Source organism: Streptomyces sp. NPDC056169, from assembly GCF_042268445.1.
Classification (GTDB): domain Bacteria; phylum Actinomycetota; class Actinomycetes; order Streptomycetales; family Streptomycetaceae; genus Streptomyces.
The window spans coordinates 1-110,794 of the sequence record NZ_JBHJUO010000001.1 but is presented as its reverse complement, the minus strand read 5'-3'; the positions used below and the strand labels follow the sequence as shown (position 1 = coordinate 110,794).

107 protein-coding genes, 1 pseudogene and 1 riboswitch (1 of these 109 cut by a window edge) are annotated in these 110,794 nt (G+C 73.2%); of the genes and pseudogenes, 55 read left to right on the top strand and 53 right to left on the bottom strand.

Translation table 11 applies throughout. From position 1 onward, the window contains the following. On the top strand, window positions 1–462 hold the 3' portion of the coding sequence (locus ACFC0G_RS00540) for a GntR family transcriptional regulator (RefSeq protein WP_376394901.1). 288 nt of this gene lie to the left of the window's left edge; the window shows 462 of its 750 coding nt (coding positions 289–750); its start codon lies beyond the left edge, outside the window; it ends in the stop codon at window positions 460–462. 24 nt (window positions 463–486) lie between these two features. Beyond that, a complete protein-coding gene (locus ACFC0G_RS00535; protein WP_376394898.1) occupies window positions 487–1,506 on the top strand; it encodes a 1-aminocyclopropane-1-carboxylate deaminase in 1,020 nt (339 codons plus the stop codon). A 19-nt stretch (window positions 1,507–1,525) separates the two neighbouring features. Here the strand turns inward: ACFC0G_RS00535 and ACFC0G_RS00530 are convergent, their stop codons facing one another. Next, on the bottom strand, window positions 1,526–2,803 hold the full coding sequence (locus ACFC0G_RS00530; RefSeq protein WP_376394895.1) for a TerD family protein: 1,278 nt from the start codon (window positions 2,801–2,803) through the stop codon (window positions 1,526–1,528). Window positions 2,804–2,839: 36 nt separating this feature from the next. Next, the gene (locus ACFC0G_RS00525) at window positions 2,840–3,079 is read right to left on the bottom strand and encodes a hypothetical protein (RefSeq protein WP_376394892.1); all 240 of its coding nucleotides are present in this window, start codon (window positions 3,077–3,079) and stop codon (window positions 2,840–2,842) included. Between the two features lie 67 nt (window positions 3,080–3,146). Here ACFC0G_RS00525 and ACFC0G_RS00520 point away from each other — a divergent pair, with 67 nt between their 5' ends. After that, complete coding sequence (locus ACFC0G_RS00520) at window positions 3,147–4,124, top strand: AraC family transcriptional regulator (RefSeq protein ID WP_376394889.1); 978 nt, start codon at window positions 3,147–3,149, stop codon at window positions 4,122–4,124. Between the two features lie 174 nt (window positions 4,125–4,298). Here ACFC0G_RS00520 and ACFC0G_RS00515 read toward each other — a convergent pair whose 3' ends face one another. Both ACFC0G_RS00515 and ACFC0G_RS00510 read right to left on the bottom strand, forming a co-directional pair. Continuing rightward, entirely contained in the window at window positions 4,299–5,060 is a 762-nt protein-coding gene (locus tag ACFC0G_RS00515; RefSeq protein WP_376394886.1) for an SDR family oxidoreductase, read from the bottom strand. A gap of 72 nt (window positions 5,061–5,132) precedes the next feature. Continuing rightward, a complete protein-coding gene (locus ACFC0G_RS00510) occupies window positions 5,133–5,942 on the bottom strand; it encodes an NAD-dependent epimerase/dehydratase family protein (protein WP_376394883.1) in 810 nt (269 codons plus the stop codon). Between the two features lie 244 nt (window positions 5,943–6,186). Here ACFC0G_RS00510 and ACFC0G_RS00505 point away from each other — a divergent pair, with 244 nt between their 5' ends. Together ACFC0G_RS00505 and ACFC0G_RS00500 are read left to right on the top strand one after the other, a co-directional pair. Further along, window positions 6,187–7,119, top strand: a complete 933-nt coding sequence (locus tag ACFC0G_RS00505) for a 5-dehydro-4-deoxyglucarate dehydratase (RefSeq protein ID WP_376394880.1) — start codon at window positions 6,187–6,189, stop codon at window positions 7,117–7,119. A gap of 17 nt (window positions 7,120–7,136) precedes the next feature. Beyond that, a complete protein-coding gene (locus ACFC0G_RS00500) occupies window positions 7,137–8,270 on the top strand; it encodes a hypothetical protein (protein ID WP_376396106.1) in 1,134 nt (377 codons plus the stop codon). Window positions 8,271–8,347: 77 nt separating this feature from the next. Here the strand turns inward: ACFC0G_RS00500 and ACFC0G_RS00495 are convergent, their stop codons facing one another. The 10 genes from ACFC0G_RS00495 to ACFC0G_RS00450 all read right to left on the bottom strand — a co-directional run bounded on the left by ACFC0G_RS00495 (window position 8,348) and on the right by ACFC0G_RS00450 (window position 22,068). Beyond that, the gene (locus ACFC0G_RS00495; RefSeq protein ID WP_376394877.1) at window positions 8,348–9,037 is read right to left on the bottom strand and encodes a GntR family transcriptional regulator; all 690 of its coding nucleotides are present in this window, start codon (window positions 9,035–9,037) and stop codon (window positions 8,348–8,350) included. 153 nt (window positions 9,038–9,190) lie between these two features. Beyond that, window positions 9,191–10,396: an amidohydrolase gene (locus ACFC0G_RS00490; RefSeq protein WP_376394874.1), complete on the bottom strand. Its 1,206-nt coding sequence runs from the start codon at window positions 10,394–10,396 to the stop codon at window positions 9,191–9,193. Window positions 10,397–10,483: 87 nt separating this feature from the next. After that, complete coding sequence (locus ACFC0G_RS00485; protein ID WP_376394871.1) at window positions 10,484–13,315, bottom strand: SpoIIE family protein phosphatase; 2,832 nt, start codon at window positions 13,313–13,315, stop codon at window positions 10,484–10,486. After that, window positions 13,312–15,378, bottom strand: a complete 2,067-nt coding sequence (locus tag ACFC0G_RS00480; protein ID WP_376394868.1) for a SpoIIE family protein phosphatase — start codon at window positions 15,376–15,378, stop codon at window positions 13,312–13,314. Before ACFC0G_RS00480 ends, ACFC0G_RS00485 begins: the two co-directional genes overlap by 4 nt. Before the next feature lie 20 nt (window positions 15,379–15,398). Next, window positions 15,399–16,847 (bottom strand): MFS transporter, encoded by a 1,449-nt coding sequence (locus tag ACFC0G_RS00475; RefSeq protein WP_376394865.1) that lies wholly within the window; start codon window positions 16,845–16,847, stop codon window positions 15,399–15,401. Between the two features lie 81 nt (window positions 16,848–16,928). Beyond that, the gene (locus ACFC0G_RS00470) at window positions 16,929–17,318 is read right to left on the bottom strand and encodes a hypothetical protein (RefSeq protein WP_376396103.1); all 390 of its coding nucleotides are present in this window, start codon (window positions 17,316–17,318) and stop codon (window positions 16,929–16,931) included. Between the two features lie 210 nt (window positions 17,319–17,528). Next, entirely contained in the window at window positions 17,529–18,977 is a 1,449-nt protein-coding gene (locus ACFC0G_RS00465) for a peptidoglycan D,D-transpeptidase FtsI family protein (protein ID WP_376394862.1), read from the bottom strand. A gap of 141 nt (window positions 18,978–19,118) precedes the next feature. Beyond that, a complete protein-coding gene (locus ACFC0G_RS00460; RefSeq protein ID WP_376396101.1) occupies window positions 19,119–19,763 on the bottom strand; it encodes a response regulator in 645 nt (214 codons plus the stop codon). Between the two features lie 71 nt (window positions 19,764–19,834). After that, window positions 19,835–21,076 carry a sensor histidine kinase gene (locus ACFC0G_RS00455; RefSeq protein WP_376394858.1) on the bottom strand — a complete coding sequence of 414 codons (1,242 nt, stop codon included), beginning with the start codon at window positions 21,074–21,076 and terminating at the stop codon, window positions 19,835–19,837. Beyond that, window positions 21,073–22,068 carry a hypothetical protein gene (locus tag ACFC0G_RS00450; RefSeq protein ID WP_376394855.1) on the bottom strand — a complete coding sequence of 332 codons (996 nt, stop codon included), beginning with the start codon at window positions 22,066–22,068 and terminating at the stop codon, window positions 21,073–21,075. Before ACFC0G_RS00450 ends, ACFC0G_RS00455 begins: the two co-directional genes overlap by 4 nt. 186 nt (window positions 22,069–22,254) lie before the next feature. Here ACFC0G_RS00450 and ACFC0G_RS00445 point away from each other — a divergent pair, with 186 nt between their 5' ends. Continuing rightward, window positions 22,255–22,752, top strand: coding sequence for a cupin domain-containing protein (locus ACFC0G_RS00445; protein ID WP_376394852.1), 498 nt, complete (start codon window positions 22,255–22,257; stop codon window positions 22,750–22,752). Window positions 22,753–22,816: 64 nt separating this feature from the next. On the opposite strand, the gene ACFC0G_RS00440 is transcribed toward ACFC0G_RS00445, so the two are convergent. After that, the gene (locus tag ACFC0G_RS00440; RefSeq protein WP_024761148.1) at window positions 22,817–23,587 is read right to left on the bottom strand and encodes an IclR family transcriptional regulator; all 771 of its coding nucleotides are present in this window, start codon (window positions 23,585–23,587) and stop codon (window positions 22,817–22,819) included. 188 nt (window positions 23,588–23,775) lie between these two features. Between ACFC0G_RS00440 and ACFC0G_RS00435 the strand changes: the two genes are divergently transcribed. After that, on the top strand, window positions 23,776–25,278 hold the full coding sequence (locus tag ACFC0G_RS00435) for an aldehyde dehydrogenase (NADP(+)) (RefSeq protein ID WP_376394848.1): 1,503 nt from the start codon (window positions 23,776–23,778) through the stop codon (window positions 25,276–25,278). Window positions 25,279–25,309: 31 nt separating this feature from the next. On the opposite strand, the gene ACFC0G_RS00430 is transcribed toward ACFC0G_RS00435, so the two are convergent. Then, window positions 25,310–26,320 (bottom strand): zinc-dependent alcohol dehydrogenase family protein, encoded by a 1,011-nt coding sequence (locus tag ACFC0G_RS00430; protein ID WP_376394845.1) that lies wholly within the window; start codon window positions 26,318–26,320, stop codon window positions 25,310–25,312. 114 nt (window positions 26,321–26,434) lie between these two features. On the opposite strand from ACFC0G_RS00430, the gene ACFC0G_RS00425 reads away from it, so the two are divergent. Further along, window positions 26,435–27,346: an AraC family transcriptional regulator gene (locus ACFC0G_RS00425; RefSeq protein WP_376394842.1), complete on the top strand. Its 912-nt coding sequence runs from the start codon at window positions 26,435–26,437 to the stop codon at window positions 27,344–27,346. Window positions 27,347–27,476: 130 nt separating this feature from the next. Here the strand turns inward: ACFC0G_RS00425 and ACFC0G_RS00420 are convergent, their stop codons facing one another. Next, window positions 27,477–28,859 carry an MFS transporter gene (locus tag ACFC0G_RS00420; protein WP_376394839.1) on the bottom strand — a complete coding sequence of 461 codons (1,383 nt, stop codon included), beginning with the start codon at window positions 28,857–28,859 and terminating at the stop codon, window positions 27,477–27,479. 199 nt (window positions 28,860–29,058) lie between these two features. Between ACFC0G_RS00420 and ACFC0G_RS00415 the strand changes: the two genes are divergently transcribed. The 4 genes from ACFC0G_RS00415 to ACFC0G_RS00400 all read left to right on the top strand — a co-directional run bounded on the left by ACFC0G_RS00415 (window position 29,059) and on the right by ACFC0G_RS00400 (window position 32,612). Continuing rightward, window positions 29,059–30,012: a GlxA family transcriptional regulator gene (locus tag ACFC0G_RS00415; RefSeq protein ID WP_376396098.1), complete on the top strand. Its 954-nt coding sequence runs from the start codon at window positions 29,059–29,061 to the stop codon at window positions 30,010–30,012. A gap of 6 nt (window positions 30,013–30,018) precedes the next feature. After that, window positions 30,019–30,549 carry a GNAT family N-acetyltransferase gene (locus tag ACFC0G_RS00410; protein ID WP_376394836.1) on the top strand — a complete coding sequence of 177 codons (531 nt, stop codon included), beginning with the start codon at window positions 30,019–30,021 and terminating at the stop codon, window positions 30,547–30,549. Window positions 30,550–30,615: 66 nt separating this feature from the next. Next, window positions 30,616–31,326, top strand: coding sequence for a DsbA family oxidoreductase (locus ACFC0G_RS00405; RefSeq protein WP_376394834.1), 711 nt, complete (start codon window positions 30,616–30,618; stop codon window positions 31,324–31,326). Between the two features lie 227 nt (window positions 31,327–31,553). Then, window positions 31,554–32,612, top strand: coding sequence for an aminotransferase class V-fold PLP-dependent enzyme (locus ACFC0G_RS00400; protein WP_376394832.1), 1,059 nt, complete (start codon window positions 31,554–31,556; stop codon window positions 32,610–32,612). Window positions 32,613–32,686: 74 nt separating this feature from the next. Here ACFC0G_RS00400 and ACFC0G_RS00395 read toward each other — a convergent pair whose 3' ends face one another. Beyond that, on the bottom strand, window positions 32,687–33,232 hold the full coding sequence (locus tag ACFC0G_RS00395; RefSeq protein WP_376394829.1) for a MarR family winged helix-turn-helix transcriptional regulator: 546 nt from the start codon (window positions 33,230–33,232) through the stop codon (window positions 32,687–32,689). 114 nt (window positions 33,233–33,346) lie between these two features. Between ACFC0G_RS00395 and ACFC0G_RS00390 the strand changes: the two genes are divergently transcribed. Beyond that, window positions 33,347–34,417: an alkene reductase gene (locus ACFC0G_RS00390; protein WP_376394826.1), complete on the top strand. Its 1,071-nt coding sequence runs from the start codon at window positions 33,347–33,349 to the stop codon at window positions 34,415–34,417. 75 nt (window positions 34,418–34,492) lie between these two features. On the opposite strand, the gene ACFC0G_RS00385 is transcribed toward ACFC0G_RS00390, so the two are convergent. Continuing rightward, on the bottom strand, window positions 34,493–35,593 hold the full coding sequence (locus ACFC0G_RS00385; RefSeq protein WP_376396095.1) for a pyridoxal-phosphate-dependent aminotransferase family protein: 1,101 nt from the start codon (window positions 35,591–35,593) through the stop codon (window positions 34,493–34,495). 188 nt (window positions 35,594–35,781) lie between these two features. Here ACFC0G_RS00385 and ACFC0G_RS00380 point away from each other — a divergent pair, with 188 nt between their 5' ends. Beyond that, a complete protein-coding gene (locus ACFC0G_RS00380) occupies window positions 35,782–36,867 on the top strand; it encodes an amidohydrolase family protein (protein WP_376394823.1) in 1,086 nt (361 codons plus the stop codon). 24 nt (window positions 36,868–36,891) lie between these two features. Here the strand turns inward: ACFC0G_RS00380 and ACFC0G_RS00375 are convergent, their stop codons facing one another. Together ACFC0G_RS00375 and ACFC0G_RS00370 are read right to left on the bottom strand one after the other, a co-directional pair. Continuing rightward, entirely contained in the window at window positions 36,892–37,458 is a 567-nt protein-coding gene (locus ACFC0G_RS00375; RefSeq protein ID WP_376394820.1) for a GNAT family N-acetyltransferase, read from the bottom strand. Then, window positions 37,455–39,617 carry a penicillin acylase family protein gene (locus ACFC0G_RS00370; protein ID WP_376394817.1) on the bottom strand — a complete coding sequence of 721 codons (2,163 nt, stop codon included), beginning with the start codon at window positions 39,615–39,617 and terminating at the stop codon, window positions 37,455–37,457. Before ACFC0G_RS00370 ends, ACFC0G_RS00375 begins: the two co-directional genes overlap by 4 nt. A gap of 89 nt (window positions 39,618–39,706) precedes the next feature. Here ACFC0G_RS00370 and ACFC0G_RS00365 point away from each other — a divergent pair, with 89 nt between their 5' ends. Both ACFC0G_RS00365 and ACFC0G_RS00360 read left to right on the top strand, forming a co-directional pair. Beyond that, window positions 39,707–40,426: a siderophore-interacting protein gene (locus ACFC0G_RS00365; RefSeq protein ID WP_376394814.1), complete on the top strand. Its 720-nt coding sequence runs from the start codon at window positions 39,707–39,709 to the stop codon at window positions 40,424–40,426. A 328-nt stretch (window positions 40,427–40,754) separates the two neighbouring features. Then, on the top strand, window positions 40,755–41,774 hold the full coding sequence (locus tag ACFC0G_RS00360; RefSeq protein WP_376394811.1) for an SCO1860 family LAETG-anchored protein: 1,020 nt from the start codon (window positions 40,755–40,757) through the stop codon (window positions 41,772–41,774). Between the two features lie 162 nt (window positions 41,775–41,936). Here ACFC0G_RS00360 and cobC read toward each other — a convergent pair whose 3' ends face one another. Continuing rightward, window positions 41,937–43,676, bottom strand: a complete 1,740-nt coding sequence (gene cobC / locus ACFC0G_RS00355) for an Rv2231c family pyridoxal phosphate-dependent protein CobC (RefSeq protein ID WP_376394808.1) — start codon at window positions 43,674–43,676, stop codon at window positions 41,937–41,939. Window positions 43,677–43,742: 66 nt separating this feature from the next. On the opposite strand from cobC, the gene ACFC0G_RS00350 reads away from it, so the two are divergent. Beyond that, window positions 43,743–44,471 (top strand): ZIP family metal transporter, encoded by a 729-nt coding sequence (locus tag ACFC0G_RS00350; protein WP_376394805.1) that lies wholly within the window; start codon window positions 43,743–43,745, stop codon window positions 44,469–44,471. Window positions 44,472–44,473: 2 nt separating this feature from the next. Here the strand turns inward: ACFC0G_RS00350 and ACFC0G_RS00345 are convergent, their stop codons facing one another. The 7 genes from ACFC0G_RS00345 to ACFC0G_RS00315 all read right to left on the bottom strand — a co-directional run bounded on the left by ACFC0G_RS00345 (window position 44,474) and on the right by ACFC0G_RS00315 (window position 52,929). Further along, window positions 44,474–45,847 (bottom strand): cobyrinate a,c-diamide synthase, encoded by a 1,374-nt coding sequence (locus ACFC0G_RS00345; RefSeq protein WP_376394802.1) that lies wholly within the window; start codon window positions 45,845–45,847, stop codon window positions 44,474–44,476. Further along, window positions 45,841–46,449 (bottom strand): cob(I)yrinic acid a,c-diamide adenosyltransferase, encoded by a 609-nt coding sequence (cobO, locus tag ACFC0G_RS00340; protein ID WP_329624182.1) that lies wholly within the window; start codon window positions 46,447–46,449, stop codon window positions 45,841–45,843. Before cobO ends, ACFC0G_RS00345 begins: the two co-directional genes overlap by 7 nt. Next, window positions 46,449–48,512 carry a putative cobaltochelatase gene (locus ACFC0G_RS00335; protein WP_376394798.1) on the bottom strand — a complete coding sequence of 688 codons (2,064 nt, stop codon included), beginning with the start codon at window positions 48,510–48,512 and terminating at the stop codon, window positions 46,449–46,451. The genes cobO and ACFC0G_RS00335 overlap by 1 nt, the downstream gene beginning before the upstream one ends. A 118-nt stretch (window positions 48,513–48,630) precedes the next feature. Further along, window positions 48,631–50,139, bottom strand: a complete 1,509-nt coding sequence (locus ACFC0G_RS00330) for a cobyric acid synthase (protein ID WP_376394795.1) — start codon at window positions 50,137–50,139, stop codon at window positions 48,631–48,633. Continuing rightward, the gene (locus tag ACFC0G_RS00325) at window positions 50,136–51,122 is read right to left on the bottom strand and encodes a cobalamin biosynthesis protein (protein WP_376394792.1); all 987 of its coding nucleotides are present in this window, start codon (window positions 51,120–51,122) and stop codon (window positions 50,136–50,138) included. The genes ACFC0G_RS00330 and ACFC0G_RS00325 overlap by 4 nt, the downstream gene beginning before the upstream one ends. A 33-nt stretch (window positions 51,123–51,155) precedes the next feature. Further along, window positions 51,156–51,288, bottom strand: a riboswitch (cobalamin riboswitch). 135 nt (window positions 51,289–51,423) lie between these two features. Next, on the bottom strand, window positions 51,424–51,645 hold the full coding sequence (locus ACFC0G_RS00320) for a hypothetical protein (RefSeq protein ID WP_376394789.1): 222 nt from the start codon (window positions 51,643–51,645) through the stop codon (window positions 51,424–51,426). A 12-nt stretch (window positions 51,646–51,657) separates the two neighbouring features. Beyond that, on the bottom strand, window positions 51,658–52,929 hold the full coding sequence (locus ACFC0G_RS00315) for an anion permease (RefSeq protein WP_376394786.1): 1,272 nt from the start codon (window positions 52,927–52,929) through the stop codon (window positions 51,658–51,660). Window positions 52,930–53,337: 408 nt separating this feature from the next. Here ACFC0G_RS00315 and ACFC0G_RS00310 point away from each other — a divergent pair, with 408 nt between their 5' ends. Further along, a complete protein-coding gene (locus ACFC0G_RS00310; RefSeq protein ID WP_376394783.1) occupies window positions 53,338–54,465 on the top strand; it encodes an alpha/beta hydrolase in 1,128 nt (375 codons plus the stop codon). A gap of 214 nt (window positions 54,466–54,679) precedes the next feature. Continuing rightward, entirely contained in the window at window positions 54,680–56,062 is a 1,383-nt protein-coding gene (locus tag ACFC0G_RS00305) for a hypothetical protein (protein ID WP_376394780.1), read from the top strand. 27 nt (window positions 56,063–56,089) lie between these two features. Here the strand turns inward: ACFC0G_RS00305 and ACFC0G_RS00300 are convergent, their stop codons facing one another. Next, the gene (locus ACFC0G_RS00300; RefSeq protein WP_376394777.1) at window positions 56,090–56,491 is read right to left on the bottom strand and encodes a VOC family protein; all 402 of its coding nucleotides are present in this window, start codon (window positions 56,489–56,491) and stop codon (window positions 56,090–56,092) included. A gap of 68 nt (window positions 56,492–56,559) precedes the next feature. Next, window positions 56,560–57,450, bottom strand: coding sequence for a neutral zinc metallopeptidase (locus ACFC0G_RS00295; RefSeq protein ID WP_376394774.1), 891 nt, complete (start codon window positions 57,448–57,450; stop codon window positions 56,560–56,562). 275 nt (window positions 57,451–57,725) lie between these two features. On the opposite strand from ACFC0G_RS00295, the gene ACFC0G_RS00290 reads away from it, so the two are divergent. The 3 genes from ACFC0G_RS00290 to ACFC0G_RS00280 all read left to right on the top strand — a co-directional run bounded on the left by ACFC0G_RS00290 (window position 57,726) and on the right by ACFC0G_RS00280 (window position 60,853). Continuing rightward, window positions 57,726–59,324, top strand: coding sequence for an ABC-F family ATP-binding cassette domain-containing protein (locus tag ACFC0G_RS00290; protein ID WP_024756250.1), 1,599 nt, complete (start codon window positions 57,726–57,728; stop codon window positions 59,322–59,324). 376 nt (window positions 59,325–59,700) lie between these two features. Continuing rightward, window positions 59,701–59,922, top strand: coding sequence for a helix-turn-helix domain-containing protein (locus ACFC0G_RS00285; protein ID WP_024756249.1), 222 nt, complete (start codon window positions 59,701–59,703; stop codon window positions 59,920–59,922). Between the two features lie 130 nt (window positions 59,923–60,052). Beyond that, on the top strand, window positions 60,053–60,853 hold the full coding sequence (locus ACFC0G_RS00280) for an enoyl-CoA hydratase/isomerase family protein (protein WP_376394769.1): 801 nt from the start codon (window positions 60,053–60,055) through the stop codon (window positions 60,851–60,853). 24 nt (window positions 60,854–60,877) lie between these two features. Here the strand turns inward: ACFC0G_RS00280 and ACFC0G_RS00275 are convergent, their stop codons facing one another. After that, window positions 60,878–61,633, bottom strand: a complete 756-nt coding sequence (locus tag ACFC0G_RS00275; RefSeq protein ID WP_376394766.1) for a hypothetical protein — start codon at window positions 61,631–61,633, stop codon at window positions 60,878–60,880. Window positions 61,634–61,726: 93 nt separating this feature from the next. Between ACFC0G_RS00275 and ACFC0G_RS00270 the strand changes: the two genes are divergently transcribed. The 5 genes from ACFC0G_RS00270 to amaP all read left to right on the top strand — a co-directional run bounded on the left by ACFC0G_RS00270 (window position 61,727) and on the right by amaP (window position 64,066). Beyond that, window positions 61,727–62,203 (top strand): Asp23/Gls24 family envelope stress response protein, encoded by a 477-nt coding sequence (locus ACFC0G_RS00270; protein WP_376394763.1) that lies wholly within the window; start codon window positions 61,727–61,729, stop codon window positions 62,201–62,203. Between the two features lie 81 nt (window positions 62,204–62,284). After that, the gene (locus ACFC0G_RS00265; RefSeq protein WP_024756245.1) at window positions 62,285–62,476 is read left to right on the top strand and encodes a hypothetical protein; all 192 of its coding nucleotides are present in this window, start codon (window positions 62,285–62,287) and stop codon (window positions 62,474–62,476) included. A gap of 6 nt (window positions 62,477–62,482) precedes the next feature. After that, on the top strand, window positions 62,483–62,827 hold the full coding sequence (locus tag ACFC0G_RS00260; protein WP_376394759.1) for an Asp23/Gls24 family envelope stress response protein: 345 nt from the start codon (window positions 62,483–62,485) through the stop codon (window positions 62,825–62,827). Continuing rightward, window positions 62,824–63,474: a DUF6286 domain-containing protein gene (locus ACFC0G_RS00255; protein WP_376394756.1), complete on the top strand. Its 651-nt coding sequence runs from the start codon at window positions 62,824–62,826 to the stop codon at window positions 63,472–63,474. The genes ACFC0G_RS00260 and ACFC0G_RS00255 overlap by 4 nt, the downstream gene beginning before the upstream one ends. Before the next feature lie 4 nt (window positions 63,475–63,478). Continuing rightward, a complete protein-coding gene (gene amaP, locus ACFC0G_RS00250) occupies window positions 63,479–64,066 on the top strand; it encodes an alkaline shock response membrane anchor protein AmaP (RefSeq protein ID WP_376394753.1) in 588 nt (195 codons plus the stop codon). 7 nt (window positions 64,067–64,073) lie between these two features. On the opposite strand, the gene ACFC0G_RS00245 is transcribed toward amaP, so the two are convergent. The 6 genes from ACFC0G_RS00245 to ACFC0G_RS00220 all read right to left on the bottom strand — a co-directional run bounded on the left by ACFC0G_RS00245 (window position 64,074) and on the right by ACFC0G_RS00220 (window position 69,660). Further along, entirely contained in the window at window positions 64,074–64,856 is a 783-nt protein-coding gene (locus ACFC0G_RS00245) for an SDR family oxidoreductase (protein WP_376394750.1), read from the bottom strand. A 14-nt stretch (window positions 64,857–64,870) separates the two neighbouring features. Further along, entirely contained in the window at window positions 64,871–66,682 is a 1,812-nt protein-coding gene (locus tag ACFC0G_RS00240; protein WP_376394747.1) for a glycoside hydrolase family 15 protein, read from the bottom strand. A 34-nt stretch (window positions 66,683–66,716) separates the two neighbouring features. After that, window positions 66,717–67,613, bottom strand: coding sequence for an SURF1 family protein (locus tag ACFC0G_RS00235; RefSeq protein WP_376394744.1), 897 nt, complete (start codon window positions 67,611–67,613; stop codon window positions 66,717–66,719). A gap of 80 nt (window positions 67,614–67,693) precedes the next feature. Continuing rightward, window positions 67,694–67,927 carry a hypothetical protein gene (locus tag ACFC0G_RS00230; protein ID WP_376394741.1) on the bottom strand — a complete coding sequence of 78 codons (234 nt, stop codon included), beginning with the start codon at window positions 67,925–67,927 and terminating at the stop codon, window positions 67,694–67,696. A gap of 63 nt (window positions 67,928–67,990) precedes the next feature. Then, entirely contained in the window at window positions 67,991–68,986 is a 996-nt protein-coding gene (locus ACFC0G_RS00225) for a DEDDh family exonuclease (RefSeq protein ID WP_376394738.1), read from the bottom strand. Continuing rightward, window positions 68,983–69,660 (bottom strand): TetR/AcrR family transcriptional regulator, encoded by a 678-nt coding sequence (locus ACFC0G_RS00220; protein ID WP_376394735.1) that lies wholly within the window; start codon window positions 69,658–69,660, stop codon window positions 68,983–68,985. Before ACFC0G_RS00220 ends, ACFC0G_RS00225 begins: the two co-directional genes overlap by 4 nt. Before the next feature lie 108 nt (window positions 69,661–69,768). On the opposite strand from ACFC0G_RS00220, the gene ACFC0G_RS00215 reads away from it, so the two are divergent. From ACFC0G_RS00215 to ACFC0G_RS00180, 8 genes and pseudogenes are all read left to right on the top strand, one after another. Beyond that, a complete protein-coding gene (locus ACFC0G_RS00215) occupies window positions 69,769–70,566 on the top strand; it encodes an acetoacetate decarboxylase family protein (RefSeq protein ID WP_376394732.1) in 798 nt (265 codons plus the stop codon). Continuing rightward, window positions 70,566–71,447, top strand: a pseudogene (locus tag ACFC0G_RS00210) (SDR family NAD(P)-dependent oxidoreductase); the annotation flags it as partial. The gene ACFC0G_RS00215 and the pseudogene ACFC0G_RS00210, both read left to right, overlap by 1 nt. A gap of 82 nt (window positions 71,448–71,529) precedes the next feature. Next, window positions 71,530–72,816 carry an amidohydrolase family protein gene (locus ACFC0G_RS00205; protein WP_376394730.1) on the top strand — a complete coding sequence of 429 codons (1,287 nt, stop codon included), beginning with the start codon at window positions 71,530–71,532 and terminating at the stop codon, window positions 72,814–72,816. Further along, complete coding sequence (locus tag ACFC0G_RS00200) at window positions 72,813–74,039, top strand: amidohydrolase family protein (RefSeq protein ID WP_376394727.1); 1,227 nt, start codon at window positions 72,813–72,815, stop codon at window positions 74,037–74,039. Before ACFC0G_RS00205 ends, ACFC0G_RS00200 begins: the two co-directional genes overlap by 4 nt. Before the next feature lie 24 nt (window positions 74,040–74,063). Next, a complete protein-coding gene (locus tag ACFC0G_RS00195) occupies window positions 74,064–74,801 on the top strand; it encodes a VIT family protein (RefSeq protein ID WP_376394724.1) in 738 nt (245 codons plus the stop codon). A 103-nt stretch (window positions 74,802–74,904) separates the two neighbouring features. Continuing rightward, a complete protein-coding gene (locus ACFC0G_RS00190; RefSeq protein ID WP_376394721.1) occupies window positions 74,905–75,786 on the top strand; it encodes a sterol desaturase family protein in 882 nt (293 codons plus the stop codon). Next, a complete protein-coding gene (locus ACFC0G_RS00185; protein WP_376394718.1) occupies window positions 75,783–76,454 on the top strand; it encodes a lysoplasmalogenase in 672 nt (223 codons plus the stop codon). The genes ACFC0G_RS00190 and ACFC0G_RS00185 overlap by 4 nt, the downstream gene beginning before the upstream one ends. Window positions 76,455–76,472: 18 nt before the next feature. Continuing rightward, window positions 76,473–77,516, top strand: a complete 1,044-nt coding sequence (locus ACFC0G_RS00180; RefSeq protein ID WP_376394716.1) for a zinc-dependent alcohol dehydrogenase family protein — start codon at window positions 76,473–76,475, stop codon at window positions 77,514–77,516. 108 nt (window positions 77,517–77,624) lie between these two features. Here ACFC0G_RS00180 and ACFC0G_RS00175 read toward each other — a convergent pair whose 3' ends face one another. After that, complete coding sequence (locus ACFC0G_RS00175; protein WP_376394713.1) at window positions 77,625–78,926, bottom strand: CoA transferase; 1,302 nt, start codon at window positions 78,924–78,926, stop codon at window positions 77,625–77,627. A gap of 85 nt (window positions 78,927–79,011) precedes the next feature. Further along, window positions 79,012–80,553, bottom strand: a complete 1,542-nt coding sequence (locus tag ACFC0G_RS00170; RefSeq protein ID WP_376394710.1) for a S8 family serine peptidase — start codon at window positions 80,551–80,553, stop codon at window positions 79,012–79,014. A 273-nt stretch (window positions 80,554–80,826) separates the two neighbouring features. On the opposite strand from ACFC0G_RS00170, the gene ACFC0G_RS00165 reads away from it, so the two are divergent. The 3 genes from ACFC0G_RS00165 to moaA all read left to right on the top strand — a co-directional run bounded on the left by ACFC0G_RS00165 (window position 80,827) and on the right by moaA (window position 83,993). Beyond that, window positions 80,827–81,201: a DUF485 domain-containing protein gene (locus ACFC0G_RS00165; protein ID WP_376394707.1), complete on the top strand. Its 375-nt coding sequence runs from the start codon at window positions 80,827–80,829 to the stop codon at window positions 81,199–81,201. Continuing rightward, window positions 81,198–82,838: a cation acetate symporter gene (locus ACFC0G_RS00160; RefSeq protein ID WP_376394704.1), complete on the top strand. Its 1,641-nt coding sequence runs from the start codon at window positions 81,198–81,200 to the stop codon at window positions 82,836–82,838. The genes ACFC0G_RS00165 and ACFC0G_RS00160 overlap by 4 nt, the downstream gene beginning before the upstream one ends. A 165-nt stretch (window positions 82,839–83,003) precedes the next feature. Continuing rightward, window positions 83,004–83,993: a GTP 3',8-cyclase MoaA gene (moaA, locus tag ACFC0G_RS00155; RefSeq protein ID WP_376394701.1), complete on the top strand. Its 990-nt coding sequence runs from the start codon at window positions 83,004–83,006 to the stop codon at window positions 83,991–83,993. 67 nt (window positions 83,994–84,060) lie between these two features. Here the strand turns inward: moaA and ACFC0G_RS00150 are convergent, their stop codons facing one another. Together ACFC0G_RS00150 and ACFC0G_RS00145 are read right to left on the bottom strand one after the other, a co-directional pair. Continuing rightward, window positions 84,061–84,276: a hypothetical protein gene (locus ACFC0G_RS00150; RefSeq protein WP_376394698.1), complete on the bottom strand. Its 216-nt coding sequence runs from the start codon at window positions 84,274–84,276 to the stop codon at window positions 84,061–84,063. 182 nt (window positions 84,277–84,458) lie between these two features. Then, entirely contained in the window at window positions 84,459–84,803 is a 345-nt protein-coding gene (locus ACFC0G_RS00145) for a DUF3099 domain-containing protein (RefSeq protein WP_376394695.1), read from the bottom strand. A 170-nt stretch (window positions 84,804–84,973) separates the two neighbouring features. Here ACFC0G_RS00145 and ACFC0G_RS00140 point away from each other — a divergent pair, with 170 nt between their 5' ends. Then, a complete protein-coding gene (locus ACFC0G_RS00140) occupies window positions 84,974–85,249 on the top strand; it encodes a GlsB/YeaQ/YmgE family stress response membrane protein (RefSeq protein ID WP_376394692.1) in 276 nt (91 codons plus the stop codon). 102 nt (window positions 85,250–85,351) lie between these two features. Here ACFC0G_RS00140 and tyrS read toward each other — a convergent pair whose 3' ends face one another. The 3 genes from tyrS to ACFC0G_RS00125 form a co-directional block, all read right to left on the bottom strand. Then, entirely contained in the window at window positions 85,352–86,626 is a 1,275-nt protein-coding gene (tyrS, locus tag ACFC0G_RS00135) for a tyrosine--tRNA ligase (RefSeq protein WP_376394690.1), read from the bottom strand. 52 nt (window positions 86,627–86,678) lie between these two features. Further along, window positions 86,679–88,070, bottom strand: coding sequence for a metallopeptidase TldD-related protein (locus ACFC0G_RS00130; RefSeq protein WP_376394687.1), 1,392 nt, complete (start codon window positions 88,068–88,070; stop codon window positions 86,679–86,681). Between the two features lie 106 nt (window positions 88,071–88,176). Further along, entirely contained in the window at window positions 88,177–89,700 is a 1,524-nt protein-coding gene (locus ACFC0G_RS00125) for a TldD/PmbA family protein (protein WP_376394684.1), read from the bottom strand. 270 nt (window positions 89,701–89,970) lie between these two features. Between ACFC0G_RS00125 and fabG the strand changes: the two genes are divergently transcribed. The 3 genes from fabG (at window position 89,971) to ACFC0G_RS00110 (ending at window position 92,102) form a co-directional block, all read left to right on the top strand. Then, the gene (gene fabG, locus ACFC0G_RS00120; protein ID WP_376394681.1) at window positions 89,971–90,690 is read left to right on the top strand and encodes a 3-oxoacyl-[acyl-carrier-protein] reductase; all 720 of its coding nucleotides are present in this window, start codon (window positions 89,971–89,973) and stop codon (window positions 90,688–90,690) included. 4 nt (window positions 90,691–90,694) lie between these two features. Further along, a complete protein-coding gene (fabI, locus tag ACFC0G_RS00115) occupies window positions 90,695–91,471 on the top strand; it encodes an enoyl-ACP reductase FabI (RefSeq protein WP_125749898.1) in 777 nt (258 codons plus the stop codon). 184 nt (window positions 91,472–91,655) lie between these two features. Beyond that, window positions 91,656–92,102, top strand: coding sequence for a hypothetical protein (locus tag ACFC0G_RS00110; RefSeq protein WP_376394678.1), 447 nt, complete (start codon window positions 91,656–91,658; stop codon window positions 92,100–92,102). Here ACFC0G_RS00110 and ACFC0G_RS00105 read toward each other — a convergent pair. Further along, window positions 92,011–92,760, bottom strand: coding sequence for a FadR/GntR family transcriptional regulator (locus ACFC0G_RS00105; protein ID WP_376394675.1), 750 nt, complete (start codon window positions 92,758–92,760; stop codon window positions 92,011–92,013). The two genes, ACFC0G_RS00110 and ACFC0G_RS00105, sit on opposite strands and share 92 nt — an antisense overlap. A gap of 63 nt (window positions 92,761–92,823) precedes the next feature. On the opposite strand from ACFC0G_RS00105, the gene ACFC0G_RS00100 reads away from it, so the two are divergent. The 4 genes from ACFC0G_RS00100 to ACFC0G_RS00085 all read left to right on the top strand — a co-directional run bounded on the left by ACFC0G_RS00100 (window position 92,824) and on the right by ACFC0G_RS00085 (window position 95,207). Next, a complete protein-coding gene (locus ACFC0G_RS00100; RefSeq protein ID WP_376394672.1) occupies window positions 92,824–94,158 on the top strand; it encodes a CynX/NimT family MFS transporter in 1,335 nt (444 codons plus the stop codon). A 17-nt stretch (window positions 94,159–94,175) separates the two neighbouring features. Next, window positions 94,176–94,292 carry an SGM_5486 family transporter-associated protein gene (locus tag ACFC0G_RS00095; RefSeq protein WP_260605691.1) on the top strand — a complete coding sequence of 39 codons (117 nt, stop codon included), beginning with the start codon at window positions 94,176–94,178 and terminating at the stop codon, window positions 94,290–94,292. 157 nt (window positions 94,293–94,449) lie between these two features. Continuing rightward, window positions 94,450–94,653, top strand: coding sequence for a hypothetical protein (locus tag ACFC0G_RS00090; RefSeq protein WP_376394668.1), 204 nt, complete (start codon window positions 94,450–94,452; stop codon window positions 94,651–94,653). A 35-nt stretch (window positions 94,654–94,688) separates the two neighbouring features. Beyond that, entirely contained in the window at window positions 94,689–95,207 is a 519-nt protein-coding gene (locus tag ACFC0G_RS00085; RefSeq protein ID WP_376394665.1) for a histidine phosphatase family protein, read from the top strand. Window positions 95,208–95,490: 283 nt separating this feature from the next. Here the strand turns inward: ACFC0G_RS00085 and serB are convergent, their stop codons facing one another. After that, window positions 95,491–96,705, bottom strand: a complete 1,215-nt coding sequence (gene serB / locus ACFC0G_RS00080) for a phosphoserine phosphatase SerB (protein WP_376394662.1) — start codon at window positions 96,703–96,705, stop codon at window positions 95,491–95,493. A gap of 198 nt (window positions 96,706–96,903) precedes the next feature. On the opposite strand from serB, the gene ACFC0G_RS00075 reads away from it, so the two are divergent. Then, the gene (locus ACFC0G_RS00075) at window positions 96,904–99,504 is read left to right on the top strand and encodes an FHA domain-containing protein (RefSeq protein ID WP_376394659.1); all 2,601 of its coding nucleotides are present in this window, start codon (window positions 96,904–96,906) and stop codon (window positions 99,502–99,504) included. Window positions 99,505–99,593: 89 nt separating this feature from the next. Here ACFC0G_RS00075 and ACFC0G_RS00070 read toward each other — a convergent pair whose 3' ends face one another. Beyond that, on the bottom strand, window positions 99,594–100,391 hold the full coding sequence (locus ACFC0G_RS00070) for a transglycosylase SLT domain-containing protein (RefSeq protein WP_376394656.1): 798 nt from the start codon (window positions 100,389–100,391) through the stop codon (window positions 99,594–99,596). A 614-nt stretch (window positions 100,392–101,005) separates the two neighbouring features. Between ACFC0G_RS00070 and ACFC0G_RS00065 the strand changes: the two genes are divergently transcribed. The 3 genes from ACFC0G_RS00065 to ACFC0G_RS00055 all read left to right on the top strand — a co-directional run bounded on the left by ACFC0G_RS00065 (window position 101,006) and on the right by ACFC0G_RS00055 (window position 103,195). Continuing rightward, complete coding sequence (locus ACFC0G_RS00065) at window positions 101,006–102,151, top strand: GAF domain-containing sensor histidine kinase (RefSeq protein WP_376394653.1); 1,146 nt, start codon at window positions 101,006–101,008, stop codon at window positions 102,149–102,151. Next, window positions 102,144–102,788: a response regulator gene (locus ACFC0G_RS00060; RefSeq protein WP_376394650.1), complete on the top strand. Its 645-nt coding sequence runs from the start codon at window positions 102,144–102,146 to the stop codon at window positions 102,786–102,788. The genes ACFC0G_RS00065 and ACFC0G_RS00060 overlap by 8 nt, the downstream gene beginning before the upstream one ends. A gap of 164 nt (window positions 102,789–102,952) precedes the next feature. Next, the gene (locus tag ACFC0G_RS00055) at window positions 102,953–103,195 is read left to right on the top strand and encodes a chaplin (protein ID WP_359679161.1); all 243 of its coding nucleotides are present in this window, start codon (window positions 102,953–102,955) and stop codon (window positions 103,193–103,195) included. A gap of 166 nt (window positions 103,196–103,361) precedes the next feature. Here ACFC0G_RS00055 and ACFC0G_RS00050 read toward each other — a convergent pair whose 3' ends face one another. Beyond that, the gene (locus tag ACFC0G_RS00050; protein ID WP_376394647.1) at window positions 103,362–104,153 is read right to left on the bottom strand and encodes a hypothetical protein; all 792 of its coding nucleotides are present in this window, start codon (window positions 104,151–104,153) and stop codon (window positions 103,362–103,364) included. Window positions 104,154–104,288: 135 nt separating this feature from the next. On the opposite strand from ACFC0G_RS00050, the gene ACFC0G_RS00045 reads away from it, so the two are divergent. The 4 genes from ACFC0G_RS00045 (at window position 104,289) to ACFC0G_RS00030 (ending at window position 107,560) form a co-directional block, all read left to right on the top strand. Further along, window positions 104,289–105,086: an ABC transporter ATP-binding protein gene (locus ACFC0G_RS00045; protein ID WP_376394644.1), complete on the top strand. Its 798-nt coding sequence runs from the start codon at window positions 104,289–104,291 to the stop codon at window positions 105,084–105,086. Between the two features lie 76 nt (window positions 105,087–105,162). After that, a complete protein-coding gene (locus ACFC0G_RS00040; protein ID WP_376394641.1) occupies window positions 105,163–105,594 on the top strand; it encodes an NfeD family protein in 432 nt (143 codons plus the stop codon). A 161-nt stretch (window positions 105,595–105,755) separates the two neighbouring features. Further along, on the top strand, window positions 105,756–106,694 hold the full coding sequence (locus ACFC0G_RS00035) for an SPFH domain-containing protein (protein WP_376394639.1): 939 nt from the start codon (window positions 105,756–105,758) through the stop codon (window positions 106,692–106,694). A 92-nt stretch (window positions 106,695–106,786) separates the two neighbouring features. Beyond that, the gene (locus ACFC0G_RS00030; RefSeq protein WP_376394637.1) at window positions 106,787–107,560 is read left to right on the top strand and encodes a sulfite exporter TauE/SafE family protein; all 774 of its coding nucleotides are present in this window, start codon (window positions 106,787–106,789) and stop codon (window positions 107,558–107,560) included. An 83-nt stretch (window positions 107,561–107,643) separates the two neighbouring features. Here ACFC0G_RS00030 and ACFC0G_RS00025 read toward each other — a convergent pair whose 3' ends face one another. The 3 genes from ACFC0G_RS00025 to ACFC0G_RS00015 form a co-directional block, all read right to left on the bottom strand. Further along, entirely contained in the window at window positions 107,644–108,150 is a 507-nt protein-coding gene (locus tag ACFC0G_RS00025; protein WP_024756197.1) for an HNH endonuclease, read from the bottom strand. Window positions 108,151–108,314: 164 nt separating this feature from the next. Further along, window positions 108,315–108,854 carry a YbhB/YbcL family Raf kinase inhibitor-like protein gene (locus ACFC0G_RS00020; protein WP_376394634.1) on the bottom strand — a complete coding sequence of 180 codons (540 nt, stop codon included), beginning with the start codon at window positions 108,852–108,854 and terminating at the stop codon, window positions 108,315–108,317. A 42-nt stretch (window positions 108,855–108,896) separates the two neighbouring features. Beyond that, a complete protein-coding gene (locus tag ACFC0G_RS00015) occupies window positions 108,897–109,679 on the bottom strand; it encodes a sporulation protein (protein ID WP_376394632.1) in 783 nt (260 codons plus the stop codon). 87 nt (window positions 109,680–109,766) lie between these two features. On the opposite strand from ACFC0G_RS00015, the gene ACFC0G_RS00010 reads away from it, so the two are divergent. Continuing rightward, window positions 109,767–110,429, top strand: a complete 663-nt coding sequence (locus ACFC0G_RS00010) for a DNA-3-methyladenine glycosylase (protein ID WP_376394630.1) — start codon at window positions 109,767–109,769, stop codon at window positions 110,427–110,429. A 149-nt stretch (window positions 110,430–110,578) separates the two neighbouring features. On the opposite strand, the gene ACFC0G_RS00005 is transcribed toward ACFC0G_RS00010, so the two are convergent. Beyond that, window positions 110,579–110,794: hypothetical protein (locus ACFC0G_RS00005; protein ID WP_376394628.1), on the bottom strand; the 216-nt coding region annotated here is incomplete at its 5' end.

Here is a 110,794-nt window from a genome sequence, read left to right as displayed (position 1 = left end):
GCCCGCACCGGCGTACCGCTGCTCGGCCCCGAGGGCGTCCGGGCCATGCGCGAGGCCAACGAGCGCTTCGCGGCGGCCGTCCGCGCCTCCGACGTCGAGGCCGCCCTCCGCGCCGACGACGAGCTCCACCAGGTCCTCGTCGTCGCCAGCGGCAACCACGCGATCGCCGCCACCATCGCGCGCTACACCCCACTCATCCGTCGCGTCGAGCGGCGGCTCTTCGGCGACTCCGGCAGCTGCGGATCGGCCGAGCTGCACGCCCGGCTGATCGACGCCTGTGCGAGCGGGGACGCGGAGGCGGCGGTCCGGATCACCACCGAGATCTGGGCGGCGCTCGAACAGCTCGCGGACGAGGCCGTCGAGGTGGCCGAGGTCACCGGCATCCCGGCCCCTCAGGCCCCTCAGTCACCTCAGGCCCCGCGGGCCCCTCAGGCTCCCCAGGTTCCTCAGGACACCCTCTAACAGCCTCACCCACCGGGAGCCGTCTTGCCGATCACCGATTTCGCACGCTACCCGCTCCTCTTCGGACCCTCCCCGGTCCACCCCCTGGAACGGCTCACCCACCACCTCGGCGGCGCCACGCTCTGGGCCAAGCGCGAGGACTGCAACTCCGGTGTCGCGTACGGCGGGAACAAGACCCGCAAGCTGGAGTACCTGGTCGCCGACGCCCTCGCGCAGGGCTGCGACACCCTCGTCTCCATCGGCGGGGTCCAGTCCAACCACACCCGCCAGGTCGCCGCCGTCGCCGCCCGCGCCGGGCTGCGCTGCGTGCTCGTGCAGGAGAGCTGGGTCGACTGGCCGGACCCCGTCTACGACAAGGTCGGCAACATCCTCATCAGCCGCCTCGCCGGCGCCGACGTGCGCCTCGTGCGGGCGGGCTTCGGCATCGGCTTCAAGGAGAGCTGGGAACAGGCCCTGCGGGAGGTCGAGGAGGGCGGCGGGAAGCCGTACGCGATCCCGGCGGGCGCCTCCGACCACCCGCTCGGCGGTCTCGGCTTCGCGAACTGGGCGTACGAGGTGGCCGAGCAGGAGCGCGAGCTCGGCGTCTTCTTCGACACGGTGGTCGTCTGCTCGGTGACCGGCTCCACCCAGGCCGGGATGGTCGCCGGCTTCGCCGCGCTCGCCGAGGAGGGCGGACGGGCCCGCCGGATCGTCGGCGTCGACGCCTCGGCGAAGCCCGGCCCGACGCACGAGCAGATCACCCGGATCGCCCGGGACACCGCCGCCCTCATCGGTGTCGAGCGCGAGGTGACGGCGGCCGACGTCGAGCTGGACGACCGCTACCACGGCGGGGTGTACGGCATCCCGGACGAGGCCACCCTCGAAGCGATGCGGCTCGCCGCCCGCACCGAGGGCATGATCACCGACCCCGTGTACGAGGGGAAGTCGATGGCGGGCCTGGTCGACCTGGTGGACCGGGGAGAGATCGGCCGGGAGTCGACCGTTCTCTACGCCCACCTCGGCGGCCAGCCCGCCCTCAACGGTTACAGCGCCCTGTTCTCGTAGGGGCGGCGGGGCCTGCCGCTCAGAGCGACTGGGCGGCCGGCTTCACCATGCCCCGGACCGTCTTCGACTTCACGAACTCGCCCATCGCCGTCATCTCCCACTCGCCGGTGAACTGCTTGATCAGCTTGGCCATCATCACGCCGGTCTGCGGCTCGGCGGTGGTGAGGTCGAAGCGGACCAGCTCCTCGCCGGTCGCGGCGTCCATCAGCCGGCAGTAGGCCTTGGCGACCTCGGTGAACTTCTGGCCGGAGAAGGAGTTGACCGTGAAGACGAGGCCGGTGGCGTCGGCGGGCAGCCGGCCGAGGTCGACGACGATCACCTCGTCGTCGCCCGCGCCCTCGCCCGTGAGGTTGTCGCCGGAGTGCTTGATCGAGCCGTTGAGGATCGACAGCTTGCCGAAGTAGCAGCTGTCCAGGTGGTTGCGCTGCGGCCCGTACGCGATGACGGAGGCGTCCAGGTCGATGTCCTTGCCGCGGTAGGCGGGCTCCCAGCCGAGGCCCATCTTGACCTGGGAGAGCAGCGGCCGGCCGCCCTTGACCAGGGACACCGTCTGGTTCTTCTGGAGGCTGACCCGGCCCTTGTCGAGGTTGATCTTGCCGGTGGAGACGGGGGCGGCGGCCGGGGGAGCGGCCGGTGCCGGGGGCGCCGAGGCCGCGATCCGCGGGTCCAGCGGGGTGCCGGCGGGCGGCGTGGGCGGCGCGGGCGGGACCGGCGGGGCGACGGGGGCCGCGGCGACGGGCGCCGGGGCGACCGGCGTCGGAGCAACCGGCGTCGGTGCCGGGGCGGCGGCGGGCGCGTCGTCCACGGAGACGCCGAAGTCCGTCGCGATGCCGGCCAGCCCGTTCGCGTATCCCTGGCCCACGGCGCGGGCCTTCCACGCGCCGTTGCGCAGGTAGATCTCGACGACGACCAGGGCGGTCTCGGTGGCGAGCTGCGGCGGTGTGAACGTGGCGAGGACGCTGCCGTCGTCCGCGTTGCGCACGGTGGCCGTGGGCTCGATGCCCTGGAAGGTCTGGCCCGGGGCGTCGGGGCTCGCCGTGACGACGATCCTCTCGATGCCGGCCGGGAGCGCGCCCGTGTCCACCACGATCGCGTCGGGCGCGGTGCCGCCGCCGGAGCGGTAGGTCACACCGGGCCCGGCGGGCTGGTTGTAGAAGATGAAGTCGTCGTCCGAGCGCACCTTGCCGTTGGCGCCGAGCAGCAGGCCCGAGACGTCGAGCCGCACCGGGGCGGCGACGTCCACCGCCACGCGCGCGGCGGTGAGAGGGATGTTCGAGCCGGGGGTCATAGCGGTCATGCCAGGGGTAACGATCCGGACGGCTTTGCCGTTCCCTTACCCTCGCCCGGTTCGGCCACCCTGGTTACGCGGATGGCTCCTGGCCTGCCGTTCGTTGCCGAAGCGGTACGCGCCCGTCCACCGGGCCATGACCAGCTGGGCGTCCCCCGACTCCACCTCCGCGAGGAACTTCTCGGCCCGCCCGCCGCGCAGCACGCCCGCGGCACGCCCGTGGTGGGTGAGGACGACGGAGCCGTCGCGGCGGCGCTCGTAGGTGAATCCCTGGGGTCTCGGCATGGCGGGCATCCTGCCGTTCCCGGTCCGATCCGTCATACGAATATTCTTTTGCATACTCTTTCGGCCCATGGGTGCAGTGGGTGGGAGTTCGTTCCGCACGGGGGACGTCGACGAGGCGCGCGAGGAGCTCGACGCGCGCTACTACGCGAACCGGATGGACGTCGTCGACCGGGAGCGGCGGCCCTTCGCGGCGCGGTTCGACACCGTCTCGCTCGGGCCGCTGGTCATCGGCGACCTGAGCTGCGGGGCCGACGTGCGGATGAGCTTCGGGGAGCTCGGCGCGTACCACCTGAACGCGCCGCTCAGCGGGACGATGGAGATGCGCCAGGGCAGCCGCCCGCCGGTCGTCGCGACGGCCACGGAGGCGCTGCTGCTCGACCCGGCAGGGGACACCTTCCTCGACCGCTGGAGCGGGGACTGCCGGACCCTCTCGGTGAAGATCGGCGCGGCGGAGCTGCGCGACCGCCTGGAACGGCTGCTCGGCCGCCCGGCGACCGGCCCGCTCACCTTCGCGCCCCGCCTGGACATCACGCGCGGCCCCGGCCTGAGCTGGGTCCGCTTCGCCCGCCAGGTCGCCTTCGAGGCCCTCGCGGGGGAGGGGCTCGCCCGGCACGAGCTGGTCGCGCGCCCGCTCCAGGAGGCACTGCTGAACGGGCTGCTCCTGGCCGCCGAGCACCCCTGGCGCGAGGCGCTCGCCCACCCGGGGGAGACGCGCCGCCCGGCCCCGGTCAAGCGCGCGATGGACGCGGTGCGGGAGCGCCCCGAGCACCCGTTCACGACCACCGAGCTCGCCGCCCTGGCCCGGGTGAGCGTGCGCCGCCTCCAGGAGTCGTTCCGGGAGTACGTGGGGATGTCACCGATGGCGTACGTACGGGAGGTCCGCCTCGACCGGGTCCGCGAGGAGCTGCGGGCGGCCGCGCCGGACGAGGTGACGGTGAGCGAGGTGGCCTGGCGCTGGGGCTTCGCCCACCAGGGCCGGTTCGCCGCTCGCTACCGGGAGAAGTACGGCGAGTCCCCGTCCCGTACCCTGCGCGCGTCCGGCTGAGGGGCGGATCGGCCGAGCGGGCCGCGCAATCCGGACAGAGGCCGCGTTCCGCGGCTCGCGATGATCTTCGTCGGCACTTAACGTGGACATGTCCGGTCTGCCAGCGCGCGCCGTGACCCGGGCCCCGGCCGGCTCCCCCGTATTAAGTCCGGCCGGGTCCTGCGTACCCCCTGCTCAGGCCAGACCGCCGTTGCTCATCAGCAGCTGGCCGTTGATCCACTGCCCCTCGGGCGAGCAGAGGAAGTCCACCAGGTGCGCGGTGTCCCGCGGGGTGCCGAGGCGCCCGAGCGGTGTCTGCCGGACCATCTCCTCCCGCAGTCCCTCCGTCATCCAGCCGGTGTCCACCGGGCCCGGGTTGACGACGTTGGCGGTGACCCCGAGGTGGGCGAGCTCGCGAGCGGCGGCCAGGGTGATGCGGTCCAGGGCGCCCTTGCTGGCCCCGTAGGGAAGGTTCCCCGCGGTGTGGTCGCTGGTCAGGGCGACGATCCGGCCGGCGCCGTGGGGGCCGGCGAAGCGCCGGCCGTACTCCCGGATCAGCAGCCACGAGGCGCGGGCGTTGACGGCGAAGTGGCGGTCGAAGCTCTCCACCGTCGTGTCGAGCAGTCCGGAGTCGACGGACTCGCAGTGGCACATGACCAGGGCGGTGACCGGGCGCCCGAGTCCCTCCTCGGCGGCGTCGAAGACGCGCGCGGGGGCCTCGGGGTCGGCGAGGTCGGCCTCGACGGCGAGGGCCGTCGCGCCCCGGTCGGCGAGGTCCCCGGTGATCGCCTCCACGGCCTTCGCTTCGACGCCCCAGGGCATGCGCAGGTCGTAGGGGGTCCAGTAGGTGAGGGCGAGGTCCCAGCCGGACTCCGCGAGGCGGTGGGCGATGCCCGCGCCGATGCCGACGGTCCGGCCGACTCCGGTCACCAGGGCGAGGGGGCGGGGTCCGGGCACGGCGGCCCTCCTTCCGTTCCGATCCGTTCCGTTCCGGGGCGACCCCGGGTCCGGCGGTTCAGGTCTACCGGATCAGTGCGGCCAGCGGGGCGGGTTCACGCAGAAGTGGCCGCCCAGGTAGAGGTCGTCGGCGCTGCCCTCCTCGGGGAGGCCCTGCTCGGCGATCAGTTTCTCCGCGTAGGCCTCCGAGTCGTCCTGCGGGTCGAAGCCGAGCGCCCGGGCCGTGGAGAGGTCCCACCACAGGCGGGTGTTGGCGGAGGAGCCGTACACCACGGTGTGGCCCACGGGCGCGGCGGTGAGCGAGGCGTGCAGGAGGCGGGCGCAGTCCGCGGGGCTGAGCCACATCGAGAGCATCCGCACCGAGGTGGGCTCGGGGAAGCAGGAGCCGATGCGTACGGAGACCGTCTCGATGCCGTGCAGGTCCCAGTAGAGCTGGGCCAGGTCCTCGCCGAAGCACTTGGAGAGGCCGTAGAAGGTGTCGGGGCGGTGCGGGGTGCCGACCGGGACGAGCGGTTCGCCGTCGCGCGGGCGCGGGGTGAAGCCGACGGCGTGGTTGCTGGAGGCGAGGACGACGCGCCGGACGCCCTCCTCGCGGGCGGCCTCGTAGAGGTGGTACGTCCCGGCGATGTTGGCGGCCATGATCTTCTCGAAGTCGGCCTCCAGGGAGATCCCCGCCAGGTGCACGATCGCGTCGACGCCCCGGACCGCCTCGCGCAGCGCCGCGCGGTCCGCGAGGTCGGCGACGATCGCGTCCGGCTCGCCCCGCACGGGGGCGACGTCCAGGAGGCGGAGCTCGTAGCCGTACGGGGGCAGCAGCTCCCGCATCAGCGTGCCGACGCCGCCGGCGGCGCCGGTGAGGAGGACGGTGCGGGGTGCGGACATGGAGTGGTTCTCCTCCGTCGAGTGCCAGGGGCCGGATGTCGTGGAGTCGGGTCCCGTGGAGCTGAGTGCCGTTCACAACCGTGGACACGCTAGGGAGCGGGCCGACGGGGCGTCAAGAGGGTGCGATAGGGCGTGCTTTCGCCTTGACCGGCGCTTCGACGCTGTTCTAGCGTGCGGAACGTTGGTGTTCAAGCATATGGATGACAGTCAGAACTGTGCACGACGGACTTCCCTGGGAGCGCCCGTGACCACTGCCCCGCTCGCCGGCCGGCTCGACGGCCTGCTGTTCTTCCCCGTCACCGCCTTCGGGCCGGACGGCTCCCTCGACCTCGACGCCTTCCGCGCCCACGTCCGCGCCGGCGTCGACGCGGGCGCCGCGGCCGTGTTCGCCTGCTGCGGCACGGGCGAGTTCCACGCCCTCACCCCGGAGGAGTTCCGGGTCTGCGTCGCCGCCGCCGTCGAGGAGACCGCCGGCCGCGTCCCCGTCGTCGCGGGAACCGGCTACGGCACCGCGCTCGCGATCCAGTACGCGCGGCTCGCCGAGGAGGCCGGCGCCGACGGGCTCCTCGCCATGCCCCCGTACCTCGTCGTGGCCGACCAGGCGGGTCTGCTCCGGCACTACACCGAACTCGCCGCCGCCACCTCGCTCGACGTGATCGTCTACCAGCGGGACAACGCGATCCTCACCCCCGAGACCGCCGTCGCCCTCGCCCGCACCGACGGCGTCATCGGCCTCAAGGACGGCCTCGGCGACCTCGGCCTCATGCAGCGCATCGTCAGCGCCGTCCGCGCCGAGGGCCTCGACCTGCTCTACTTCAACGGCCTGCCGACCGCCGAACTCACCTGCGCCGCCTACCGGGGCATCGGCGTCACCCTCTACTCCTCCGCCGTCTTCTGCTTCGCCCCCGACCTCGCCCTCGCCTTCCACCGCGCCCTCGCCACCGGCGACGACGCTACCGTGGACCTGCTCGTCGACGGCTTCTACCGGCCGCTCGTCGAACTCCGCGACCAGGGCCGGGGGTACGCCGTCTCGCTCGTCAAGGCGGCCGTACGGAGGGGAGGCCTGGACGTCGGAGAAGTACGGCCGCCGCTGAGCGAACCCGCCCCCGAACACCTCGCGGAACTCGACCGGCTCGTCGAGCGCGGCCGCGCCCTCCTCAAGGAGGCCGGAGCGTGAGCACCGAGGGGACGCGCCTGCGGGCGGGAGCCTTCCTCTACCCCTGGGACGTCGACGGCGACCCCGCCGCGCCCGGACTCCTCGCCGAGCTGGGCCTCGCGCAGGTCACCCTCGCCGCCGCCTACCACTCCACCAGGGCGCTCAGCCCCCGCCACCCGGCCCACCGGATCGTCACCGCCGAGCACGCCGCCGTGCTCTACCCGCCGGACCCCGGCCGCTGGGCCGGCCGCGCGCTCCGCCCGTACCCGGCGGGGGAGTGGGCCCCCGGCGACTCCTACGGCCGGGCCGCAGAGGCCCTCGCCGGCACCGGCCTCGACGTCCACAGCTGGGTCGTCCTCGCCCACAACTCCCGGCTCGGCGCCGAACACCCCGAGACCTCCGTCGTCAACGCCTACGGCGACCGCTACCCCTGGGCGCCCTGCGTCGCCCGCCCCGACGTCCGCGCCCTGCTCGTCGACCTGGCGGCCGAGGCCGCCGTCCGCCCGGGCGCGGCCGGCACCGAACTGGAGTCCTGCGGCTGGTACGGCCTCGCCCATCTGCACGCCCACGACAAGACCTCCGGAGTCCCGCTCGGCGAGCGCGAGCAGTTCCTGATGTCCCTCTGCTTCTGCCCCTCCTGCCGCGAGGGGTACGGGAACGGGGGCGCCGACCCCGACGCCCTGGCCGCCGCCGTCCGCCACGCCCTCGCACCCGTCTGGTCCGGCTCCGGCCCGGCGCGCGGACTCGGCGACCTGGAGGCCCCCGCCCTGGCCTGGCGCGCCGGCACCGCCCGCTCCTTCCAGGAGGCCGCCGTGGCCGCCGTACGGGCCGCCGCCCCGCCGGGCTTCCGCGTCCTGCTGCACGCCGACCCGGACCCGTACCGCTGCGGCGCCGACGCCGGCACGGACCCGGCCCACGTCCTGGCCCTCGCGGACGGGGTGGTCGCCCGGCCCCCGAAGGTCGCCGCCTTCGCCGCCCACGCCCGCCCCGACACGGTCCTCGCCGCCAACCTGTCCGTCGTCAGCGGCATGGGCGGCGCCCCGGGACAGCTCACCCACGACGCCGAACGGGCCCGCGACGCGGGCGCCACCGAACTACGGCTCTACCACGCGGGACTGGCCTCGGACGCCGACCTGGAGGCGGTCCGCACGGCCCTGCGGAAGCTGGGCTAGGGGGTGTCTTGTCGGTCAGGCCGGATCAGGGCGCGGTGCCAGGCGTCGCGAGCCCGGCTTGATCGGCAAGACACCCCCTAGGGGGTGTCCCGCCGGTCCTTCAGCAGGCGCAGGGCCGAGGCGCGGGTGGCCGCGACGTGGGCGCGGGCCAGGGATTCCGCGGCGGCCTCGTCGCGGTCGCGGATCGCCGCGTAGAGCCGTTCGTGGGCGCCGCACATCGGTTCGCCGTCCGACTCGGCGGAGGTGAGCCGGAAGAGGCGGCGCAGGCGGGAGTCGAGCGGGGCCATCAGCTCCACCAGGAGCGGATTGCCGGAGAGTCCGACGACGGCCCGGTGGAAGTCGGCGTTGAGCGAGACGGCCTCGCGGAGACGGCCGGACTCCGCCGCCGCCCGCGCCCGCGCGAGGAGCTCCTCCAGGGCGAGGAGCTCCTCGGGGCCCGCCTGCCGCGCGGCGAGGCGGGCGGCCAGGCCCTCCAGGTTCTCCCGTACGTCGAAGAGGTGTTCCGCGTCCTCCGGGCCGAACTCCGTCACCACCGAGCCCCGGCGCGGCCGCACCGAGAGGAAGCCCTCCGATTCGAGGCGCTGCATCGCCTCCCGCACCGGCACCCGGGAGACCCGCAGCTCCTCGGCGATCTCCCGCTCCACGAGCCGCGTCCCCGCCGGGAGCTCCGCCTCGACGATCCGCTCGCGCAGCTCCTCGTAGACCCGCTCCCGCAGGGACCGGGGGGTGTCCCCGGCGGGTGGGGCGGCGGGGCGGGGGCTCGTCATGGGGAGGGCTCCAGTCCGGAGAACGCGGGGCAGGCGGGGGGTGGGTGTCCGATCCTCGCAGACCGGAGGAGCGCCCCGGACCTCGGACCGGGCGCCCGTCCCGCGCAGACCGGAGGAGCGCCCGGACCTCAGACCGGAGGAGCGCCCCGGACCTCAGACCAGGCGCCCGTCCCTCGCCACCACCCGGCCCGCGCGGACCACCAGGTCGCGCCCGGGCTGGTCGACCACCACCTGCGGGAGGCACTCCCCGTCGACGAGCATGAAGTCGGCGGGGGAGCCCGCGCGCAGGTCGGCCTTCGGGAGGCCGAGGAGCTCCGCGCCCCCGTCGGCCGCGAGCCGGAAGCAGGCCTCCAGTTCCTCGTCGAGCCGCGCGTCCAGGGCCCAGGCGGCGAGCCAGGCCCGGTGCAGCATGTCCGCGTTGCCGAACGGGCTCCAGCTGTCCCGGACCCCGTCCGAGCCGAGCCCGACCCGTACCCCGCGCTCGGCGAGCCGCCGGAACGGCAGGATCGTCGTCACCGACAGGGCGACCGTGGTGAGGGAGATCCCGGCCCCGGCGAGCAGGTCCGCCGTCTCGTCCAGCTCCTTCGCGGTCAGGCCGGCGACCGCGAAGGCGTGCGCGACGCTCACCCGGCCCTGGAGGCCGAGGGCGCGGGTGCGGGCGGCGATGTCCCGCAGCGGGGCGAGGCCCTGCTCGCCCCGGTCGTGGAGGTGGATGTCGAGCCCGAGGCCGTGCCGCTCGGCGAGCGCGAAGACCGTGCCGAGCTGGTCGCCCTCCCCGTCCCCCTCCGCGTCGAAGCCGGCCGGGTCGATGCCGCCGATGTGGCTGACGAGACCGCTCGCGGCGGCCTCCGCGAGCAGCTCGGCCACCCCCGGGGTACGGACCACGCCGTGCTGCGGGAAGGCGACCAGTTCCACGTCGACGATCCCGGCCAGCCTCCGGGCCGCCTCGGCGACCCCCTCGATCCCGGAGAGACCGTAGGCCGGGGCGACGTCCGCGTGGGCGCGCATCGCCCGGGTGCCCCGGGCCGCCGCGTGGGACATCAGGCGCAGCGCCCGCTCGGCCACCGGGGCGGGGAGCGCGCGGGCGAGCTCCACGTCCCCGGCGACGTACTCGGCGATGCCGTGGGCCGGGCGCCTGCTGTGCCAGGGCTCGCCCCAGGACGTCTTGTCGGGGTGGATGTGCGCGTCGACCAGGGTCGGCAGGGCCAGCCGCCCGCCCCCGTCGACCCGCTCGACGGCGGCGCCCGGCGGGACCTCGTCCACGAGCAGGCCGTCCACGGCGATCAGCTCGCGGGCCGGGCCCCTGAAGGGCCGTACGTCGTGGAACACGGTCGCGGTACGGAGGGGCGGCGGGGTCACGGAGTCTCCTCGGAGGCGATGTGCGCGGCGGACTGGTATACCAAGGTTGGTATACCACAGCGTGGGCTGCTCCCGGGGCCCCCGCCCTCACCAGGCCAGGTCCTCCAGCGCGTCCAGATCCGGTTCCACCGCCGCCGCCCTCGGCTCCGCGTCCAGGCCGTCCACCCGCAGCTCGGCCCAGATCGTCTTGCCGCGCCGGCCGTACCGCGTGCCCCAGCGCTCCGCGTACTGCGCCACCAGGTAGAGACCGCGCCCGCCCTCGTCGGTCGTCGTCGCGTGCCGCAGGTGCGGGGACGTGCTGCTGGCGTCCGAGACCTCGCAGATCAGCGTGCGGTCGTGGAGCAGGCGCACCCGGACGGGATCGGCGCCGTACCGCACCGCGTTCGTGATCAGCTCGCTGAGGATCAGCTCCGCCGTGAACGCGAGCCCGTCGAGCCCCCACTCCGCCAGCTTCGCCGCCGCCGCGTTCCGCACGGGCGAGACCGCCGACGGGTCCCGCGCCACCTCCCACTCCGCGATCCGCTCGCGGTCGAGCACCCGGGTCCGCGCCACGAGCAGCGCGATGTCGTCGCGCGGCGACGGCGAGAGCAGCGTCGCCAGGACGTCCGCGCAGGTCTGCTCCGGGGTCCGGTCCTGGCGCGCGAGCGTGGACCGCAGCAGCGCGAGGCCCGTGTCCAGGTCCCGCCCCCGGTCCTCCAGGAGCCCGTCCGTGAAGAGCACCAGCTTGCTGCCCTCCGGCAGCCACAGCTCCGTCGTCTCGAACGGCGCGTCGCCCAGACCGAGCCCGAGCGGCAGCCCCGGCGACAGCTCCGGGAACTCGACCCGCCCGTCCGGTGCCACGAGCGCCGGCCCCGGGTGTCCCGCGCTCGCCACCGCGCACCGCCCGGAAGCAGGGTCGTAGATCGCGTACAGGCAGGTCGCGCCCGTGATGCCCTCGTCCCGCCGCCGCTCCTCGACGTCCGGGCCCTCCAGCTCGCGGAGGTCGATCCGGGCCGTCAGCTCGTCGAGGTGGCCGAGGAGCTCGTCGGGCGGCACGTCGAGCGTCGAGAAGTTGTGCACGGCCGTCCGCAGCCGCCCCATCGTGGCCGCCGCGTGCAGCCCGTGCCCCACCACGTCCCCCACCACCAGCGCCACCCGCGCACCCGGCAGCGGGATCACGTCGAACCAGTCGCCGCCCACCCCTTCCTTCGCCGGGAGGTAGCGGTACGCCACGTCCACCGCGCTCTGCTCCGGCAGCACCCTCGGCAGCAGGCTCCGCTGGAGCGTCACCGCCATCGCGTGCTCCCGCGTGAACCGGCGCGCGTTGTCGATCGCCACCGCCGCCCGCGCCGCCAGCTCCTCCGCGAACGACAGGTCCTCCTCCCCGAACGGCTCCGGGGTGTCCGCGCGCCAGAAGTTGGCCATCCCGAGGACCACCCCACGGGCGAGCAGCGGCACCGTGAGCAGCGAGTGCATCCCGTACGCGAGCGCCTGCGCCGCCCCCTCCGGGTCCTGCGCCCGCCAGCCCTCCGCCGAGGCCAGCTCCGCCTGCGCCACCGCGTGCCCCGCGGCCAGCGCCGTCGCCATCGGCGTGCTGGGCACGTCGAAGCGCACGGTGTCCCCGACCGGCTGGAGCGGCTGGTCCGGCCGCAGCCCGCTCAGCGCCGTCCGCCGCATCTCCGTGGTCAAGGCCTCGTCGTTCGGGGGCTCCTCCCCGCGCAGCACCGGTTCGAGGAGCTCCACCGTCGTGAAGTCCGCGAACCGCGGCACCGCCACCTCCGCCAGCTCCTCCGCCGTCCGTACGACCTCCAGCGTCGTCCCGATCCGCACCCCCGCCTCGTACAGCAGCTGGAGCCGGCCGCGGGCCACCGCCGCCCGGCCGGTCACCGCGGCCAGCTCGGTGGTGTCCCGCATCGTCATGACGCTGCCCGACTCGGCGTCGCCGGGGAGCGTGGGGCGCACGCTCACCGCGAGCAGCCGGTCGCCCGCCCGGTGCACCTCGTCCGTGGCGGCCCGCCCCGACGTGAGGAGTTCGACCGTACGGGGATCGAGGCCGAGCTCCGAGACGTGCCGCCGCTCCGCGTCCGCCGGCAGATCGAGCAGCCGGCGCGCCTCGTCGTTGGCGAGCGTCAGACGGTGGTCGGGACCCACGATCAGGACCCCTTCGCGGACGGCGTGCAGGACCGCCTCGTGGTGCTCCTTCATCCGGGTCATCTCGGCGGGGCCGAGGCCGTGCGTCTGCCGCCGCAGCCGCCGGCTCACCAGGGCCGCCCCGCCCACGGCGAGGACCAGCGCGCCCGTCCCCGCGGCCGCGAGCACCAGGAGCCGGCCCTCCACGGACTGCGCGATGTTCTCCACCTCGATGCCGCTGCTGACCAGGCCCACGATCCGGCCCTTGTCGTCCACCACCGGGACCACGGCCCGTACCGCGTCGTTCGGCGCGCCCCGGAAGACCTCGGTGAAGGAGTTGCCGTCCACCGCCGCGCGCGAGAGGTCCCCGGTCGCCTTGGAGCCGATCAGGGAGGGGTCCGAGTCGGTGTACCGCACCCCGTCAGGGCTCAGGACCGCGACGAAGTCGATCTTCGTGGCCAGCCGGATCTGCTCCGCCCTCTTCTGGAGCGCCGCCGTCGGATCGGGCGAGACCAGCGCCTCGGCGATGCCCGGGGAGAGCGCGACGGACTCCGCGACGGAGAGGGACCGGATCCGGGCGTCCTGCTCGGTGTCCTGCCGGGCCTGCTGGAACGTGATGAACACCGCCGCCACGATCACCAGCAGGGCGATGAGCGCCTCCAGGGCGAACACCTGGCCGGCGACGCTCCGCAGCCCCGTCCCGCCGTCCCGGCCCGACTTGCCGTCCCGGCCCGTGCCGCCGTCCCGGCCCGACTTGCCTTCCCGGCCCGACCTGCCGTCCCGGCCGTCCCGGCCCGCGCGGGCGTTCATCCCGTGCTCCGGGCGATGAGCAGCGCCACGTCGTCCTGCGCGCCCGGCCGCCGCAGCGCCGTGAGCAGCAGGTCGCAGGTCTCCTCCAGGGGGCCGCGCGCCTTGTCGAGCAGTCCCACGAGCACCGCGAGCCGGTCGTCGATCGCCTCGTCGCGGGTCTCGACGAGACCGTCCGTGTAGAGCACGAGCACGTCCCCGGGGCGGAAGGGGACCCGGGCCGTCCGGAATGTGCCGCCGCCCACCCCCAGCGGCACCCCGGTCGAGAGCCGCACCAGCTCGGCCGGGCCCTCCGCCGGGATCCGTACGGGCGGCAGATGGCCCGCGTTCGCGATGCGGCACCGGCCCAGGCGCGGATCGTGCACGGCGAAGAGGCAGGTCGCGATGTAGTGCTCAAGGCCCGCCGTGATCCGGTCCAGGTGCCGCAGTACCTGCGCCGGCGACAGGTCGAGGTCCGCGAACGCGCAGGTGGCCGTGCGCAGCCGCCCCATCGTCGCCGCCGCGTCGATGCCGCTGCCCATCACGTCCCCGACGACGAGCGCCGTCTTGTCGTCGGGGAGGGCGATCACGTCGTACCAGTCGCCGCCGACCTCGCTCGACGCCTGCGCCGGCTGGTAACGGGCGGCGATCTCCAGCCCCGCCCGCTCCGGGGGCGTGCCCGGCAGCAGACTGCGCTGGAGCGTCACCGCCGAGTTCCGCACGCTCTGGTACCAGCGGGCGTTGTCGATGCTGACCGCCGCCCGGGCCGCGAGCTCCGTCGCGAGCAGCACGTCGTCGCCGTCGAAGGGCAGCGGATTGCGGTCCCGCTTGAGGTCGAGCGCGCCGAGTACCTCCCCGCGCGCGATCAGCGGGACCGCCAGGTACGAGTGGACCCCGGCCCGGCGGAGCTGCTCCGCCGCTTCGGGGCTCCGGGCGATCCGGGGCAGGTCACCGGGGCCGACGTGCTCGACCAGGACCGGAAGGCCGGTGTGGACGCAGCGGGTGACGAGCCGGTCCGCCCCGTACATCGCCACCGCCCCGGGCGGGTCCGCGGCCGGCAGCGCCTCCGTCGGGCCCGAGGCCTTCACCGCGAGCGCGCGGAACAGCTCGGGGCCCGTCTCGGGTGCGCCGGGCCTGCGCAGCGCCAGGACGGAGTCGAGGACGTCGACGGCCGCGATGTCCGCGAGCTCCGGCACCACGACCCCGGCCAGCTCGGCGGCCGTCCGGTCCACCTCCAGGGTGGTGCCGACCCGCGCCGAGGCGTCCGCGACGAGCGCGAGCCGCCGTCGCGACCGGTCGGCCTCCGCGTCCGCGTCGTGCCGCTCGGTCACGTCGATCACCGAGGCCGCGACCCCCAGGACCCTGCCCTCGGCCCCGTCCAGGCGGTAGAAGGACACCGACCAGGCGTGCTCGTGCTCGGGGTCCGCGGGGGTTCGCCCCACCGTCGGGTAGTCGAGGAGCGGCTTGCCCGTGGCGAGGACCGTGCGCAGCGCCGCCTCCAGCGCCGCCGCGTCGACCCGCGGCAGCATGTCGCTGATCCGGCGGCCGAGGTGCAGCGCTGCCGGGACGCCGTTGATCCCCTCCAGAGCCGGGTTCACGAGGACGTACCGCAGGTCGGTGTCCAGGACGGCGAGACCGATCGGCGACTGCGAGACGAGCCGGTCGGAGAGCGCGAGGCCGGTCTCGGCCCGCTCGACGACGGCGCGGTCGGCGGCGATCCCCAGCGCGTACAGACCGCCGAGATCGTCGGTGAGCCGCATGTTGCGGAACTCCACGGCGAGGGTGCTGCCGTCCTTGTGCCGTACGGGGAAGGTGCCCGCCCAGGTCGTGCCGCCGTGCAGCACCTCGCCGAAGAGGCGCATCGCCTCCTCGCGGTGCTCGGCGTCGACGATCAGCCGGGCCACGTACCGGCCCAGGGCCTCGTCCGCGCGATAGCCGAAGAGGGCCTCCGCCTGCGGGCTCCACAGCACGATACGGCCGCGTGCGTCGATGACGACGGCGGCGACCCCGAGGATGTCGAGGAGCCCCTTGCCGTCGAACGGCACACCCGCCCGTCCCGCCGTCTCCGGGAAGGAACCGGCCGTCACACTGCCCTCCTCCCGCCGCGCTACGCGCCTCCCTCCATGCTCCCCGCCCCCTGGCCACGCCGCACTGCGAGCCCGCCGCCCTGGCCCTCGGCCTGGCCCTCGCCCGGGCCGCCGCCCGGGCTTTTGGCCTGGCCCTGGGCCTGGCCCTGGGCCGGGTTCTCGCGCGTGCCGCCGCCCTGGCCCTCGCCCGGGCCCTGGGCCAGGTTCCCGCCCGTGCCGCCGGCCGGGCCCTCGGCCGGGTTCTCGCCCGTGCCGCCGGTCGTGCCCTTGCCCTTGCCCGGGCCCTCGCCCTCGCCCTCGCCCGGGCTCCGCTCCTCGCCCCGCCCGGCGCCCCGGAGCGCCAGTCCGGCGGCCCAGGCCGTGCCCGCCACCGCCAGGACCGGCAGCAGGACCCGGACGTCGAGGACGGCGACCAGGCCGGCGCCGAGCGCGATGGCCAGCGCGTTCGGGGCGAAGATCAGGCTGTTCGCGGTCGCCGCCACCCGGCCCAGCGCCTCCGCCGGGGCCTCCCGCTGGACCGCCGTCATCGTGGCGACGAGCACCCACGGCATCCCCAGGCCGATCACCGCGCTCGCCGCCAGGGCCGTCGCCTCGTACGGCAGGGCCCGCGCCCCCACCGCCACCGCGAACAGCGCGAGGCCGACGGCGGCGAGCACCCGCTCCGGGACCCGGCGCAGCAGCGGGCCCGTGAGCAGGCCCGCGAGGACCGAGCCCACGCCCTGGACCGCGTACAGCACACCGGCGTACGCGGGGGAGCGCCCGAGCCCGCTGTCCACGACGGCGTAGATCGCCGCCCCGTTCACCCCGGCGAGCAGCATCGTGAACCCGCCCGTCGCCACCAGCGGCCGCAGCACGGCCGAGGCCCGCAACAGCCGGACGCCCTCGGCCGTCTCCCGCCACCAGTGCCGCTCCGCGGCCCGCTCGGGGCGCTCCTCCCGGACCGGCATCAGCGCGAACAGCACCGCCGCGAGCGCGAAGCTCGCCGCGTCGAGGAGCGCGACCGGGCCGCCGCCGTAGCGGGCGAAGAGCCCCGCCGCCACGAGCGGGGCGATCAGCTTCATCGACTCGTTCGCGGTCATCCGGAGCCCGTTGAAGGTGCCGAGCCGCCGTTCGTCGAGGGTCGTCGCCACGAGCGCCTGCTCGGCCGCCTCGTGGACGGTGCCCTGGGCGCCGTACAGCACGAGCACCGCGAACAGCAGCCACACCCGGTCCGCCGACTCCACCCGCAGGAGCACGGGCAGCAGCAGCGCCATCGCGAGGTTCAGGACGACGAGGAGGGGCCGCCGCCGCACCCGGTCGGCGAGCGTGCCGAGCAGTGGCCCGAGGAGGACGGGCGCCCACAGGGCGAAGGCGGCGAGCGCCGCCAGACTGTCCGAACCCGTGAGGGACTTGACCCAGATCCCGGAGACCAGCCACATGGCCGTCGTACCGAATCCGGACACGACGATGCCTGTCAGATACCAACGCATGGCCGAAGACTGGCCTCTGAGGAGGCCCTGACGGATCGGTCACCTGCCCTAGGACTGGCGATGGGGCAGGGCCGGACCGCCCTACGCGGCGGCCACGGAGCCGCCCCGCTTCTCGTACCGCAGCGCGGCCCCCGTCACCACGGCCCCGAGCCCCTCCCACAGGCCCACGCCGAGGAAGCCGGCCGGGGCGCGGCCGGTGACGACGGCGAGGGTGAAGACCGCGCAGGTGAGGAGCCGGAAGGGGACCGTCCAGCGGAAGAAGGGCTTCCAGTCGGCGAGCGCGGCCAGGACGTAGTAGACGCCCATGTTGAGCGCGGCCATCGAGGAGGCCGTGAGGAAGACCAGGGTGTGGTCGCCGTCCGCCCGCCCGCCGTCGGGCACCGGCTCGAAGCCCATGACCGTGAGCAGGGCGTCCGGGGTGACCAGCCCCACCACGCCGAGCGCGGCGGCGAGCACGCCGAAGACCGCCATGGTCCAGCCGGACAGGGAACGGGGCAGGCGCACGGCGGTCCTCCGCGAGGGAAAGCAGGGTCGGTCATTCGAATGCACGCTCGGTCGCGAGCGTGCCCCTGCATATCGTGTGACGGGGGCCCAGAGCCAATCGGGCCCCGGCCGACGGGATCTCTCCCCCGACCGGCGACGGCCGGGACCACTTCGTCCGGACCGGGCCCCCGCGTCACCTCACTTCAGCGCCGCCGCCATCATCTTCTGCGCCACCGGGGCCGCCAGGCCGTTGCCGCTGACCTCGGAGCGGGCCGCGCCCGAGTCCTCGATCAGCACCGCGACGGCGACCTGCTTCCCGGTCGAGGGGTCCTTCGCGTAGGACGTGAACCAGGCGTACGGCGTCTTGCTGTTGTTCTCCCCGTGCTGCGCCGTGCCCGTCTTGCCGCCGACCTCGGCCCCGGCGATCGCCGCGTTGGTGCCGGTGCCCTTCTCCACGACCGTCCGCATGGCGCTCCGCAGCTGCTCCGCCGTCGAGGAGGACATGATCCGCTCGCTGTCCCCGTCGTCGAAGGTGGTCAGGGCGTCGCCGTCGGAGTCGACGACCTCCGAGACCATGTGCGGGGCCGCCAGGAGGCCGTCGTTGGCGATCGCGGCCGAGACCATCGCCATCTGGAGCGGGGTGGCGGTCACGTCGAACTGTCCGATGCCGGTCAGCGCCGTCTGCGCGGAGTCCATGCCGGACGGGTAGACGCTCGCGTAGGCGCGGACCGGGACGTCGAGCTCGGCGTCGTTGAAGCCGAACTTCTCCGCCGTCGCCTTCACCTTGTCCTGCCCCAGGTCGGCGGCGATCTTGGCGAAGACGTTGTTGCAGGAGTACTGGAGCGCGGTGCGGATCGTGGCGTTCTCGCAGGGCGCGGAGGGGTTCTCGTTCTTCAGCACCTTCCGGGTGTTCGGCAGCGTGTACGGGTTGGGGCTCCTCGTCGCCGTGTCCACCGAGTCGTACAGACCGTCCTCCAGGGCCGCCGCCGCGACGACCAGCTTGAAGGTGGAACCGGGCGGCAGCGGCTGGCGCAGGGCCCGGTTGACCAGCGGCTTGTCCTTGTCGCCCATCAGCTCCTGCCAGTCGGCGCCGTCCGTCGTCCCGGCGATCTTCGACGGGTCGTACGACGGGGTGGACACCATGCCCAGGATCCGGCCGGTGGCGGGGTCGATCGCGACCGCCGCGCCCTTCTTGTCGCCGAGGGCCTCGTAGCCGGCCTTCTGCACGGCCGGGTCGATCGTGGTGACGACCGTCCCCGGCTCCTGCTGCTTGCGCGTGACGGCGTCCACGGGGTTCTTCAGCCGGTCGTCGGTGCCGTCGAGGACGTCGCCGTAGATGCCCTCCAGCTGCGTGGCGCCGTAGGCCTGCGAGCTGTAGCCGGTGACCGCCGCGTACAGCTCGCCGTCCGTGTAGGTGCGCTTGTACGCGAGATCGTCTGCCTCCGTCTTCTTCGAGCCGGTGACCGGCGAACCGGCCACGACGATGTTGCCGAGCGGCTGCGCGTACTGCGCGATGGTCTTCCGCCGGTTCTTCGAGTCGTCCGCGAGCGCCTTGCCTTCGTACGCCTGCACCCAGGTGGCCCGCCCCAGGAGGGCGAGCACCAGGACCAGGACGAAGACCGACGTGTGCCTGATCGTCTTGTTCATCGCACCAGGAGGGACGAACGGGGCGGTGGCGGCCGTTCCGGATGTGTCCGGTTTCTCAGCGAACCTTCATCCCGGCGGACCCGGCGGACCCGACGACCCGGCGGGCCCGGCGCCCAGGCCGAACGTCACCCCGTCACCCCGTCACCCCGTCCGTACGAACCCCGACTCGTACGCCAGGATCACCGCCTGTGTCCGGTCGCGGGCGCCCAGTTTCGCCAGGACCGCCGCCACGTGCGACTTGACCGTCGCCGGGCCGACGCCGATCCGCTCGGCGATCTCGGCGTTCGTGAGGCCCGTCGCCACGTGGCGCAGTACCTCCGACTCCCGCTCCGTCAGCCGCGCCACCCAGGGCGGCGGCGCCGGAGCGCGCCGGGCGTGCTCGGCGGCCAGGCCCCGTACCGCCGCCGGGTAGAGCAGCGAGTCGCTCCGCGCGACCAGCCGGACCGCGGCGACCAGCTCCTCCGCCGCCGCCCGCTTCAGCAGGAAGCCGGCCGCGCCGACGCGCAGCGCGTCGTACACGTAGGAGTCGTTCTCGAAGGTGGTCACGACCACGATCCGGGGCGGCTCGGCCATGCCGCCGAGGATCTGCTCGGTGGCCCGGATGCCGTCGATCTCGGGCATGCGGACGTCCATCAGGACGACGTCCGGCCGCGCCGCCCGCACCACCGACACCGCCTCGGCGCCCGTGGCGGCCTCGCCGACGACCTCCAGGTCGGGCTCCGCGTCCAGGATGACCCGCAGGGCCGTCCGCACCATGCGCTCGTCGTCGGCGAGCACCACCCGAATCGCCGCGCCGGCCGTACTCGCCGTACTCGCCGCGCTCACGGAGCTCACCGCGTTCACCGCGTTCACCGCGCTCACCGGGGGATCCTCACCGCGAGCCGCCACATGCCGTCCGCCGGGCCCGCCTCGGCGGTGCCGCCGAGCAGCCTGGCCCGTTCGCCGACCCCGCGCAGGCCGCGCCCGCCGTGCGGGCGGGCGACCGGGGGCCGCTCGGGCAGGGGGTTCTCCATGACGATCTCCAACTCCTCGGTACGGGCGTCGAGCCGTACGGTGACGGGCGTGCCGCCCGCGTGCCGGGCCGCGTTCGTCAGCCCTTCCTGGACGATCCGGTACGCCTCCCGCGACAGCGCCTCCGATACGGGGGCGAGGTCTCCGCCCACCGTCAGCGCCACCCGCGGTCCGGCGCCCCGCACGAGGGCCTCCAGGGCGTCGAGCCCCGGGCCCACGCCTTCCTCGACCTCCTCGCCGCGCCGCAGCAGGCCGAGGACCCAGTCCAGCTCCCCGACCGTGCGCCGGGTGGTCTCCTCGATCGCGGTCAGCGCCTCCCGGACGAAGTCCAGGTCGGCCGCGGCACCCGTGTCGAGGACCCGGCGCGCCGCGCCCGCCTGGAGGGTGACCGCGCTCAGGGCGTGGCCGACCGAGTCGTGCAGCTCGCGGGCGAGCCGGTTGCGCGACTCCGCCTCCGCCGCGCGCCGCTCGGCGGCCGCGAGCCGGTCCGCGGGGCTCGGCCCGAGCAGCCGGGGCGCCTGCCCCGCGAGCAGGGCACCGGTCGCGGCGGCGGTGGCGGCGAGTGCGAGCAGCATCAGCAGGCCCGCCGGGAGCGCCGCCCAGACCCACCAGTCCTGGTCGAGCCCCCAGCGCCGGCCGATCTCCGACTCCCGCAGGGCCGGCGAGAAGGGCAGCGCCATCACCGACACCGCGAACGGCGGCAGGGCCAGGGACGCCCCGCTGATCAGCGCGCCCGCGCCCACGTGCAGCGTGAACCAGCCGGCCGTCCGGGCCTTCGCGTCCCGGCCGCGGGCCGGGCCGTCCGCGAGCCGCTCCGCCGGCACCCCGCACAGCGCCCGGACCGCCGCCACCGACATCGGCCGGACCAGCGGGAAGAGCGCGGTGACCGCGGCGAGCGGCAGCCCGACCGCGTACGCCCCGAACTGCACGGCGAGACTGCCCCCGAACACGCCCGGCGCGTCGAGGAAGACCCCCACCACGACCGTGCCGACCAGCCAGTACGGCATGAACAGGGCGCCGCCCAGGATCAGATGGACCCAGCGCAGCCGGGCCCGCTGCCCGAACAGGGCGGCCGCGCACCGCCTCACGCCTCGGCGCTCCGCCGCCGCAGGTACACGGCCACGCACGCGGCCAGCAGGAACCCGGTGATCATCTGGCCAGCGTAGGACAGCTGTGCGAGGGCCGTGACCTGCTTCGAGGGATCGGGCTCCGGCAGGAGGCAGACGAGCGACATGTACGCGCCCCAGCACCCCATGGTGCCGGTGGAGACCCAGGCAAGGGAGAGGACGGGCCGCACCCTCAGCCGCGCGGGCCGCCGCAGGACGAGGAAGAGGGTGAAGACGACGGCGGCGGCGAGGAAGACGAGGTGGACGCCGCCCAGGACGTAGAAGTCGGAGTCCCGTTCGGCGGCCAGCCGGGCGGAGAGGCCCGTGGTCGAGCCGGAGAGCCAGATCAGCTGGACGGTCGCGGGGACGAGCGCGACCACCGCGCCGGCCAGGGCGGTGGCCCGCACGCCGCGCCCGGACGTACGGGCGGCGAGCTCGCCGAGCCGGCCGTGCCAGACGTGGCCCCAGCGGTCCCGCGCGTACAGGACGAAGAGGGTGCCGAGGGAGAGGCCCTGGAGGATGAAGCCGCCGTAGACGACGGCGAAGACCCAGTCGTCCAGGAAGGGTTCGCTGGGGGCGGCGGCCCGTTCGTCACCGGTGAGGAGGGCGACCGCGAGCTGCGCCGGGTACCCGGCCATGATCGGGGCGAGGAGCCCGGTCGCCGCCCACATGGGGAAGGCGAGCAGCCAGGCCCGTACCCGCAGGCCCCACGCCTGGGTGAGCAGCAGGGCGAGGACGATCACGGCGGCGTCGGCGAGGACCGAGAGCGAGTTGGCGACGGCGAGCATCGTCCGGTGCTCCAGGAGCACGCTCCCGGCCGGGATGCCGATCTCGCCGCCCGCCACCCAGACGACCTTGAGCGAGATGTACGGGAGGCAGGCGACGATCGCGAGGACGCGCAGCACCCGGCGGAGGACGGTGGGGCGGTGCGCGGCGGAGGGCGCCGGCGTGAGGGAGTGCGCGGTCGATGTCATGGCCTCACGCTCCCGCGGCGGGCGCCGGTGCCACGTCCTGCCGTGTGGTGAACCGTCTCCGCCGCGCGGGGGAGAGGCCCTCCGACCCCCGTCCCGCCGCTCCTCCGCAGAGGGTGGAATTGACCCATGATTCTCATGATCGATTGACCCATTCCTTCGGGTCAATGACTCACTAAAGTAGTGATCATGAACGAGAACGCGACCTTCGCCCCGCTCCTGACCCGCGCCGCCACCGCCGAGACCACCGCCGATCCGAGCAGCGTGATGACGCTCCTCGCCGACTCCGACACCACCGGCGGGCAGCTCACGAGCTACCGCTCCTCGTTCGCGAAGGGCGCGGTCGGCGCCCCGGCGCACTTCCACACCAAGGCCTCGGAGATGTTCTTCGTCCTCGGCGGCTCGCTCCAGGTCCTCGTCGACGAGGAGCTGACCGTCCTGGAGCAGGGCGACTTCCTCCTGGTCCCGCCGCACACCCCGCACGCCTTCGCGGCGGCGCCCGGCGCCGAGGCCGACGTCCTCTTCGCCTTCACCCCCGGGATGGCCCGCTTCGACTACCTGCGCCTCCTCGGCCGGGTCATGCGCGGCGAGGCGAGCTTCGAGGAGATCAAGGCCTCCTCGGAGCAGTACGACAACCACTACGTGGACAGCCCGGTGTGGCAGAAGGCCCTCGCGGACCGCGCCTGAGCGAGTGGCCGCCTGGCCGCGTCACCGCGTCACCGCGTGGCCGCGTGACCGCGAGGCAGGGTGCTCAGAGGCGGCGGGTCGCCAGCGTCAGCCGGTCCCGCGCGTCGAACAGCGCGTCCTTGATCATCTGCTCGTGGGCCGGGGTGAGCCGCGCCACCGGCACCGAGCAGCTGATCGCGTCCCGCGCCGGGGTCCGGTAGGGGATCGCGATCCCGAAGCAGCGCAGCCCCAGCGTGTTCTCCTCGCGGTCCACCGAGAAGCCCTGCTCGCGGATGACGTGCAGCTCCTCGATGAGCTTCTCGCGGTCGGTGATCGTGTGCTCGGTCAGCGCCGGCAGGGTCTCCGGCAGCAGCTTGCGCACCTGCTCGTCGGTGTGGGTGGCGAGCAGCGCCTTGCCGAGCGAGGTCGAGTGCGCGGGCAGCCGGCGCCCGACCCGGGTGAACGGCCGCAGATAGTGCTGGGACTGGCGGGTCGCCAGATAGACCACGTTGGTGCCGTCGAGCCGCGCGAGGTGGATGGTCTCGGTGGTGTCGTCGGAGAGCCGGTCGAGCGTCGGCCGGGCGGCGGCCACGACCTCGTCGCCGTCGATGTACGAGGTGCCGACGAGCAGCGCCCGCACCCCGATGCCGTACCGCGTGCCGGTGGCGTCCGTCTCCACCCAGCCCAGCTCGACCAGCGTGCGCAGCAGCATGTACAGGCTGGACTTGGGGTAGCCGACGGCCTCCTGGACGGCGGCGAGCGAGTGCATGCCGGGCCGGCCGGCGAAGTACTCCAGCAGCTCCACGGTCCGCACCGCGGACTTCACCTGCGCCCCACCCGCGTCGGCAGTCGCCATGACCCTCGCCCCTTTTCCGTTGTCCGGTCGCCCCGGCGGTCGCCCCGGTCCGCCCCGGCCGCCCTGGCCGCGCGGACCCCTCGTGCCGGGCGGGCCCCTTGTGGAGACGGCCGGGCCGTCAATAGAGTCCCTCGCAGACGCGTTCATCTACGGGAACGGCGTTCAGAATAGCGAACAGGGGCGTGGCGGTGGCGGCAGAACCAGTGTGGAGTGTGGACCCCCGGACGGGGAAGTCGCGCGAGCAGGTTGCGGTGGAGGCCACAGCGGAGGAGGTCGACCGGGCCGTCCGGTCCGCGCACGGCGCCCGCGCCGCGCTCGCCGACCGCACGGTGCGGGCCGCCTTCCTCCGTACCGCCGCGGACCTCCTCGACGAGGCGCGCGAGCACGTCATCGAGGCCGCCGACGCCGAGACCGCCCTCGGGCCCGTCCGCCTCACCGGCGAACTCGCGCGAACCACCGCGCAGTTGCGGGCCTTCGCCGAGGTCGTCACGGAGGGCTCCTTCCTCGACATCCGGATCGACCTCCCCGACACGGACGCCACCCCGCCCCGGTCCGACATGCGCCGCTGGAAGATCCCGCTCGGCGTCGTCGCCGTCTACGCCGCCAGCAACTTCCCGCTCGCCTTCTCCGTCCCCGGCGGCGACACCGCGAGCGCCCTCGCGGCCGGCTGCCCCGTGGTGGTCAAGGCCCACCCCGACCACCCGGCCACCTCCGAGCTCTGCGCCGCGCTGCTGCGCCGCGCCGCCGCCAAGGAAGGACTGCCCGAGGACGTCGTCGTCCTCGTCCACGGCTTCGACGCCGGCGTGGAGCTCGTCCGCCACCCGCTCGTCGCGGCGGCGGGCTTCACCGGTTCGGTACGCGGCGGACGGGCGCTCTTCGACGCCGCGGCCGCCCGGCCCGTACCGATCCCCTTCCACGGCGAACTCGGCTCCCTCAACCCCGTCGTGCTCACCACCGCCGCCGTCGAGGAGCGGGCCGAGGCGATCGGGGCGGGCCTTGCCGGCTCCATGACCCTGGGCGCCGGCCAGTTCTGCACCAAGCCCGGATTCGTCCTGGCCCCCCGGGGCGAGGCGGGCGACCGCTTCCTCGCCGCGCTCACCGCCGGGGTCAGCGAGACCGAACCGGCCGTGATGCTCGACCACCGCATGCGGGACGCCTTCGTCAGCGGCGTCGCCGAGCGCGGCGCGCTCGACGGGGTCCTGACCCCCGTCACCCCCGGCGCGGGCGGCGAGCACACGGTCAGCGCCGGCGTCCTCGCCGTCGACGCCGACCGGCTCACCGCGGCCACGGACCACCACCTCCTCCTGGAGGAGTGCTTCGGCCCGGTCACCGTCGTCGTCCGCTACGCCTCCCGCGAGGAGATCACCGCCGTCCTCGGCCTCCTGCCCGGCAACCTCACCGCCACCCTGCACATCGCCGAGCAGGACGACGACGGCGACGCGGCCCCGCTCCTCGCCGAACTCACCCCGCTGGCGGGCCGCGTCCTCGTCAACGGCTGGCCCACCGGGGTCGCCGTCGCCGCCGCCCAGCACCACGGCGGCCCCTACCCGGCGACCACCTCCACCAGCACCTCGGTCGGCGCGACCGCGATCGAGCGCTGGCTCCGCCCGGTCACGTACCAGTCGACCCCCGACCACCTGCTCCCGCCCGAGCTCCGCGACGGCAACCCGCTGGACCTGCCGAGGCGTTGACCCGTAGGGCCTGTCCGGCGGGTGTCCTGCCTCAGTGCCGCACACGCACCACGATCTTCCCGGTGTGCGTGTTGGACTCCATCAGCCGATGGGCGTCGGTGATCCGCTCCAGACCCTCGAAGGTCTCGGCGATCACCGGCGCCAGGGAGCCGTCCCGCAGCCCCGAGCCGATGAACCCGGCCGCGCGGCGGCGCCCCTCCTCGGTCCTGGCGAGCGCCCCGTTGGCGTATCCGTGCGTGGTCAGCGGCCAGTTCATCGACAACTCGACCGGTCGCGGGTCCAGCCAGCCGTACAGCACGGCGGTGCCGCCGGGCCGCAGCGCGTCCCCGAGCCGGGCGAAACCGGGCCCGCCGATCGCGTCGAACGCCAGGTCCGCGCCCGCCCCGCCGGTGATCCGCCGCACCTCCTCCACCACGTCCTCGGTGTCCGTCACGATCACGTGCGCGGCCCCGAGCTCCAGGAGCCGCTTCCGCTTCTCCTCGCCGCGCGTGGTGGCGATCGGCACCGCACCGATCCGCAGCGCCGTCTGGATCGCGGCCGTCCCCACCCCGCTCGACGCGCCCGTGATCACCACGTGGTCGCCGGGGCGCAGCCCGCCGGTCAGCACCATCCCGCCGTACGCGGTGAAGTACGTCAGCCAGACCGCCGCCGCCGTCACCGCGTCCACCCCCTCGGGCCGGGCCACCACGTACTCCTCCGGCAGCACCACCCGCTCCGCGTACACGCCGTACGTCCCGAAGTCGAAGTTGGCCGCCGCCATCACCGGGTCGCCGGGGGCGTACGCGGTGACCCCCGCGCCGACCGCCTCCACCACACCGGCCGCCTCGTAGCCGAGCCGCGAACCCGGCAGCGTCGCCGGGTAGTAGTAGGTGCCCTCGCGGAACAGCGCCTCGGCGCGGTTGAGTCCGATCGCCTCGACCCGTACGAGCACCTCACCGGGCCCGGGGGCGGGCAGCGCCACCTCCTCCACCGTCAGCACCTCGGGGCCACCGGTCTCGTGGAAGAGGACCGCCTTGGTCGTCCTGCCTGTTGTCGTCGTCATGCCTCGACCGTAGGAGGGCGCGGCAAGACGATCCATATCCTCATGACTCCCGTCCATGTCCGATCGTCTCGCCGCCCTCGACGAGGAGTGAGGCGTGAGGAGTACGGTGCCGGGATGGACGTACTGAGCGATGCCATCGCCGCCATGCGCACCGGCCGGCCCCACTCCTCCCGCACGGTCCGCTTCGCGCCCTGGGGATTCCGCTTCTCCCCGAGCAGGGGCGCCGGATTCCACGTCGTCCTCCAGGGGACCGCCTGGCTCCTGCCCCCGGACGACGCCCCCGTCAGACTCGGCCCCGGCGACGTCGTCCTCCTCGCCCACGGCACCGGCCACGGCCTCGCCGACCGGCCGGACACCCCGCTCGTCGACGCCCTGCCCGCACCCGACGGCTCCTGGCCCACCGCGCCCGACCGGGGCCCGATCGGCGCCGAGGAGACCCTGCTCCTCTGCGGCGCCTACCAGCTCAGCCGGACCCGCGCCCACCCGCTCCTCACCGAGCTCCCCCCGTACGTCCACCTCCCCGCCCGGATCGGCGCCCACGGCCGGCTGCGCGCCGCCGTCGACCTGCTCGGCGCCGAACTCGCCGAACCCCAGCCGGGATCCGACGCGATCGTGCCCGCCCTGCTCGACACCCTGCTCCTCTACCTGCTGCGCACGTGGTGGCTCGGTGTCGGCGCCGACCGCTCCACGGGCTGGTCGGCCGCCCTGAGCGACCCGGTGGTCGCCGGAGCCCTCCGGGCCCTCCACGACGACCCGGCCAGGGCCTGGACGGTCGAGGAGCTCGGCGCCCTCGGCGGCCTCTCCCGGGCGGCCTTCGCCCGCCGCTTCACCGCCCTCGTCGGCCGTTCCCCCCTCGCGTACCTCACCTGGTGGCGCATGACGGCGGCCGGCCGCCTCCTGCGCTCGGACGACCTCCCCCTCCGCGCCGTCGCCGAACGCTCCGGCTACTCCTCGGAGTTCGCCTTCGCCAAGGCCTTCAAGCGGGAGTACGGCGTGGCGCCGGGTCAGTACCGCAAGGGCGCCTGAACCCGCATCCGCTGGATCCCCTGGTCCCGCCTGGACCTGCTGGGCCCGCCGCACCCGCTGGGCCCGCCGCACCCGCTGGACCCGCCGCGCCTGCTGGACCCGCTGGATCCGCTGCCCCCGCCGCACCCGCTCAGCGGGTCCGGCGGCCCGGCAGGCACAGCGAGGCCAGGGCCGTCAGGGTCAGCAGGCCCGCGCTGATCAGCAGGCTCGCCCGCAGGGCCGTCGCCATGTCGGTCATGTCGCGGGCCGCCAGCGAGCCGAAGACCGCGATCGCGAGCGCGCCCGCCGTCTGCCGGATCGCGTTGAGCAGCCCCGCCGCCGTGCCCGCGCGCTCCGCCGGGACCGCCTCCATCATCGAGGCGATCAGCGGCGGCAGCGAGAAGCCCGCGCCCAGCGCCATCGGCACGAGCAGCAGGGCCTGGGCCGCGCGGGAGGAGTCCGCGTCCACGGTGAGCAGGCCGAGCAGCCCGGCCACCGCGACCACCTGGCCCACCACGATCGGCAGCCTCGCCCCGTGCCGCGCCGCGACCTTCGCCGACAGGAGGTTCACCCCCGCGAGCAGCCCCGTCATGGGCAGGAACATCAGCCCCGCGCCCAGCGCCGAGAGCCCGAGCACCTGCTGGAAGAAGAGGCTGAAGACGAACACCGTCCCGTAGAAGGCCACGCTGTTCGCCGCCCCCGCCGTCACGGCCACCGCCACCGTCCTGTTCCGGAACAGCCCCAGCGGCACCATCGGATGGCGCCGCCGCGCCTCGATCAGCAGGAAGGCGGGCAGGGCGACGGCCGCCACCGCCAGCGCCCAACGGCCCTCCGTGCCACCCTCGATGGCCGCGAAGGTCAGCGCGCCGACCGCCGTCATCGCCGTCAACTGCCCCGGCACGTCGAGCGGCGCGGGCCGCCGCTCGGAGCGCGCCACCCGGGTCAGCAGGACGAGCGCGAGGAGCCCGAGCGGCAGGTTCACGAAGAAGATCCCGCGCCAGCTCCAGGCCGTCGTCAGCGCCCCGCCGACGACCGGGCCGAGCGCCACCGCGACCGTCCCGCCGGCCGCCCACAGCGACACCGCCCGGGCCCGCCGCCCCGGATCGCCGTACGCCTCGCGCACCAGGGCGAGCGAGGCCGGCAGCATCACGGCCGCCGCAGCGCCCTGCACCGCCCGGGCGGCGAGCAGGGAGGGGAGCCCGGGGGCGAGACCGCAGGCGGCCGAGGCGAGGGTGAAGACGACGACCCCGATCCCGTACGCCCTGCCCGCCCCGACCCGGTCGGCGAGCGCCCCGCTGGACAGCAGGAGCGCGGCGAACACCAGCGTGTACGCGTCGACCACCCACTGGAGACCGGTCATGCCCGTGCCCAGGTCGGCGCCGATCGCCGGGAGGGCGACGTTGACCACCGAGGTGTCGAGGGTGATGAGGGCGAAACCGAGTGTCGCGGCGGCAAGGGCCGGAGCCGGGGAGGGTGTTCTGCCGGGAGTGCGGGGGCGGACGGTGGGGGCTTCGGTGAGGTCGGTCGATGACATGTCCCCACCTTCGTGACCGGCGCGGACGTAGAGTAGTGGCCCGAATGCCATATGCCCGGAGGTTCTGGCCATGCCGGCCCCGTCCCCTGCCTCGCGCTCTTCCCATGCTTCCCATGCCCCCGGTGCCTCGCATGCCTCCCGTGCCTCCCGCACTCCGCGCGTCCAGCGCGTCGCCGTGATCGCCGCACCGCCCGTCTCGATGTTCAACCTCGCCATCCCCGAGATGCTGTTCGGCAAGGTCGAGATCGACGGCGGACCCGGGTACGAGACGGTCATCTGCGCCCCCGACCCCGGTCCCGTCGCCACCACCGGCGGCCTCGACCTGCTCGTCCCGCACGGCCTCGACGCCGTGGACACCGCCGACACCCTGGTCCTCGCGGGCAGCGGCTCGTACAAGGACCCCGACCCCCGCATCCTCGACGCGCTGCGCCGCGCCGCCGCCGCGGGCAAGCGGATCGCCTCCATCTGCACCGGCGCGTTCGCGCTCGCCGAGGCCGGGCTGCTCGACGGCCGGGCGGCGACGACGTACTGGGCGTACCGGGAACTGCTCGCCGAGCGGCACCCGGCCGTCGACCTCCAGGACGACGTCCTCTTCGTCCAGGACGGCCCCCTCCTCACCTCCTCCGGATACGCGGCGGGCATCGACCTCTGCCTCCACGTCATCCGCACCGACCACGGCGCCGCCGTCGCCAACACCGTCGCCCGGCTCGCCCTCGTCGCGCCCGTACGGCCCGGCGGCCAGACCCAGTTCACCCAGACCCCGCTGCCGCCCGAGCGCGGGATCTCCTTCGCCGACACGCGCGCGTGGGCCATGGGACGCCTCGACGAACCGCTCACGCTCACCGACCTCGCCCGGCACGCCGGGACCTCCGTCCGCACCCTCTCGCGCCGCTTCCACGCCGAGACGGGGGTCAGCCCGCTCCAATGGCTGCTCCACCAGCGCGTCGAGCGGGCCAAGGAGCTCCTGGAGGCGACCTCCCTCGGCATGGAGCAGGTGGCCCGCGCGAGCGGCCTCGGCACGGGCGACTCGCTCCGGCAGCACCTGCTGCGGCGCACCGGCCTCACCCCGAGCGCGTACCGGAGCTCCTTCAGCCGCCTCACCGCCGTCCAGGGCGAGCCCTCCGGAACCGGATCGCGCGCCGCCGCGTCCTGAACCTTCATGATCCGATACGCGACCGCCACCGATCTCGACGCCGTCACCGCCCTCCACGCCGAGGCCCGGGCCACCTACTACCGCGGCCACCTCCCCGAGTCCGACTACGCGGGCCCCGAGGAGCTGGCCCGCAGCCGGGCCGGGTGGGCGGGCGCGATCGAGCGCGGGGCCGTGCTGTGCGCGGAGCTGGACGGCGAGAGCGATGAGGGCGGCAAGGGCGGCAAGGCGGGCGAGGGCGGCGAGGCGGGCGAGGTCGCCGGGATCGCCGCCTACGGCGAGCGCGACGGCGTCATGTTCCTCTCCCAGCTGCACGTCGCCCCCGCCCACTGGCGCCGGGGCGTCGGCAGCGCCCTCCACGCGGCCTGCGTCGAGGCCTGGCGGGCCGCCGGTGTGACCACGGCCGTCCTGGAGGTCTTCGAGAAGAACGACCGCGCCCAGGGCTTCTACGCGGCCCACGGCTGGACCCCCGACCCGGACTCCCCGCGCTCCGGCGACCACCTCGTGCTCCGCCTCACACTCGCGCCGAAAGCGGAATGAACCGGACCGGTGGGGGCGTTCCCGTCGACGAACACCCCCACCGGCAACCCCTCGGAGAGAAGTCCCATGCGCGTCGAGATCTGGTCCGACATCGCCTGCCCCTGGTGCTACGTCGGCAAGGCCCGCTTCGAGAAGGGCCTCGCGGCCTTCGCCCACCGGGACGACGTCGAGGTCGTGCACCGCTCCTTCGAGCTCGACCCGCACCGCGCCAAGGGCGACACGGGCCCGGTCCTGGAGATGCTGGCGAAGAAGTACGGCCGGACCCTCGACGAGGCCCGCGCCATGGAGGCGCACGTCGCCACGAACGCGCACGCCGAGGGCCTCGGCTACCGCGTCGACGGCCGCGACCACGGCAACACCTTCGACATCCACCGGCTGCTCCACCTCGCCAAGGAGCGCGGCCGGCAGGGCGAGCTGCTCGACCTGGCCTACCGCGCCAACTTCGCCGAGGAGCGCTCCGTCTTCGACACCGAGACCCTGGCGGCGCTCGGCGTGGAGGCCGGTCTCGACGAGGCCGAGGTCCGGGCCGTCCTCGCCGACGAGTCGGCCTACGCCGACGCCGTACGGGAGGACGAGCGCGAGGCCGCCGAACTCGGCGCCAACAGCGTGCCGTTCTTCGTCCTCGACCGCCGCTACGGCGTCTCCGGCGGCCAGCCCGCCGAGGTCTTCACCCAGGCCCTGGAGCAGGCCTGGCAGGGCCGCGCCCTCCAGCCGGTCGGCGGCGACGCCGACGCCGAGGCCTGTGGCCCGGACGGCTGCGAGGTCCCGCAGGCCTGACGGCCGCACGGGGCCGGTCCAGGCCGGCACCGGGCCGGTCCAGGCCGCACCGGTCCAGGCCGCACCGCACCGGGCCGGGCCGGGCCGGGTCGCATCAGGCCGGATCGCGCCGTACCCGGCCGTACTCAGCCCCACCCGCTCTGACCTGCGCAGATAAGCGCGGCTTGGGGGTTCCCCGCGGTCGAATCGCCATTGACGGGTGATCGCGGGGACTCCAGGGTGGGGACATGGATTCCCTGGACCAGCCGCTCGGCGGCGCCGAGTTCGCGCCCAAGAAGACCTATCTGAACACCTCCGCCTGCGGGTTGCTGCCCCGCCGGACGATCGACGCCGTCACGCTCCTCGCCGAGCAGACCGCCGACGGCCGCTCGGACGGCGCGGGCAGCTTCGCGATCGTCGACGAGGCCCGGGCGGCCTTCGCGCGGCTCGCCCACGTCCCGCACGAGCGCGTCTCCGTCGGCAGCTCCGTCGCCGTGCACTGCGGGATGATCGCCCAGTCGATGCCCGCGGGCTCCGAGATCCTCTTCCCCGAGGGCGAGTTCTCCTCCGTCATCACCCCGTTCACGATCCGCGGCGACCTCAAGACCCGCTTCGTGCCCCTGGAGCAGCTCGCCGAGTCCGTCCGTCCCGAGACCGCGCTCGTCGCCTTCTCGGCCGTGCAGTCGGCGGACGGCCGCACGGTCGACTTCGCGGCGGTACGGGCCGCGGCGGCGGCCCACGGCGCCCGGACGCTCCTGGACGCCACGCAGTCGGCCGGCTGGCTGCCGCTGCACGCGGGGGAGTGGGACTACACGGTCGCCGGCGCCTACAAGTACCTGCTCTGCCCGCGCGGCGCGTCCTTCCTCACCGTCACCGAGGAGGCGCAGGACTCGCTGCTCGCGATCCACGCCAACTGGGTCACGGGCGAGGAGCTGTGGGTGAACAGCTACGGCCCGGTCCGCGAACTGGCCCGCTCCGCGCGCCGCTTCGACGAGCCCGTGGCCTTCTTCTCGTACCACGGGGCGGCCCGCTCGCTCGCGCTGCTCGAAGAGATCGGCATCGACCGCATCGAGGCCCACAACAAGGGGCTCGCGGCCCGCTTCCGCACCGGACTCGTCGAGCTCGGCCACGCGCCGGTCATGGACGACTCGACGGTCGTCGCCATCCCCGGCCTCGGCGACCGGGCGGACGCGCTCCGCGACGCCGACGTGCTGCTCTCCGCCCGCGCGGGCAACCTGCGGGCGTCGTTCCACCTCTACAACACGGCGGCGGACGTCGACCGGGTCCTGGACGTCCTCGCGGGCTGAGCCCGCGCACGGCGGGAGCCCCCGCCCGCAAGGCGGCGAAAGCCCCCGCCCGCACGGCGGCGGGAACCCCGCCCTCAGCAGCCCTTCGGCAGGGGCGGGCAGTCGCCCTCCTCGCCCGCCTCCTCGCGCAGGTTCTCCGCGACCAGCCCGAGCAGGCGGGCCAGCTCGTCCCGGTCGGCCGGGCCGAGCCGGCCGAGCGACAGTTCCTCCAGGCCCTGCCAGGCGCCCTCGACCCCGGCGCGCAGCGCCAGGCCGTCGTCCGTCGCCTCGACGAGGACCGCGCGCCGGTCGGCGGGGTCAGGGCGGCGGCGGACGTGGCCGCACTGCTCCAGGCGCTGGAGCATCTTCGTCACCGTCGAGGGGTCGAGGCCCAGGGACTGGATCAGCTCGGACTGGCGGACCGGCCCGGAGTCCCACAGGCGCATCATCATCAGCTCCTGGCCCGGGTAGAGGCCGAGCTCCCGCAGCCGCCTCCCCATGGCGATCCGGTGCATCCGGGCGACCCGCGCCAGAGCGTGGCTGACGGGTCCGCCGCGGGCGGCGGTCGGCAGCGGTTCGCCGCACACACCGACCGGCGCCGCGGCGCGGGGCTCGGTACAGACGGGGTCGGTTCCGTTCATCGTGGCTCCTCGGGACGGCTCTCCCAGAAGATTACCTTGGTCGGCCAATGAATGCGTTACAGTGGCAACGGCTCAATTAGTTGGCCGACCACATAATGATGTGAGGGAACCGCCATGACCACTGCCTTCGACCCCGTAGACCTCGCCGGCACCCGTCTCGCCAACCGCATCGCCCTGGCCCCCATGACCCGCAGCCGGGCCGAGGCCGACAGTCGCACCCCCACCGCGCTCGTCGCCGAGTACTACGCCCAGCGCGCCTCCGCCGGCCTCATCATCACCGAGGGCGCCCAGCCGACCGCGATCGGTCAGGGCTATCCCAACACCCCCGGCCTGCACAGCGACGAGCAGATCGCGGCCTGGCGCGAGGTCACCGACGGCGTCCACGAGCGCGGCGGCCGGATCTTCGTCCAGCTGATGCACGCCGGGCGGATCAGCCACCCCCAGGTCCTCGGCGGCGGCCTCCACCCCGTCGGCCCCTCCGCGGTCGCCCCCGCGGGACAGCTCTTCGCCGGCTCCGGCCTCATCGACTTCGTCGCCCCGCGCGCACTCGCCGCCGACGAGGTGCAGGAGACGATCGCCGGCTTCGCCACCGCCGCCCGCAACGCGATCGAGGCCGGCTTCGACGGCGTCGAGATCCACGGCGCCAACGGCTACCTGATCCAGCAGTTCCTCTCCACCAACTCCAACCTGCGCACCGACGAGTGGGGCGGCCCGGTCGAGAACCGCATCCGCTTCGCCGTCGAGGTCGTCAAGGCCGTCGCCGCCGAGATCGGCCCCGAGCGCACCGGCCTGCGCATCTCCCCGGCCAACACCTACAACGACATCGCCGAGACCGACACCGCCGACATCTACCCGGCCCTCGTCGAGGCCATCGACCCGATCGGCATCGCCTACCTGCACCTCACGGAGCCCACGCCCGAGGTCCGCGAGCTGACCCTCGCCCTGCGCAAGGCCTTCTCCGGCACCTTCATCCTGAACCCGGCCAGGGACCCGGGGCCGACCGGGGCCGACGCCCTGGCCCTGATCGAGGACGGCACCGCCGACCTCGTCGCGTACGGGGCGCTGTTCCTCGCCAACCCCGACCTGCCGGCGCGGCTCAAGGCCGGCGGCCCGTACAACACCCCCGACACCGCCACCTTCTTCGGCGGCGACCACCGCGGCTACACCGACTACCCCGCGCTGTAGGTGTCGTCCCGCCCGTGCCGCACACGACGAAGGGCGGGGTCCGGCCGCCGGACCCCGCCCTCGCTGTCGTCCCTCCTACTTCCAGGCCTCCGTGACCGCGCGCCGCGCGCCCTCCAGATCCACCGTGCGGCCCGTGTCGCCGAGCGCCGCGCCCAGCGCGGCCAGCGAGGACTGCACGACACCCGGAGTCGCGTCCACCCCGTAGTGGTTGACCCGGATCATCTCCCCGGCCAGCGCCCCGCCGCCCGCGATCAGCGGCAGCGACGGATCGGCGGCCAGCGCCTTCGCGACCAGCTCCGAGGCGTCCACTCCCGCCGGCGCGCGCAGCGTCGTCGCGACCGGGGCCGCGTCCCTCGCCTCGTGCACGTACGGCGCCAGACCGCCGCCCAGGGCCAACGCACCCGCCCGGGTCGCCGCCGCCGCCGAGGCGTGGCGGGCCATCAGCGCGTCCAGACCCTCCGCCTCGATCCGCTCCACACAGGCCTCCAGGGCCAGCATCTCCAGCTGCGCCGGAGCGTGCAGCAGCGCCTTCCGGCCGCCGTCGATCCACCGCTCCTTCCAGTCCAGGAGGGAGAGGTACGAGCGGCGCGGCGCGGCCGGGTTCGCGGCGAACCGCTCCCAGGCCCGCGCGCTCACCGAGACCGCCGACACGCCCGCGGGGCCGCCCATCGCCTTCTGCGCGCCGATGATGCACATGTCCACGCCCCACGCGTCCGGCAGCACCGGCTCCGCGCCGATCGACGCCACCGCGTCCAGGTAGAACAGCGCGCCGTGCGCCCGGACGACCTCGCCGATCTCCGCGACCGGGTTGGTGTTCCCGGTCGCCGCCTCCGCGTGCACGAGCGACACGAAGTCGATCTCCGGGTGCTCGGCGAGCGCCTGCTCCACCTGCGCGGCCGTCACCGCCGTGTGGAAGGGCACCTCCAGGTCGACGACGGTCGCCCCGCAGTCCCGCAGCCAGTTGCCGAAGGTCTGCCCGTACGGACCGGTGACGACGTTCAGCGCGGTCGAACCGGCCCGCGCCCCGCTGCGGATGCACCCCTCCAGGGGAAGCAGCGCCTCGCCCTGGGTGATCACCACGTCCTGCTCCGTGGAGAGCAGCGCGGCCACCCGCCCCTCGATCGACGCGAAATGCGCGGCGGTCAGCGGGGCCAGGTCCAGGAGCGGATGTGTCACGGTCACGGCGGTGCCTTCTTCGACTCGGTTCGGTGCGGGCGTAACTCCCGATCAGACTACCGACGGACGGCCCCGCGCCCCCTTGGCCCACCTGTACAAAAGGGATCTTCGTCCCGGCGAAACCGTCAAGGGACATCAGCTGCCCAACAGGACGACGGCCCGGGCACCCGCCCTCGTACAGTGCAGACATGAGCGATCACGCGGTGCTGCATGTGAAGGGGCGGGTGCTCGTCGGCCCTGAGGACGTACGGGACGAACTCTGGTGCGTCGACGGGCGGATCACCTACGACCGGCCCGCCGCCGAGGCGGTGACCGTCGAGGGCTGGGCGCTGCCCGGCCTGGTCGACGCCCACTGCCACGTCGGACTCGACCGGCACGGTCCGGTCGACGAGGCCACCAGCGAGAAGCAGGCCCTCACCGACCGGGACGCGGGCACGCTGCTGATCCGGGACGCCGGTTCGCCCTCCGACACCCGCTGGATCGACGAGCGCGAGGACCTCCCGAAGATCATCCGCGCGGGCCGGCACATCGCCCGCACCCGCCGCTACATCCGCAACTACGCCCATGAGATCGAGCCCGCCGACCTCGTCGCGTACGTCGGCCGGGAGGCCCGGCGCGGCGACGGCTGGGTCAAGCTCGTCGGCGACTGGATCGACCGCGAGGCGGGCGACCTCACCGCCTGCTGGCCGCGCCCCGAGGTCGAGGCGGCCATCGCCGAGGCGCACCGGCTCGGCGCCCGGGTCACCGCGCACTGCTTCGCCGAGGACTCGCTCCGGGACCTCGTCGAGGCGGGCATCGACTGCGTCGAGCACGCCACCGGCCTCACCGAGGACACGATCCCGCTCTTCGCCGAGCGCGGCGTCGCCATCGTCCCGACCCTGGTGAACATCGCGACCTTCCCGCACCTCGCGGACGGCGGCCAGGAGAAGTTCCCGCGCTGGTCGGCCCATATGCGCCGGCTGCACGAGCGGCGGTACGACACCGTCCGCGCAGCCTTCGACGCGGGCGTCCCCGTCTTCGTCGGCACCGACGCGGGCGGCTCCCTCGCCCACGGGCTCGTCGCCGAGGAGGTCGAGGAGCTGACCCGGGCCGGCATCCCGCCGATCGACGCGCTCTCGGCCACCGCCTGGGGCGCCAGGGCCTGGCTCGGCCGCCCCTCCCTGGAGGAGGGCGCCCCCGCCGACCTCGTCGTCTACGGCGAGGACCCGCGCGCGGACGTCCGCGTCCTCGCGGCGCCGCGCCGGGTCGTCGTCAACGGCCGGGTGGTGGGCTGACCACCCCGCCGGTCGGCGCGCCGGTCAGCGGGTGAGGAAGGCGAGCCGCGCCCGCTTCTCCGGGATGAAGACCTCCGGCAGGTCCACCTCGGGCAGGACGACCTCCGGGCCCAGCGCGAAGCCGAGCCGGACCATCCGGGCGATCGCCTTCTCGTTGGCGGCGTCCGGCTCGACGACCACACGGGCGTGGTCGCGCAGCGAGAAGTCGATCAGCACCCCGAGGAGCCGCGCCGAGAAGCCCGGCTCGGGGGAGGCGCTCGGGGCGAGCATCAGGTGGACGCCGATGTCGCCGGGACGGACCTCGTAGCACTCGCCGACCCGGTCGGCCTCGGGGTCGTACGTCTGGAAGAGCGCGACCGGCTCCCCGTCCCGGCTGACCAGGTAACCGTGGTGCGTGGTCAGCGAGTCGAGGTGGGCGTAGATCTCCCGCACCTGCTCGACGGTGGTGCCGCCCATGCCCCAGAAGCGGGCCCGGTCCTCGTTCACCCAGGCGTGCAGGAGGGGGGCGTCCCGGTCGGGGTCGACGGGGGAGACGCGGACGGTGCCGAAGCCTTCGACGGCCTGCTCGTACACGCTGGTGGCGGTGGTCATCGTGATTCCTCGTGCTCTGCGGTGTGTTCGGGGGCGGGTTCGGGGGCGAGTCGGTTCCAGTCGGTGGTGACGGGGGCGAGTTCGCCCCGCAGCCACAGGGGGAGCTGGTCGCGGTGGTGCGGGTCGCCGGGCACCCCGGACGCCCCGAACGGCACGATCCAGCGGCTCCGCTCGCGGTCGGCGAGGTCCCAGACGTAGCGGGCGGCCGAGGCGCGGGCGCTGCGGTCGGTCCAGCCGGGCACGCTGGACGTGGACAGGACGCAGTCGTGGTCCCCGGCGAGCCCCGGCCACTGCGCGTCGTCGGCGTCGGGGAGCGCCTGCCAGGGCGCGAGGCGGTGGGTCACGGCCCAGGCGGCGGGCGGCTCGCCGGCCCCGGTCTCCTCCAGGGCCTCGCGCACGATCCGGTCGACGTCCCCGGCCGGCACGGGACCGGCCGTGAGCAGGGTCTCCAGGGCGAAGGCGACCCGGGGCCCGAGGGCCAGCCAGGGGCGGAACAGCTCGGGGTACGGGGCGGGTTCGCGCAGCGCCGCGAAGGCCTCGTGCCCGGCGAGCCGCCGCACGGCGGCGCCCCGGACGGCCGCGTACAGGCCCGCGTCGGTGCTCTCCGCCGCCATCCGCCGGTCCCAGCCGAGGAGCCGCCCGCGCACGGCGGACGCGGTGGGGGAGAGGCCCTCGGCCACCCGCCGGACCACCGCGAGGAGGCGGGCCGCCGAGGGGTTGTCGGTGTCGGTGTGGACGGCGGTCGTCGTCTCCGGGGTCCACTCCGCCGAGGCGCCGAGGAGCGCGTCGATGCGGGCCGCCCGGTGCGGCGGGGCGAACTCGACGCCGAGGGGCGCGGCGAGCCCCCGGGCGTTGGCCATGACGGCGTGGTCGCGGACCTCGGCGCGGGGCAGCGGCGCGGGCCCGGGCTCCCAGGCGTGCGCCGGGTCCCAAGCGGGTACGAGCCGCAGCGAGTTGGCCCGGTCCCGTACGGGTACGTGGCCGGCGACCCGGTGCAGCAGGCCGCCGCGGGTGTCGGCGGCCTGGACGACGTTCACGGGCTCGACCCAGCCGTCGAGGGCCGTGTCCACGTCCGCGACGGTCCGGGCGCGCAGCAGCCCGGGCAGGGTGCCGAAGCCCAGCTCGCCGGTGACCCGGGGCGGGTACCGCAGACTCACCGCCTCCCACGTGGCGGCATCACCGGCGGCATCCCCGGCGCCATCGGCGGCGATTTCGGCGGCGGAACCGCCGGCGGGTTCGTCGTCCGTCCCGATGATCACGGCACCCCGGTCCGTCTCCACGACCTCGATCACGACGGGCTCGCCGCCCGCGACCTCGATCGTCTCCGTGTGCGCCGCGGCCGGGCGCCAGCCCTCGGGGCCGAGGGCCTCGACGCCCCCGCCGGGGAGCCGGCGGAGCCGCTCGCGGTACAGGTCCTGGTAGTCGGCCATGGCGTTGGTGATCGCCCAGGCCACCGAGCCGGTGTGGCCGAAGTGGGCGAGCCCGGGGACGCCGGGCACGGCGAGTCCCACCACGTCGTACGCGGGGCAGGCGAGCCGGATCTGCTGGTAGACGCCCGGCGCCTCGATGAACCGGTGCGGGTCGCCGGCCACCAGGGCCGCGCCGCTCGCGGTCCGTTCGCCGGACACCACCCAGCCGTTGGAGCCCGCGGTGCCGGGGCCGTCCGTCGCGAAGAGCTCCGTCCACTCCTCGCCGAGCCGCGCGGCGACCTGCTCCCGCCACAGCTTGGTGGGGAAGCCGGCGAAGAGGATGTGGGTGGAGAGCCAGACGGCGAGCGGGGTCCACGGCTCCCACCGGCCGGGCGCGAGGCCGGTCTCCGCGAACTCGGGTGCGCGTCGGGCCCCGTCGGCCAGGCCGGCGTTGACCCCGTCCACGTACGCCCGGACCCAGGCGGCCGTCGGCGCGTCGGAGGCTTCGAGCCGCTCGTGGCAGCGGCGGGCGGTGTCGGCGAGCCGGGCCCGCCGGGCGAAGGCGTCCCAGCCGAGCTCGCCGGCGCCGAGGAAGGCGGCCGTGGTGCCCTGGGCCCGGTGCCGCTCGACCTCCAGCTGCCAGGCGCGGTCCCGGGCGGTCACCCGCCCCTGGGCGAAGGCGAGTTCCTCCGGGTCCGTGGCGCGCAGATGGGGGACGCCCCAGGCGTCCCGGTAGACCTCGATGCTCACGGAGACCCCGCTCCCGTCCGTAACTTTTCCAGAACCTTAGGTTAGGCTGACCTAAGTAAATCTACAGGAGTCCAGGGGAGGAGATCACGGTGGGGCATGGCTGGCAGGGGGCGGTCCTCAAGCTGTTTCGGGGCAAGGACTTCACGTTCACGGTGACGGGGGCCGAGCAGGTCACCGAGGACTACCGCAGGGTGCACTTCACGGACGGCGGCCTGCTCGCCGCGGCCGGCGTCCACCCGACGATGTGGGTCCGCCTCTGGTTCGACGACGCGGGCAAGCCGCACCAGCGGGCGTACACCCTGGTCGACCCCGACCTCGCGGCGGGCACCTTCAGCCTCGAATTCGCCCTCCACGACGGCGTCGCCAGCCACTGGGCCCGCACCTGCGCCCCCGGCGACGCCGTGGACGCCACGCTCCAGGGCACCGGCTTCGAGGCGCCCGACCCGCTCCCCGAGCGGCTGCTCGTGGTCGGCGACCCGGCCTCCCTGCCCGCGGTCAACTCCCTGCTCGACGCGCTCCCCGGCGTCCCCGCCACCGTCTGGTTCGAGACGCAGCACGCCTCCGACGACGAGCTGCCGGTCCGCCTCGACCCCGACCGCCACGAGCTGCGCCGGATCCCGCGCCAGGGCGGCGGCGCCGAGCTGATCGCCCGCGTGAAGGCCGAGCTGCCCGAACTCGCGGACGCCGCCTCGTACGTCTGGATCGCCTGCGACACCGCGACGACCCGCACCCTCGCCGCGTACGCCCGCAAGGAGCTCGCCCTCCCCAAGGAGCGCGTCCACGCGCTCGGGTACTGGCGCGCGAGCTGACAGCGCCCGAGGCGCCGGGTTGACGATCCGTTACCCGAAGCCGCGGCGGCTCGTTTTCACCTTTCCCCGCGCTCCCCTGGATGCCCCTGGATGCGCCCGGATGCGTCCGCTCGTACGAAAGACGCGGGGCGTGCGGGAACGGTTGTGTCGAGAAGAATCGAATATGAACACGGAAACCCCCCTTTGGAGTGAACTCGCGTCAGGCGACTGTCGGTTCACTCTCCGTGCGTAAAGATTCCGGTGTCTCAAGTCGCCGAGGCCGCGCCGACCCACCGTCCCCGTGGTGAGCGGCCGGCGACGCCATGTCTCTTGTGGGGGTTCCACCATCTTGAACAGCAACACCTTCCGCGCGCCCGTACGCCGCACCGCCGCCGCCGCGACCGTCGCCGCCCTGGCCGTCGGCCCCGTGCTCCTCGCGGCCCCGGCGGCGCACGCCACGGGCGGCGAAGGGCGTGCCACCGCCGTCGTCCTGCGGGCCGGCCTCGACGTCTCCCTCCTCGGCGAGACGGTGAAGGTGCCGGTGCGCGCCTCCCTCAACGAGGTCAAGGCACCCGAGACCGAGAGCGAGACCGCGCTCACGGTGAAGGTGCAGGGGGCCGAGGGCGGAGAGCCGATCGACATCCTCGCCGCCGATGTCGCCACCTCCAAGGCCACCGTGGACGAGGAGAAGGCCGAGGGGTACGTGAACCTGGTCAAGGCACAGGTCCACGTCCCCGGCATTCCGCTGCTCTCCCTCATCGAGGTCGAGAAGGTCACGTCCAAGGCGCTGTGCGAGGTGGGGAAGAAGCCGGTCGCCGCGTCCAACGTCCTCGGGCACGTGACCGTCTTCGGCAAGAAGACCACCCTCTCCACCGCAGGCCGCACCCAGGTGACCGTGCCGGGCATCGGCCAGGTCACCCTGGACCTCTCCCGCACCTCCACGACCTCCCGCACCGCGGCGGCGACGGCCCTCGAACTCAAGGTGGAGGTCGACCCGCTGAAGCTGGGCGTGGCCAAGGTCGACGGCACCGTGACGCTCGCCGAGGCGACCTGCGAGACGCCCGAGGGCCCGGCCCCGACGGAGGAGCCCACCAAGGAGCCCACGGAGCAGCCGACCGAGAAGCCGACCGAGCAGCCCACCCAGGAGCCCAGCGAGCGGCCCTCAGAGCAGCCCACGCAGCGGCCCACCGTCGAGCCGAGCAGCGACGGCGGCGTGAAGACCAACAACGGCGGCACCACCCCGACCGAGAACCTCGCCGAGACCGGCGGCAGCTCCTCCACCACCTACATCGCGGCGGGCGCGCTCGCCCTCCTGGTGGCAGGCGGCGGCGCGCTGGCGGTCACCCGCTCGCGCCGCTCGCGCGGCTGACGGCCAGAGGGGGAGGCGCCGGGGGGTGCCGGAGACGTAGGGGAATCAGGGGAAGCGGGGAAAGAGGGGAAGCACGGGAAACGGGGGAAGCAGGGGTGCGGGGAGGGCGACGGTGACGACGTCGCCCTCCCCGCACCCCTTGCCGCCGCCCGTACGCGCCGGTCAGCCGCCCAGCAGGAGCGCCTGGTCCAGGGCCTGAAGGAAACGGTTCGTCGTCGCCCGGTCCCGGACCGCGAGCCGCAGCCAGTTCCGGTCGAGCCCCGGAAACGTGTCGCCCCGGCGGGCCGCGAAACCGAGCAGCCGCAGCCGGTCCCGTATCGCGTCCGCGCCCTCGATCCGCAGCAGGACGAACGGACCCTCCGCCCCGTCGACCGTCCGCACCTCGTCGAACTCCGCGAGACCGGCGAGCAGATGCGCCCGCTCCACACCGATCCGGTGCGCCGCGTGCTCGGCCTCCGCGAGCGCCGCCCGCGACATGCAGGCCTCCGCCGCCACCAGCGCCGGCGTCGACACCGGCCACAGCGGCTGCGCCCGTTCGAGCAGCGCGATCGTCTCCGGCTCGGCGAGCACGTACCCGATCCGCAGGCCCGCGAGCCCCCAGGTCTTGGTGAGGCTGCGCAGCACCACGAGCCCCGGCACGTCGGTCCGCCCGGCCAGCGACTCCCGCTCGCCCGGCACCGCGTCCATGAACGCCTCGTCGACCACGAGCGTCCGCCCCGGCCGGGCCAGGGCGGCGATCGAGGCGGCGGGATGCAGGACGGAGGTCGGGTTCGTGGGGTTCCCGATCACCACCAGATCCGCGTCCTCGGGCACCATCGCCGGATCCAGCCGGAAACCGTCCTCCGCGCGCAGCAGCACCCGGCCCACCTCGTGCCCGGCGTCGCGCAGCGCCGCCTCCGGCTCGGTGAACTGCGGGTGCACCACCACGGGCCGGCGCGCCGGCAGAGCCCGCGCGAGCAGCACGAAGGCCTCCGCGGCACCGGCCGTGAGCAGCACCCGGCCGGTCGGCAGATCGTGCCGCACCGCGACCGCGGCCCGCGCGGCCCGGCCGTCGGGATAGGCCGCGAGGCCGGTCAGCGAATCGGCGATTCTCTTCCGCAGCCAGTCCGGTGGGGTGTTCGTCCGGACGTTGACCGCGAGATCGATCAACTTCTCGTCCCGGACCTCGGCGTCACCGTGGTGGCGCAGGTCGTGGGCGTCGGTATGCGCGTGCGTGTGCGTGTCCATGGCCGCCGTCGTGTGGGGGGTGGGGATGGTGGGGGGTGAGCCAGGCTCGCCAGCGATGTACCCGTGAGTCAGGGGCAACAACCGTACGTCTGGGGCATGTTCGTGCGGATAAATCGGTACACATGTGGCAATCGCGCACGTTACGCGCCGGGATTTCCGCTTCGGCACGAGCAGCACGGCCCGCGCGCCCCCGGAGGCCTCGACGGCTTCGGTGACCTCGGCGGCCTCGGTGGCCCCCGCAGTCCCGACTGCCCCAGCCCCGGCCCCGGCCCCGGCCCCAGCCCCGGCCCCGGCCCCGGCCCCAGCCCCAGCCCCGGCCCCGGCCCCGGCCCCAGCCCCAGCCTCGGCCTCAGCCCCGGCCTCAGCCCCTGACCCCGCTTCGGCCCCTGCCCCGGCCCCTGCCCCTGCCCCCGCTCCCGCCGACAGCAGCGCGGCTGCCTCCGCCACCGACGGCGTGCCCGTCGCGGCCAGCGGCAGCGCCGACGGATGCGGTACGGGGACGGCGGCCAGCTCCGCGGCCGTGAACCCCCGCACCGGAACCCCCAGCTCCGCACCCGCGCCCGCGACACCCGGCTCGGCGGCCCGCACGTCGAGCGTGGCCAGCGACCGCACGGCCGCCCGCGTCAGCCCCGCCTCCCGCAGCACCACGTCGACCAGCGCGAGCACTTCGTCCACCGGAACCCCCGGCCGGGCCCCGACGCCGAGGTGCGCGCACACCGCCGCATCCGATAGCAAAGGCCCATGGCTGTAGTCGTCGCGCTGGGCGCGTTCCTCATGACGCTCTTCGGCGGCTGGGTCGCCGGGCGCGTCACCGACCGCCGCCACCTCGTCCTCGGACTCGCCGGCGGGCTCATGCTCGGCGTCGTCGGACTCGACCTCCTGCCGGAGGCCCTGGAGGCCGCGGGGGAGAAGGTCTTCGGTGTCCCCGAGGCCCTGCTGCTCTTCGTCGGAGGCTTCCTCTTCGCCCATGTGGTGGAGCGCCTCCTCGCCGTCCGCCAGGCGGCACACGGGGTCGGGGCCGACGAGAGGGTCCCGCAGGTCGGCCTCACCGCGGCCGCCGCGATGGTCCTCCACAGCCTCATGGACGGCGTCGCCCTCGGCGCCGCCTTCCAGGTCGGCGGCGGCATGGGCGCCACCGTCGCCCTCGCCGTCATCACCCACGACTTCGCCGACGGCTTCAACACGTACACGATCACGAGCCTCTACGGGAACGCCCGCCGCAAGGCCATCGGGATGCTCGTCGCCGATGCCGTCGCCCCCATCGTCGGCGCGGCCTCCACCCTGCTGTTCACCCTTCCGGAGGAACTCCTCGGCAGCTATCTCGGCTTCTTCGGCGGCGCTCTGCTCTATCTGGCCGCCGCCGAGATCCTGCCCGAGGCCCACCACGAACACCCCGCCCGTTCGACCCTGCTGTGCACGGTCGCGGGCGTGGCCTTCATCTGGCTCGTGGTGGGCGTCTCCGGCGGCTGATCTCACGCGGCGGGACCGCCCGCGCACCGCTCGACGAACCGCGCGGCCACCTCGGGAGCACCCGCCCAGTGGGTGTGCACGTAGCTGGCGTGCACCCCTCCCTGGACGAAGCCCTCGACGCGCCGCTCCGGCTGCCGCAGCCCCCAGGCGGGCGTGGCCCCGGCGCCCGGCTCGATCACGGTCCGGTGGAACTCGTGCCCCCGCAGCCGGGCGCCCGTCGGAGCGAGCACGCTGTCGCTCACGGCGACGGCGTCCCGGTACCCGAGAGTGAGCCGCTCCGACATCCGCGCGTCCGCGTCGAGCACCCCGCACATGGGCGTGCCGTCGAGGGACCGCGCGAGATAGAGCAGCCCGGCACACTCGGCGGCGATCGGCGCACCGGCCTCGGCGAGCGCGGCGACGGCCTTCCGCAACGGCTCGTTGGCGGACAGCTCGGCCCCGTACATCTCGGGAAACCCGCCGCCTATGACGAGCCCGGAGGTGCCCTCGGGCAGCGCTTCGTCCCGGAGCGGATCGAACGTGACGACGTCCGCGCCCGCGGCGATGAGCAACTCCGTGTGCTCGGCGTACGAGAACGTGAACGCAGCCCCACCGGCGACGGCGACCACCGGCCTGCGGCCGGGCTTGTCCGCCGACTGCGGCCCGGTGGCCGGGTTGTGGGCGTCCCACGGCTCGGCGTGCAGCTCGGGCGCGCTGCGGGCCAATGCCAGCAGCCCCTCCAGATCGCACCCGGCAAGCACCTGCTCCGCCTGCGCGGCCACCGCCTCCACCGCCGCGGCCTGCCGCTCGGCAACCGGCACAAGCCCCAGGTGCCGCGACGGAGTCGCCACGGCAGGCGCCCGCCGCAGCACGCCGAGCACCGGCACCCCCGACTCCCCGAGCGCCTCCCGCAGCAGGTGCTCGTGCCGGTCCGTGGCGACCTTGTTGAGGATCACGCCCCCGATCCGCACCTCCGGATCCCACGACGCGAACCCGTGCACGAGCGCCGCCACCGACCGCGACTGCGACGACGCGTCCACGACGAGCACCACCGGAGCCTTCAGGAGCTTCGCCACCTGCGCGGTGGACGCCAGCTCGCCCTGGTCGGCGGCCCCGTCGTACAGGCCCATGACCCCCTCGACCACGGCCAGGTCGCAGCCGCGCGCCCCGTGCTCGAAGAGCGGCGCGACCAGCCCCGTACCGCACATGTACGCGTCGAGGTTGCGGCCCGGCCGGCCGGTCGCCAGGGCGTGGTAGCCGGGGTCGATGTAGTCGGGGCCGACCTTGTGCGGGGAGACGGCCAGACCACGGCCCGCGAACGCGGCCATGAGGCCGGTCGCGACCGTGGTCTTGCCCGCGCCGGACGACGGCGCGGCGATGACGAGACGTGCTACCACTCGATGCCCCGCTGGCCCTTCTGACCGGCGTCCATCGGGTGCTTGACCTTGGACATGTCGGTGACGAGATCGGCGAAGTCGACCAGCTCCTGCGGCGCGTTGCGCCCGGTGATGACGACGTGCTGGTGGCCGGGACGGTCGCGGAGGACCTCGACGACCTCCTTGGTGTCGATCCACCCCCAGTGCAGCAGGTAGGCGAACTCGTCGAGGACGTAGAACTTGTACCGCTCCTCGGCGAGGTCACGCTTGACCTGCTCCCAGCCCTCGCGGGCCTTCTCCTCGTGCGACTGCTCGCCCTCGGCGACCTCGCGCTGGATCCAGGACCAGCCCTCGCCCATCTTGTTCCAGGTGACCGTGCCGCCCTTGCCGGTCTCGCCGAGCGCCTTGAGGGCGTTCTCCTCGCCGACCTTCCACTTGGCGGACTTGACGAACTGGAACACCCCGATCGGCCAGCCCTGGTTCCAGGCGCGCAGCGCCATGCCGAAGGCGGCGGTCGACTTCCCCTTGCCGACGCCCGTGTGCACCATCACCAGTGCGCGGTTGCGGCGCTGACGGGTGGTGAGACCGTCGTCGGGCACGACGGTCGGCTGTCCCTGCGGCATTAAGCGGCCCTCCTGGTTGTCTGATCTGCCTGTACGTCCCTGACGAGGCCGGCGATCGAGTCGGCCCGCAGCTCGTCCAAGGTGACGGCGGTGCCGCCGAGTTCGCGTGCGAGGCTCCCGGCGAGCCCGAGCCGCACGGGGCCCGTCTCGCAGTCCACGACCACGCTCGCCGTGCCGTCGGCGGCGTGCAGCCGGGCCGCCCGGGCGGCCAGCGCCACCGGGTCGGCGCCGCCGCCGGTCGCCCGGCCGTCGGTCACGACGACGAGCAGCGGGCGGCGCGAGGGGTCCCGCAGCCGCTCGATCCGCAGCACGTCGTGGGCCTTGAGGAGCCCGGCGGACAGCGGCGTACGGCCGCCGGTCGGGAGCTGCTCAAGGCGTGCGGCGGCGGCGTCCACGGACGAGGTCGGCGGCAGCGCCAGATCGGCGGTACGGCCCCGGAAGGTGATCAGGCCGACCTTGTCGCGCCGCTGGTAGGCGTCGAGGAGCAGCGAGAGGACGGCACCCTTGACGGCGCTCATCCGCTGCCGGGCCGCCATCGAGCCGGAGGCGTCCACGGCGAAGAGCACGAGGTTCCCCTCACGCCCCTCACGGGTCGCCTGCCGCAGGTCGTCCCGCCGGACGACGAGCCCGGGACCGGTCCGCCCGCGCGCCCGCTGGTGCGGGGCGGCGGCCTGCACGGTCGCCGTCAGGTGCAGCTTGGTGAGCGCGCCGCGGGGCCGGGTGGATCCGGTGGTACGGCCGTGCTCGGTACGGGCCCGGGAGCGGCGCCCGGCGGCGCCCTCGCCCAGACCGGGCACGCTCAGCATCTTCGTACGGAAGGGCTCGGCGGCCTGGACGGCCGCGCGCTCACCGGCGCCGGAGCCCTGCGGGGCGGGGGCGGGGTCCGGAGCCTCGGCGGGCGCGGGCGCGTCGGCAGGGGTCTCCTCGGGCGCACCGTCCGTCTCGGGGGCGGGGCCTTCGCCCTGCGGCGGAATCCCTCCGCCACCGCCGGGGCCGCCGTCACCCGGGCCGTCGGGCTCGGGGTCCTCGTCGGAGTCGGTCTCCGGCTCCTCACCCTTGAACTGCTCCAGGGTCTCGTCGAGCTTGTCCTCGTCGAGGCCGGGCGCGTCGAAGGGGTTGCGCCGACGCCGGTGGGGGAGGGCCAGGAGCGCGGCCTGCCGCACGTCCTCGGAGGTGACCTCCGTGCGGCCGGCCCAGGCGGCGAGGGCGGTGGCGGCCCGCGCCATGACGATGTCGGCGCGCATGCCGTCGACCTCGAACGCGGCGCAGGTCGCGGCGATCTGGAGGAGGGCGGCGTCGCCGAGGGCCACCTTCGGCAGCAGGGTGCGGGCGGCGATGATCCGGTCCCGCAGTGCGGTCTCCTCGTCCGCCCAGCGGGCGGCGAACCCGGCGGGGTCGTCCTCGAAGGCGAGCCGCCGCCGGACGACCTCCACCCGCTGCTCGGGCACGCGGGAGGCGGCGACCTCCACGGTCAGCCCGAACCGGTCGAGCAACTGCGGCCGCAGTTCGCCCTCTTCGGGGTTCATGGTCCCGACGAGCAGGAAGCGGGCGGCATGCCGTACGGAGACGCCCTCGCGCTCGACGTGCGAGGCGCCCATGGCGGCGGCGTCGAGCAGGTGGTCGATGAGGTGGTCGCTCAGCAGGTTGACCTCGTCGACGTACAGGATGCCCCGGTGGGCGGAGGCGAGGAGGCCGGGCTCGAAGGCCTTCACGCCCTCGGCGAGCGCCTTCTCGATGTCGAGCGAGCCGACGAGCCGGTCCTCGGAGGCGCCGACGGGCAACTCGACCATGCGTGCGGCGCGTTCGGCCCCGGGGGCGTCGGCGTGCGGCCCGTCCGGGCAGCCGGGGTCGGGCGAGACGGGATCGCAGCTGAAGCGGCAGCCCGCCACGACGGGAACCACCGGCAGCAGATCGGCGAGCGCGCGGACGGCCGTGGACTTGGCGGTCCCCTTCTCGCCCCGGACGAGCACACCGCCCACCGCCGGACTGACCGCGTTCAGCAGCAGCGCGAGCCGCAGATCGTCCATGCCGACGACGGCGGTGAACGGATACCGGGTGCTCATCGGTTGGTCCTTCCCTCAAGTTCGATCAGCTGATGTGACGGGGACCCGATGGCCGCCGACGGCGGGCAACCACCCACAGGGGCCACCCGCGCACGACTCTCCAAGCCGCAACCGGCACTCACGGCGCACCCGGCGGCACGAACGGCAGCCCCGCCGGGGCGCCCTCCTCGATGAGCCGCAGCAGCGCGTCCGTGTCCGCGTGTTCCTCGATCAGGTCGCCGAGCCGGTCCAGCTGCTCTTCCCGCAGCGTGCCGAACGACGTGTCCGGGGCCGGTACGAACCGCCGCCCCGCCGCCGCCGCGACCTCCCGGAGGAACGCCCGGCGGAACCCGTCGCTCTCCAGCGAGCCGTGCCAGTGGGTGCCCCACACGGCGCCGACCCGGCACCCGTCCAGAAACGGTTCGCCCCCGTCCACCGACGCGACGCCGTGGTGGATCTCGTACCCCTCGACCCGCTCCCCGAGCGCCTCGCCGACCGGCCGCGCCAGGGTCTTCTCGCGCGCGAACCGGACCCGTACGGGCAGCAGTCCGAGCCCGTCGACGGTCCCGGCCTTCGACTCGACCTCGTCCTCGATCCGCTCGCCGAGCGCCTGGAAGCCGCCGCAGATCCCGAGGACCGGCCGGCCCTCGGCCGCGCGGCGGGCCAGCTCGTCCGCGAGCCCCCGCTCCCGCAGCCACGCGAGTGCCTTCACCGTCCCCCGGGTGCCGGGCACGACGACGAGGTCCGCGTCGACGAGCTCCTCGGGCCGGTCCACGAACCGGACGACGACGCCCGGCTCGGCGGCCAGCGCGTCGACGTCCGTGAAGTTCGACATCAGCGGTACGGCGCAGACGGCGACCCGCAGCACGTCCGCGCCGACGGGCGGCGCGACGACGGACTCGCGGACGGTGCCCCGCAGCGAGACCCGGAGGCCGTCCTCCTCGTCGATGCCGAGCCCGTGCGCGTACGGCAGGACGCCGAAGGTCCGCCGCCCGGTCAGCCCGTGCAGCATGTCGAGGCCGGGTTCGAGGAGGGTCACGTCGCCCCGGAACTTGTTCACGAGGTATCCGGCGACGAGCGACTGGTCCTCGGGGCTCAGCAGCGCCGTCGTCCCGAAGAACTGGGCGAAGACCCCGCCCCGGTCGATGTCGCCGACCACGACCACGGGCAGCCGCGCGGCCCGCGCGATGCCCATGTTCACGATGTCCGTGCGCCGCAGGTTGATCTCGGCCGGACTGCCCGCCCCCTCGCAGATCACGGCGTCGTACATGCCCCGGAGTTCCTCCAGGCACGCCATCACCGGCTCGAAGAGTTCCTTCTGCCGCCCGCCGTGGTAGCCGCGGGCGGACAGCTCGCCCACCGGCTTGCCCATCAGGACGACCTGGCTGGAGCGGTCGCTGCCCGGCTTGAGCAGGACCGGGTTCATGAGCGCGGTCGGCTCGACCCGGGCGGCCTGGGCCTGCATGGCCTGGGCCCGCCCGATCTCGGCGCCCTCGCGGGTCACGAAGGAGTTGAGGGACATGTTCTGTCCCTTGAACGGCGCCACCTTCAGGCCCTTGCGGACCAGCCAGCGGCAGATGCCGGCCGTCACGACGCTCTTGCCGGCGTCGGACGTGGTCCCGGCGACCAGCAGGCCCCCACCCCTCATGCGTTCCTCCGCTTCGCGTTCTTCACGGCAGCACCGATGATCATGCGGCCGCCGACACAGGCGGCCAGGGTCACGGCGGTGACCCGGCGCGAGAGCCGGACCGCCCGGTCGATGTCGGCGACCTCGACGGGCCGCCCTTCCCCGTTCAGCACGGGCCGGTGCTCGACCCGCCCGCCGTACGAGAGGGTCCCCCCGAGCCGTACGCCGAGGGCGCCCGCGAACGAGGCCTCGACGGGCCCCGCGTTGGGGCTCGGGTGCCGGTCCGCGTCCGCCCGCCAGGCCCGTACGGCCCCGCGCGGATTCCCTCCGGCGAGCGTCGCGGCGACGGCCGTCAGCCGGGCTCCGGGCCAGCCGGCCACGTCGTCGAGCCGGGCCGAGGCCCAGCCGAAGCGGCGGTGGCGCGGGGACTTGTGGCCGACCATCGCGTCGAGGGTGTTGACGGCCCGGAAGGCGACGAGGCCCGGCACGCCGGCGACCGCGCCCCAGAAGAGGGCGCCGACCACGGCGTCGGAGGTGTTCTCGGCGACGGACTCGACGACCGCGCGGGCCATCGCGGGACCGTCCAGGGACTGCGGGTCGCGCCCGCACAGGTGCGGCAGCCGCTCCCGGGCGACGTCCAGGTCCCCGACGGCGAGCGCCCCGCCGATCGCACGGGCCTCGCGGCCCAGGGTCGTCCCGCCGACGACGGCCCAGACGGAGGCGGCGGTGAGCGCCACGGCGGCGGCCGGCCGGTCCCGGACGGCCCGGGCGGCGAGCGCGCCGAGGGCGGCGGTGGAGCCGGCGCAGACGGCGGTGTGCAGGGCGCCCCAGCCGCGGTGGTCGTGGTGGAGGCGCTGTTCGACCGCGGCGGCGGCCCGGCCGAAGGCGGCGACGGGGTGTCCGCGGCGGGGATCGCCGACGAGCCGGTCGACGGCGAGCCCGAGGGCCGCGCCGTACGCGAATCCGTCCGGGGAAAGGCGGCTGGTTCTGGTGCGGCCGGGCATGGCGCAGGTCCTCACTCAGGGTCCGCGCCCTGGATCGACGTGACCGGCGGCGAGAGTTCCTGACTTCCGGACCCGTCGGATCCGGTCACAGTGGCGGGACCGCGCCGGATTCGCACCGGACTTCCTCTGCTGCCGCCGTAATGGCCTCGGCAGTCCACCACGGCCCGCGAACACCCGTCAACTCACCCTTGACCTGCGACAGGTCACTGTGCGAAGCACCACAAACACGGACCACACACACGACGGCCGGGCGGTCGCACCCGAAGGTGCGGACCGCCCGGCCGTCGTACAGAGAGGACCGTCAGGCGACGATCAGATAGATGCCGTACGCCACGGCCGCCACGCACAGGGCGAAGCAGGCGTAGGCGCCGGTGCGGGCCATCGTGGCCGAGCCGCCCTGGGCGGCGGCCTGCTCCTGCTTGGAGAGGCCGATGATGCCGAGGGTGAAGAGGCCCACGAGGGCGACGGTCGCCACGAGGCTGACCCCGAAGACGGCGCCGAGAGCTGCCCAGTCGATCTTCATGTCGTTGGTTCCTTACACCGCTGCGGCGGGGGCCGGGGGAGCGGCCGGGTCCGTGGGGACCGGCGAGGGGATGGTGGTCTTGAGGTCCTCGTCCGCGACGGCGGCGACGGAACCGGCCGGCGGCGGGGTGACGGCCGCGATGGCGGTGGTCACCACACCCGCGGGCTCGGACTCGCCGTCGAGGTCGTCGTCGGTGACGTTGTTGTGGTCGACCGGCTTGCGGCGGGACAGCGACCAGATGACGGCCGAGCCGGAGACCAGCAGGACCGCGACGGCGGCGATGCCCCAGGGGCCCTGCTTGGTGAGGAACTCGGCACCGGCGCCGACGAGGGCGGCGGCGGGCAGGGTCAGGCCCCAGGCGACGAACATCCGGGTCGCGGTCGACCAGCGGACGACGCCGCCCTTGCGGCCGAGGCCCGCGCCCATCACGGCACCCGAGCAGGACTGGGTGGTGGAGAGGGAGAAGCCGAGGTGCGAGGAGGCGAGGATGACCGTGGCGGCGCTGGTCTGGGCGGCGAAGCCCTGCTGCGGCTGGAGGTCGGTGAGGCCCTTGCCCATGGTGCGGATGATGCGCCAGCCGCCGAGGTAGGTGCCGAGCGCGATCGCGACGCCGGCGGCGACGATGACCCAGAGAGGCGGGTTGGAGCCGGGGGCGACGACGCCCTGGGTGACCAGGGCGAGGGTGATGATGCCCATCGTCTTCTGGGCGTCGTTGGTGCCGTGGGCGAGGGAGACGAGACCCGCGGAGGCGATCTGGCCGACCCGGTAGCCCTTGGCGGTGTGCTTCGCCTCGGTCTTGGCGCCGATCTTGTACGTCAGCCGGGTGGCCAGCATCGCGGCGAGGCCGGCGACGATCGGCGCGGCGACGGCCGGGATGAGGACCTTGGTGACGATGGTGGGGCCGTTCACGGCCGACCAGCCGGCCGACATGACCGCTGCGCCGATGAGGCCGCCGAAGAGCGCGTGGGAGGAGCTGGACGGCAGGCCCAGGAGCCAGGTCAGCAGGTTCCACAGGATGGCGCCCACGAGCGCCGCGAAGATCACTTCTGTACGAATGCCCTCTTCGTTGATGATCCCGCCGGAGATCGTCTTGGCGACCTCCACGGACAGGAACGCGCCGACGAGGTTCAGCACGGCGGACATGGCCACCGCCGTCTTGGGCTTGAGTGCACCGGTCGAGATGGTCGTGGCCATCGCGTTGGCGGTGTCGTGGAAACCGTTCGTGAAATCGAACACGAGAGCTGTCACGACCACAATGGCGAGCAGCAGCGTGATGTGTTCCATTTACCCAGGCAATCGTTTGACGTCAGTGGCTCGACGAACGTAAGCAACCTGGGTGAACGGAAGATGAACTGGGGCGGGCGACGTGGTGTCCCCATCCGGTGTCAAGACATTCCGCTTAGCCCCCCGCCGGGGAGTGCGTCCACGATGCGGTCACCCTGCGACCCCGGGTAATCCGGGCCGTTACGGGGCACCGGCGAGCCTGCCCGGTTCACCCCCCGCCGCCCCGTTCCGCTCCCTGGACCGGACCATCCGACCGGGGGACCCCGCCGAGGAGAGCCATGTCACTCGCGGGAGGGATCCCCGGAGGCGCGAGGCCCCCTCGGAGGTGCGAGGCCCCTCGGAGGTGCGAGGCCCCCCGGCCGGGTCCGCCCGGTGGCAGGCCGCCCGCGACCTGCCGACACTGGGAGCGTGCGCCCGGCTACAGCGACGGCAGCGGCCGTCACCACCCTGATCGGTGTCGGTGCGGCCGCGGTAGCGGCCGGCCGGTACGCCAGCGACGTCGCCCTCAGGGTGCCGTCCGGACGACCACTCCCGGGAGACCCCAGACTCACCGTGCACGCCACGGGACCCGAACGGATCACCCTCACCCGCAGCCTCGCCTCGCTGCGCCCCGGCACGTACGGAATGGAGGCCCCCGGCCTCCACGCCGTCCTCGGCCCCGTCCTCGACCGGGTCCCCCACACCGCCGACACCGTCGTCCGCCGCCTCGAACGGGTCGAGCTCGGTGTCCTCGGCCCCGGCGCCCGCGTCCGCCTCACCCCCCAGCTCCACCGGGGCACCCCGATCAGCGCCCTAGGGCTCGCGCACGAGGACGTCGAGATCCCCGGCGAGCTCGGCCCCCTGCCCGGCTGGCTCGTGTCGGCCCCCCGCACCACGTGGGTGATCGCGCTGCACGGCCTCGGCACCACCCGCGAGCACCCCCTGAACCTCGTCCCCTTCTTCAACCGGCGCAAGATCCCGGTCCTCGTCCCCGCCTACCGCGGCGACGAGGGGGCGCCCGCCTCCCCGGACGGTCTCGCCCACCTCGGCGACTCCGAGTGGCGGGACGTCGACGCCGCCATCCGCTACGCCGTCCGCCGCGGCGCCGCCAAGGTCGTCCTGCACGGCTGGGGGACCGGCGCCGCGATGGCCCTGCGCGCCGCCGCCGAGTCGGGCGTACGCGACCGGATCAGCGGCCTCGTCCTCGACTCCCCGGTCCTCGACTGGGAGGCCACCCTCCGCGGCCTCGCCGCGGCCCACCACGTCCCCGGACCGCTGCTCCCGCTCGCCGTCCGCGCCGCCCAGGCCCGTACGGGTCCGCACGCGGACCGGCTCCAGGCCGCCTCCGCACCCGGCGCCCTGCGCGTCCCCGTCCTCCTCCTGCACGGCCCCGACGACACGCTCGCCCCCTGGGAGCCGTCCGTCGAGCTCGCCGCCCGCCGCCCCGATCTGGTCACCCTGCACACGGTCCGGCGCGCCCCGCACGCGGCGATGTGGAACGCCGACCCCGTCCGCTACGAAGAGGCCCTGCGCCGCTTCCTCACCCCCTTGCTCTGACCCCTGCTCCGACGCCTGCTCCGGCGACGCGCACCCCTTCCTCCGGCGGCTCCTCCGACGGCCGTTCTGACGGGGCTGCGGATTCCGATTGGGCTTTCGGGCCGTCAGCGGGAAGACTGCCCCCGTGACGTCTCGAAAGCCCGATGAACCATTGGCGCGCAACTCCAGACTCCGACTCGTCCGCCCGCGGGCGCTGGCCACCGCCCGACGGGCCGTGACGACCCGGCGCACCCGGCCGGCGCCGCGGCCGCCCGAGGGCACTCCGCCCCGCGCGGAACTCGCCCGCCAGGCCCGGCAGGTCCTCGCCGACGCCGTACGGATCGCCCGCTGGGCCGCCGTCGAGCGCGGTCCCGAAGCCGCCCTCCGTGCCGGCGCCGAAGCCGTCACCGCCCAGGAACGGGCCGCGGCCGCACTGGACCTGACACCCGGCCAGATCCGGGCCGGCTGGGACCGCGCCCGGCTCGCGGGGCTCGTCGAGCTCCACGGCGACACCGCCCGCCCCGGCTGGCGGCTGCACGCCTGGGACCGGGACGACTCCGCCGTCCTGCGCGGCTGGGTCGCCCTCTTCGACGCCTGGTCCCTGGTCCACCCGGCCCCCGAGGGCGTCGCGCCGAGCGCCGTCGCCGAGGTCGTCGAGGCCGTCCCGCAGGTGCTCTCGCTGCTCCAGCTCTCCCAGGGCCCGGTCCTCGTCCCGGCCCTCCTCGACCTCCTAGGCCAGCGCGTCGAGGAACTCCGCGAGGAGCGCTGCGAGGTCCCGCCGACCGAGCCGACCCCCGAGCCGGCGCACACCGCCCCCGAGCCGTCGGAGACCCCCGGCGCGGCGGCGGACACCCCCGGCACGGACGGGCACGGGCTCCCCGCCCTCCTCGACTGGGCCCTGGAGGGCCTGGCGGCCGTCGGCGCGCTGACCCTAGACCCCGGCACCCTCGCTCCCGGCGCGGACGCCCGGCACGCCACCCTGACCCCCCTCGGCAACTGGGCGGTCTGGGTCAAGCTGGAGCAGATCTGCGTCGCCGCGCAGAGCCCCGCCGGCAACATCGAGCAGTCCGCCGAGGACATGCTGCGCGGCTGCGCCCGGCTCACCCCGGGACCGGCCCGCGCCGAGTACCGCGCCTGGCTCGCGGCCCGCACGCTCTCCAGCGCGGTGGCCGAACTCCTCGCCGTCGCCCGCGGCGAGGACGCCCTCCTGCGCGGCCTCGCCTTCGAGGCGCTCCGGGTCGTCGGGGCCCCCGCGGAGGCCGAGGTCCGCGCCACCGTCGCCGAGCCGTCCCTGCGCCCGTACGCCCTGCTCTGGCTGGCGGAGTACGAGGGCGCCGACCCCGACGACGCCCAGGAGGTCCTCACCCGCGAGGAGGCCACCTGGCTCTGGGTCGACACGGCGGCGGCCGTCGCCGACCACGGCGAGAGCGAGCTGCTGGTCCGCCACCTCGAATCCGCCGTCCAGGGCACCGTCCCCGCGCTCCTCGACGAGGTCAGGGCCGTGGGCCACCCCCGGACCGTCCAGGTCCTGGTCGCCCTGGCCGCCGCCCACCCGGACCCGGCGCTGTCCAAGGCCGTCCGCAGGGCCGCCTTCCAGGTCCACACCGGCGGAGCCTGAGCAGCCCGTACGACGTCCGGCGCCCGGCTACTCCGCGGCGCCGGGCGTGTACGTCCCGAAGCTCCAGATGTTGCCCTCGGCGTCCCGGGCCGTGTAGTCCCGCGAGCCGTACTCCTGGTCCGTGGGCGGCAGCACGATCTCGATGCCGTGGGCCACGGCCCGCGCGTGGTGCTCGTCCACGTCGTCCACGTGCACGAAGACGCCCACCGGGCCCCCGCCCGCCATCAGCTTGTCGAACTCGCTGCCCGTGCCCTTGCTGCCGAGCATCACCATGCCGTTCCCGTACGCGAGCTCGGCATGCGCGACCAGCCCGTCCTCGGCCTCGTACACGGCGGTCGCCGTGAAGCCGAAGCCCTCCGTGAGCAGCTTGATCGCGCCCTTCGCGTCCTCGTACGTCAGCGTCGGACAGATGTGGGGTGCCTCTGCCATCCCGATCACTTCCTCTCGATTCAGCCGAATGTGACCTGGATCTCAGTCTGGCAGCCCCCACGGGCAACTCAGCGGAAGGTGTTGCACTGGGCCATGTCGCCGGTCTTGTACCCCTGGTAGAACCACTGCTGCCGCTGCGCCGCCGAGCCGTGCGTCCAGCTCTCCGGGGTCACCCGGCCCTGGAACCTCTCCTGGATCCGGTCGTCGCCCACCGCGGCCGCCGCGTCGAGACCGTCCCGGATGTCCTCGTCCGTGAGCCGGGTCAGCAGCGGCCGGCCCGTCTTCTCGTCCGGGGTGGTCGTCGCGTGCCGGGCCCACACCCCGGCGTAGCAGTCGGCCTGGAGCTCGACCCGGACGGCGTTGGAGTTCGCGCCGGTCCGGCCGTCCTGGGCCCGGCCGAGGGTCCCCATCATGTTCTGGACGTGGTGCCCGTACTCGTGCGCCACCACGTACGCCTGGGCGAAGGGTCCGCCGCTCGACCCGAACTTGGTCCGCAGCTCCTCGAAGAAGCCCAGGTCCAGATAGACCTGCCGGTCCCCGGGGCAGTAGAAGGGCCCGACGGCCGAGGTGGCCGAGCCGCACGCGGTCCCGACCCGCTGGGTGAACATCACGGTGGGGGCGTTCCCGTAGGTCCCGCCCCGCCGCGCGTACTCGCTCCGCCAGAAGTCCTGGACGCTGTTGACGACGGCGACGATCCGGCAGTCCTCGCGGGTGTTCGCGTCCGAGCCCTTCTTGCAGGTCTGGTTCACCTGGGCCGCGGAGGAGGAGGTCGCGACCGGTGCCTCGCCGCCGTCGGAGAGCCCGAGCTGGTCGGGACCGACCCCGAAGATCACGCCCAGGATCAGCGCGATGAGCCCGATGACGCCGCCGCCGATCGTCGCCTTGCCGCCGGGGACGCGGCTGCTCCGGACGTCCTTGACCTCCGAGGTGTCCAGGTCGGCGTCGTCGTCGAACTGCACGGTCCACCACCCTCCGCGTCACTGCCGCGGCAGTGGCCGCCGCCCTGCGCCGAGTATCGAACGATCTCTGCGCGCTCGCCCCTTTTGTGTGACATGAGAGAGATCTTGAGAAATGTGAGAAAACTCCGATCCCGCCGCAAGGCACCCACATGGCCGAAAACCAGTTGCAGAAGCCCGTTAGACTGGCCGTATGGCCACTCTCCCCGTGCATTAGCGGCGTCGAAGCCCGTCAGCAGCAGTCCTTCCGCCGTTTCCCACCGCCCTGGAGTCTGTCCGTGATCACCGCCACCGGCATCGAGCTGCGCGCCGGCGCCCGCGTCCTCCTCGAGTCCGCTTCCTTCCGCGTCGCCAAGGGCGACCGCATCGGCCTCGTCGGCCGCAACGGAGCGGGCAAGACCACCCTCACCAAGTGCCTCGCGGGCGAGGGCCAGCCGGCCGCCGGTGCCATCGCCCGCTCCGGCGAGGTCGGCTACCTCCCGCAGGACCCGCGCACCGGCGACCTCGACGTCCTGGCCCGCGACCGCATCCTCTCCGCCCGCGGCCTCGACACGCTCCTCAAGAAGATGCGGGCGAACGAGGAGCGCATCGCGACCGGCAGCGGCGGCACCCGCGACAAGGCCATGCGGCAGTACGAGCGCCAGGAGACCGAGTTCCTGACCAAGGGCGGTTACGCGGCCGAGGCCGAGGCCTCCACCATCGCCGCCGCCCTCGGTCTGCCCGACCGCGTCATGGGCCAGCCGCTGCACACCCTCTCCGGTGGTCAGCGCCGCCGCGTCGAGCTCGCCCGGATCCTCTTCTCGGACGCCGACACGCTCCTCCTCGACGAGCCCACCAACCACCTCGACGCCGACTCCATCGTCTGGCTGCGCGACTACCTGAAGACCTACCGCGGTGGCTTCATCGTCATCTCCCACGACGTCGACCTCGTCGAGACCGTCGTCAACAAGGTCTTCTACCTGGACGCCAACCGCACCACGATCGACGTCTACAACATGGGCTGGAAGCTCTACCAGCAGCAGCGCGAGGCCGACGAGAAGCGCCGCAAGCGCGAGCGTCAGAACGCCGAGAAGAAGGCCGCGTCCCTCAACTCGCAGGCCGACAAGATGCGCGCCAAGGCCACCAAGACCGTCGCCGCGCAGAACATGGCCAAGCGCGCCGAGCGCCTGCTCTCCGGCCTGGAGGCCGTGCGCGCCTCCGACAAGGTCGCCAAGCTCCGCTTCCCGGACCCGGCGCCCTGCGGCAGGACGCCGCTGACCGCCGAGGGGCTCTCCAAGTCCTACGGCTCGCTCGAGATCTTCACCGACGTGGACCTCGCCATCGACAAGGGCTCCCGCGTCGTCATCCTCGGCCTCAACGGCGCGGGCAAGACGACGCTGCTGCGGCTCCTCGGCGGTGTCGAGAAGCCCGACACGGGCCAGGTCACCCCCGGCCACGGTCTGAAGCTCGGCTACTACGCCCAGGAGCACGAGACGCTCGACCCCGAGCGGACCGTCCTGGAGAACATGCGCTCCGCCGCGCCCGACCTCGACCTCGTCGCCGTCCGCAAGACGCTCGGTTCCTTCCTCTTCTCCGGTGACGACGTCGACAAGCCGGCCGGGGTCCTCTCCGGCGGTGAGAAGACCCGTCTCGCGCTCGCGACCCTCGTCGTCTCCTCGGCGAACGTGCTGCTCCTCGACGAGCCGACCAACAACCTCGACCCGGCCAGCCGCGAGGAGATCCTCGGCGCCCTGCGGACGTACAAGGGCGCGGTCGTCCTCGTCACCCACGACGAGGGCGCCGTCGAGGCCCTCGACCCGGAGCGGATCATCCTGCTCCCGGACGGTGTCGAGGACCTGTGGGGCGCGGACTACGCGGACCTCGTGGCCCTGGCCTGACCCGGTCCTGAGCTCCGGACGCGCCCGACGGCGTGTCCCGGGGCCCGGAGTGATCATTCAGGGCTGGATCATTCGGCTCATGGGTGATCCTTCATCTGAGTGAGGGCGTCTCGTACACCCCGGCGCGGTGCTCTGCCGAATCCTTCCGGCAGACCCGCGCCGTACGTGTGTTCCCCCTGCGGCGTTGACCTGGCACTTCCCGCTCCGTACGGCACGGGACCCGCTTTCCGCCGGTGCGGAATTCATGGTTCCGGTCGTGGCGGGGAGGTGCTCCTCGTGCAACCCGGCGGCACGGACCTTGTCGAATGGGTGGCCAGGACGGCGGGGAGGGGTGATCATGAGAAGTCCAGAGCGCACTTCCCATGAGGAGGCACGGGTGGCCGAGACTCTGAAGAAGGGCAGCCGGGTGACCGGCGCCGCGCGCGACAAGCTCGCGGCAGACCTGAAGAAGAAGTACGACTCCGGTGCGAGCATCCGGGCGCTGGCCGAGGAAACCGGCCGCTCCTACGGATTCGTCCACCGGATGCTGAGCGAGTCCGGAGTCACGCTGCGTGGACGCGGCGGAGCGACACGGGGCAAGAAGGCAGCCTCGGTCTGAGTCATCGGGGCGGCTCGACCGGCCACCGGGTCTCTCGGTGGCCACCCGGTCGGCCGTGCGGTCGGCCAGGTGGTTACTGTGCAGTCACTTAGCATCGATGCAAGTGCTGCACCGGAACCGGAGGCGCCCCATGACTACGCTCGACGACTCTGAGCTCGTATTCGACAAGGACGGTGTACGGCTCACCGTCGAGGACGCCGTTGCCACGGTGACCCTGACCAATCCGGCGAAGCGCAACGCTCAGTCTCCCGCTCTGTGGCGGGCGTTGACAGAAGCCGGCCGGTCGTTGCCCGGCAGCGTGCGGGTCGTGGTCCTGCGCGGAGAGGGAAAGTCCTTCTCCGCAGGGCTCGACCGGCAGGCGTTCACGCCCGAGGGCTTCGACGGAGAGCCGTCCTTCCTCGATCTCGCGCGCGGTTCCGACGAGGACCTCGACGCGGAGATCGCCGAGTACCAGGAGGCGTTCACCTGGTGGCGCCGTAGCGACCTCGTGTCGATCGCGGCCGTCCAGGGGCATGCCATCGGCGCGGGCTTCCAGCTCGCCCTCGCCTGCGACCTGCGGGTCGTCGCCGAGGACGTGGCGTTCGCCATGCGCGAGACCAGCCTGGGTCTCGTCCCGGACCTGACCGGGACGCACCCGCTCGTCTCGCTCGTCGGCTACGCCCGCGCGCTGGAGATCTGCGCCACCGGCCGCTTCGTCCACGCGGAGGAGGCCGAGCGCACCGGTCTCGCCAACATCGCCGTGCCCGCGGAGGAACTCGACGCGACGGTACGGGACTTGAGCGCCGCCCTGCTCGCGGCGCCGCGCGCCGCGGTCAACGAGACCAAGGCGCTCCTCCAGGCTGCCGCCGGCCGCTCGTACGAGGAGCAGCGCACCGCCGAGCGCGCCGCCCAGGCCCGCCGTCTGCGCGACCTCGCGGGCCTCGGCGACTGACGCACGCCCCCCTTACGGCGCTCCCTACCGCAGTTCCGAGACCAGTACCGTGACCGCCGTCGCCTCCGGGGCGGCGGCGGTCACGGCGCTCCGGACGGCGCGGGCCACGTCCAGGGGGCGGTGGTCCGCCGTCACCGCCAGCTCGACCCGCACCCGGCCGGACTCCCGCAGGACCGGCGGGCCCAGCGCGTCCGTCACGCCCGCCACGCCCTCGACCCGCAGCGCCGCGAGGGCGGCGGGATCGTCCGTCGCGGGCGAGGGTCGCCCGGGTGGGGGAGTGGCAGGCCCGGGATTCTCCGGTGCCGTGTCGAGCAGCTCCGTCACCCGGAGGTCCACGGCCGCCACCACCAGGCCGAGCCCGTCCTCCGCCGCCGCGAGGAGGGCCGCGCGCAGCTCGGCGGCGAGCTCCGGAAGCGGGCGCCCGGCCACGGCCCCGAAGCCCGCCGAGATCCGCAGGCCCCCAGGTGCGGGCCCGTCGCCCGCCCCGCCTTCCGGTCCGCGGTCCGGCCCGCCGTCCGATCCCTCGCCCGACCAGCCTTCCGGTCCGTCGCCCGACCCGGCTTCCGGTCGGTCGTCCTCGTCCGGTCCGGTCTCCGTGGCGGGCCCGACCCGGAGTCCGCCCGGCACCACTCCCCGTACCGCCGCCGCTGCCCCGTCGAGGGCCGTCCGCGCCGCGCGCTCCGTGATCCAGGCCCCGTCCTCCGGTGCCCCGAGCGGCAGCAGCCTGCCCGGTGCGAGCCGGTCCCGTACCGCCGCCGCCCAACCCTCAGCCGTCGTCATTGCCCCAGCCTGCCGTATCCCCGGGGCGGGATCGGGCAGCCGCCCTTAGTGTGGGCGAAGAACCCCGAAATATCCCAGAAGGGGCGAAATCTGATGGCGGACTCCGCACACTCCGGTGACAGCTCGACCGACGAACCGCGCCGTACCTCCGTGACCAAACGCGGCGGCGGCGCCCCGGCCTCCCGGGGCCGGACCACGATCGCCGACGGCGTCGTGGAGAAGATCGCCGGCCTCGCCGCACGCGATGTCGTCGGCGTCCACGCCATGGGCAGCGGCCTCTCCCGCACCTTCGGCGCCGTACGCGACCGCGTACCCGGCGGAGGCGGCGGCAAGGCGAGCGTCACCCGAGGGGTGAAGGCCGAGGTCGGCGAGGTGCAGACCGCGCTCGACCTGGAGATCGTCGTCGACTACGGCGTCTCCATCGCCGACGTCGCCGGCGACGTACGGGAGAACGTCATCGCCGCCGTGGAGCGGATGACCGGCCTCGAAGTCGTCGAGGTCAACATCGCCGTCAGCGATGTGAAGCTCCCGGACGAGGAGGAGGAAGAGCCGGAGCAGAGGCTCCAGTAGCCGTCGGCGGCCCGTCCGTCGGCCAGGCCTCGAAAGGCGACCAGGCCTCGAAGGGCGAACAGGCCTCGAAAGGGGACAGGAATGAGCATGGCGGTGGTCGGCCTGGTGGCCGGCATGGCCCTCGGCTTCGCCGGGTACTTCGGCGGCTTCGGGGCGTTTCTGCTGGTCGCGGCCTTGGGCGCGATCGGCTTCGTGGCCGGGCGTTTCCTCGACGGCGATCTCGAACCCGGCGACCTGTTCCGGGGCCGCGAGCGCGGCGACCGGCGGCGGTGACCCGGGGTGGCAGCGGACCCGGTACGCGACCGCGGGGCGACCACGATCGCCGACCGGGTCGTCGCGAAGATCGCCTCCCAGGCCGCACGTGAGGCGCTGGACGCCGTCCCGGAGGGCGGCTCGGCGCCGCACGCCTCGGTCGTCGTCCACCGGGACGTCGCCCGGGTCTCGGTCAACCTCGACCTCGCCTACCCGTCCGACATCGGCCGCCAGTGCGGGGCCGTCCGGGGCCGGGTCCGCAGCCGCGTGGAGGGCCTCGTCGGCATGGAGGTCCACGAGGTCACCGTCCACGTGGAGCGCCTCCACTCCCCGCACACGCGCCAGAGCACCCCGAGGGGCCGCCTCTCATGACCACCACCCCGGCCCCCGCCCCGGGCCCGCACCCGCCCTCCGGCGAAGCCGAGGAGGCCGGGCCCCCCGACTCCGTACCCGTCCTCGCCGACGCCCCGGGACCCCGGGTGCGCCGCTTCTGGGCGGTCCGGCGGATCCCCGCCGCCGTCCTGGCGGCCGTCGTCCTCGGCGGAGCGGGGCTGCTCCTGTACGACGTGGCGGCCGTCCGGGCCGATCGCTCCGCCATGGCCTGGCGGCATGAGCTCGCCGACACGCTCGCGAGCAAACCCCTCGACAGCGCCACGGTCCTCACCGGCGCCGCCCTCGCCGTCCTGCTCGGCGTCTGGCTGCTGATCCTGGCCGCCACCCCCGGGCTGCGCGCCGTCCTCCCCATGCGCCGCGAACACGCCGACGTACGGGCCGGGCTCGACCGGGAGGCCGCCGCCCTCGCCCTGCGCGACCGCGCCATGGAGGTCTCCGGCGTCCAGTCCGTCCGGGTCCGCGTCGGCCGCGCCAAGGTGGGCGTCCGGGCCGTCTCGCACTTCCGGGCGCTCGACGAGGTCCGCGCCGACGTGGAGACCGTCCTCGCCACCGGCGTCGACGAACTCGGCCTCGCCCACCCGCCCGCGCTGACCGTACGGGTGACCCGACCGCCCAGGAAGGGGTGACCCGGTGACGGTCGTCCTCCGACGCGTCAACCGCGTCCTGCTCGGGCTCGCCGGGCTGCTCCTCGTCCTCGCCGGCGGCGCCGTCCTCGCCGCGGGCCTCGACCTGTCCGTGCCGTCCTGGTGGCCCTGGTCCGGCCCCTCCGACGTCCTGCTCTCCGCCGCCGACCGCCAGCGGTGGCGCGACGAGAGCTGGTGGTGGCCGGTGGTCATCGCGGGCCTCGGGCTCGTCGTCCTGCTCGCCCTGTGGTGGCTGCTCGTCCAGTTCCGGCGGGCCCGGCTCCGCGAGGTCCTCGTCGACACCGGCGACGGCGAGGGGGCGGTCCTGCGCGGCCGGGCCCTGGAGGACGTCCTGGAGGCGGACGCCGCCGCGCAGGACGGTGTGGCCAAGGCCCGGGTCTCCCTCACCGGCCGCCGCACCGCCCCCCGTACCCGCGTCGCCCTCCTCCTGGAGCCGCACGCCGTCCCGGGGGACGCCCTGAGCACTCTCAGCACCGAGGCCCTCGCGCACGCCCGGACGTCCGCGGGGCTGCCCGCGCTGCCGACGGAGGCCCGCCTGCGGGCCGTGAAGCACCGGGCCCGCAGGGTCACCTGAGCGCGGCTCAGAAGCCGCCGCGCGCGCCGCCGTCCACCGGGAGCATCAGCCCCGTCAGGTACGAGGCGGCCGGCGACAGCAGGAAGGCCGCCGTCCGCCCGAACTCCTCCGGGGTGCCGTAGCGGCGCAGCGGGATCGTGGCCTCGTTCGCCGCGCGGGCCGCGTCCGCGTCGCCGGAGAGCGCGTCGAGGGAGCGCACCCGGTCCGTGTCGATCCGGCTCGGCAGCAGCCCGACGACGCGGACCCCGCGCGGGCCCAGGTCGTTGGCGAGGGACTTCGCGAAGCCGGCGAGCCCCGGCCGCAGCCCGTTGGAGATGGTCAGGCCGGGGATCGGCTCGTGGACCGAACCGGACAGGACGAAGCCGATGACACCGCCCTCGGTGAGCGTGGCGGCCGCCGCGCGGGCCAGCCGTACGGCCCCGAGGAAGACGGTGTCGAAGGCGGCCGCCCACTGCTCGTCGGTGTTGTCGGCCGCGAAGCCGGGCGCCGGGCCGCCGACGCTGATCAGGATGCCGTCGAAGCCGCCGAAGCGCGCCTGGGCCTCGGCGATCAGCCGGTCAGGGGTGCCCGGATCGGCGTTGTCGGCGGCGACCCCGGCGACCTCGCCCGCGACCCCGCCCGCGCCCGCACCCGCACCCAGCTCGGCCACCGCCTCCGCGACGGCCTTCTCCTCGCGCCCGGTGATCAGCACCTTCGCGCCCTCGGCGAGCAGCGCCTCCGCCGAGGCCCTGCCGAGCCCCCGCGTCGCGCCGGTCACCACGTACACACGGTCCTTCAGTCCAAGATCCATGGCCCCATCCTGGCCTATCCCGCCGTCTCCGCAGCCTCCTCCTCCGCCTCCTCCTCCTCGGCGGCCAGGGCGAAGGCGGTGCCCACGAGCCCGATGTGGCTGAAGGCCTGCGGGAAGTTCCCCAGCTGGCGGCGGGCCACCGGGTCGTACTCCTCCGCGAGGAGCCCCACGTCGTTGCGGAGGGAGACGAGCCGGTCGAAGAGCCGGCGCGCCTCCTCGGTCCTGCCGGTCAACCGCAGCGCGTCCGCCAGCCAGAACGAGCAGACGAGGAACGTCCCCTCCTGGCCGGGCAGCCCGTCCACCGTCCCGGAGTCCGTGCTGTACCGGCGCAGGAAGCCGCCGTGCAGCAGCTCCTTCCGCACCGCGTCCACCGTCCCGACGACCCGGGGGTCGTCCGGCGGCAGGAAGCCGACCTGCGGGATGAGCAGGGTGGCGGCGTCCAGCTCCCGGGAGCCGTACGACTGGGTGAAGGTGTTCCGCTCGGGGTCGTACGCCTTCGCGCACACCTCGGCGTGGATCTCGTCGCGCATCGCCCGCCACCGCGCCGGATCGCCCGGCAGCGACGGATCCGCCTCCAGGGTGCGCACCGCCCGGTCGGCGGCCACCCAGGCCATCACCTTCGAGTGGGTGAAGTGGCGGCGCGGCCCGCGGACCTCCCACAGGCCCTCGTCGGGGTTCCGCCAGGTCGACTCCAGGAAGCCGAGCAGGCTCAGCTGGAGGTTCCAGGCGTGCCGCTCCGCCGGGATCCCGGCCTCGCGCGCCCGGTTGAGCGAGTCCATGACCTCGCCGTACACGTCGAGCTGGAACTGCTCCACGGCCGCGTTCCCGGTCCGTACCGGCGCCGAGTCGGCGTAGCCGCGCAGCCACGGCAGCGTCGTCTCGGGCAGCCGGCGCTCCCCGGCGGGGCCGTACATGATCTGGAGGTCGGCCGGGTCGCCCGCGACCGAGCGCAGCAGCCAGTCCCGCCAGGCGGCCGCCTCCTCGACGTATCCGGCGGCGAGGAGCGCGCCGAGGGTGAGGGAGGAGTCGCGCAGCCAGCACGCCCGGTAGTCCCAGTTCCGTACGCCGCCGAGCTCCTCCGGCAGCGAGGTGGTGGGGGCGGCGACGATCCCGCCGGTCGGGGCGTACGTGAGGGCCTTGAGGGTGATCAGGGAGCGCAGCACCGCCTCCCGGTGGGGGCCGCGGTAGGTGCAGCGGGCCGCCCACGCCCGCCAGTCCTCCAGGGACAGCTCCAGGGCCTCGAAGGGGTCGACGAGGTCGGGGCGCGGCTCGTGGGAGGGGTGCCAGGTCAGGACGAAGGCGACCTTCTCGCGGGCGGCGACGGTGAAGGAGGAGCAGGTGGCGAACTGCTGGCCCCAGGTCTTCACGGGCGGCTCGCTGCGCAGCCAGACGGCGTCGGGCCCGGCGACCGCGACCCGGTGGCCGTCGGCGCGGCGCACCCAGGGCACGATCGAGCCGTAGTCGAAGCGCAGCCGCAGGGCGGCGCTCATCTCGACGGTGCCGCTGACGCCCTCCACGATCCGCATGACGTCGGGCGACTTGTCCCGCTGCGGCATGAAGTCGACGACCTTGACGGTGCCGGTGCGGGTCGTCCAGAAGGTCTCCAGGATCAGGGAGTCCTCGACGTAGCGGCGGCTCGTGCAGGTCGTGGCGCCCTTGGGCGCGATGCGCCAGTGGCCGTTGTTCTCGTCGCCGAGGAGCGCGGCGAAACAGGCGGCCGAGTCGAAGCGGGGCAGACACAGCCAGTCGATCGACCCGTCACGGCCGACGAGCGCGGCGGTCTGGAGATCGCCGATGAGGGCGTAGTCGTCGATACGTTGCGTCACGCTTTGGGCTGTTCCCGGAAGCGGCGGCCGTCAATCAGAGGGACGGGGTGGCCTGGACCGCAGCCGTGTCCCCGGCAGGTGCCTCCGGGGCGTCGGAGGCAGCCCCGTCGCCGTCCCCGTCGCCGTCCCCGTCGCCGTCCCCGTCGCCGTCCCCGGCCCCGCTCCCGGCGGCTCCGGCGCGGGTGGCGGCCTCCTGGTCGCGCTTCTCCCGGCGCACGAGGATCACCCAGCCGACGGGCACCCCCGCGGTGAAGAGCCACCACTGCACGGCGTACGCCATGTGGGCGCCGATCGAGTCGTGGTCGGGCTCGGGGATCAGCTCGGGGGTGTCGCCGACCGGATCGGGGGCGGTCTGTTCGAGGTAGCCGCCGAGGACCTCGCGGCCGATGAGCGCGGCCTGCTGCTCGCTGTTGATCAGCATGACCTGGCGGTCCGGCAGGCCCTTCAGGTCCTTGATGCCGCTGGCGCCGGTCGTCTCGTCCGCCTTGAGCCGGCCGGTGACGGTGATCTCGCCCTCGGGGGCGGGCGGCACCGACGGGTAGGAACGCTGGTCGGCGGCGGCCGGCACCCAGCCGCGGTTGACCAGGACGACGCGGCCGTCCGGGAGGACGAGCGGCGTCAGGACGAGCACGCCCTGCCGGTCGTCGGAGTTCGTGCGACGGCGGACGACCACCTCGTGGGAGGTGTCGAAGGTGCCGGTGGCGGTGACCTGCCGCCAGTAGTCGGCGCGCGGGACGGTGTGGCCGGGGGAGGTGAGCTCCCCGACCGGGACCGGCTTCGCCTTGAGGTTGTCTGCGATCAGGGCGTTCTGGGCCACGCGGCGTTCGTGCCGGTGGAACTGCCAGAAACCCAGCTCGATCATCGTGGGGATGAGGACGAGGGCGATGAGGGTGAGGATCACCCACTGCCGGGACAACAGGAAGCGGTACACCCCATGACGGTACAACTGCGGTCATGGGGTGCACGCGGCGGGGTTCGGCCGACTCGGAGGCCGACCCCAGGATCGTTTCCTCACACCCTGTCGACGATGCCCACCTTTCCCTCCGCGCGGGCGCAGTGGGCGCCGCAGAACCAGCTGCCCTCGACCTCGACGCCCTGTCCGATGATCTGGACGCGGCAGTGCTCGCAGATGGGCGCCATGCGGTGGATGGCGCAGGAGAAACAGTCGAAGACGTGAATCGCACCCTGGGCATGAACCTCGAAGGACATGCCGTAATCGTTTCCGCAGACCTCACAACGTGCCATGCGCCACAGGGTGGAGCGCCCGGCGGGCGGGCGCAGCGAGGCACGCCCACCCGGCCCCGCGCGTCACCCGTCTGCCGGGGCCACGTCCCGCAGCAGCTGCGTGTAGGCCGCCTCGTCGACGACCGGCGTCCCGAAGGACTTCGCCTTCAGCGTCTTGGAGGTGTGCGCGTCGGGGTCGTTCGTGACGAGGAGGCTCGTCAGCCGGGAGACGCTCGTGGCGACGTGGAGCCCGGCGTCGACCGTGCGGTCCTCCAGGAGCTCGCGGTCGACGGAGGTGTCGCCGGAGAAGGCCACCCGCATGCCCTGCTTGAGGGGGCGGTCCTTCTCGTACCGCCCGGGGTTGGGGTACGGGCAGGCCGGGCGCTTCCGGGAGGGGCGCCAGCTGTTCATGCGGTACGCGGAGGACGACGACGGGTACGAGCCCTGGTGGCCGACCCGGGGCTGCGCGGGGGCCCCGGCCCACTCCGTCAGCGGCCGGCACTCCAGGAGCGGCAGCCGGACGTTCCGCTCGGCCGCCGTGTGCAGGCTCGGCCGGAACGCCTCGGCGAGGACCCGCGCGTCGTCCAGCGCGTTGTGCGCGCGCTGCTGGACGACGCCGAAGTGCGCGGCGAGCGACTCCAGCTTGTGGTTGGGCAGCGGCAGCGACAGCTCCTTGGCGAGCGCGATCGTGCACAGCCGCTGGCGCACCGGCGCGGCCGACTCCGCGCGCGCGTACTCCCTGGCGATCATCTGCCAGTCGAACATCGCGTTGTGCGCGACCAGGACCCGGCCGTCGAGCCGGGCCGCGAACTCCGCCGCGATCTCCGGGAAGAGCGGCGCGCCCTCCAGGACGTCGGTGGTCAGCCCGTGGATCCAGACGGGACCGGGGTCGCGCTCGGGGTTGACGAGCGTGTACCAGTGGTCCTCGACGTTCCCCTGGGCGTCCAGCCGGTAGACGGCAGCCGACACTATCCGGTCGTCGCGGGCGAGGCCGGTGGTCTCCACGTCGACGACCGCGTACCCCTGTGGGTAGGCGGCCGGCCACGTCGCTGCTGTCGTACGGTCGTCGAGCATGGTCAATGAGAATACGGCCCGCGACCGACAGTGCCGTCCCCGGTGTCCCCGCCGGTCCCGCCGGCGGGGGTGAGCAGACCGTCCACCAGGGCCCGTACGGAGTCGACGAAGAGGGCCTCCGTGTCGATCGGCGCGGCCAGGGCGCGGGCCAGCTCGGGGTCGGCCTCGGCGGTCTCCTCGCGCCACAGCTCCTCCTCGGCGGGGGACTGGGCGGGGGCCCGCTCGCGGTTGCGCTCGACCAGCACGTACCCGACGACCTGGAACTGCAGCGCGCGGACGGCCCGCGCCGCGTGCGCCCCGCGCAGCCCCGCCGCGTGGGCCTCGTGGACCAGGGCGCGCTGGGCCGGCAGGAACATCCGCTCCGTCAGGCCCCGTTCGTGGACCATCGCCACCAGGTGCGGGCGCTCGCGCAGGGCGCGGCGGAGCGCGCGGGCGACCGAGACGATCCGCTCGGCGGGGTTCGTCCCGCGCGGGCGGATCGTGCCGAGATCGGTGACCGTACGGGTGACGAGCGCGTCGAGGAGCGACTCGCGGTTGCCGACGTGCCAGTAGATCGAGGTGACCGCCGTGCCCAGCTCGGCGGCGAGCCTGCGCATGGTCAGGGCGCCCGGCCCGTGCTCCCTCACCAGGGCGGCCGCGGTGTCCAGGACTTCGTCGCGGCTCAGCGCCGAGCGTGCCATCGCTTCCCCCAACTCCTCTGCGTGCACGGGTCTTTACCCTTCATCGGTCACGGTGTAACTGTGTTACAGGCCGAGTGTCCAGCCGACTGTCCCGAAGGGTGGTACGTCATGGCACGAGTACGGTACGGAGCGCGCACCGAGGTCGAGGCCGCCGCGGCCCGCGAGCGGAGCTCCCGCCTCCCCGACATCTGGTCCACCGGAGTGGTCGCCGTCTGGGAGACCGACCCCGACGTCGTCGCGGCGATCCTGCCGCCCCCGCTGAAACCCACCGCACGCCCGCTCGTCCGCGCCAACATCAGCCGGGTCGACCTGCCCGGCTACCCCCTCGGCGCCGGCTCCGTGGCGGTCGCCGCCGCCCACGGCGACCGCGAGGGCTGGTACCCGCTGGTCATGCCGATGACCCACGAGCGCGCCCTGATCGGCGGCCGCGAGGTCTTCGGCGAACCGAAGAAGCTGGGCGAGGTCACGGTCGAGCGCGAAGGGCTCGTCGTCCGCGCGGCCCTCGCCCGGCACGGCATCGCCTTCGTCGAGGTGCGCGGGGCCGTCTCCGGCCCGCTGCCGCTGCCGGAGCCCGTCCAGAAGACCGACTTCTACTTCAAGTTCCTGCCCGGCGTCGACGGCACCGGCTTCGACGGCGACCCCGTCCTCGTCCACTGCGTCCGCAACGAGAAGGTGCGGAAGCTGGAGCGGGTCACCGGTGACGTGATCCTGCGCGAGTCCATGTACGACCCGGTGGCCGACCTCCCCGTACGCCGGCTCGTCGAGATCACGATCGGCGAGAAGACCACCGACCAGCGGGGCACGGTCGCCGAGCGCGTCTCCGCGCAGGCGCTGCTGCCCTACATCCACCAGCGGTACGACGACCCGCTGCAGATCCTCGACGGCCCCCCGGAAGGAAGTGTCTGATGGAGCTGCGCGCGGGACAGGTCGCCGTCGTCACCGGCGCGGCGAGCGGCATCGGGCGCGCCATGGCCCGCCGCTTCGCCGCCGAGGGCATGGCCGTCGTCCTCGGGGACGTCGAGCCGGGCGCGCTCGCGGAGGCCGCCGACGAGCTGATGGAGGGCGGGGCGCAGGTCCTCGCCCGGACGGTCGACGTCTCCGACCCCGACGAGGTCCGGGCGTTCGCGGAGGCGGCGTTCGACACCTTCGGAGCGGTCCACGTCCTCTGCAACAACGCCGGCGTCGGCTCCGGCGCCGAGGGCCGGATGTGGGAGCACGAGCCGAACGACTGGAAGTGGGCGTTCTCCGTCAACGTCTGGGGCGTCTTCCACGGCATCCAGGCCTTCGTCCCCCGCATGATCGCGAGCGGCGAGCCCGGCCACGTCGTCAACACCTCCTCCGCCGACGGCGGCATCGCCCCCCTGCCCACCGCCTCCGTGTACGCGGTCACCAAGGCGGCCGTCGTCACCATGACCGAGTCGCTCTACGCCCACCTCCGGGCCGAGCACGCGCGCGTGGGCGCCTCCGTGCTCTTCCCCGGCCCGCACATGCTCCGCACCGGCCTGTGGGAGTCGCACCGCAACCGGCCCGAGCGGTTCGCCAAGGAGCGCCCGCGGAAGACGCCGTACCGCAGCCTCGACCAGTGGGAGGCCGCGATGAAGGAGGCGGGGCAGGAGATCGCCTTCACCCCGGTGGAGGAGGTCGCCGAGCTGGTCGTCGACGGCATCCGCGCCGACCGGTTCTGGATGCTGCCGGAGAGCGAGCACAGCGACGGCCAGATCCGGGCGCGCTCGCGGTCGATGCTCGACCGCGCCAACCCGGCGTACCTGGAGAGCTTCATCCTCGACCGGGCCCCGGCCCCGGCCAAGGACCGAGAAGGCGACCGAGCCGGCGACCGCCCCGGCGACCGAGACTGAAGGACGCACCGCCATGACGACGTACGAGGATCCGTATCTGATCATCTCCTCCGACTGTCACGCCGGACTGCCCACCGAGCGGTACCGGCCCTATCTGGAGTCCCGCCACCACCGCGCCTTCGACGAGTTCCTCGCCGGGCGCGACGCGCGCCGCGAGGCGATGACCCGCCTCGGCGTACGCAACGAGGCCTTCGCCGACAAGTGGTTCCACGACAACGAGGAGGGCCTGCGCGGCGGCTGGGACGCCGCCCAGCGGCTCAAGGAGCTCGACGGCGACGGGGTCGCCGCCGAGGTCGTCTTCCCCGACGCGGACGCCGTCGACAGCCAGACCGCCGCCCCCTTCGGCGTCGGCCTCGGCCTCTCCGGCGACCAGGACCCGGTCCTCGGCATGGCCGGCGCGAAGGCGCACAACCGCTGGCTGGCCGAGTTCGTCGGACAGAACCCGCAGCGGCACTGCGGGGTCGCGCTGCTCCCCGTCACCGCCGACCCCGTCGAGGTCGTCGCCGAGATCCACCGGGCCAAGGAGTCCGGGCTCGGCGCGCTCATGATCCCCTCGATGTGGGTGGACAAGGCCCCCTACCACGACCGGCGTTACGACCCGGTGTGGGCGGCCGCCGCCGAGACCGGCATGCCGGTCGTCACCCACTCCGGCGCCGCGCCCCGCGAGGAGTACGGCGACCACCTCGGGATCTACGTCTCCGAGGTCACCTTCTGGCCGGCCAGGCCCCTCTGGTTCCTCCTCTGGTCCGGGGTCTTCGAGCGCCACCCCGGACTGAGGTTCGGCGTCGCCGAGTCCGGCTGCTGGTGGCTGCCCAACCTGCTCTGGTTCATGGACCGGCTCTACCTCGGCGCGCACGGCGGCAAGAAGCTGTCCCCGTTCGCGGAGCTGAAGCGGCCGCCGAGCGAGTACCTGGACCGGCAGGTCTTCATCTGCGCGACCAACACCAAGCGGCGCGAGCTCGCCCAGCGGTACGAGATCGGCGTCGACAACATCCTGTGGGGCTCGGACTTCCCGCACCCGGAGGGGACCTGGCCCGCCACCCGCGCGTGGCTGCGGAACACCTTCCACGACATCCCGGTGGAGGAGACCCGGCGCATGCTCGGGCTTGCGGCGGCGGAGGTCTTCGGATTCGACCTCCCGGCCCTCGAACCGATCGCCCGCCGGATCGGTCCCACCCCCGCCGAGCTCGGCCAGCCGGCCGACCAGACGGCCGTGGAGGCGTCCTGGGCGCGCTCCCGCGAGGTCGGCCGCCACTGGCTGACGGAGCACGACTTCCCGGTCCTGGGCGTGACGTCATGACGGACCGCTACACGGTGATCTCCGCCGACTGCCACGCCGGCGCCGACCTCCTCGACTACCGGCCGTACCTGGAGAAGAGGCACCACGAGGCCTTCGACGCCTGGGCGGCCGGCTACGTCAACCCGTACGAGGACCTGCTCGCCGACACCGCCGACCGCAACTGGAACTCGCAGCGCCGCCTGCGGGAGCTGGAGGCCGACGGGATCGTCGCCGAGGTCGTCTTCCCGAACACCATCCCGCCGTTCTTCCCGTCCGCCTCCCTGATGGCCCCGGCGCCGACCCGCGAGGAGTACGAGCTCCGCTGGGCGGGCCTGCGCGCGCACAACCGCTGGCTCGCCGACTTCTGCGCGGACGCGCCGGGCCGCAGGGCGGGCGTCGCGCAGATCCTCCTCAACGACGTCGACGAGGCCGTACGCGAGATCCGCCGCGTCAAGGAGGCCGGACTGACCGGCGGGATCCTGCTGCCCGGCGCCCCGCCCGGCAGCGGCGTGCCCGAGCTGTACTCGGAGGCGTACGACCCGATCTGGGCCGTCTGCGCGGAGCTGGACGTGCCGGTCAATCACCACGGCGGCTCGGCCTCGCCGCCGCTCGGCGACGAACCGGCGGCCCGGGCCGTCTTCATGGTGGAGACGACCTGGTTCTCCCACCGGGCCCTGTGGCACCTCGTGTTCGGCGGCGCGTTCCGTCGCCACCCGGACCTCAAGCTGGTCCTGACGGAACAGGGCTCCGGCTGGATCCCCGGGGTCATGGACATGCTGGACTACTACCACGGACGGCTGGTCGCCGCTGCCTCGCGGGCCACCACCGCCGAGTCCAAGTTCGGCGCCGGGCTCGCGGAGTCCATGAGCAAGGGCCCCAGCGAGGTCTGGCGCGACAACTGCTTCGTCGGCGCGAGCTTCATGCGCCCGCACGAGGTGCCGCTGCGCCACCGGATCGGCCTCGACAAGATCATGTGGGGCAGCGACTACCCGCACGACGAGGGCACCACGCCGTACTCCCGCGAAGGCCTCCGCATCGCCTACGCGGGCGTGCCGAGGGAGGAGGTCGCCGCCATGGTCGGGGGCAACGCCGCCCGCGTCTACGGCTTCGACCTCGCGCTCCTCGACCCCCTCGCCGCCGTCCACGGCCCGGAGGTCGCGGAGATCGCCACGCCCCTGGAGAAGATCCCGGAGGAGGCGACCAGCCCGGCCTTCGCCCCGGGCGGGTCGGTCCGCGTCTGGTGAACCGCCGGGTGCGAACCTCCTGACGTGACCGCACCCGCAGCATCCGACGACGTACCCGACGCAGCGCACGACGAGGCCCACGGCGGAGCCCTCGGCTCCCGTCTCAACTGGCTCCGGGCCGCCGTGCTCGGAGCCAACGACGGAGTCGTCTCCACCGCGGGCCTCGTCGTGGGCGTCGCGGGTGCCACGGAGTCCCAGGCGGCCCTGCTCACCGCCGGCCTCGCGGGGCTGCTCGCCGGGTCGATGTCGATGGCGGCGGGGGAGTACGTCTCCGTCTCCACCCAGCGAGACTCGGAGGAGGCCGCGCTCGCCCAGGAGAAGCGCGAACTGCGCGAGCGGCCGGAGGCCGAACTGGACGAGCTGACCGGGCTCCTGGCCGCCCGCGGGCTCTCCTCGGACGTGGCCCGCGAGGCCGCCGAGCAGCTCACCGAGCGCGACGCCCTGCGCGCCCACGCGCGCGTGGAGCTGGGCATCGACCCCGACGCCCTCACCAACCCCTGGCACGCGGCCGGCGCCAGCTTCCTCGCCTTCACCGTCGGCGCCCTGCTCCCCCTCCTCGCGATCGTCCTGCCGCCGGCCCCGGCCCGCCTCTGGGTCACGGTCGCGTCCGTCCTGGCGGCCCTCACCCTCACCGGCTGGTGGAGCGCCCGCCTCGGCAGCGCCCCCGCGGGCCGCGCGATCCTCCGCAACGTCGGCGGCGGCGCGCTCGCGATGGCGGTCACGTACCTCGCGGGCTCGCTCCTCGGCGCCACCGGGCTCTGACAGGCTTGTCAGAAGGTGCCAAAGCTTGCTGACAAGCCGTCTCGCATACTTGTTGGTAACAACGTCTAGCGGGCCCCCGCCCGCCCCGCCTACCGTCGACGGCATGCCGAACCTGCCCGATGTCGTGCTCTGGTCCATACCGGCGTTCGTCCTGCTCACCGTCCTGGAGATGGTCAGCCACCGCATCCACCCCGACGAGGACGCCGCCGGGTACGAGACCAAGGACGCCGCCACCAGCCTCGGCATGGGGATCGGGAGCCTCGCCTTCGACGCGCTGTGGAAGATCCCCGTGGTCGCGATCTACACCGCCGTCTACGAGCTCACCCCGCTCCGCGTCCCCGTCCTGTGGTGGACGATCCCGCTGATGCTGCTCGCACAGGACTTCCTCTACTACTGGCAGCACCGCGGACACCACGTCATCCGCATCCTCTGGGCCTGCCACGTCGTCCACCACAGCAGCCGCAAGTTCAACCTCACCACCGCCCTGCGCCAGCCGTGGACCAGCGTGACCGGCTGGCCGTTCTACCTGCCGATGATCGCCCTCGGCGTGCACCCGGCGGCCGTCGCCTTCTGCTACTCGATCAATCTCGTCTACCAGTTCTGGATCCACACCGAGCGCGTCGGGAAGCTGCCCCGGCCCTTCGAGTACGTCCTCAACACGCCCTCGCACCACCGCGTCCACCACGCCTCCCAGGGCGGCTACCTGGACCGGAACTTCGGCGGGATCCTCATCGTCTGGGACCGGATGTTCGGCTCCTGGGTCGGCGAGACCGACCGGCCCGTCTACGGCCTCACCAAGAACATCGAGACGTACAACCCGCTGCGCGTCGCCACCCACGAGTACGCCGCCATCGCCCGCGACGTCCGCTCGGCGAGCGACTGGCGCGAGCGGGCCGGCCGGGTCTTCCGCGGCCCCGGCTGGCAGCCGGGAGCCCCCTCGCCCAAGCCCCCGCAGACCGGTGCCGCGCCGGAGGCCGCCGCGTGAGCGCCGCCCCGACGGCCGTCCCCGCCGCCTCGCCCTCCTCGACCGTCTCCCGCGTGCTGCTCGCCGCCTTCGGCCTCGCCGCCGCCGTCGACCTGGTCTCCCTCCTCGCCGGCGCCGAGCTCGGCCACCAGCTCGCCAAACCGCTCCTGATGCCCCTGCTCGCCGCGTACGCCGTCACCCGGGGCGCCCCGAAGCTCCTCGTCGCCGCGCTCCTCTTCGGCTGGGGCGGCGACGTCTTCCTGCTCTCCGACGCCGACTGGGCCTTCCTCGTCGGCATGGGCTCCTTCGCCGGCGGACACGTCTGCTACCTGGTCCTCTTCGGCCGACGGCGTACGTCGCCGCTCCTCGGCGCCGCATACGCGGCCGCCCTCGTCGGCACCGTCGCGCTCCTCTGGCCCGACCTCCCCGCCGACCTGCGGATTCCCGTCGCCGGGTACTCGCTCCTGCTCGCCGCGACGGCCTACCGCGCGAGCGCCCTCGGGCGCGTCGCCGGCGTCGGCGGCGCGCTGTTCCTGCTGTCCGACACCCTCATCGCCACCGGCGTCGCCGAGTGGCCCCAGCTGCCGGCCCCCGACTTCTGGGTCATGCTGACCTACATCGCGGCGCAGTACCTGCTGACCGCGGGAGTGCTCTCCGCGATGTACGGTGAACGTCGTACAACTGTCTGACAGCAAGGACCGCCCCCCATGCGCGCCACCACCATCCACGCCCCGTTCGACATGCGCGTGGAGGACGTGCCCGACCCGGTGATCCAGGACTCCACCGATGTCGTCCTGCGCGTCCTGCGCGCCTGCATCTGCGGCAGCGACCTGTGGGCCTACCGCGGAGAGTCGGCCCGGAAGCCCGGCCAGCGCATCGGCCACGAGTTCCTCGGCATCGTCGAGGCGGCCGGCTCCGACGTCACCGGCTTCGCCGCCGGCGACCTCGTCGTCGCCCCCTTCGTCTGGTCCGACGGCACCTGCGAGTACTGCGCCGAGGGCCTCCAGACCTCCTGCCCGCGCGGCGGCTTCTGGGGCTCGGTCGGCTCCGACGGCGGCCAGGGCGAGGCCGTCCGCGTCCCCTTCGCCGACGGCACGCTCGTCAAGCTCCCCGCCGACGCCGCCTCCGACGACCACCTGCTGACCGCGCTGCTCGCCCTCTCCGACGTCATGGGCACCGGCCACCACGCCGCCCTCGGCGCCGGCGTGACGCGGGGCTCCACCGTCGCGGTCGTCGGCGACGGCGCCGTCGGCCTCTGCGGCGTCCTCGCCGCCAAGCGCCTCGGCGCCGAGCGGATCATCGCCCTCGGCCGGCACACCGCCCGGACCGACATCGCCCGCGCCTTCGGCGCCACCGACGTCGTCGCCGAGCGCGGCGAGGCGGCCGAGGCCGCCGTCCGCGAACTCACCGGCGGCCAGGGCGCCCACGCCGTCATCGAGGCCGTCGGCACCGAGCAGTCCATGCGGACCGCCGTCGCCATCGCCCGCGACGGCGGCTCCATCGGCTACGTCGGCGTCCCGCACGGCAGCGGCACCGGCCTCGACCTGTCCGTCATGTTCGACCGGAACATCGCGCTGCGCGGCGGCGTCGCGCCCGTCCGCGCGTACATCCCGGAGCTGCTCCCGGACGTCCTCGACGGCACCATCGACCCGTCCCCGGTCTTCGACCTGACCGTCGGCCTCGATGGCGTCCCCGGCGGCTACCAGGCCATGGACGAGCGCACGGCCCTGAAGGTCCTGGTCAAGCCGTAGTCGGCCGGCCGGGGGTGTGCCCGCCTCGGCTTCACCACCGAGCAGGTGCGCCGCCGGCCCGTGCCTCCCGGCCCGCGCTCGGCCCGCGCCTCCCGGCCCGCCCGCCCGTCAGCCCCCGGCCCACTCCGGCGCGTCCGCTCCCGCGACGCCCGGGGGCCGGGACCAGCCCGCCGGGCCGCCCTCGTACGAGACCGGCGACAGCGCGTGCCGCAGCCGTCCCAGCGGGCCGTCCGTCTCGGTGACGTACCGCCCGGGCTCGTACCGGGGCAGCGAGTGCGTCAGCCAGTGCCCCGTCTGCGCGAGCGCGAGCCGTACGAGCCGGGTGCCGCCGTCCCGGTCCTGCTCGGTCAGCGAGCGCAGCACCGCCGCGGCGAGCAGATAGCCCGTGCCGTGGTCCAGGGCCTGCGCCGGCAGCGCGCCCGGCTCCTCCGCCGAGCCCTCGGTCACGGCGATCCCGGTCGCCACCTGCACCAGACTGTCGAAGCCGCGCCGCCCGCCCCAGGGGCCGTAGTCGCCCCAGGCGGACAGCCGGGCGGTCACCAGACCCGGCCGGTCCAGGTCGAACCGGTCGAGCGCGCCCGGCCGGTAGCCGGTGACCAGCACGTCCGCGGAGTCGAGGAGCTCGCCCAAGGCGCGCCGGCCCGAGGGGCTGTCCAGGTCGACGGCGGAGGTCCGCTTCCCGACACCCGTCTCCGCGTGCTGGTCCGGCAGTTCGGGGTTGCCCGGCGGGTCGATCCGCAGCACGTCCGCGCCGAGCAGCGCCAGCGTCCGGGTCGCGACGGGACCGGCGATCACCCGGGTCATATCGAGCACCCGCAGGGGACCCGAGCGGCGCCGCGGCGGGGCGTCGTCGAGCCGCTCCCGGGTCAGCAGCGGCCGCGCCGCCACCTCCCGGCCCTGCTCGCTCGCGGCCCACTCGCCGGGCGTGCGCAGGGCGACGGCCAGGCCCCCGGCCGCGTACACCGCGCTCTCCACCTCGACGGCCTTCCGCTCCCCGATCGCCGCCGCGACGGCCTCCACCGACTCGGTCGGGACGCCGAGCGCGGCGAGCAACGCCGCCCGGTGGTGCGGGTAGTTGGCATGAGTACGGACCCAGCCGTCCGCCGCCCGCCAGAACCGCGACAGCGGCGCGAAGTTCACCGGCGCCCGCCCGTCGACCCGCAGGTGCCGCTCGCTCACGAAGGCGGTGGCGACGGCCCCGTCGTCCACCCGCACGGGCCCCGGAAGGCCGGCGTGCTCCACGGCGGCGAGCGAGCAGGCCGCCACCGTCGCCCGGGCCAGGTCCATCACGGGCAGCCGCGCGGGCAGCAGCCCCGAGGTCCCTCCGTACTCCACCCGGTCGACCAGGGCGGGATCGCCGCCGAGCGCCGACCAGAGCAACTCCGTACCGGAACGCACTGTGTTGTCCATGAAGGCACTATGGCACTCAGTGCCATGCGAAAGGGCCCCGATGCGGCACACCGCACCAGGGCCCTCCGTCACGCACACGCGATGACTACCGGCGAACGGCGTCCAGCGCGTCGATCAGACCGGCTCCGTAGAAGCCGTTCTTGTTCTTGCCACCCTCGCAGACGGCGTCGATCTTGCCGTCGCCCTCGATGTCGTACGGGTTGGTGCAGGCGCGGTCGTCGGCCTGCGCGTACAGCAGCGCCTTGAGGGCCGCCGGGCTCGCGTAGGGGTGCGTCGACTTGATCAGCGCGAGGACGCCCGCCGCGTGCGGCGAGGCCATCGACGTGCCGGCCTTGTAGTTGTAGCCGCCGTCGACCGTGGTCGACAGGATGCGGCCGTTGACCGCCGGGGCGTCCGGCGTCTGGTACTCGGTGCGGTCACCGCCGGGGGCGGCGATGTCGATCACGCCGAGACCGTAGTTGGAGTAGGACGCCTTGAGGTCCTTGGCTCCGGTCGCGGAGACCGTGACGACGCCCGGCAGCTGGGCCGGGTAGTCGAAGCACTCCTTCGGGTCGATGACCCGGTCGCCCGGCGTGGTGTCGTTCGGGCTGCTGTTGTCGACGATCGAGTCGGCCGCGAGGTCGAACTTCGAGTTGCCGGCCGCCGCGACGTTGACCGTGCCCTTGCGCTCCGCGTAGCGGGTCGCACGGGTGACCGCCTCGATGAGGGCCTTCTGGTCCTCGTCGGTCTTGCAGGCGAACATCCACGGGTCGGTGTAGTAGCTGTTGTTCGTGATGTCGACGCCGTGCTCGGCCGCCCACACGAAGCCGCAGACGACGGCCTCGGTGTAGAAGAAGCCGTCCGGGGTGGACACCTTGATGCCGGAGACCTTGACGCCCGGGGCGACACCGGTGATGCCGATGCCGTTCTTGGCGGCGGCGATCGTGCCGGCGACGTGCGTGCCGTGGTCGCTCTCGCCCGGGTTCGGACGCCACGAGCCGGCGGTGGTGTCCGGCTTGCCGGACACGCAGTTGGCGGAGGCCTTGGCGTCGAAGTTCGGCGCCAGGTCCGGGTGGGTGTCGTCGACACCCGTGTCGATGACGCCGACGGTGACGCGCTTGCTGCCGAGCGTCTTCTGGTGGGCCTTGTCGGCCTTGATCGCCGGGAGGTCCCACTGCAGGGGCTCCAGCGGGTCCTGCTCGTCCGTCGCCTTGGCGGCGGCGGCCTTCGCCTCGGCCGCGGAGAGCGACTGCGCGCCCTCGTCGACGGCGTCGTCGGACTGGACGGAGAGCGGGGCGGTACGGGTCGAACCGACCGACGCCACGCCACGGGCCTGACGAACCGTCTTCGCGAACTCGGGGTTCTGCGAGTGGACGACTATCACGCCTATCTGGTCGTACGAGATGACCACCTCGCCGCCCGCGGCGGCGATCGCCTTCTTCACCGAGGCGGCGGTCCAGCGGCCACCCTCGACGTTGACGACGTACGAGAGCTTCGGCCCGTTCGCCGCGGCTACGGCTGCCGCCGGTGCGTCACTCAGCTCCGCGGCGGAGGCGGCGCCGGAAGGCAGGAAGCCGAGCGAGGCCGTGAGCGCGAGACCAGCAGGCAGAGCAAGAGCTCGGCCGCGCCTCGATCCCAGATGAGCCATGGGTTCTCCACATCATCCGTATGTACTGTCCACGCGCGGGTTTACGCGTGAACAGGTGCATGACGAGTGAAGCTATCGCTGATCTTCCTGGTCCTTCAATAAGTTGAGAAGACTTCATGAAGATCTGTTCAAGAAAATCCCCAGCGTGAACCACTTCGCTTCCGGCTCCGTGCCGTTGGGCAGGGGAGGGGCTCCGACCGGAGCCCCCGTTTCCGCACCCCTGGTGAGGCCCCCTTGACCATGCCGCCCGCCCCCGCGTCACGAGGAGATTCCGTGGCTACCGAAGCACCGCCGCCGCCCAGAAACGGAACGGAGACCGACCACGGTCCCGTGCCGCCCACGACGGAGCAGTTCGTCGAGGTGCAGCAAGGCGCGGAGTTCGGCGAACTGCGCCGTACCTACCGCTCCTTCGCCTTCCCCCTCACCCTCGCCTTCATCGCCTGGTACCTGCTCTACGTACTGCTCTCCAACTACGCCGGCGACTTCATGGGCACCAAGGTCTTCGGCAACATCAACGTGGCGCTGGTCCTGGGCCTCGGTCAGTTCCTGACCACCTTCCTCATCGCCTGGCTCTACTCGCGGCACGCCGCGAACCGCCTCGACCCCCGGGCCGAGGCCATCCGGAACCGTTTGGAGGGCGACGCATGAGAACCACCGTCCTGCTCGCGGCGGGCAACGCCACCAGCGAGCACCGACCCCTGATCATCGCCCTCTTCGGGGCCTTCGTCGTCGCCACCCTGGTCATCACCGTCTGGGCCGGCCGCCAGACCCGCAGCGCCGCCGACTTCTACGCCGGCGGCGGCCAGTTCACCGGCTTCCAGAACGGCCTCGCGATCTCCGGCGACTACATGTCCGCCGCGTCCTTCCTCGGCATCAGCGGCGCCATCGCCCTCTACGGCTACGACGGCTTCCTCTACTCGATCGGCTTCCTGGTCGCCTGGCTCGTCGCCCTGCTCCTGGTCGCCGAACCGCTGCGCAACTCCGGCCGGTTCACGATGGGCGACGTCCTCGCCTACCGGATGCGCCAGCGGCCCGTCCGTACCGCCGCCGGCACCTCGACCATCGTCGTCTCGATCTTCTACCTGCTCGCGCAGATGGCCGGCGCGGGCGTCCTCGTCTCGCTGCTGCTCGGCATCACCAGCGACGGCGGCAAGATCGCGATCGTCGCCCTCGTCGGCCTCCTGATGATCGTGTACGTGACCATCGGCGGCATGAAGGGCACCACCTGGGTGCAGATGGTGAAGGCCGTCCTGCTCATCGCGGGCACGCTCCTCATCACCTTCCTCATCCTCCTCAAGTTCCACTTCAACATCTCCGAGCTGCTCGGCGCCGCCGCCACCAACAGCGGCAAGGGCGACGCCTTCCTGAACCCCGGTCTCAAGTACGGGGCCACCGCCCTGTCGAAGCTGGACTTCCTCTCCCTCGGCATCGCGCTCGTCCTCGGCACGGCCGGCCTGCCCCACATCCTGATCCGCTTCTACACGGTGCCGACCGCCCAGGCCGCCCGTAAGTCGGTCAACTGGGCCATCGGCATCATCGGCGCCTTCTACCTGATGACGATCGTCCTCGGCTTCGGCGCCGCCGCCCTGCTCAGCGGCGACACCATCAAGGCGTCCAACAAGGCGGGCAACACGGCGGCCCCGCTCACCGCCCTGGAGGTCGGCGGCGGTGCCGGCTCCACCGGCGGCGCGATCCTCCTCGCCGTCATCTCCGCCGTCGCCTTCGCCACCATCCTCGCCGTCGTCGCGGGTCTGACCTTGGCCTCGTCCTCGTCGTTCGCGCACGACATCTACGCGAACGTGATCAAGCGCGGGAAGGCCACCGAGAAGGAGGAGATGCGGGCCGCCCGCTGGTCGACCGTCCTCATCGGCATCGTGTCGATCGCGCTCGGCGCCCTCGCCCGCGACCTCAACGTCGCCGGCCTGGTCGCCCTGGCCTTCGCGGTCGCCGCCTCCGCCAACCTGCCGACGATCCTCTACTCGCTCTTCTGGAAGCGCTTCACCACCCAGGGCGCGCTCTGGTCGATCTACGGCGGACTGATCTCCTCCGTGGTCCTCGTCCTCTTCTCGCCGGTCGTCTCCGGCGGACCGGCCTCGATGTTCAAGGGCGTGGACTTCCACTGGTTCCCGCTGGAGAACCCGGGCCTCGTCTCCATCCCGCTCGGCTTCCTCCTCGGCTGGCTCGGCTCGCTCCTCTCCAAGGAAGAGCCGGACGCGGGCAAGTACGCGGAGCTGGAGGTCAAGTCGCTCACCGGCGTCGGAGTGGCCGCCGCGGTCAAACACTGACCGGAGAGCAGCGGGTCGTATACGTTCCGCGACCGCCGGACGGCCGCGTCGTAGAGTTCTACGACGCGGCCGCGTCGGTCCTCGTGACAATCTGCCCTGCTCGTTGTCCGCTGCCTCACGTAGTCTCGAACCACACGCCACCACAAGACGGGGAGGGGGCCCACAGTGCTCATCGACACCTATGGCCGTGTGGCCACCGACCTGCGCGTCTCACTGACGGACCGCTGCAATCTGCGCTGCACGTACTGCATGCCGGAAGAGGGCCTCCAGTGGCTCGCCAAGCCGGATCTGCTCACCGACGACGAGATCGTCCGGCTGATCCGTATCGCGGTCACCGACCTCGGCGTCACCGAGGTCCGCTTCACCGGCGGCGAGCCGCTGCTCCGCCCCGGCCTCGTCGGGATCGTCGAGCGCGTCGCCGCCCTGGAGCCCCGCCCCCGGATGTCCCTCACCACCAACGGCATCGGGCTGAAGCGCACCGCGACCGCCCTCAAGGCCGCCGGCCTGGACCGGGTCAACGTCTCCCTGGACACCCTGCGCCCCGAGGTCTTCAAGACCCTCACCCGGCGCGACCGCCACCGGGACGTCATCGACGGCATGGCCGCCGCGCGGGACGCCGGCCTCACCCCGGTGAAGGTCAACGCGGTCCTGATGCCCGGGCTCAACGACGACGAGGCACCCGACCTGCTCGCCTGGGCGATGGAGGAGGGGTACGAGCTCCGCTTCATCGAGCAGATGCCCCTCGACGCCCAGCACGGCTGGAAGCGCGACGGCATGATCACCGCCGGGGACATCCTGGAGTCGCTGCGCACCCGCTTCACCCTGACCGCCGAGGGCGCCGACGAGCGCGGCTCCGCCCCCGCCGAGCGCTGGGTCGTCGACGGCGGACCGCACACGGTCGGCGTCATCGCCTCCGTCACCCGCCCGTTCTGCCGGGCCTGCGACCGCACCCGGCTCACCGCCGACGGACAGGTGCGCACCTGCCTCTTCGCCACCGAGGAGACGGACCTGCGGGCGACGCTCCGCTCGGACGCCCCGGACGACGAGGTCGCGCGGATCTGGAAGCAGGCCATGTGGGGCAAGAAGGCCGGCTCGGGCCTCGACGACCCGAGCTTCCTCCAGCCCGACCGCCCGATGTCGGCGATCGGCGGCTGAGCCGCAAGGCATCGGCCCCGGCCCCGGCCGATAGCGACGCCCGGCCGGGATCAGTCCTCGGCCGGGATCAGCCCTCGACGGGCTCCCACTCGCTCAGCGGGACGACGTCCTTGAGGAATCCCCGCACCCCCAGGAACTGGGAGAGGTGCTCGCGGTGCTCCTCGCACGCGAGCCACGTCTTGCGCCGCTCGGGCGTGTGCAGCTTGGGGTTGTTCCACGCGAGGACCCAGACGGCGTCGACGCGGCAGCCCTTGGCGGAACAGATCGGCTTCTCTTCGCTCACCTGATCATTGTCCAGCAAAGGCGATGCCGGGCAGCCACGGGGGGAGCTGCCCGGCATCGGTCTGTCGCTCCGACGGGGGATGCGGAGCGCGTAGGCAGTATGTCACGGCACATGGGGTCCGAGGCACTGGAACTTCACGATTGATCTGAGCTTTTCTTGAGGTTTCCGGCCACTGTCCGTGATCAGTTCCGGCCGTGCGGAGTCTCTGTTCCAGCGCCCTCCGCCGCCTCCGCAGCGCCCAGCGCGGGGCGCACCGGAGCCGGTACGAAGGTGGAGGGAAGGGACGGAGCCGACTCCCGGCCCGCGTTCGCGATGACCACGGCGACATAGGGGAGCAGGATCCCCAGGGCGAGCGCCACGATCGCCACGTGCCGCTCGACGTTCCACAGCACCGCCGCGGCGATCACGGAGAGCGTTCGGACCGTCATCGAGATGATGTACCGCCGCTGTCGTCCCCGGACGTCGTCCGCGAGCCCTTGACGGGCCCCCGTGATCCGGAAGACCTCGGTTCCGCCACTCTTCGGCATCGCCCGTCCACCACCCACCGGTCATGCCGGACCCTCCCCGGTCCGGACCTCGTTCCACCGTACGCCCGCCCTCCCGCGCCGACGAGACCGGGGCACGGATGGCGGTGCCCGACATGCGCCGAATGGTCGACGGGCCGAAACTGGGCCCACATGCGCAATAGGAGGCGACGATGAGTTGGTTGTGGGCGATCATCGTGGGATTCGTCCTCGGTCTGATCGCGAAGGCGATCCTCCCGGGGAAGCAGCAGATCCCGCTCTGGCTGACGACCGTGTTCGGCATTCTCGGCAGTGTCCTCGGCAACGCGGTCGCGACCTGGATCGGTGTCAACGACACCAAGGGCATCGACTGGACCCGCCACCTGCTCCAGCTGCTCGGCGCCGTCGCCGTGGTCGGCGTGGGCGACATGCTGTGGGTCTCGCTGAAGGGCAACAAGCAGCGGGCGTGACACACCCGGGAAAACCGGGAGGCCCGGTACGGCACATCACGTGCCGTACCGGGCCTCCGGCATGCGGGGCGAGCTTGTGACCTCGGGGCCTGTCCGGCCCCGTCAGCCCTCCGCGCCGGCGAACTCGATCGCCGCCAGGTTCTTCTTGCCGCGCCGCAGCACCAGCCAGCGGCCGTGCAGCAGCTCCTCCGCCGACACCTCGGCGTCCTCGGCGGTGACCTTCACGTTGTTCACGTACGCCCCGCCCTCCTTCACCGTGCGGCGGGCGCCCGACTTGCTCGGCGCGAGCCCGACCTCGGTGAACAGGTCCACGACCTGGCCGAGCTCGGTCACGCGCGCGTGCGGCAGCTCGGACAGGGCGGCGGCCAGCGTCGCCTCGTCCAGCTCGGCCAGGTCGCCCTGCCCGAACAGCGCCTTCGAGGCGTTGATGACGGCCGCGCACTGGTCCGCGCCGTGCACGAGCGCGGTGAGCTCCTCGGCGAGCGCCCGCTGGGCGGCGCGCGCCTGCGGCCGCTCGGCGGTCTGCGCCTCCAGCTCCTCCAGCTCCTCGCGGGACCTGAAGGAGAGGATCCGCATGTACGTCGAGATGTCCCGGTCGTCCACGTTCAGCCAGAACTGGTAGAACGCGTACGGCGTGGTCATCTCCGGGTCCAGCCAGACGGCCCCGCCCTCGGTCTTGCCGAACTTGGTGCCGTCCGCCTTCACCATCAGCGGCGTCGCGAGCGCGTGCACGTCCGCACCCGGCTCCAGGCGGTGGATCAGGTCGAGGCCGGCCACCAGGTTGCCCCACTGGTCCGAGCCGCCCTGCTGGAGGACGCAGCCGTAGCGGCGGTACAGCTCCAGGAAGTCCATGGCCTGGAGCAGCTGGTAGCTGAACTCCGTGTAGCTGATGCCCTGCTCGGACTCCAGGCGCCGCGCGACGGAGTCCTTGGTCAGCATCTTGTTGACCCGGAAGTGCTTGCCGATGTCCCGCAGGAACTCGATCGCCGACAGGCCGGCGGTCCAGTCCAGGTTGTTCACCATGACCGCCGCGTTCTCCCCCTCGAAGGAGAGGAAGGGCTCGATCTGCGAGCGCAGCCGGTTCACCCAGTTCGCGACCGTCTCGGGGTCGTTCAGGGTGCGCTCGGCCGTCGGACGCGGGTCACCGATCTGCCCGGTGGCCCCGCCGACCAGCGCCAGCGGCCGGTGCCCGGCCTGCTGGAGCCGGCGGACGGTGAGGACCTGGACGAGGTGACCGACGTGGAGACTGGCCGCGGTCGGGTCGAAACCGCAATAGAACGTGACGGGACCGTCCGCGAGAGCCTTGCGCAGTGCGTCCTCATCGGTGGACTGGGCGAAGAGCCCACGCCACTTCAGCTCGTCGACGATGTCCGTCACGACCGTCAGTCTCCTCAGGTTGTTGGTGGTACGACGACTCAGTCTAGGTGGGTCAGACCCCCTTGCTGACCGAGCTCATGTTGAAGTCCGGCACCCGCAGGGCGGGCATCGCGGCCCGGGTGAACCAGTCGCTCCACTCGCGCGGCAGCGTCTTCTCCGTCCGGCCCGCCTCCGAGGCCCGCGACAGCAGGTCCACCGGCGACTCGTTGAACCGGAAGTTGTTCACCTCGCCGACGACCTCGCCGTTCTCGACGAGGTAGACGCCGTCCCGGGTCAGTCCGGTCAGCAGCAGCGTCGCCGGATCGACCTCGCGGATGTACCAGAGGCAGGTCAGCAGCAGACCGCGCTCGGTGGAGGCCACCATCTCCTCCAGGGAGCGCTCGCCGCCGCCGTCCAGGATCAGGTTCCCCGCCCCGGGCGCCACGGGCAAGCGAGTAAGTCCCGCGGTGTGCCGGGTGGTGATGAGGTGGGCCAGGCTGCCGGCCTTCACCCAGTCGATCGGCCCGACCGGCAGACCGTTGTCGAAGACGGAGGAGTCGTCGCCGGAGGAGTGCGCGATCACGAACGGCGCGGACTCCAGGCCCGGCTCGTTCGGGTCGCTGCGCAGGGTCAGCGGCAGCGGGGAGAGGGTCTCGCCGAGCCGGGTGCCGCCGCCGGGCTTGGAGAAGACCGTACGGCCCTCCACCGCGTCCCGGGCGGTGGACGACCACAGCTGGTAGATCATCAGGTCGGCCACGGCGGTCGGCGGCAGCAGCGTCTCGTACCGCCCGGCGGGCAGCTCGATGCGCCGCTCCGCCCAGCCGAGGCGGGTCGCCAGCTCGGCGTCGAGCGCGGCCGGGTCGACGTCCTTGAAGTCCCGCGTCGAGCGGCCGGCCCACGCGGAGCGCGAGCGGTCCGGGGACTTCGCGTTCAGCTCCAGCGTCCCGTTCGGCTGGTCGTGCCGGAGCCGCAGCCCCGTCGACGTCCCCAGGTACGTGGAGGTCAGCTCGTGGTTGGCGAAGCCGTAGAGCTCGCGCCCGCCGGCCCGGGCCCGGGCGAAGGCCTCGCCGAGCGCCGGGGCGAAGTCGGCGAAGACGGCGGAGGAGGTCTCGGCCGGGGCGTCCGTGAAGTCGGGGGAGGAGGACCCGCCCTCGACCAGCGGCTGGGCGTCCTCGGCGGGCCCGGCGGCCCGCGCGGCGGCCTCGGCGGCCCGGACCAGCGGCTCCAGGTCGTCGACGGTCACGGCGGAGCGGGACACGACACCGGAGGCGGTGCCCTGGGCGCCGTCGACGGTCGCGATGACGGTGAGCGTACGACCCCGGGTGACACCGTTGGTCGTCAGCGCGTTCCCGGCCCAGCGCAGATTGGCCGAGGACTCCTCGTCCGCGATGACGACACACCCGTCGGCACGGGACAGCTCAAGCGCCCGCTCGACGATCTCGTACGGCTTGCTGACGCGGCTCATCGACCGGCCTCCTGCGTCGTGTTCAGGCTGTGCTTGCCCGGGGGACACTGCATCTGATTGCGGCCGCGCCGCGGGCCGGACCCCCGGCAAATCTGGTGGCGCGCGCTCATCGACCGGCCTCCTGCGTCGTGTTCAGAATGTTGACGCCCCGGAAGAGGGCGGAGGGGCAGCCGTGGGAGACCGCGGCGACCTGGCCCGGCTGGGCCTTGCCGCAGTTGAACGCGCCGCCGAGCACGTACGTCTGCGGGCCGCCGACCTGCTCCATCGAGCCCCAGAAGTCCGTCGTCGTCGCCTGGTACGCCACGTCCCGCAGCTGCCCGGCGAGCCGGCCGTTCTCGATGCGGAAGAAGCGCTGACCGGTGAACTGGAAGTTGTAGCGCTGCATGTCGATCGACCACGACCGGTCGCCGACCACGTAGATGCCGCGCTCGACCCCGCCGATCAGGTCCTCGGTCGACAGGCCGCCCGGGTCCGGCTGGAGCGAGACGTTCGCCATCCGCTGCACCGGCACGTGCGCGGGGGAGTCCGCGAAGGCGCAGCCGTTCGAGCGGCCGAGGTCCGTGAGCTTCGCGATCCGCCGGTCCAGCTGGTAGCCGACGAGCGTGCCGTCCTTGACCAGGTCCCAGCTCTGCGCCTCGACGCCCTCGTCGTCGTACCCGATGGTCGCCAGGCCGTGCTCGGCGGTCCTGTCACCCGTCACGTTCATGATCGACGAGCCGTACGCCAGCTTGCCCAGCTGGTCGAAGGTGGCGAAGGAGGTGCCCGCGTAGGCCGCCTCGTAGCCGAGGGCCCGGTCCAGCTCGGTGGCGTGGCCGATGGACTCGTGGATGGTCAGCCACAGGTTCGACGGGTCCACGACGAGGTCGTACCGGCCCGCCTCGACGCTCGGCGCCCGCATCTTCTCGGCGAGCAGCCCCGGGATCTCGTCGAGCTCCTTGTCCCAGTCCCAGCCGGTGCCCGTCAGGTACTCCCAGCCCCGCCCGGCCGGCGGCGCGATCGTCCGCATCGAGTCGAACTCGCCGGTCGTGTCGTCGACGGCGACCGCCGTGAGCTGCGGGTGCAGCCGGACGCGCTGCTGGGTGGTGACCGTGCCGGCCGTGTCCGCGTAGAACTTGTTCTCGTGGACGGTGAGCAGCGACGCGTCGACGTGCGCCACGCCGTCCGCCCGCAGGAGTCGCGCGCTCCAGTCGGCGAGCAGCGCGCTCTTCTCCTCGGCGGGGACGGAGAACGGGTCGATCTCGTACGAGGAGACCCAGGTGCGCTCGGCGTGCACCGGCTCCTCGGCCAGCTCCACGCGCTCGTCCGAACCCGCCGCCGCGATCACCTTCGCCGACAGCTTGGCCATGGCGACCGCCTGCGAGGCGACCTTCGCGGCACCGTCCATGGTCAGGTCGACCCCGGAGGCGAAACCCCAGGCCCCGCCGTGCACCACCCGCACCGCGTAGCCGAGGTCGGTGGTGTCCGAGGAACCGGACGGTTTGGCGTCGCGCAGCCGCCACGAGGCGCTGCGCACCCGCTCCAGGCGGAAGTCCGCGTGCTCGGCGCCGAGCGCGCGCGCCCGGGCGAGCGCCGCGTCGGCGAGCGCCCGCAGGGGCAACGCGACGAACGTAGGGTCGATCTGATGGACCACGAGCGGCCTCGCTCTCGGTGATCGGAAGTCTGGGGTGGAGACGGTGGTTCAGCTGTCCCGGAAGTCAATCATGGGAAGGGCGGCCGGGTGGGCCCATTAGAGGGGCTCCGCGGGCCGCGCGCCGGGGGCTCCCGGGCGGACCCGCACCGTCCCCGAGCTGTAGGGATCCGACAGTGACGCCCCGATGCCACTGTCGGAGGTCGATTCCTCATGTCGGGGGCGATACCGATAGGTTTTCGGCTACCAGACCGCTATCGAAAGGGTGATCCGTTGAGCCGCTCGGTTCTCGTCACCGGAGGAAACCGGGGCATCGGCCTCGCCATCGCCCGCGCGTTCGCCGAGGCCGGCGACAAGGTCGCGATCACGTACCGCTCCGGCGAGCCGCCGGCCGCCCTGGTCGAACTCGGCTGCCTGCCCGTCAAGTGCGACATCACCGACACGGAGCAGGTGGAGCAGGCGTACAAGGAGATCGAGGAGAAGCACGGTCCGGTCGAGGTCCTCGTGGCCAACGCCGGCGTGACGAAGGACCAGCTCCTCATGCGCATGTCGGAGGAGGACTTCACGTCCGTCGTCGACACCAACCTGACCGGCACCTTCCGGGTCGTCAAGCGCGCCAACCGGGGGATGCTGCGGGCCAAGAAGGGCCGCGTCGTCCTCATCTCCTCGGTCGTCGGTCTGCTGGGCTCCGCGGGCCAGGCCAACTACGCCGCCTCCAAGGCCGGCCTGGTCGGTTTCGCCCGCTCCCTCGCGCGTGAGCTCGGCTCGCGCAACATCACGTTCAACGTCGTCGCCCCTGGTTTCGTCGACACCGACATGACCGCGGTCCTCACCGACGAGCAGCGCGCGGGCATCGTGTCCCAGGTGCCGCTGGGCCGTTACGCGCAGCCGGAGGAGATCGCCGCCGCGGTGAAGTTCCTCGCCTCCGACGACGCCTCGTACATCACTGGAGCCGTCATCCCGGTTGACGGCGGATTGGGCATGGGTCACTGATCACATGAGCGGAATTCTCGAGGGCAAGCGCATCCTGATCACGGGTGTGCTGATGGAGTCCTCCATCGCCTTCCACACCGCGAAGCTGGCCCAGGAGCAGGGCGCGGAGATCATCCTCACCGCCTGGCCCCGGCCGTCGCTGACCGAGCGCATCGCCAAGAAGCTCCCCAAGCCCGAGAACGTGAAGGTCCTGGAGCTCGACGTCTCCAACGACGAGCACCTCGCGCGCCTGGAGGGTCAGGTCCGTGAGCAGCTGGGCGACCGTCTCGACGGCATCGTCCACTCCATCGGCTTCGCCCCGCAGGACGCCCTCGGCGGCAACTTCCTGAACACGCCGTTCGAGTCCGTCGCCACGGCCATGCACGTCTCCGCCTTCTCCCTGAAGTCGCTGACGACGTCGCTGCTGCCGCTGATGACGGAGGGCGGCTCGGTCGTCGGCCTCACCTTCGACGCGCAGTTCGCCTGGCCGCAGTACGACTGGATGGGCCCGGCCAAGGCCGCCCTTGAGGCCACCAGCCGCTACATGGCCCGCGACCTGGGCAAGCGGAACATCCGCTGCAACCTGATCTCGGCGGGCCCGATCGGTTCGATGGCCGCGAAGTCCATCCCGGGCTTCAGCGAGCTCGCGGCGGTCTGGGACAGCCGTTCCCCGCTGGAGTGGAACCTCGCCGACCCGGAGCCGGCCGGCAAGGGCGTCGTGGCGCTGCTCTCCGACTGGTTCCCGAAGACGACGGGCGAGATCGTCCACGTCGACGGCGGTCTGCACGCGATCGGCGCGTAAGCACCCGCAGCACGGCCGAGGGCCCGCGCGTCTCCCCTGGTGGGGAGGGTGCGCGGGCCCTCTCCGTCTGTCTGGAAGGTCCTCGACAGCTCGTCGACAGCTCCTCGACTCGAAAAGTCGCGCGAATCACCCCAGACTGGGGCGGAGCGTGATGTTCTGCTGCTGACGGGGAGGAGGTACGGGCATGCGCGCGATACGTCACGGGTTGGGCGCGTTCGCCTCGGTCGCCGCTCTGCTCACCGGGGTCGCCGTCGCCGCCGAGGTGAACGCCGCTCCCGCCCCGGCCGAGGAGCTCCCCGCCGCCGCCCCGGCGGCCGAGGAGCCGGAGAACTTCGGGGCGTCCTGCCGCACCGTCGTCCAGGGCTCCCGCGTCACCGCCTACTGCCAGAACCCGTACCCCGGCACCGACCGCGTCCGGCTCCACGTCGAGTGCGACCGCTGGTGGGACATCGACACCGACAGCGCCCCCGTGGAGGTCGGCCCCGCGGACTACGCCCGGGTCACCGGCCGCTGCTGGAAGGAGGTCGCATCCGCCTGGGTCACGCACGAGCCGGCGGAACCGGCCCCCGCGCAGGCGCCGTCCCCGCCGTCGGTGCGGCCCCCGGCCCCGGCCCCGGCACCGGGCTCTTGAGGCACATGAAGGGGTAGCCGGCGGCCTCCGTCCCGGCCCGCTCGGCGTCGCCCTCGCGGATCGCGTCCACCAGCCGCGCGTGGTCCATGTGGTTCTCCGGCCGCAGCTCCCGACCCACGTCGTCGCGCAGCCAGTCCCGCAGGAGATCGCCCAGGTCCGCGTAGAGCTCCGTCAGCACGTCGTTGCCCGAGGCGGCGACGACCGCGTGGTGGAAGGCCGCGTCGACCGTCACGAACCGCTCCGCGTCACCCGACTCCCAGGCCTCCTCGCGGCGTACGAGCAGCGCGTCGAGCTGCTTCAGGTCCCGCTCCGTGCGCCGCTCCGCGGCGAAGCGGGCCGCGGCGGACTCCAGGGTCGAGCGCAGCTCCGCGACGTGCCGGGGGTCGGAGCCGGCGAAGCGCCGGTGCATGACCCCGGCCAGCTCGCTGGTGGCGATGACGTACGTCCCCGAGCCCTGGCGGATGTCGAGCAGCCCGTTGTGCGCCAGCGCCCGGACGGCCTCGCGCACGGTGTTGCGGGCCACGCCCAGCTGCTCGACCAGCTCGGGCTCGGTCGGGATGCGCGAACCCACCGGCCATTCGCCGGAGGTGATCTGGTTCCGCAGCTCGGCGATCACCTGATCGGAGAGTCCTGCGCGCCGCGGGTGGCCGAGGGCCATGGAGTACCGTCCCCTTCGTTCGAGATTGGACAACCAATCATCCCATGATTCTATGATGGCCTCATGGCTGACGAACCGAAGACCCTCGAACCCGCCGTACGACCGGCCGGGATCACCGCCCGAGCGGCCGTCGCCGCCGGCGATTCTCCCGCACCCGGCCGGGCGCAGCGCTGGACCCTCGGGCTCGTCACCGTCGGCCTCGTCCTCGCCGCGTTCAACCTGCGCCCCGCCATCACCAGCCTCGGCGCGCTCCTCGAAGAGGTCAGCGAAGGCCTCCACATGAGCGGCAGCGTCGCCGGCGTCCTCACCTCCGTCCCCCCGCTCTGCTTCGCGGTCTTCGGCATCACCGCCCCGCGCCTCGCCCGCCGCTTCGGCCCCGCCGCCGTCGTCTGCGCGGGCATGGCCGCGATCTTCACCGGCCTCGTCGTCCGCCCCTTCGCCTCCGGCACGGTCGGCTTCCTCGCCGCCAGCGCCCTCGCGCTCATGGGCATAGCCGTCAGCAACGTCCTGATGCCCGTGATCGTCAAGCGGTACTTCCCCGACCGCGTCGGCACCATGACCGGCCTGTACTCCATGGCGCTCGCCCTCGGCACCTCCGTCGCCGCGGCGGCGACCGTTCCGATGACCGACGCCCTCGGCGGGGACTGGCGCCTCGGCCTCGGCATCTGGGCCGTCCTCGCCTCGCTCGCCGTCCTGCCCTGGATCCCGCTGCTCCGCGACCGTGACCGCGACCGCGGCGACCGTGACCGCGGCGCCCGCGGCCGTACGGAGAAGGCGACCGCGACCGCCGCCCCCGCGGACACCACCACCACCGCCGCCCCGCGCATCACCCGCAGCCGCACCGCCTGGGCCCTCGGCTGCTTCTTCGGCCTCCAGGCCACCGGCGCCTACATCACCATGGGCTGGATGCCGCAGATCTTCCGCGACGCCGGGGTCCCCGCCTCCACCGCGGGCGTCCTCCTCGCCGTCACCATGGTCATGGGCGTCCCGCTCGCCTTCGTCATCCCCCGGCTCGCGACCCGGATGAAGAACCAGGGACCGATCGTCGTCGCCCTCGCCCTGTGCGGCCTCGGCGGCTACACCGGCCTCTTCTTCGCCCCGGCCGCCGGAGCCTGGGTCTGGGCCGTCCTGCTCGGCATCTCCAACTGCGCCTTCCCGCTCGCCCTCACCATGATCGGAATGCGCTCGCGGACCGGCGCCGGCGTCGTCCGCCTCTCCGCCTTCGCACAGAGCGTCGGCTACCTCATCTCCATCCCCGGCCCCCTCCTCGTCGGCGTGCTCTACCAGCACAGCGGCGGCTGGGGACTGCCCATCGCGCTCATGGGCGGCCTGATGGTGCCGCAGATGATCGTGGGCACCCTCGCCGGGAGGGACCGGACGGTCGAGGACGAATGCTGAGATGCGAGACTGGTCCCATGCCAGTCCTCGAACCCAATCCCCAGAACGGCCAGAAGAAGCTGCTCATCGTGCTCGGCGCGATGCTCGGCATCACGGTGGTCATCGCCGTGATCGCCTCCCTCGCCTCACCGTGACCCCCGGGGGTGGGGACAACCCCCGCATCCCCTAGGGGGTGAGTGTCAGGGTGAAGTGGGTGGATCACCTGATGGGCCGACGGGCGCCCGATCCGTACGTTGGAGACAACCCGCCGGAGACGGCGGCCAAAGGATCTCCCACCCCTCGGAGGCGGCCATGTCGGCCCGTACGGACACCAGCACCCGGCCCCTGCCGACCGGCGTCGACACCCGGCTGCCCTGGTGGGCGCTCGCCCTCCCCGTGGCCGCGTTCGGCGTCCTGCTGCTGCTCATAGCGGGGCCGGGAGGTACCCCCGCGACCAGTGGTGACCTGGGGGTCGGCCGGGTCCTGGAGCACCTCCAGCAAACGCTCGCTCTCTGAGTCACCGAAAGCCGTTCCGTGCGAAGCTGTTGACCATGAGCGTCGATACACCCCGCAGGATCGTGCTGCTCCGCCACGCGAAGGCGGACTGGAGCGACGAGTCCGACCACGAGAGGCCCCTCGCCGAGCGAGGCCGCGCGGACGCCCCCGTCGTGGGCCGCAGGCTCGCCGGGACCGGCATCGGCTTCGACCTGGCCCTCTGTTCGACCGCCGTCAGAACCAGGGAGACCTGGAAGCTGGCCGTGCACGAACTGCCGGAGCGCCCCAGGACCGTGTACGAGGACCGGCTGTACGAGGCCTCGCTCGGCGAGCTCATCGCCCTGCTCAACGAGACCTCGGAGGACGTCGACGACCTCCTCGTCGTCGGCCACAACCCCGGGATGCACGCCCTCGCGGACGCCCTCGCGGGCGAGTCCGACGGAGACACGCTGCCCCGTATGACCCGCAGCGGCTTCCCGACCTCCGCCTACGCCGTCCTCACCTTCAACGGCACCTGGAAGTCGCTGGAGCACGGCGCCGCACGGCTCGTGGACTTCTGGACCCCGCACGCCTGACGAGCGGTACCCCGCCCCGTACGCGAGAGGGCCCGGCCGTCCGAAGACGACCGGGCCCTCTCCCGTACGGGCGTACCGGCGGCCAGGGCCTGTCCGGCGGCGGTACAGGGTCGGACAGGCCCTAGGGGGTGTCTTGCCGATCAGGCCGGGCTCGCGGCGCCTGGCACCGCGCCTCGCCGCGTTGTCGTCGGTCGCCAACGCTCCGCGTTGACTCCCTCCTCCGCCTTGCGATGCACGGCCCCAGACGCCGCTCCCTGATCCGGCCTGATCGACAAGACACCCCCTAGTGCAGCAGGTCCTCGCCGCCGTCGGCGGCCTCGACCTCCTCGCGCGTGATTCCGAGCAGATAGAGCACGGTGTCCAGGAACGGCACGTTCACCGCCGTGTCGGCGGCCCGGCGCACCACCGGCTTGGCGTTGAACGCCACCCCGAGCCCCGCCGCGTTCAGCATGTCCAGGTCGTTGGCCCCGTCGCCGATGGCCACGGTCTGCGCCAGCGGCACACCCGCCTCCGTGGCGAACCGGCGCAGCAGCCGCGCCTTGCCCGCACGGTCCACGATCTCGCCGGTCACCCGCCCGGTGAGCTTGCCGTCCACGATCTCCAGGGTGTTGGCCGAGGCGAAGTCGAGCCCGAGCCGCTCCTTCAGATCGTCGGTGACCTGCGTGAACCCGCCGGACACGACGCCCACCTGGTAGCCGAGCCGCTTGAGCGTACGGATCAGGGTCCGGGCCCCCGGCGTCAGCCGCACCTCCGCGCGGACCTTGTCGACCACCGAGGCGTCCAGCCCGGCGAGCAGCTCCACCCGCGCGTGCAGCGACTGCTCGAAGTCCAGCTCGCCGCGCATCGCGGCCGCCGTCACCTCGGCGACCTTGTCCTCGCACCCCGCGTGCGCCGCGAAGAGCTCGATGACCTCGTCCTGGATCAGGGTCGAGTCGACGTCCATGACGACGAGCCGCTGGGCCCGCCGGTGCAGCCCGGCGGAGACCACGGCCACGTCCACGCCGATGGTGTGGGCCTCGGTCGCCAGCGCCGTCCGCAGCGGCTCGGTCTCGCAGCCCGAGACGGCGAACTCCACGGCCGTCACCGGGTACTTCGCGAGGCGGAAGACACGGTCGATGTTGCCACCGGCCTCCGCGATCCTGGCCGCTATGGCCGCCGTCTGCTCCGCGGTGAGCGGGTTGCCGAGCACGGTGACGTGCGAGCGTCCCTCGCCGCGCGGCCGGTTGTCACCCGTACCCGAGATGATCTCGGCCTGGAGCTTCAGGGACTCGGCCCAGCTGTGGACGGTCGCCCGCAGCTCGCCCTGCGAGGCGACGGTGGGCTCGGTGACGAGCGCGCACAGGACGAGACGGCCGCGGGAGACGACCTGCTCGATGTCCACGACGTCGACGGAGTAGGCGGCGAGGGTGTCGAAGAGTCCGGCGGTGATCCCGGGACGGTCCTTGCCGAAGATCTTGACGAGAAGGGTGGGAACGTCTGAGGTCTGCGATGCGCTCATGGTGGTTCCACCGTATCGGGCACCTCGTGCCACCTGACCCCCCGTCCCGCCCAGCGGACACCCGAGTGGTCGTGGACTTGCCCCGCGCGGCTCCTCACACGGCCCGACTTTCGGAGAGGGGACCGGGCCTGAAATAGTTCCCCCCGATGTTCGCCATCCCTAGACTCCCGACCTCGGGGGTACATCGGGGGACAAGTAGTGGGGCATGGAGTGCCAGAACTCGTACTGGAATTGAATGGAAGGACCTGGACTCTCGATCCGTCCAGGTCGTACACCTTGGGTCGCGATCCGCAGGGCGACCTGGTCATCGACGACGCCCGGGTCTCGTGGCGGCACGCCACCGTCAGCTGGGGCGGCCGGAGTTGGGTCATCGAGGACCACGGCTCCACGAACGGCACGTTCGTCCAGGGGCAGCGGATCCACCAGATGGAGATCGGCCCGGGATCGGCCGTTCACCTCGGCAACGCGACCGACGGACCCCGGCTGAATCTCGCCGCCGGAGCCCAGGCCGCGCACCAGGCCCACCAGCCGCCGGCCCAGGCCCAGGCACCGGTGGCCCAGCCCGCCGCCCACCAGGCCGGCCCGGCGCAGGCCGCCGCCCAGGCCGACTGGGCGACGCACCAGGCCCCGCCGCCGCAGCAGCAGGCCCCGGCGCAGCAGGGCTGGCAGCAGCAGGCCCAGCAGCAGCACGCACAGCCGCAGGTCCCGCACCAGCAGGGCGGCCCCCAGGGCCCCCACCACGGTCACCAGGGGCCCGGCGCCGCCGCGGGGGCGTCGTCGGCCTACGCCGACCGCAGCCCCACCACGTTCCATCAGCTGAACCTCGGCCACGTCATGCGCATCGGCCGTGCCCTCGAGAACGAGCTGGTCGTCTCCGACCTCCAGGTCTCGCGGCACCACGCCGACTTCCACGCGACGCCCGACGGCCGCTTCGAGATCCGTGACCTCGGCTCGCACAACGGCACGTACGTCAACGGTCAGCCGATCCCCAAGGGCGGCTCGGCCGTCCTCGGCCCGCAGGACATCGTCGGCGTCGGCCACTCGACGTTCCGCATCGTCGGCGGCCAGCTGGAAGAGTTCGTCGACACCGGCTCCGTCTCCTTCTCGGCCCGCCACCTCACGGTGGAGGTCGACGGCGGCAAGAAGATCCTCCAGGACGTCTCCTTCGGCGTCCCGGAGAAGTCGCTGATCGGTGTCATCGGCCCGTCCGGCTCCGGAAAGTCCACGCTGCTCAAGGCGCTGACCGGCTACCGCCCGGCCAACGAGGGCGACGTCCTCTACGACAACCGGAGCCTCTACAAGCAGTTCGCCGAGCTGCGCCAGCGCATCGGTCTGGTCCCGCAGGACGACATCCTGCACAAGGAGCTGACCGTCCAGAAGGCGCTCCGCTACGCGGCCAAGCTCCGCTTCCCCGGCGACACCGCCGCGGCCGAGCGCGAGGCCCGTATCGACGAGGTGCTGCGCGAGCTCAAGCTCGACATCCACCGGGAGAAGAAGGTCACCTCCCTCTCCGGCGGCCAGCGCAAGCGCGTCTCCGTCGCCCTGGAGCTCCTCACCAAGCCGTCGCTGATCTTCCTGGACGAGCCGACCTCCGGCCTCGACCCGGGCATGGACCGCGACGTCATGCAGCTGCTGCGCGGCCTCGCCGACGACGGCCGCACGGTCCTCGTCGTCACCCACTCGGTGGCCGAGCTGGGTCTCTGCGACAAGCTCCTTGTCATGGCGCCCGGCGGTTCCGTGGCGTACTTCGGCCCGCCGGAGGAGGCGCTGAACTTCTTCGGCTACTCCACCTGGGCCGACGTCTTCTCCGCCTTCGAGAACTACCGCGACTACGACTGGGCGGGCCGCTGGAAGGGCTCGCAGCACTACCAGATGTACGCCGCGGACATCGACGCCGTCGCCGCGCAGCCCGTCCAGATGCCGCAGCAGGCGATGGCCCGCCCGCCGAAGCCGCAGGGCTGGGGCTCGCAGCTGTGGACGCTGATCCGCCGCTACGTCTCGGTGATCGCCTCCGACAAGGGCTTCCTTGGCCTGATGGTGATCCTGCCGGCCGTCCTCGGCGCGGTCTCGGTCGTCATCCCGGCGGACTTCGGCCTCGGCTCGCCGACGGCACCGTCCCGCTTCAACGGCGACGCGGGAACGATCATGCTGATCCTCATGGTCGGCATGTGCTTCAGCGGCGCGGCCAACTCGGTCCGCGAACTGATCAAGGAGCGGGTCATCTACGAGAGGGAGCGCGCCACCGGCCTCTCCCGCTCCGCGTACCTGATGTCCAAGGTGATCGTCCTCGGCCTGATCACGGCCTTCCAGGGCGTCATCATCTGCGGCATCGGCTTCTCCACCCGCGCGCTGCCCGCCGAGGGCCTCCTCATGCCCCCGGCCGTCGAGCTGTGCATCCAGGTGATCGCCCTCGGCCTCACCTCGATGATGTTCGGCCTGGTCATCTCCGCGCTCGTGAAGACCGCCGAGAAGACCATGCCGCTGCTCGTCATGTTCGCGATCATCCAGGTCGTGTTCACCGGCATCCTCTTCCAGGTGTACGGCTCGCCCGGCCTGGAGCAGTTCGCCTGGCTGATGCCCTCCCGCTGGGGCATCGCCGGCGCCGGCACCACCCTCGACCTGGCCCGCCTCATGCCGCCGTGGGACCCGAAGAACCCCACGGACACCGACTCCCTGTGGGAGCACACGGCCGGCCAGTGGGGCTTCGACCTCGGCGTCCAGCTGCTCATGGCCGCCGTCTGCTGCGTCGTCGTGGCGCGGCTGCTGCGCCGCCACGAGCCCGAGGTCATGCGCAAGTGACCCCGTAGGCAGTACGCCCGAGGGCGGCACCCCGCACAGGGGGTGCCGCCCTTCGGCGTACGCCAGGAGAATCCGCGGAGAAGCGGGGATCAGTAGGCGCTGTTGACGTTGTCGATCGAGCCGTAGCGGTCGGCCGCGTAGTTGGCGGCGGCGACGATGTTGGCGACCGGGTCGTACTGGTCGAACGCGGTGCCGGGCACGTGGTAGGTCTTGAAGGTCGGGTAGATGACCTGGAGCAGACCCTTCGACGGGATGCCGTTGATGGCGTTGATGTCCCAGTTGTTGATCGCCCGCGGGTTGCCGCTGGACTCGCGCATGATGTTCTTGTGCAGGCCGTTGTAGCTGCCCGGGATGTTGTGCTTGTCCATGATGGACAGCGCCTCGCGGATCCAGCCGTCGAGGTTGTTCGCGTAGACCGGGGTACGGGCGACGGAACGGCTCGCGGCCGCCTTCTCCGCGGCGCGCTTCTTCGCGGCCGCCTTCGCCTTGGCCTCGGCCTTCGCCTTCGCGGCGGCCTTGGCTCGGGCGTCCGCCTTCGCCTTCGCCGCGGCCTTCGCCTTGGCGTCGGCCTTGGCCTTCGCGGCGGCCTTCGCCTTCGCCGCGGCCTTCGCCTTGGCGTCGGCCTCCTGCTTGGCCTTCAGGCCGACAGTGGTGTGCTGCTCGGTGACGCTGGCGGCCAGCGCCTTCGCCTGCGGGCTGGCGGCGTCGTACGACCACGCGACCTGCTGCGTACCGGAGAGGGCCTGGGGCTCGGTCTCGGTGGAGCCACCGTTGCCCTGCACGAGGGAGAGGGTCAGTGCTGCGGCGCTCAGAGCGGCGACGCCGGCGATCGTGGCCTTGTGGGTCTTCTTCAGACCACGACTGTGGCCAGGAGTGTTCGCAGACATCAGGACTACCTCTTCGAATCGCAGGGGTTGTCGCTCGCCGGGGCGGCGCTGCGCCTGCTCGGCGGCGACGAGGGCAATTCTTAGCGGCAGCAAAATCGCGTGGCAAAGGTGTGACGTACGATCCCGGGTAGTGGATCAGGGTCCCGTGCACGGGCCACGGAACGCTCGTTGTGGCCAGGTTCCTCCGCCTCTATCAGGCCTCCTGGCGTCCACTAGCGGCCTTCGTAAGTGATGTGGGTCCTATGCGCGGGCTCACATCGGGCACGTAACAAACTCACCGCGCGTTGCGGACGCAATGCACACGGTGAGGCAGGTCCTCCGGAGGGAGGAGAAGGACGCCACCGCCCTCCTCCCGAAGGCGCCCAACACCCCACCGCCCTCCTCCCGAAGGCGCCCCGCACCCCACCCGCCCACGCTCCATCCGCCCCGCGCCCCATCCGCCCCACCGGACCCGCGCCCCATCCGCCCCACCGGCTCCCGCCCCGCGTCCCCGCCGCCGCCGACACCGAGCCCGTCGGCCCCGACAGGGGCACGTGGACCTAGGTCCCGGGTCCCCCTCCTCCGCCGTCCCCGGGCGGATATGCACGGTCACACCCCGCCGGTACGGTGAACGCATGAGCCATCGACCGAGCTCCGGCCTCGCCGCCGTGAGCACCGCACTCCTCGCGATGAGCCGCCGTCTGGAGGTCCGCGACGTCCTCAAGACGATCGTCGCCTCCGCCCGCGAGCTCCTCGACGCCGAGTACGCGGCCCTGGGCGTCCCGGACGACCACGGCGGCTTCGCCCAGTTCGTGGTCGACGGCGTCAGCGACGAGCAGTGGAAGGCGATCGGCCCCCTGCCACGCCAGCACGGCATCCTCGCCGCGATGCTCCACAAGGCCGAACCCGAGCGGCTCGGGGACGTCCGCAAGGACCCCCGCTTCGAGGGCTGGCCGGACGCCCACCCCGAGATGTCCGACTTCCTCGGCCTCCCCGTCAGGGACGGCGACGAGATCCTCGGCGCCCTCTTCCTCGCGAACAAGCGCTGCCCGAAGGAGACCGGCAGCTGCGGCTTCACCGCGGAGGACGAGGAACTGCTCTCGATCCTCGCCCAGCACGCGGCCATCGCCCTCACCAACGCCCGGCTGTACGAGCGCAGCCGCGAGCTCACCATCGCCGAGGAGCGCTCCCGCCTGGCCCACGAGCTCCACGACGCCGTCAGCCAGAAGCTCTTCTCGCTCCGGCTCACGGCCCAGGCCGCGGCCGCCCTCGTCGACCGCGACCCCGCCCGGGCCAAGGACGAGCTCCACCAGGTCGCCGTCCTCGCCGCCGAGGCGGCGGACGAGCTGCGCGCCGCCGTCGTCGAGCTGCGCCCCGCCGCGCTCGACGAGGACGGCCTCGTCCACACCCTCCGCACCCAGATCCAGGTCATGGACCGCGCCCACACCGCCCGGGTCACCTTCGAGAGCCCGGGCGTACGGGCCCTGCCCGCAGCCCAGGAGGAGGCCGTCCTCCGCGTCGCCCAGGAAGCCCTGCACAACGCCCTGCGCCACGCCGAGGCGGAGCTCGTCACCGTCACCCTCGCCCGCAGCGGCCAGGGCGCGCGGCTCACCGTCACCGACGACGGCAAGGGCTTCGACCCGCGGACGGTCCGCAGCGCCGGCCGCCACCTCGGCCTGGTCTCCATGCGGGACCGGGCGGGCGGCGTCGGCGGCGCACTCACCGTGACCTCGGCCCCCGGCGAGGGCACCACGATCGAGATGGAGGTTCCCGGTGGCTGACAAGCCGATCCGTGTCCTGCTGGTCGACGACCACCAGGTCGTCCGCCGAGGCCTGCGCACCTTCCTCGAGGTGCAGGACGACATAGAAGTGGTGGGGGAGGCCTCCGACGGCGCCGAAGGAGTCGCCCGTGCCGAGGAGCTCCGCCCCGACGTGGTCCTCATGGACGTGAAGATGCCCGGCACCGACGGCATCGAGGCGCTGAAGCGGCTCCGCGAGCTGGCCAACCCGGCCAGGGTCCTGATCGTCACGAGCTTCACCGAACAGCGCACGGTCGTCCCCGCGCTCCGCGCCGGCGCCTCCGGATACGTCTACAAGGACATCGACCCCGAAGCCCTGGCCGGCGCCATCCGCTCCGTCCACGCGGGCCACGTCCTGCTCCAGCCCGAGGTCGCCGGCGCGCTCCTCAGCCAGGAGGACTCCCCGGGGGGTACGGGACGGGGCTCGACCCTCACGGAGCGCGAGCGCGAGGTCCTCGGCCTGATCGCGGACGGCCGCTCCAACCGCGAGATCGCCCGCGCGCTCGTCCTCTCCGAGAAGACGGTCAAGACGCACGTCTCGAACATCCTCATGAAGCTCGACCTCGCGGACCGCACCCAGGCCGCCCTCTGGGCGGTCCGCAACGGCCTCACGGAGTGACGCGCCCCTGAACGAGCGCCTTGCGCGCCGGGGCGCACGACCGTTCAGTCCTTCATACCGTCGGGTGTATATCCCCCGTTCGGCGCAACCCGGCGGGGGCGGCGGCGTTCTCCATGACGTGCTGCGGCGGACCGGCCGCAGCGATGACCAGGAGGATGTACCAAGTGAAGAACCTCAAGAAGGCCGCTGCCGTCACCATGGTCGCCGGTGGCATCATCGCCGCCGGTGCGGGTGTCGCCTCCGCCCACGGCGCCGAGGCCGACGGCAAGGCCCTCAACTCGCCGGGCGTCGCGTCCGGCAACCTGGTGCAGGTCCCGGTCCACGTCCCCGTGAACGTCTCCGGCAACACGGTCAACGTGATCGGCCTGCTCAACCCGGCCTTCGGTAACCACGCCCTCAACGGCTGAGCCACCCCAGAACCACCGGCCCCCGGACGATCCCCCGGGGGCCGGCCCCTTTTTCCGGCCGCATCTCCCACACGCGCCCCTGACACCACTCGGCCCCTGCGGGCCTCCCGGGCCTCGGCCCGCCGCGGCGGCCTCCGACCGTCGGGTCGACGGCGAGCCCCTCGGCTCAGAACCCCCGCTCGCGCTCCCGTTCCTCGACATACGCGTTGTACGCGGCGACCTGCGCCCGCCGGGCCACCCGCTCCACCGGCCGCAGCGCCTCCCCCCGCGCCGCCATTTCCGAGGCGCTGACCGCACCCCCGTGCCCGTGGTCGTACGCCAGGTCCACCAGCAGTCCGATCCGCTGGGCCAGCTCCAGGACCCGCACCGCCCGCGGCGGGTAGCCCGGGGCCAGGACCTCCCGGCCCACCTCCGCCCGCGCCCGGTACGCCGCGCGCGCCACGTCCGCCGCGGGGCCCGAGGCCGCCACGTCCAGCCGCGTCAGCACCGCCGTCGCGTCCCGCAGCGCCTCCGCGAGCTCCCGCTCCGCCTCACCGAGCGACGGCACGTCCGCCGGCGGAGCCTCCCGCACCGAGAGACAGCGCCAGACGACCTCCACATGCACGTCGCCCGCCGGCCCCGCCTCCGTGACCTCCGGCACGAGACCGTACGGCGCGCCGAAGCCCACCACGGCTTCCTCGGCCTCCAGGGCGCGCGCGTTGAAATCCGGCGGCCCGCTCAGCCCCAGCGGATGCCCCGGCGCCGGCAGCGCCACCCGCCACCCGGTCACCCCCAGCCGCCGCAGCCGGCCCAGCGCCAGCGTCAGCCCCACCGGCGCCGCCTCACCCGGCAGCCCTTCCACGCGGTGCACCGCGTCCTCCCCGACAATGGCCAGCGCCGCGTCGTCCGGCGACACCGCCCCGGCCAGCAGGGCATTGCCCCAGGCGGCCAGGCGTCCTGAGCGTGGTTCCGAAAGCATCCCCCCAGACTAAGGACTCAAAGGAAGCCCTAGGGACCGGCCCGCTCCGTCGATAACGTAGGTTTTCCCCTGGACGCCGCGCCCATCGGCGCAAGGCGACGACACGACTCGACCGCAAGGGGAGACAACGCGCTCATGAGCGATGTACTGGAGCTGGTGGACGTATCCGTGGTCCGCGGCGGACGGGCTCTGGTGGACGAGGTCTCCTGGTCGGTCAAGGAGGGCGAGCGCTGGGTGATCCTCGGACCCAACGGCGCCGGCAAGACCACCCTCCTGAACATCGCCTCCAGCTACCTCTTCCCCACCAAGGGCACCGCCACGATCCTCGGCGAGCGGCTCGGCGGCGTCGGCACCGACGTCTTCGAACTCCGCCCCCGCATCGGCATGGCCGGCATCGCCATGGCGGAGAAGCTGCCCAAGGGCCAGACCGTCCTCCAGACCGTCCTCACCGCCGCGTACGGCATGACGGCCACCTGGCACGAGGACTACGACCCGGTCGACGAGGAGCGCGCGAAGGCCTTCCTCGACCGCCTCGGCATGAACGACTACCTGGACCGCAAGTTTGGCACCCTCTCCGAGGGGGAGCGCAAGCGCACCCTGATCGCCCGCGCGATGATGACCGACCCCGAGCTCCTCCTCCTCGACGAGCCCGCCGCCGGCCTCGACCTCGGCGGCCGCGAGGACCTCGTCCGCCGCCTCGGCCGCCTCGCCCGCGACCCGTACGCGCCCTCCATGATCATGGTCACGCACCACGTCGAGGAGATCGCCCCCGGCTTCACCCACGTCCTGATGATCCGCCAGGGCAAGGTCCTCGCCGCCGGCCCCGTGGAGACCGAGCTGAGCTCCCGCAACCTCTCGCTCTGCTTCGGGCTGCCGCTCGTCGTCGAGCGCGTCGGCGACCGCTGGACCGCCCAGGGCCTGCCGCTGAAGTAGCGGACCGGAGCGCCGGCGTCCCGCACAGCCGCCCGCGCCCTGTCCCGGAAGGACCCCACCGCCCTACCATGACCACGTGGACATCGACGCGTGGGTCTGGTGGTTGATCGGCGCGGTGGGGCTCGGCATTCCGCTGGTCCTGACCGCGATGCCGGAGTTCGGCATGCTGTCCGTCGGCGCGGTCGCCGGGGCGGTGACCGCCGCCCTGGGCTTCGGCGTCACCCCCCAGGTGATCGTCTTCGCCGCCGTCTCCGTGGCGCTGGTCGCGGTGGTCCGCCCGATCGCCGCCCGCCACCGGGACGACCGGCCCCGGCTGGCCAGCGGCATCGACGCCCTGAAGGGACGTCAGGCGGTCGTCCTGGAACGGGTCGACAGCAGCGGCGGAGGCCGTATCAAACTCGCCGGGGAGATCTGGTCCGCCCGCGCGCTCGACAGCGAGCAGACCTTCGAACCGGGCGACCAGGTCGACGTCGTGGAGATCGACGGCGCGACGGCCGTCGTCATGTGACCCGAACCGCACACCGCATGTGAGCGAACCGCACGTGGCCGAACCCCATGTGACGGAACATCATGTGGCCGAACCTCGCCCATGACGTTCCGCCGTCTGGGAAACTCGATCATCGAAAGCCATCCGGCAGTCAACCGGTAGCGAAGGGCACGGGGAACACGATGTCAGCTGTCATCATCGTCCTGATCATTCTGGTGGTGCTCGTCTTCATCGCCCTGGTCAAGACGATCCAGGTCATCCCGCAGGCGAGCGCGGCGATCGTGGAGCGCTTCGGCCGCTACACCCGCACGCTCAACGCCGGACTGAACATCGTCGTCCCGTTCATAGACTCGATCCGTAATCGGATCGACCTCCGCGAACAAGTCGTCCCGTTCCCGCCGCAGCCGGTGATCACCCAGGACAACCTCGTCGTCAACATCGACACGGTCATCTACTACCAGGTGACCGACGCCCGGGCCGCGACCTACGAGGTCGCCAGCTACATCCAGGCGATCGAGCAGCTCACCGTCACCACCCTCCGCAACATCATCGGCGGCATGGACCTGGAGCGGACCCTCACCTCCCGCGAGGACATCAACGCGGCACTGCGCGGCGTCCTCGACGAGGCCACCGGCAAGTGGGGCATCCGCGTCAACCGCGTCGAGCTCAAGGCGATCGAGCCGCCGACCTCCATCCAGGACTCGATGGAGAAGCAGATGCGCGCCGAGCGCGACAAGCGTGCCGCGATCCTCACCGCGGAGGGCACCCGCCAGTCCGCGATCCTCACCGCCGAGGGTGAGAAGCAGTCCGCGATCCTCCGCGCCGAGGGCGAGTCCAGGGCCGCCGCCCTGCGCGCCGAGGGCGAGGCCCAGGCCGTCCGTACGGTCTTCGAGGCCATCCACGCGGGCGACCCCGACCAGAAGCTGCTCTCGTACCAGTACCTCCAGATGCTCCCGAAGATCGCCGAGGGCGACGCCAACAAGCTCTGGATCGTGCCCAGCGAGATCGGCGACGCCCTCAAGGGCCTCTCCGGCGCCTTCGGCAACGTCGGCGGCGGCGCTCCCGGCTTCAACACGAAGGACAGTCGGTCCGATCGGCGAGAAGAACCCCCCGTTGACTGACACGTACACGTAAGTCTCGTGCATGATCGGTGCGAGCCCCTCGACCCTGACGACCTCAGAGCGGGGAGGCGACTCACTGACCATGTAAGGAGATGGCGTTGTCCATCTGGGAAATGCTGGCGGTCTTCGCCGCCGGCATCGGCGCCGGCACCATCAACACCATCGTCGGATCGGGAACGCTCATCACGTTCCCGGTCCTCCTCGCGACCGGGCTCCCCCCGATCACCGCGAACGTCTCCAACGCCCTGGGCCTCGTCCCCGGCTCCATCAGCGGGGCCATCGGCTACCGCCGCGAACTGAAGGGCCAGAAGGCCCGCATCCTCCGCCTCGGCAGCGTGGCCCTCCTCGGCGGCCTCATCGGCGCGATCCTGCTCCTCGCGCTCCCGTCCGACGCCTTCGACGCGATCGTCCCCGTCCTCATCGGCCTCGCGCTCGTCCTGGTCCTCCTCCAGCCCCGCATCGCCGTCGCCGTGCAGCGACGCCGCGAGCAGACCGGCACCGTGGCCCACCCCGACGGCGGCCCCGTCCTCCTCGTCGGCCTTTGCTTCGCCAGCATGTACGGCGGGTACTTCGGCGCCGCCCAGGGAGTGCTCTACCTCTCGCTCATGGGCCTGCTGCTCCACGACACCCTGCAGCGGATCAACGCCGTCAAGAACATCCTCGGCGCCCTCGTCAACGGCGTCGCCGCCGTCTTCTTCCTCTTCGTCGCCGAGTTCGACTGGACCGCCGTCGTCCTCATCGCCGTCGGCTCCACCATCGGAGGCCAGATCGGCGCCAAGGTCGGACGCAAGCTGCCGCCGTCCGTCCTGCGCGGAGTGATCATCGCGGTCGGCATCGTGGCGATCCTCCAGCTGACGCTGAACTAACCCGGCCCACGGAAGAGCCCGCCTCCCCACACAGGGGAAGGCGGGCTCACACCGTACAAACGGCCCATACCGCACGAGAAGGTCTACGCGGCCGAGTTCGCCAGCCACTCCGGCAGCTCGGACCGCTCACCCGCCCGCATCGCGAGCAGCATCGCGTCCGCAGGCGACGGCACGAACGGCTCGTGCAGCAACGGCATCCCCGCCTGCTCCGGCGTCCGGTCGGCCTTGCGGTGGTTGTCCTCGGCGCAGGAAGCGACGGTATTCAGCCAGCTGTCCCCGCCCCCCTGGGCCCGCGGCACGACATGGTCGACGGTCGTCGCCCTCCTCCCGCAGTACGCGCACCGGTGTTGGTCCCTGACCAGCACCCCCCGCCTCGACCACGGGGCGTGTCTTCGGAAGGGCACCCGCACGTACCGGCAGAGCCTGATCACCCGCGGCACCGGAAGATCGACGGCGGCACCTCGCACCCGCAGCTCGGGATGGGCCTGCTCGACGACGGCCTTGTCCTGAAGAACAAGCACCACCGCACGGTTGAGAGTGACCGTCGACAGCGGCTCGAAGCTCGCGTTGAGTACCAGCGTGTCCCGCATTGTGCCCACCTCCCGTGTGCCGGCCCCGCCCCGGAGCGGGGCGTGGGGCCTGGATCAACGATGGCCGGGCCGGCCGGGGTTGGACAACGCAATTTCCCGCGAAACAAAAGATGCCCGCTTCTGATCTCTCCAAGACCAGAAGCGGGCAAACAACAAACGAACGATCAGACCGCCGCGGGAGCCGCGTACTCACCGATCAACTGGGCACGCCCCAGCGTGTGGAACCGCAGATTGAAGCCGACCGCCGCCGGCGACACGTCGCCATCGGGACCGAGCTTCTCGCTGTCCACCGCGTACACGGTGAAGACGTAGCGGTGCGCCGGGTCCCCGGGCGGGGGAGCGGCGCCGCCGAACTCCTTCGTGCCGTAGTCGTTCCGTACGTGCACGGCCCCGGCCGGCAGCCCCTCGAACGACCCCGACCCGGCACCGACGGGCAGCTCCGTCACCGACACCGGGATGTCGAACAGCGACCAGTGCCAGAACCCGCTGCCCGTCGGGGCGTCCGGGTCGAAGCAGGTCACGGCGAAGCTCTTCGTCTCCGCGGGGAAGCCCTCCCAACGCAGGTGCGGAGAGGTGTTCCCCGCCGCGTACACCTGCGCGTCCTTCAGCACCGCACCCGGCGCGATGTCGTCGCTCACCACCGTGAACGACGCCACCGGCGGATGGAAATCGTGAGGGAGCGGCGCCCTCTTACCCTCGGACACGTGGAGCCTCCGTATCGCCTGTCGCTGGTTACCCGGCCGAGCCTAGAGCCAGTTGCGACGGCCGCCGACCTCGGCGAGCCACTGGTTCAGGTAGGCCGCCCAGTCGGTCGTGTGGAAGTCGTGCAGGCCCACCTTGAACGCACGGAACGAATCGCTGCCCTCGCCGAACAGACCGGGCTTCTTGTCCATCTCCAGGACGACGTCCATCTCACGGTCGTCGGCGACGAAGCTGACCTCGACCTGGTTCAGCCCGCGGTACTGCTGCGGCGCGAAGAACTCGATCTCCTGGTAGAAGGGCAGCTTCTGCCGCGTCCCCCGGATGTGCCCGCGCTCCATGTCCGCGCTCTTGAAGCGGAAGCCCAGACCGATGAACGCGTCCAGGATCGCCTGCTGCGCCGGCAGCGGGTGCACGTTGATCGGGTCCAGGTCGCCGGAGTCCACGGCACGCGCGATCTCCAGCTCGGTGACCACACCGATGTTCATGCCACGCAGCTGCTGACCGGCGATGGCGGTCACCGGGGTCTCCCACGGCACCTCGATACCGAACGGCACGACGTGCACCGCGCCGGCCTTCACCTCGAAGGCACCGCCCAGCCGCACCTTGAGGAACTCGACGTCCTGCTTGTGCTCCTGGTCGCCGCCCTCGACCTCGACCCGCGCCTGCAGGCCGACGGAGAGCGCCTCGATCTGCTGGTCGACGCTGCCGCCCTGGATCCGCACCTCACCCTGGACGACACCACCCGGAACCACGTTCTCCTCGGAGAGCACGGTCTCCACGGTGGCCCCACCGGCACCCAGGCTCGCGAGCAGCTTCTTGAATCCCATGACTTCCACTCCTTCTCGGTACTGACCTCTACATACGCGCGACGACCGTAACCGGTTCCCCGCCGGCCGCCACTACGCTCGGCCGCCATGAGCGACACCCCCTCCCGTACGCCGCTCCCGCGGGCCTTCTTCGACCGCCCCGTCCTGGAGGTCGCCCCCGACCTGCTCGGCCGCACCCTCGTCCGTACCTCCCCGGCGGGCCGGATGGAACTGCGCCTCACGGAGGTGGAGGCGTACGCCGGCGCGATCGACCCCGGCTCGCACGCCTTCCGCGGCCGCACGTCACGCAACGCCGTCATGTTCGGCCCGCCCGGGCACGCGTACGTCTACTTCACCTACGGCATGTGGCACTGCCTCAACCTGGTCTGCGGCCCCGAGGGCGAGGCGAGCGGAGTCCTCCTGCGCGCCGGCGAGATCCTGACCGGCGCCGATCAGGCCCGGGCCCGCCGCCGCTCGGCCCGCCACGACCGGGAGCTGGCCCAGGGCCCCGCCCGCCTGGCCACGGCCCTGGACATCGCCCTCTCCCTGAACGGCACGGACACCTGCGCCGGCCCCGAAGCCCCGCTCTCCCTGCTCACCGGCACGCCACCCGCGCCGGCCGCGATCAGCAGCGGCCCGCGCACGGGCGTCGGCGGCGACGGCGCCCCCCACCCCTGGCGCTTCTGGATCACGGACGACCCGACGGTCAGCCCGTACCGCGCCCACACCCCCCGGAAGCGTCGGCTTGACTCGGCCCCTCCGACCGCCTAACGTAGCCCGAGCCGCTGGAAACGGGCCTGCTTGTTCAAGCACCCCGTAGCGGCCACCCACTACTCTCGATGATTCCCCAGCAGGGGCTTATTTCGGCATTCCCGAAATTCGTTTCGAATGACTCGATTATGAGTCGCCAGAGAAATCAGCTAAAGTAGTGACCACGCCGGAAGGGCCCAGCGCGAAAGCGAAATGGGACCGGAAAGCGCCGAGGAAATCGGATCGGAAAGATCTGATAAGCTTCGGAACGAAGGGAAGCCCGGAGGAAAGCCCGAGAGGGTGAGTACAAAGGAAGCGTCCGTTCCTTGAGAACTCAACAGCGTGCCAAAAATCAACGCCAGATTAGTTGATACCCCGTCCATCTT

What these genes read in the sequence shown, in the direction of transcription:
- ACFC0G_RS00530 (WP_376394895.1), bottom strand. Translation starts at nt 2,803, where the DNA reads ATGACCGCTATGACCCCCGGCTCGAACATCCCTCTCACCGCCGCGCGC.
- ACFC0G_RS00525 (WP_376394892.1), bottom strand. Translation starts at nt 3,079, where the DNA reads ATGCCGAGACCCCAGGGATTCACCTACGAGCGCCGCCGCGACGGCTCC.
- ACFC0G_RS00520 (WP_376394889.1), top strand. Translation starts at nt 3,147, where the DNA reads ATGGGTGCAGTGGGTGGGAGTTCGTTCCGCACGGGGGACGTCGACGAG.
- ACFC0G_RS00510 (WP_376394883.1), bottom strand. Translation starts at nt 5,942, where the DNA reads ATGTCCGCACCCCGCACCGTCCTCCTCACCGGCGCCGCCGGCGGCGTC.
- ACFC0G_RS00495 (WP_376394877.1), bottom strand. Translation starts at nt 9,037, where the DNA reads ATGACGAGCCCCCGCCCCGCCGCCCCACCCGCCGGGGACACCCCCCGG.
- ACFC0G_RS00485 (WP_376394871.1), bottom strand. Translation starts at nt 13,315, where the DNA reads ATGAACGCCCGCGCGGGCCGGGACGGCCGGGACGGCAGGTCGGGCCGG.
- ACFC0G_RS00475 (WP_376394865.1), bottom strand. Translation starts at nt 16,847, where the DNA reads ATGCGTTGGTATCTGACAGGCATCGTCGTGTCCGGATTCGGTACGACG.
- ACFC0G_RS00470 (WP_376396103.1), bottom strand. Translation starts at nt 17,318, where the DNA reads ATGGCGGTCTTCGGCGTGCTCGCCGCCGCGCTCGGCGTGGTGGGGCTG.
- ACFC0G_RS00465 (WP_376394862.1), bottom strand. Translation starts at nt 18,977, where the DNA reads ATGAACAAGACGATCAGGCACACGTCGGTCTTCGTCCTGGTCCTGGTG.
- ACFC0G_RS00450 (WP_376394855.1), bottom strand. Translation starts at nt 22,068, where the DNA reads ATGACATCGACCGCGCACTCCCTCACGCCGGCGCCCTCCGCCGCGCAC.
- ACFC0G_RS00445 (WP_376394852.1), top strand. Translation starts at nt 22,255, where the DNA reads ATGAACGAGAACGCGACCTTCGCCCCGCTCCTGACCCGCGCCGCCACC.
- ACFC0G_RS00440 (WP_024761148.1), bottom strand. Translation starts at nt 23,587, where the DNA reads ATGGCGACTGCCGACGCGGGTGGGGCGCAGGTGAAGTCCGCGGTGCGG.
- ACFC0G_RS00430 (WP_376394845.1), bottom strand. Translation starts at nt 26,320, where the DNA reads ATGACGACGACAACAGGCAGGACGACCAAGGCGGTCCTCTTCCACGAG.
- ACFC0G_RS00425 (WP_376394842.1), top strand. Translation starts at nt 26,435, where the DNA reads ATGGACGTACTGAGCGATGCCATCGCCGCCATGCGCACCGGCCGGCCC.
- ACFC0G_RS00420 (WP_376394839.1), bottom strand. Translation starts at nt 28,859, where the DNA reads ATGTCATCGACCGACCTCACCGAAGCCCCCACCGTCCGCCCCCGCACT.
- ACFC0G_RS00415 (WP_376396098.1), top strand. Translation starts at nt 29,059, where the DNA reads ATGTTCAACCTCGCCATCCCCGAGATGCTGTTCGGCAAGGTCGAGATC.
- ACFC0G_RS00410 (WP_376394836.1), top strand. Translation starts at nt 30,019, where the DNA reads ATGATCCGATACGCGACCGCCACCGATCTCGACGCCGTCACCGCCCTC.
- ACFC0G_RS00405 (WP_376394834.1), top strand. Translation starts at nt 30,616, where the DNA reads ATGCGCGTCGAGATCTGGTCCGACATCGCCTGCCCCTGGTGCTACGTC.
- ACFC0G_RS00400 (WP_376394832.1), top strand. Translation starts at nt 31,554, where the DNA reads ATGGATTCCCTGGACCAGCCGCTCGGCGGCGCCGAGTTCGCGCCCAAG.
- ACFC0G_RS00395 (WP_376394829.1), bottom strand. Translation starts at nt 33,232, where the DNA reads ATGAACGGAACCGACCCCGTCTGTACCGAGCCCCGCGCCGCGGCGCCG.
- ACFC0G_RS00390 (WP_376394826.1), top strand. Translation starts at nt 33,347, where the DNA reads ATGACCACTGCCTTCGACCCCGTAGACCTCGCCGGCACCCGTCTCGCC.
- ACFC0G_RS00380 (WP_376394823.1), top strand. Translation starts at nt 35,782, where the DNA reads ATGAGCGATCACGCGGTGCTGCATGTGAAGGGGCGGGTGCTCGTCGGC.
- ACFC0G_RS00375 (WP_376394820.1), bottom strand. Translation starts at nt 37,458, where the DNA reads ATGACCACCGCCACCAGCGTGTACGAGCAGGCCGTCGAAGGCTTCGGC.
- ACFC0G_RS00350 (WP_376394805.1), top strand. Translation starts at nt 43,743, where the DNA reads ATGGCTGTAGTCGTCGCGCTGGGCGCGTTCCTCATGACGCTCTTCGGC.
- cobO (WP_329624182.1), bottom strand. Translation starts at nt 46,449, where the DNA reads ATGCCGCAGGGACAGCCGACCGTCGTGCCCGACGACGGTCTCACCACC.
- ACFC0G_RS00335 (WP_376394798.1), bottom strand. Translation starts at nt 48,512, where the DNA reads ATGAGCACCCGGTATCCGTTCACCGCCGTCGTCGGCATGGACGATCTG.
- ACFC0G_RS00330 (WP_376394795.1), bottom strand. Translation starts at nt 50,139, where the DNA reads ATGAGGGGTGGGGGCCTGCTGGTCGCCGGGACCACGTCCGACGCCGGC.
- ACFC0G_RS00325 (WP_376394792.1), bottom strand. Translation starts at nt 51,122, where the DNA reads ATGCCCGGCCGCACCAGAACCAGCCGCCTTTCCCCGGACGGATTCGCG.
- ACFC0G_RS00320 (WP_376394789.1), bottom strand. Translation starts at nt 51,645, where the DNA reads ATGAAGATCGACTGGGCAGCTCTCGGCGCCGTCTTCGGGGTCAGCCTC.
- ACFC0G_RS00315 (WP_376394786.1), bottom strand. Translation starts at nt 52,929, where the DNA reads ATGGAACACATCACGCTGCTGCTCGCCATTGTGGTCGTGACAGCTCTC.
- ACFC0G_RS00300 (WP_376394777.1), bottom strand. Translation starts at nt 56,491, where the DNA reads ATGGCAGAGGCACCCCACATCTGTCCGACGCTGACGTACGAGGACGCG.
- ACFC0G_RS00280 (WP_376394769.1), top strand. Translation starts at nt 60,053, where the DNA reads ATGACTACGCTCGACGACTCTGAGCTCGTATTCGACAAGGACGGTGTA.
- ACFC0G_RS00275 (WP_376394766.1), bottom strand. Translation starts at nt 61,633, where the DNA reads ATGACGACGGCTGAGGGTTGGGCGGCGGCGGTACGGGACCGGCTCGCA.
- ACFC0G_RS00270 (WP_376394763.1), top strand. Translation starts at nt 61,727, where the DNA reads ATGGCGGACTCCGCACACTCCGGTGACAGCTCGACCGACGAACCGCGC.
- ACFC0G_RS00265 (WP_024756245.1), top strand. Translation starts at nt 62,285, where the DNA reads ATGAGCATGGCGGTGGTCGGCCTGGTGGCCGGCATGGCCCTCGGCTTC.
- ACFC0G_RS00255 (WP_376394756.1), top strand. Translation starts at nt 62,824, where the DNA reads ATGACCACCACCCCGGCCCCCGCCCCGGGCCCGCACCCGCCCTCCGGC.
- ACFC0G_RS00245 (WP_376394750.1), bottom strand. Translation starts at nt 64,856, where the DNA reads ATGGATCTTGGACTGAAGGACCGTGTGTACGTGGTGACCGGCGCGACG.
- ACFC0G_RS00230 (WP_376394741.1), bottom strand. Translation starts at nt 67,927, where the DNA reads ATGGCACGTTGTGAGGTCTGCGGAAACGATTACGGCATGTCCTTCGAG.
- ACFC0G_RS00220 (WP_376394735.1), bottom strand. Translation starts at nt 69,660, where the DNA reads ATGGCACGCTCGGCGCTGAGCCGCGACGAAGTCCTGGACACCGCGGCC.
- ACFC0G_RS00215 (WP_376394732.1), top strand. Translation starts at nt 69,769, where the DNA reads ATGGCACGAGTACGGTACGGAGCGCGCACCGAGGTCGAGGCCGCCGCG.
- ACFC0G_RS00205 (WP_376394730.1), top strand. Translation starts at nt 71,530, where the DNA reads ATGACGACGTACGAGGATCCGTATCTGATCATCTCCTCCGACTGTCAC.
- ACFC0G_RS00200 (WP_376394727.1), top strand. Translation starts at nt 72,813, where the DNA reads ATGACGGACCGCTACACGGTGATCTCCGCCGACTGCCACGCCGGCGCC.
- ACFC0G_RS00190 (WP_376394721.1), top strand. Translation starts at nt 74,905, where the DNA reads ATGCCGAACCTGCCCGATGTCGTGCTCTGGTCCATACCGGCGTTCGTC.
- ACFC0G_RS00180 (WP_376394716.1), top strand. Translation starts at nt 76,473, where the DNA reads ATGCGCGCCACCACCATCCACGCCCCGTTCGACATGCGCGTGGAGGAC.
- ACFC0G_RS00175 (WP_376394713.1), bottom strand. Translation starts at nt 78,926, where the DNA reads ATGGACAACACAGTGCGTTCCGGTACGGAGTTGCTCTGGTCGGCGCTC.
- ACFC0G_RS00170 (WP_376394710.1), bottom strand. Translation starts at nt 80,553, where the DNA reads ATGGCTCATCTGGGATCGAGGCGCGGCCGAGCTCTTGCTCTGCCTGCT.
- ACFC0G_RS00160 (WP_376394704.1), top strand. Translation starts at nt 81,198, where the DNA reads ATGAGAACCACCGTCCTGCTCGCGGCGGGCAACGCCACCAGCGAGCAC.
- ACFC0G_RS00145 (WP_376394695.1), bottom strand. Translation starts at nt 84,803, where the DNA reads ATGCCGAAGAGTGGCGGAACCGAGGTCTTCCGGATCACGGGGGCCCGT.
- ACFC0G_RS00140 (WP_376394692.1), top strand. Translation starts at nt 84,974, where the DNA reads ATGAGTTGGTTGTGGGCGATCATCGTGGGATTCGTCCTCGGTCTGATC.
- ACFC0G_RS00130 (WP_376394687.1), bottom strand. Translation starts at nt 88,070, where the DNA reads ATGAGCCGCGTCAGCAAGCCGTACGAGATCGTCGAGCGGGCGCTTGAG.
- fabI (WP_125749898.1), top strand. Translation starts at nt 90,695, where the DNA reads ATGAGCGGAATTCTCGAGGGCAAGCGCATCCTGATCACGGGTGTGCTG.
- ACFC0G_RS00110 (WP_376394678.1), top strand. Translation starts at nt 91,656, where the DNA reads ATGCGCGCGATACGTCACGGGTTGGGCGCGTTCGCCTCGGTCGCCGCT.
- ACFC0G_RS00105 (WP_376394675.1), bottom strand. Translation starts at nt 92,760, where the DNA reads ATGGCCCTCGGCCACCCGCGGCGCGCAGGACTCTCCGATCAGGTGATC.
- ACFC0G_RS00100 (WP_376394672.1), top strand. Translation starts at nt 92,824, where the DNA reads ATGGCTGACGAACCGAAGACCCTCGAACCCGCCGTACGACCGGCCGGG.
- ACFC0G_RS00095 (WP_260605691.1), top strand. Translation starts at nt 94,176, where the DNA reads ATGCCAGTCCTCGAACCCAATCCCCAGAACGGCCAGAAGAAGCTGCTC.
- ACFC0G_RS00090 (WP_376394668.1), top strand. Translation starts at nt 94,450, where the DNA reads ATGTCGGCCCGTACGGACACCAGCACCCGGCCCCTGCCGACCGGCGTC.
- ACFC0G_RS00085 (WP_376394665.1), top strand. Translation starts at nt 94,689, where the DNA reads ATGAGCGTCGATACACCCCGCAGGATCGTGCTGCTCCGCCACGCGAAG.
- serB (WP_376394662.1), bottom strand. Translation starts at nt 96,705, where the DNA reads ATGAGCGCATCGCAGACCTCAGACGTTCCCACCCTTCTCGTCAAGATC.
- ACFC0G_RS00070 (WP_376394656.1), bottom strand. Translation starts at nt 100,391, where the DNA reads ATGTCTGCGAACACTCCTGGCCACAGTCGTGGTCTGAAGAAGACCCAC.
- ACFC0G_RS00065 (WP_376394653.1), top strand. Translation starts at nt 101,006, where the DNA reads ATGAGCCATCGACCGAGCTCCGGCCTCGCCGCCGTGAGCACCGCACTC.
- ACFC0G_RS00050 (WP_376394647.1), bottom strand. Translation starts at nt 104,153, where the DNA reads ATGCTTTCGGAACCACGCTCAGGACGCCTGGCCGCCTGGGGCAATGCC.
- ACFC0G_RS00045 (WP_376394644.1), top strand. Translation starts at nt 104,289, where the DNA reads ATGAGCGATGTACTGGAGCTGGTGGACGTATCCGTGGTCCGCGGCGGA.
- ACFC0G_RS00035 (WP_376394639.1), top strand. Translation starts at nt 105,756, where the DNA reads ATGTCAGCTGTCATCATCGTCCTGATCATTCTGGTGGTGCTCGTCTTC.
- ACFC0G_RS00030 (WP_376394637.1), top strand. Translation starts at nt 106,787, where the DNA reads ATGGCGTTGTCCATCTGGGAAATGCTGGCGGTCTTCGCCGCCGGCATC.
- ACFC0G_RS00025 (WP_024756197.1), bottom strand. Translation starts at nt 108,150, where the DNA reads ATGCGGGACACGCTGGTACTCAACGCGAGCTTCGAGCCGCTGTCGACG.
- ACFC0G_RS00015 (WP_376394632.1), bottom strand. Translation starts at nt 109,679, where the DNA reads ATGGGATTCAAGAAGCTGCTCGCGAGCCTGGGTGCCGGTGGGGCCACC.
- ACFC0G_RS00010 (WP_376394630.1), top strand. Translation starts at nt 109,767, where the DNA reads ATGAGCGACACCCCCTCCCGTACGCCGCTCCCGCGGGCCTTCTTCGAC.